At 49.2% G+C, this 115343-nt stretch carries 77 protein-coding genes, 2 pseudogenes and 1 riboswitch (2 of these 80 running past the window's edge); of the genes and pseudogenes, 56 read left to right on the forward strand and 23 right to left on the reverse strand.

Translation table 11 applies throughout. The annotated features are described in order from the left end of the window. Window positions 1–825: the 3' portion of a GTP-binding protein gene (locus tag B9D94_RS11395; protein ID WP_036637117.1), read on the forward strand. 387 nt of this gene lie to the left of the window's left edge; only the last 825 of its 1212 coding nucleotides appear in the window; the start codon falls outside the window, past its left edge; it ends in the stop codon at window positions 823–825. A 245-nt stretch (window positions 826–1070) separates the two neighbouring features. Next, window positions 1071–1322 (forward strand): YolD-like family protein, encoded by a 252-nt coding sequence (locus B9D94_RS11400; protein WP_036637119.1) that lies wholly within the window; start codon window positions 1071–1073, stop codon window positions 1320–1322. A 184-nt stretch (window positions 1323–1506) separates the two neighbouring features. On the opposite strand, the gene B9D94_RS11405 is transcribed toward B9D94_RS11400, so the two are convergent. From B9D94_RS11405 to B9D94_RS11415, 3 genes are read right to left on the reverse strand one after another with little or no spacing between them, the layout of a single operon-like run. Continuing rightward, complete coding sequence (locus B9D94_RS11405) at window positions 1507–2559, reverse strand: CobW family GTP-binding protein (protein ID WP_148247040.1); 1053 nt, start codon at window positions 2557–2559, stop codon at window positions 1507–1509. A gap of 7 nt (window positions 2560–2566) precedes the next feature. Continuing rightward, on the reverse strand, window positions 2567–3532 hold the full coding sequence (locus B9D94_RS11410; RefSeq protein ID WP_148247041.1) for a TIGR03943 family putative permease subunit: 966 nt from the start codon (window positions 3530–3532) through the stop codon (window positions 2567–2569). A 28-nt stretch (window positions 3533–3560) separates the two neighbouring features. Further along, window positions 3561–4577 (reverse strand): permease, encoded by a 1017-nt coding sequence (locus B9D94_RS11415; RefSeq protein WP_076150558.1) that lies wholly within the window; start codon window positions 4575–4577, stop codon window positions 3561–3563. A gap of 155 nt (window positions 4578–4732) precedes the next feature. Then, window positions 4733–4812: riboswitch (ZMP/ZTP riboswitch) on the forward strand. Window positions 4813–4882: 70 nt separating this feature from the next. On the opposite strand from B9D94_RS11415, the gene B9D94_RS11420 reads away from it, so the two are divergent. From B9D94_RS11420 to B9D94_RS11470, 11 genes are all read left to right on the forward strand, one after another. After that, the gene (locus B9D94_RS11420; RefSeq protein ID WP_148247042.1) at window positions 4883–5731 is read left to right on the forward strand and encodes a bifunctional 5,10-methylenetetrahydrofolate dehydrogenase/5,10-methenyltetrahydrofolate cyclohydrolase; all 849 of its coding nucleotides are present in this window, start codon (window positions 4883–4885) and stop codon (window positions 5729–5731) included. Window positions 5732–5974: 243 nt separating this feature from the next. Beyond that, entirely contained in the window at window positions 5975–6973 is a 999-nt protein-coding gene (locus tag B9D94_RS11425; RefSeq protein WP_063479896.1) for a LacI family DNA-binding transcriptional regulator, read from the forward strand. 180 nt (window positions 6974–7153) lie between these two features. Continuing rightward, window positions 7154–8656 carry a glycoside hydrolase family 32 protein gene (locus B9D94_RS11430; RefSeq protein ID WP_148247043.1) on the forward strand — a complete coding sequence of 501 codons (1503 nt, stop codon included), beginning with the start codon at window positions 7154–7156 and terminating at the stop codon, window positions 8654–8656. Further along, entirely contained in the window at window positions 8653–10074 is a 1422-nt protein-coding gene (locus tag B9D94_RS11435) for a sucrose-specific PTS transporter subunit IIBC (protein WP_148247044.1), read from the forward strand. Before B9D94_RS11430 ends, B9D94_RS11435 begins: the two co-directional genes overlap by 4 nt. A gap of 182 nt (window positions 10075–10256) precedes the next feature. Continuing rightward, window positions 10257–11057, forward strand: a complete 801-nt coding sequence (locus B9D94_RS11440; protein ID WP_036637137.1) for a Cof-type HAD-IIB family hydrolase — start codon at window positions 10257–10259, stop codon at window positions 11055–11057. Between the two features lie 216 nt (window positions 11058–11273). Next, window positions 11274–11708 carry a MarR family winged helix-turn-helix transcriptional regulator gene (locus B9D94_RS11445; protein WP_006210994.1) on the forward strand — a complete coding sequence of 145 codons (435 nt, stop codon included), beginning with the start codon at window positions 11274–11276 and terminating at the stop codon, window positions 11706–11708. A gap of 113 nt (window positions 11709–11821) precedes the next feature. Then, on the forward strand, window positions 11822–12859 hold the full coding sequence (locus B9D94_RS11450) for an NADH:flavin oxidoreductase/NADH oxidase (RefSeq protein ID WP_148247045.1): 1038 nt from the start codon (window positions 11822–11824) through the stop codon (window positions 12857–12859). Between the two features lie 302 nt (window positions 12860–13161). Continuing rightward, entirely contained in the window at window positions 13162–13506 is a 345-nt protein-coding gene (locus B9D94_RS11455; RefSeq protein ID WP_006210992.1) for a PadR family transcriptional regulator, read from the forward strand. Then, the gene (locus tag B9D94_RS11460) at window positions 13490–14542 is read left to right on the forward strand and encodes a hypothetical protein (RefSeq protein WP_253806133.1); all 1053 of its coding nucleotides are present in this window, start codon (window positions 13490–13492) and stop codon (window positions 14540–14542) included. Before B9D94_RS11455 ends, B9D94_RS11460 begins: the two co-directional genes overlap by 17 nt. Before the next feature lie 294 nt (window positions 14543–14836). Beyond that, window positions 14837–15349, forward strand: a complete 513-nt coding sequence (locus tag B9D94_RS11465) for a hypothetical protein (protein ID WP_006210990.1) — start codon at window positions 14837–14839, stop codon at window positions 15347–15349. 211 nt (window positions 15350–15560) lie between these two features. Continuing rightward, a complete protein-coding gene (locus B9D94_RS11470) occupies window positions 15561–16418 on the forward strand; it encodes a M23 family metallopeptidase (protein WP_148247046.1) in 858 nt (285 codons plus the stop codon). 98 nt (window positions 16419–16516) lie between these two features. On the opposite strand, the gene B9D94_RS11475 is transcribed toward B9D94_RS11470, so the two are convergent. Next, the gene (locus B9D94_RS11475; protein WP_148247047.1) at window positions 16517–17527 is read right to left on the reverse strand and encodes a glycine-rich domain-containing protein; all 1011 of its coding nucleotides are present in this window, start codon (window positions 17525–17527) and stop codon (window positions 16517–16519) included. Window positions 17528–17757: 230 nt separating this feature from the next. On the opposite strand from B9D94_RS11475, the gene B9D94_RS11480 reads away from it, so the two are divergent. The 9 genes from B9D94_RS11480 to mnhG all read left to right on the forward strand — a co-directional run bounded on the left by B9D94_RS11480 (window position 17758) and on the right by mnhG (window position 25349). Beyond that, window positions 17758–17967, forward strand: a complete 210-nt coding sequence (locus B9D94_RS11480) for a hypothetical protein (RefSeq protein ID WP_006210987.1) — start codon at window positions 17758–17760, stop codon at window positions 17965–17967. A 23-nt stretch (window positions 17968–17990) separates the two neighbouring features. Further along, window positions 17991–18266, forward strand: coding sequence for a hypothetical protein (locus tag B9D94_RS11485; protein ID WP_040680739.1), 276 nt, complete (start codon window positions 17991–17993; stop codon window positions 18264–18266). 126 nt (window positions 18267–18392) lie between these two features. After that, window positions 18393–19019 carry a DedA family protein gene (locus tag B9D94_RS11490; protein WP_006210985.1) on the forward strand — a complete coding sequence of 209 codons (627 nt, stop codon included), beginning with the start codon at window positions 18393–18395 and terminating at the stop codon, window positions 19017–19019. Between the two features lie 484 nt (window positions 19020–19503). Next, window positions 19504–22362 carry a Na+/H+ antiporter subunit A gene (locus tag B9D94_RS11500; RefSeq protein WP_148247048.1) on the forward strand — a complete coding sequence of 953 codons (2859 nt, stop codon included), beginning with the start codon at window positions 19504–19506 and terminating at the stop codon, window positions 22360–22362. A gap of 2 nt (window positions 22363–22364) precedes the next feature. After that, window positions 22365–22703, forward strand: coding sequence for a Na(+)/H(+) antiporter subunit C (locus B9D94_RS11505; RefSeq protein WP_006210982.1), 339 nt, complete (start codon window positions 22365–22367; stop codon window positions 22701–22703). Next, entirely contained in the window at window positions 22696–24180 is a 1485-nt protein-coding gene (locus tag B9D94_RS11510; RefSeq protein ID WP_076150566.1) for a Na+/H+ antiporter subunit D, read from the forward strand. Before B9D94_RS11505 ends, B9D94_RS11510 begins: the two co-directional genes overlap by 8 nt. Window positions 24181–24185: 5 nt before the next feature. Beyond that, complete coding sequence (locus tag B9D94_RS11515; RefSeq protein WP_006210980.1) at window positions 24186–24665, forward strand: Na+/H+ antiporter subunit E; 480 nt, start codon at window positions 24186–24188, stop codon at window positions 24663–24665. Next, on the forward strand, window positions 24662–24955 hold the full coding sequence (locus tag B9D94_RS11520) for a Na(+)/H(+) antiporter subunit F1 (RefSeq protein ID WP_006210979.1): 294 nt from the start codon (window positions 24662–24664) through the stop codon (window positions 24953–24955). Before B9D94_RS11515 ends, B9D94_RS11520 begins: the two co-directional genes overlap by 4 nt. Beyond that, window positions 24939–25349 carry a monovalent cation/H(+) antiporter subunit G gene (gene mnhG / locus B9D94_RS11525; RefSeq protein ID WP_036637160.1) on the forward strand — a complete coding sequence of 137 codons (411 nt, stop codon included), beginning with the start codon at window positions 24939–24941 and terminating at the stop codon, window positions 25347–25349. Before B9D94_RS11520 ends, mnhG begins: the two co-directional genes overlap by 17 nt. A 37-nt stretch (window positions 25350–25386) precedes the next feature. Here the strand turns inward: mnhG and B9D94_RS31450 are convergent. The 3 genes and pseudogenes from B9D94_RS31450 to B9D94_RS11540 form a co-directional block, all read right to left on the reverse strand. Next, window positions 25387–25503: pseudogene (locus tag B9D94_RS31450) on the reverse strand (IS3 family transposase); the annotation flags it as partial. A gap of 172 nt (window positions 25504–25675) precedes the next feature. Beyond that, window positions 25676–25879 carry a helix-turn-helix domain-containing protein gene (locus B9D94_RS11535; protein ID WP_148247049.1) on the reverse strand — a complete coding sequence of 68 codons (204 nt, stop codon included), beginning with the start codon at window positions 25877–25879 and terminating at the stop codon, window positions 25676–25678. Between the two features lie 40 nt (window positions 25880–25919). Further along, the gene (locus B9D94_RS11540; protein WP_148247050.1) at window positions 25920–26192 is read right to left on the reverse strand and encodes a helix-turn-helix domain-containing protein; all 273 of its coding nucleotides are present in this window, start codon (window positions 26190–26192) and stop codon (window positions 25920–25922) included. A gap of 290 nt (window positions 26193–26482) precedes the next feature. On the opposite strand from B9D94_RS11540, the gene B9D94_RS31455 reads away from it, so the two are divergent. Then, entirely contained in the window at window positions 26483–27001 is a 519-nt protein-coding gene (locus B9D94_RS31455; RefSeq protein WP_253806134.1) for a hypothetical protein, read from the forward strand. Next, window positions 26973–27377 carry a GNAT family N-acetyltransferase gene (locus B9D94_RS31460; RefSeq protein WP_253806135.1) on the forward strand — a complete coding sequence of 135 codons (405 nt, stop codon included), beginning with the start codon at window positions 26973–26975 and terminating at the stop codon, window positions 27375–27377. The genes B9D94_RS31455 and B9D94_RS31460 overlap by 29 nt, the downstream gene beginning before the upstream one ends. Before the next feature lie 85 nt (window positions 27378–27462). On the opposite strand, the gene B9D94_RS11550 is transcribed toward B9D94_RS31460, so the two are convergent. Then, complete coding sequence (locus B9D94_RS11550; protein WP_006210974.1) at window positions 27463–28113, reverse strand: TVP38/TMEM64 family protein; 651 nt, start codon at window positions 28111–28113, stop codon at window positions 27463–27465. A gap of 176 nt (window positions 28114–28289) precedes the next feature. Then, window positions 28290–29135, reverse strand: coding sequence for a CPBP family intramembrane glutamic endopeptidase (locus B9D94_RS11555; protein WP_253806136.1), 846 nt, complete (start codon window positions 29133–29135; stop codon window positions 28290–28292). Between the two features lie 264 nt (window positions 29136–29399). Here B9D94_RS11555 and B9D94_RS11560 point away from each other — a divergent pair, with 264 nt between their 5' ends. Together B9D94_RS11560 and B9D94_RS11565 are read left to right on the forward strand one after the other, a co-directional pair. Continuing rightward, on the forward strand, window positions 29400–30008 hold the full coding sequence (locus B9D94_RS11560) for a TetR/AcrR family transcriptional regulator (RefSeq protein WP_006210972.1): 609 nt from the start codon (window positions 29400–29402) through the stop codon (window positions 30006–30008). A 108-nt stretch (window positions 30009–30116) separates the two neighbouring features. Further along, window positions 30117–30983 carry a YitT family protein gene (locus B9D94_RS11565; RefSeq protein ID WP_006210971.1) on the forward strand — a complete coding sequence of 289 codons (867 nt, stop codon included), beginning with the start codon at window positions 30117–30119 and terminating at the stop codon, window positions 30981–30983. 162 nt (window positions 30984–31145) lie between these two features. Here B9D94_RS11565 and B9D94_RS11570 read toward each other — a convergent pair whose 3' ends face one another. Together B9D94_RS11570 and B9D94_RS11575 are read right to left on the reverse strand one after the other, a co-directional pair. Next, entirely contained in the window at window positions 31146–31358 is a 213-nt protein-coding gene (locus B9D94_RS11570; RefSeq protein ID WP_006210970.1) for a hypothetical protein, read from the reverse strand. A 47-nt stretch (window positions 31359–31405) separates the two neighbouring features. Further along, window positions 31406–31978 (reverse strand): thymidine kinase, encoded by a 573-nt coding sequence (locus tag B9D94_RS11575; protein ID WP_006210969.1) that lies wholly within the window; start codon window positions 31976–31978, stop codon window positions 31406–31408. A 505-nt stretch (window positions 31979–32483) separates the two neighbouring features. Between B9D94_RS11575 and B9D94_RS11580 the strand changes: the two genes are divergently transcribed. The 6 genes from B9D94_RS11580 to B9D94_RS11605 all read left to right on the forward strand — a co-directional run bounded on the left by B9D94_RS11580 (window position 32484) and on the right by B9D94_RS11605 (window position 39391). After that, window positions 32484–33260 (forward strand): ABC transporter ATP-binding protein, encoded by a 777-nt coding sequence (locus tag B9D94_RS11580; RefSeq protein ID WP_148247051.1) that lies wholly within the window; start codon window positions 32484–32486, stop codon window positions 33258–33260. A 61-nt stretch (window positions 33261–33321) separates the two neighbouring features. Beyond that, window positions 33322–34341 (forward strand): aliphatic sulfonate ABC transporter substrate-binding protein, encoded by a 1020-nt coding sequence (locus B9D94_RS11585; protein ID WP_172963936.1) that lies wholly within the window; start codon window positions 33322–33324, stop codon window positions 34339–34341. Window positions 34342–34380: 39 nt separating this feature from the next. Next, window positions 34381–35241, forward strand: a complete 861-nt coding sequence (locus B9D94_RS11590) for an ABC transporter permease (protein ID WP_148247052.1) — start codon at window positions 34381–34383, stop codon at window positions 35239–35241. After that, window positions 35238–36047 carry an ABC transporter permease gene (locus B9D94_RS11595; RefSeq protein WP_148247053.1) on the forward strand — a complete coding sequence of 270 codons (810 nt, stop codon included), beginning with the start codon at window positions 35238–35240 and terminating at the stop codon, window positions 36045–36047. Before B9D94_RS11590 ends, B9D94_RS11595 begins: the two co-directional genes overlap by 4 nt. A 47-nt stretch (window positions 36048–36094) precedes the next feature. Next, complete coding sequence (locus B9D94_RS11600) at window positions 36095–37465, forward strand: LLM class flavin-dependent oxidoreductase (RefSeq protein ID WP_148247054.1); 1371 nt, start codon at window positions 36095–36097, stop codon at window positions 37463–37465. 177 nt (window positions 37466–37642) lie between these two features. Next, entirely contained in the window at window positions 37643–39391 is a 1749-nt protein-coding gene (locus B9D94_RS11605; RefSeq protein WP_148247055.1) for an RNA polymerase sigma factor, read from the forward strand. Window positions 39392–39550: 159 nt separating this feature from the next. Here the strand turns inward: B9D94_RS11605 and loaP are convergent, their stop codons facing one another. Further along, window positions 39551–40129 (reverse strand): antiterminator LoaP, encoded by a 579-nt coding sequence (gene loaP / locus B9D94_RS11610; protein ID WP_006210961.1) that lies wholly within the window; start codon window positions 40127–40129, stop codon window positions 39551–39553. Window positions 40130–40499: 370 nt separating this feature from the next. Between loaP and B9D94_RS11615 the strand changes: the two genes are divergently transcribed. From B9D94_RS11615 to B9D94_RS11670, 12 genes are all read left to right on the forward strand, one after another. After that, window positions 40500–41249, forward strand: coding sequence for a 4'-phosphopantetheinyl transferase family protein (locus B9D94_RS11615; RefSeq protein WP_148247056.1), 750 nt, complete (start codon window positions 40500–40502; stop codon window positions 41247–41249). A gap of 21 nt (window positions 41250–41270) precedes the next feature. Then, complete coding sequence (fabD, locus tag B9D94_RS11620) at window positions 41271–43682, forward strand: ACP S-malonyltransferase (protein ID WP_148247057.1); 2412 nt, start codon at window positions 41271–41273, stop codon at window positions 43680–43682. Between the two features lie 20 nt (window positions 43683–43702). Further along, window positions 43703–53452, forward strand: a complete 9750-nt coding sequence (locus tag B9D94_RS11625) for an SDR family NAD(P)-dependent oxidoreductase (RefSeq protein WP_148247058.1) — start codon at window positions 43703–43705, stop codon at window positions 53450–53452. Window positions 53453–53467: 15 nt separating this feature from the next. Further along, window positions 53468–63856 carry an SDR family NAD(P)-dependent oxidoreductase gene (locus tag B9D94_RS11630; protein ID WP_148247059.1) on the forward strand — a complete coding sequence of 3463 codons (10389 nt, stop codon included), beginning with the start codon at window positions 53468–53470 and terminating at the stop codon, window positions 63854–63856. Then, on the forward strand, window positions 63853–81846 hold the full coding sequence (locus tag B9D94_RS11635; protein WP_148247060.1) for an SDR family NAD(P)-dependent oxidoreductase: 17994 nt from the start codon (window positions 63853–63855) through the stop codon (window positions 81844–81846). The genes B9D94_RS11630 and B9D94_RS11635 overlap by 4 nt, the downstream gene beginning before the upstream one ends. A gap of 72 nt (window positions 81847–81918) precedes the next feature. Then, window positions 81919–82593 (forward strand): MBL fold metallo-hydrolase, encoded by a 675-nt coding sequence (locus tag B9D94_RS11640; RefSeq protein WP_148247061.1) that lies wholly within the window; start codon window positions 81919–81921, stop codon window positions 82591–82593. A gap of 17 nt (window positions 82594–82610) precedes the next feature. Beyond that, on the forward strand, window positions 82611–83591 hold the full coding sequence (locus tag B9D94_RS11645; protein WP_253806137.1) for an acyltransferase domain-containing protein: 981 nt from the start codon (window positions 82611–82613) through the stop codon (window positions 83589–83591). Between the two features lie 172 nt (window positions 83592–83763). Continuing rightward, window positions 83764–84081 carry an ArsR/SmtB family transcription factor gene (locus B9D94_RS11650; RefSeq protein WP_076150576.1) on the forward strand — a complete coding sequence of 106 codons (318 nt, stop codon included), beginning with the start codon at window positions 83764–83766 and terminating at the stop codon, window positions 84079–84081. A gap of 362 nt (window positions 84082–84443) precedes the next feature. After that, window positions 84444–85187, forward strand: a complete 744-nt coding sequence (locus tag B9D94_RS11655; protein WP_006210951.1) for a GTP pyrophosphokinase — start codon at window positions 84444–84446, stop codon at window positions 85185–85187. Between the two features lie 459 nt (window positions 85188–85646). Continuing rightward, window positions 85647–87053 carry a protoporphyrinogen oxidase gene (locus B9D94_RS11660; RefSeq protein WP_148247062.1) on the forward strand — a complete coding sequence of 469 codons (1407 nt, stop codon included), beginning with the start codon at window positions 85647–85649 and terminating at the stop codon, window positions 87051–87053. Then, complete coding sequence (locus B9D94_RS11665; RefSeq protein WP_148247063.1) at window positions 87050–87622, forward strand: DUF1697 domain-containing protein; 573 nt, start codon at window positions 87050–87052, stop codon at window positions 87620–87622. Before B9D94_RS11660 ends, B9D94_RS11665 begins: the two co-directional genes overlap by 4 nt. 650 nt (window positions 87623–88272) lie before the next feature. After that, window positions 88273–93486 carry an S-layer homology domain-containing protein gene (locus B9D94_RS11670; protein WP_148247064.1) on the forward strand — a complete coding sequence of 1738 codons (5214 nt, stop codon included), beginning with the start codon at window positions 88273–88275 and terminating at the stop codon, window positions 93484–93486. Between the two features lie 210 nt (window positions 93487–93696). Here the strand turns inward: B9D94_RS11670 and B9D94_RS11675 are convergent, their stop codons facing one another. The 3 genes and pseudogenes from B9D94_RS11675 to B9D94_RS31465 form a co-directional block, all read right to left on the reverse strand. Further along, window positions 93697–94647, reverse strand: coding sequence for an arabinan endo-1,5-alpha-L-arabinosidase AbnA (locus tag B9D94_RS11675; RefSeq protein ID WP_148247065.1), 951 nt, complete (start codon window positions 94645–94647; stop codon window positions 93697–93699). Between the two features lie 299 nt (window positions 94648–94946). Next, window positions 94947–96176 carry an aminopeptidase gene (locus B9D94_RS11680; protein WP_148247066.1) on the reverse strand — a complete coding sequence of 410 codons (1230 nt, stop codon included), beginning with the start codon at window positions 96174–96176 and terminating at the stop codon, window positions 94947–94949. A 31-nt stretch (window positions 96177–96207) separates the two neighbouring features. After that, window positions 96208–96625 (reverse strand): annotated as a pseudogene (locus B9D94_RS31465) (MerR family transcriptional regulator). A 198-nt stretch (window positions 96626–96823) separates the two neighbouring features. Between B9D94_RS31465 and B9D94_RS11690 the strand changes: the two are divergent. Continuing rightward, entirely contained in the window at window positions 96824–98404 is a 1581-nt protein-coding gene (locus B9D94_RS11690; RefSeq protein WP_148247067.1) for an MDR family MFS transporter, read from the forward strand. A gap of 78 nt (window positions 98405–98482) precedes the next feature. Here the strand turns inward: B9D94_RS11690 and B9D94_RS11695 are convergent, their stop codons facing one another. The 3 genes from B9D94_RS11695 to B9D94_RS11705 all read right to left on the reverse strand — a co-directional run bounded on the left by B9D94_RS11695 (window position 98483) and on the right by B9D94_RS11705 (window position 101622). Further along, the gene (locus B9D94_RS11695) at window positions 98483–99304 is read right to left on the reverse strand and encodes a carbohydrate ABC transporter permease (RefSeq protein ID WP_148247068.1); all 822 of its coding nucleotides are present in this window, start codon (window positions 99302–99304) and stop codon (window positions 98483–98485) included. A gap of 17 nt (window positions 99305–99321) precedes the next feature. Beyond that, on the reverse strand, window positions 99322–100281 hold the full coding sequence (locus B9D94_RS11700; protein WP_148247069.1) for a carbohydrate ABC transporter permease: 960 nt from the start codon (window positions 100279–100281) through the stop codon (window positions 99322–99324). Window positions 100282–100365: 84 nt separating this feature from the next. Beyond that, window positions 100366–101622 carry an extracellular solute-binding protein gene (locus tag B9D94_RS11705; RefSeq protein WP_148247070.1) on the reverse strand — a complete coding sequence of 419 codons (1257 nt, stop codon included), beginning with the start codon at window positions 101620–101622 and terminating at the stop codon, window positions 100366–100368. A 202-nt stretch (window positions 101623–101824) separates the two neighbouring features. Between B9D94_RS11705 and B9D94_RS11710 the strand changes: the two genes are divergently transcribed. The 4 genes from B9D94_RS11710 (at window position 101825) to B9D94_RS11725 (ending at window position 104583) form a co-directional block, all read left to right on the forward strand. Continuing rightward, on the forward strand, window positions 101825–102247 hold the full coding sequence (locus B9D94_RS11710) for a CBS domain-containing protein (RefSeq protein ID WP_006210941.1): 423 nt from the start codon (window positions 101825–101827) through the stop codon (window positions 102245–102247). A 277-nt stretch (window positions 102248–102524) separates the two neighbouring features. Next, window positions 102525–103145, forward strand: a complete 621-nt coding sequence (yqeK, locus tag B9D94_RS11715) for a bis(5'-nucleosyl)-tetraphosphatase (symmetrical) YqeK (protein ID WP_172963937.1) — start codon at window positions 102525–102527, stop codon at window positions 103143–103145. 31 nt (window positions 103146–103176) lie between these two features. Then, window positions 103177–103908 (forward strand): metallophosphoesterase family protein, encoded by a 732-nt coding sequence (locus B9D94_RS11720; RefSeq protein ID WP_148247071.1) that lies wholly within the window; start codon window positions 103177–103179, stop codon window positions 103906–103908. A 75-nt stretch (window positions 103909–103983) separates the two neighbouring features. After that, window positions 103984–104583, forward strand: coding sequence for an HAD family hydrolase (locus B9D94_RS11725; RefSeq protein WP_148247072.1), 600 nt, complete (start codon window positions 103984–103986; stop codon window positions 104581–104583). Between the two features lie 74 nt (window positions 104584–104657). Here the strand turns inward: B9D94_RS11725 and B9D94_RS30955 are convergent, their stop codons facing one another. Beyond that, window positions 104658–104834 carry a hypothetical protein gene (locus tag B9D94_RS30955; RefSeq protein WP_006210936.1) on the reverse strand — a complete coding sequence of 59 codons (177 nt, stop codon included), beginning with the start codon at window positions 104832–104834 and terminating at the stop codon, window positions 104658–104660. 233 nt (window positions 104835–105067) lie between these two features. On the opposite strand from B9D94_RS30955, the gene pxpB reads away from it, so the two are divergent. The 4 genes from pxpB to B9D94_RS11745 all read left to right on the forward strand — a co-directional run bounded on the left by pxpB (window position 105068) and on the right by B9D94_RS11745 (window position 108267). Then, window positions 105068–105793 carry a 5-oxoprolinase subunit PxpB gene (pxpB, locus tag B9D94_RS11730; RefSeq protein ID WP_006210935.1) on the forward strand — a complete coding sequence of 242 codons (726 nt, stop codon included), beginning with the start codon at window positions 105068–105070 and terminating at the stop codon, window positions 105791–105793. Beyond that, on the forward strand, window positions 105784–106854 hold the full coding sequence (locus tag B9D94_RS11735) for a 5-oxoprolinase subunit C family protein (RefSeq protein WP_148247073.1): 1071 nt from the start codon (window positions 105784–105786) through the stop codon (window positions 106852–106854). Before pxpB ends, B9D94_RS11735 begins: the two co-directional genes overlap by 10 nt. Further along, on the forward strand, window positions 106790–107545 hold the full coding sequence (locus tag B9D94_RS11740) for a LamB/YcsF family protein (protein WP_148247074.1): 756 nt from the start codon (window positions 106790–106792) through the stop codon (window positions 107543–107545). Before B9D94_RS11735 ends, B9D94_RS11740 begins: the two co-directional genes overlap by 65 nt. A gap of 71 nt (window positions 107546–107616) precedes the next feature. Further along, the gene (locus tag B9D94_RS11745) at window positions 107617–108267 is read left to right on the forward strand and encodes a pyroglutamyl-peptidase I (protein ID WP_148247075.1); all 651 of its coding nucleotides are present in this window, start codon (window positions 107617–107619) and stop codon (window positions 108265–108267) included. Window positions 108268–108366: 99 nt separating this feature from the next. Here B9D94_RS11745 and B9D94_RS11750 read toward each other — a convergent pair whose 3' ends face one another. The 3 genes from B9D94_RS11750 to B9D94_RS11760 form a co-directional block, all read right to left on the reverse strand. Beyond that, window positions 108367–108768, reverse strand: coding sequence for an immunity 7 family protein (locus B9D94_RS11750; RefSeq protein ID WP_063479863.1), 402 nt, complete (start codon window positions 108766–108768; stop codon window positions 108367–108369). Window positions 108769–108787: 19 nt separating this feature from the next. Beyond that, window positions 108788–110761 carry a restriction endonuclease fold toxin gene (locus B9D94_RS11755; RefSeq protein ID WP_253806138.1) on the reverse strand — a complete coding sequence of 658 codons (1974 nt, stop codon included), beginning with the start codon at window positions 110759–110761 and terminating at the stop codon, window positions 108788–108790. A gap of 311 nt (window positions 110762–111072) precedes the next feature. Further along, window positions 111073–112206: a phosphodiester glycosidase family protein gene (locus B9D94_RS11760; protein WP_036637203.1), complete on the reverse strand. Its 1134-nt coding sequence runs from the start codon at window positions 112204–112206 to the stop codon at window positions 111073–111075. A 239-nt stretch (window positions 112207–112445) separates the two neighbouring features. Here B9D94_RS11760 and B9D94_RS11765 point away from each other — a divergent pair, with 239 nt between their 5' ends. Genes B9D94_RS11765 through B9D94_RS11775 form a run of 3 tightly spaced genes read left to right on the forward strand, consistent with a single transcriptional unit; the run spans window position 112446 to window position 114384 of the window. Further along, entirely contained in the window at window positions 112446–112814 is a 369-nt protein-coding gene (locus tag B9D94_RS11765; protein WP_148247076.1) for a GntR family transcriptional regulator, read from the forward strand. Next, window positions 112814–113701, forward strand: a complete 888-nt coding sequence (locus tag B9D94_RS11770; RefSeq protein WP_148247077.1) for an ABC transporter ATP-binding protein — start codon at window positions 112814–112816, stop codon at window positions 113699–113701. Before B9D94_RS11765 ends, B9D94_RS11770 begins: the two co-directional genes overlap by 1 nt. After that, complete coding sequence (locus B9D94_RS11775; protein ID WP_148247078.1) at window positions 113701–114384, forward strand: hypothetical protein; 684 nt, start codon at window positions 113701–113703, stop codon at window positions 114382–114384. The genes B9D94_RS11770 and B9D94_RS11775 overlap by 1 nt, the downstream gene beginning before the upstream one ends. A gap of 30 nt (window positions 114385–114414) precedes the next feature. Here B9D94_RS11775 and B9D94_RS11780 read toward each other — a convergent pair whose 3' ends face one another. Next, window positions 114415–115343, reverse strand: partial view of a voltage-gated chloride channel family protein gene (locus B9D94_RS11780; RefSeq protein ID WP_148247079.1) — the 3' portion only. 403 nt of this gene lie beyond the right edge of the window; only the last 929 of its 1332 coding nucleotides appear in the window; its start codon lies beyond the right edge, outside the window; it ends in the stop codon at window positions 114415–114417.

The following is a 115343-nucleotide window of genomic DNA, read 5'->3' on the forward strand; positions in this document are numbered from 1 at the left end:
AGGCTGGATTGCATGGTAACGGTAGTGGACGCCAACCGATTCTGGAAAGACTTCTCTTCCGGCCAAAGCCTACTCGATCGGAAGGAAGCGCTGGGCGAAGAGGATACGCGGGAAGTAGTCGATCTGTTGATTGATCAGATTGAGATGTGTGATGTGCTGCTGTTGAATAAATGTGATCTGGTAAGCGAAGAGGAATTGACCAAGGTCGAGGGCATACTGCGCAAGCTTCAGCCAAGTGCCAGCATCATTCGTACAGTGAACGGACAGGTTTCCCCTGCGAAAATCCTGAACACCGGGCTTTTTGATTTTGAAAAAGCGAGTCAATCGCCCGGATGGATTCAGGAGCTTCAGAAGGAAGAGCATGTGCCGGAAACGGATGAATACGGCATCAGCTCATTTGTTTACCGGAGAAGAAGACCGTTCCATCCCGAGCGGCTGGCCGAATTCATGGGGGATTGGCCCGAAGAGGTCGTACGCGCCAAAGGAATCGCATGGCTGGCTGTGCGTGAGGATGTGGCTGCAAGCTTAAGTCAGGCGGGTCCCTCCATTCAGTTCGGACCGGCAGGATACTGGGTCGCTGCATTAACCGAGCAGGAGCAGCAGGAGCTGATTCAGAGCGAACCGGATATCCGGAGAAAATGGGATGGCGTCTGGGGAGATCGGATGACCGAGCTCGTGATGATTGGCATTCAGATGGAGCGGGAGCAAATCGAGCAGGACCTGGATGGATGTCTGTTAACGGACGAGGAAATGCAGCTTGAATGGTCAACATTTAACAATCCGCTGCCATGGATGGTATTAGAAGAGAATGAGTCCCTTATGTAGGACTATATTTTTTGACTGAAATTAATCGTAATGATTACGCATAAAAACAAGCCTTGATTTGATTATCAAGGCTTGTTTTTTTATTCTGCCTATCATCCGTTGAGATAAGTGATGGACTGAGCATTCTGGATCGTTTTTGATGTATAATAGGAAGAAGATTCCCAATTCATCGTTTTGATGAAAGAAATCGTTCATTCGAAATTTAATGCTGCAGCATGAACAACATAAATCAGGAGGGCAAGGATATGGCCAAGGCAAAAGTACCAAAGAGACCTACTAGAGATGAGTTTGTACTTGAAGAGCTCGGCAATCAACTTACAGAAGCTTACCAAGAGGAATCTGTGATTGTATTAACGGTATGGGGATGGGAAGAGACGGTTCGCGGACAAATCGATCAAATGGACTCCCGAACAGGGAAGGTACATATGAAACATAATGGTGAGGTTACTAAAATTTCATTTATGGACATCATGGAAGTGAATTATCCCCGGGACTAAATTATGATTCTATCGGAATTACGCATGTGTTTAAACTACCAGTTTCACCGTAAGGGGTGTCTCATAAGATCTTAGATCTTGTGAGATGCCCCTTTTCCTGCTGGAAGATGCTCCATGTATGAAACGTTCCTCCCATCGCGGTTGCACTCACATCTCTTGGGATTATTTCCACATGATTTTCACTTTACTGCACCACGCCGCTCAGTAAGTCCTCCCATTCCTGTACGATGCGCGTTTTATCCAGACGATGGCCGATGAGTGTGAGATATCCGCGCTGCAGCCGCAGGGTGCTTGGTTGGCATTCCAGCTGTGAACCCGCCCACTGAACAAGTGTGGGGCCAGTCGAGAGCTGAATATAGCCTTTGGCTCGTATCAGGCTGGACCTGCGCGCGGTCAAAAAGGCTTCGATCACGCTTATGCGAAGCGGGATAGGGGTTGGCGCGGATAACGTTAAGGTATCCAGACCCGAGAAGGAGGGATTTGTCTGCTCTGACTCCACTCCATGTTGATGGCGGTGATTCGCGAATATTGGGGCTCCCTGGGGATGAGGCTCATGTTTGAGGGCCTCTTCACTCCATGGTGTGTCTTGAATTTGATCTGTGAGAACATCCGCTGGCCGTGAGAATTCACGAAACACTTCCAGCTCATCTATAAGGCTGTAATCGGTCACGGACAGGCTTGCGGCCGTGTTTATTTTTCGTATGGAAGTGATGACCTTGTTGAGATGTTTCTCTTCGCATTCACCCGCTTTGTTAAGGATGATAATATCCGCGAAGCTGATTTGTCCCCGTAGGGTACGGACCAGTTCGCGGCTGGATGCGAAGAAGCTGTTGTATTCCAGAAATTTTCTGCCGTCGGCCAAAGCGATTTTGCGCTGGATCGATATGCGATCCACAAGTGACGGATCCTGCAGATCCTCAAGAATCTGCTCAGGGTTCGCGACTCCGGTGGTCTCAATAAATATGAGATCAGGCTTCTGATCTAACAGGGTGTTCAGAGCTTGCCCAAGCTCGCTTCGTTTGGTGCAGCAGATGCAGCCGTCAAGCAGCTTCTCGATCGGAAGATCCGGCATTTCGCCGGATATGATAGCCCCATCCACGTCCTGATCGCCCATCTCGTTCATCAATACGGCTGTCTTCCACTGCTGCTTGGCGGCATAATCCAGCAGTCTGAGCAGCAGCGTTGTTTTGCCGCTTCCCAAAAAACCGCTAATCATAATTACAGGCACTTTGCTCATCGGTTCCTTACCTCCCGGTATCTTTAATATTGGAATACAGTTCATCAAACTCCGCCACGGAGTCCGCATTTGTAAAAATGTACGGGGATGCCGGCTGCTCAATCGGTTGAATTTTTTCGGCTTGCACTTGAAGAGTTTCCTCACCATTTAGGGTACTCACCTGGATCGTGCCATCGATCTGAACCCATGTGTCATTGTCAAAAGACGAAGCATTCGCGCCGCGGACAATAATGCCAAACGGGATGGCGTCAGCGGTGCAGCACATGACAAGGAATCGGCTGACGGCAAACGTGTCTTCTAACATATGTTTATCCCGATGGACGAAACCTTGGACTGTAATGGATTTTCCTTGAAACTGCTGTTTATACATATCGATGGCACCGACGGTCTCCGAGAAAATGTCAGGTTCAACCGAAATGACGGAAAGCGTATATAAACGCTTGGCGAGCTCTGCGAATTCCACGCTGTAGATGTCCTTGGCATTAAACAGCTCCTGCTGCGAGGCGTCTTGGGTCGCCGATTGATCAGCAGATAGAGAGTGGTTATTTGTCTCAGAGGATGCAGAGGCGTTCTGGTCCTCGGCCTTACGGCGGACATCCGGGTTCGGATAGGTGTAGATCATGCCTTTTTTGGAAGCCATGTCGCTTCCAAGAGCTTGATTCGGCAGAAGCTGGCCGAACAGCAGCGGTACTGCGAACAACCCGTAGACGGTCATGTTTTTGACAAAGCCGTTAGGCAGGGGATGCTCGCAATCACACACCTCTCCGGTATCACCCCCAAGAGCGTGCCACAGCATACCGAATGCAATGAATAGAAGCGGGACCGGACAGAGCAGCAGCAGGGTCTGCATGTGTGGAGCCAGGTAATAATGAAGAGACTCTGTAGCATTCAGATGCATGATATAGAAGGCAAGAGCTGCAATGAGCAGCGACCGAAGCACATAATGGCCCCGTATAGCCAAGCTGGAAATCATCGTTTACATCAGCCTCCTCCCCAATAAGCTAACCTCGAAACAGAGCATCAACGGCTATAGAGCCGATAAAGACCAGCGTGATAACCAGCAGGCTTAGACCGATTACGAATTTGGTCTTGAACGTAGCGGACAGCATAAGCAAGCTTTTGAAATCCAGCATCGGGCCGAGAACAAGAAAGGAAACCAGTGGACCGACCGAAAAGCTGTGCGTGAACGCAGACGCGACAAAGGCATCCGAAGTCGAGCAGAGCGACAATATAAACGCAAACCCCATCATGAACAGATATGAGGCGGCAGGACCGTTTCCTAATGCCAACAATTCATCCCTTGGAATGAAGGATTGGATACAGGCGGTCAAGAACGCGCCAAGAACCAGATACTTGGTCATTTCAATTAATTCGTCTCCGGCGTGAACAAACATGCTTCTCCATGTTTTAGGGTGCTCATGCATTTTCCGTCCCCCATTGACGGAGCCCTGTTCGGTAAACTCCTGAAAGGATCGCTTGAGCGGATTATGTTTGGAGAATACATATACGATTAAACCTACCGTCACGGCAACGGCCAATGCTAGTCCCATCCGGCCGATCACCACTTCGGGATGCGAGCGGAAGGCCATGATGGTTGCGGCGAACACGACCGGATTCAGTATGGGGCCGCTGAGGATAAAGGTGACTGCGATGTAGGCAGGCATCCCTTTTAACATCAACCTTCGGACGACCGGTATCATCCCGCATTCACATATGGGAAGCACGATGCCCAGCATGGAAGCAAACAAAACGCCGATGAGCGGATTTTTGGGTATAAGTCGGCGCACCCATTGCTCTTTTACAAACATTTGCAGAAGGGACGAGAGCAGCACGCCTAGCAAAACAAAAGGTAGCGCCTCAAGGAAGATGCCAGTAAAAATGGTTTTGACCTGCTGCATGTCAAGGATTTCGACGAGCCTGGAACCAGAACCATTTTGCAGCCATATCGTTAAGACCGGAATCACGAAGACAAGCGGCAGGATGAAGGGCAGCATTTTAAATACAACGGGATGTTTCATCAAGTCCTCCTGAAGCGAAATGTTCTTAGCACATTCTATGCTTGGACAATCGGCAACATACGTGTTTTTAATAATTTAATCAAAAAGATTACGATTTGGAACGGGCGTATCATCCTGGTAGCGTGAAGTCCAAAGTCATGGTATATTAAAAAAAGTTATCTATGTGTTACTGGCGTAACTTGGGTCACCAAGAGGGAGCACATAGGATCATATGCCGTACGCCTGGGCAAGAGGTAAGGAGACAGAGATGTCGCCTTGCCTCTTTATGTTTATTACAATAACAATGGCGAAGGAGCGGATGTGCAATGAGTAAGGAACCTCTGATTTTGGATGGAAAGCTGGTATCCGACGATATCAAGGCCAAGCTGGCCGTGAAGGTGCAGGAGCTTAAGGAGAAAGGGGTAACCCCTTGCCTGGCAACGATATTGGTAGGAGAAGATCCGGCTTCGGCAACCTATGTGCGAATGAAGGGAAATGCCTGTGAGCGGCTTGGAATTATATCCAAAAAAGTGGTGCTAGACGAGTCGACAACAACGGAGGAACTGATGGCTGCCATTCAAGAGCTGAATGAGGATCCCAATGTTCACGGCATTCTGCTGCAGCATCCGGTACCCCATCATATCGATGAACGAGCGGCTTTTGATACCATCCGTATTGAAAAAGATGTGGACGGGGTCACCACGCTTGGGTTCTCGCAAAATGCGTTTGGTTTTGCCGACTATCCTTCCTGTACGCCTGCGGCGATACTTGCGATTATGGATTATTACAACCTGCCGATTGAAGGGAAACATGCCGTCATTGTTGGACGCAGTCCGATTCTCGGCAAGCCGGTATCGATGATGCTGCTGAATCGCAATGCTACGGTTACGATCTGTCATTCGAGAACGAAGGATCTCGCCAATATTGTCTCGCAGGCGGATATTGTTGTTGCTGCCGTAGGCAAACCCAATTTTATTCAAGGGAACTGGATCAAGCCGGGGGCCGTTGTATTGGATGCAGGCTATAACAAAGGGAATATCGGTGACTGCGATTATGAAGCTTGCGCGAAGGCTGCTTCCGCGATTACGCCGGTACCTGCCGGCGTGGGTCCTGTTACGATTGCTACGCTGCTGAAGCATACCGTAGAATCGGCTGAGCGAACCGTGCAAGTCTAAGGGGAAAGCCATAGACCATCTGCATGTTAAGTAAAGGGGAACCAAGAATAATCCCCTTCGAATCGCTTTATCCACGCCAAAGTTTGGATCTTAGAGAGGTATGGCTATAAAATGATAGGCCCTAGGCCTGCAATTTCACGGACGCCCGGAGGTCATGGTATAGTTATAGAAATGCGAAATCGAAGGGGAGAGCTTCATGCATACACGAATCAAAGCCTGTTGTGCGGCTCCGGTGATCAGTGAATGAAGAACACGATCGCCGATATCGCTCACAAAGCCGGAGTTGCCAAAAGCACGGTCTCCCGTTTCTTAAACGGAGGATCCGTAAGCCATGCGACACGCCGAAAGATTGAGCAGGTCATTCAGGAAACCGGCTATATTCCGAATTCTTTTGCACAGAGCTTAAAAGCGAAAAAAACCAGTATGATCGGCACCATTATGCCGCGTCTGGACTCATTTTCCGCATCGCAGACCGTGGCCGGAATGGACGAAGAACTAAGGGAACACGGATATCAGCTTCTCATCATTAATGCAAGCCAGGATTTATCCCGAGAGATTGAGGCGCTGTATGACCTCGCCAGACAAAAAATATCAGGGATCATTCTATTCGCCACACAGGTGACGGAGACGCATCTTGCCGCGATTAAAGAGATCGGCATTCCCGTTCTTCTGCTCGGACAACAGCACAAGGATGTTCACAGCATGATTTATAACGACTATGCCGCAGGCTATGACATGGGGCGTTATGTACTGTCCAAGGGACATCGTAACATAGCTTATATTGGTGTTACGGAAAAAGACGTTGCGGTTGGGGTCAAACGAAAGGAAGGGTTTCTGAAAGCGGTGAGCGAGCATGTTGGTGTGGAAGTGAATCTCGATCTCTATGAAAGTGGATTTAAAATGTCAGATGGCGTTCAGACCGCGTTGACGATTTTCCAATCTAATCGAACGCTGCCAACGGCGGTGGTCTGCGCCACGGACAACATCGCGCTTGGCGTGATGAAAGCTGCGCATATGAAGGGCATTCAAATTCCCAGCGAACTCTCCGTTACCGGATTTGGCGGATACGATGTAACCGAGGTGATTCACCCCGGATTGACCACGGTTAAATATGGATATTTTCAAGCGGGGCACCTCGCTGCACAGCATATTATCAAGCTGGTCAACGACGAGCCTGCGGATCTCCTGACGGTCATGAATTGCGAGATGATTCATCGGGAAAGCGTTGACAATCTGAATTAGTTATTTTATACTAAAAAAACGGAACCGGTTCCAACTCAGGCGTTTGCTGCTTGTAATGGAACTGAGTTCATTATTTTTACACTTGATTGGAACCGGTTCCACTATGATTGGTTTTGTTCACGTACACCTGCAGCACGTCTGTTTGATTCTTTAGTTAGCCCATTTATAAGGAGAAGAGATATGGACAGAGAACTGAAATACCGCCGCTTGAATCAGGCTTCTCCCGAAGAGATTGCTTCATTAAGGAGGCAGGCGAGACGAAGCGAATGGAGACAGACGTTTCACATACAGCCCGTCATGGGGTTGATGAATGATCCCAACGGATTTTCTTATTATAACGGGGAATATCACTTGTTTTATCAATGGTTTCCTTTGGGGACGTTTCATGGCTTGAAATATTGGTATCATACTTCCTCGAAGGATCTGGTGCATTGGCATAACAAAGGCATCGCCATTGAACCAGGGCAGCTGTTTGATGCTTATGGCGCATATTCAGGCAGCGGGATCGTGAAAGACAACAAACTGTATCTGTTATATACCGGGAATGCCCGGGACGAGGAATGGAACAGGCAATCTTATCAATGCATGGCTGTGATGGACCGCGACGGATCGATCACGAAGCTTGATAAGCCGCTGATCGATCATGTGCCGGACGGATATACCGAACACTTCCGGGATCCGAAAGTATGGAAAGACCAAGACAAATACCGGTTCGTCATCGGCGCCCAAAGGGTTGATCAGACCGGTTCGGCAGTCATCTACGAATCTTCGGATTTGCTGTCTTGGGAATTCAAAGGGGAGATTCAAACCCGTCTTGAGCATTTCGGCTATATGTGGGAATGCCCTGACTATTTTGAACTGGAAGGCCAAGGGGTGCTGCTGTTTTCACCACAAGGGCTGCTTCCGGAGGATGACCATTTTCAAAACATATATCAATCCGGCTATATTTCAGGTAAACCGCTGAAGAGGGATACGCTGGAGTTGGATCACGGCTCCTTTTGCGAGCTGGACAGAGGTTTTGATTTCTACGCGCCGCAGACCATGCTGGATGAGAAAGACCGGCGCATCATGGTGGGCTGGATGGGTTTGCCGGATATCGGGTATCCCACCGACTCGCATGGCTGGGCCCATTGTTTGACGCTTCCTCGTATGCTTACGTTCCGTGAAGGCAGGTTGAATCAACAGCCGGTCCCCGAGCTTCAGGTGCTCCGCGACAAGGTCGCAGAGGCAGCGGATACGCTTCACAGCGAAGTGAAGAGCTACAAGGGGGTGCAAGGGACCGCATTCGAGATGATATGCGAGTTCCAAGCAATCGAAGCGGACGTTGTTGGCATTGAATTTCGGGCTGGCGAAGGGGAACGAACCGTTATTCGATATGAATCCGGCAAACGGAAGGTTACGCTGGATCGCTCTTCTTCGGGAGCATCGATTGTCAGTGATTACGGAACGGTTCGATCCTGTAAGCTGCCAACCGAAAGAAATTCGATCAAATTTCATCTGTTTGTGGACATCTCTTCGGTCGAGCTGTTCATCAACGATGGCGAAGAGGTGTTTACAAGCCGGATTTTTCCGAAGTGCGAGAGCCGAAATATTCGATTTTTTGTACAGAACGGCAGTGCCGGCTTGAAGGTCGCGAAATGGGATCTGACCGAAGCCGTAAAAGATAAAGAAGGGGATGTATGAACATGGCAGCGGATAATCGGGAAATCGCAAGGCAGGTAGTGGAAGCCATTGGCGGCAGGGAGAACATCGCTTCCTTTGCCCATTGTGCAACCAGACTGAGAATCATGGTTTATGATCAGAAGAAGATTGACCAGAAGAAGGTTGAGCAGATCGATAAGGTTAAGGGAGCTTTTTTCAACTCCGGGCAATACCAGGTCATTTTCGGAACAGGAACCGTCAATCAGATTTTTGAAGCGGTCGAATCCCTTGGAATGGAGAGCACAAGCAAGGAAGAATTGAAATCTCAGGCGAAAAAGTCGGGGAATCCGTTTCAGCGGGCGATTCGCACATTCGGTGACGTGTTTGTGCCGATTATCCCTGTACTGGTCGCCACTGGCTTGTTCATGGGATTACGGGGCTTGCTGACCCAGGATACCGTGCTTGCCTGGTTCGGTGCGACACCGGATGATATCTCGGCTAATTTCCTGCTCTTCACCCAGGTACTGACGGATACGGCTTTCGCTTTTTTGCCAGCCTTGGTGGCATGGTCCGCATTCAGAGTGTTCGGAGGAAGCCCCGTGCTCGGTATCGTCCTGGGATTGATGCTGGTTAACCCGGCTCTTCCCAATGCGTACAGCGTCGCCAACGGTTCGGCTGAGGCACTCATGATCTTTGATTTCATTCCGGTCGTCGGGTATCAGGGCTCGGTCCTGCCGGCATTCTTCATTGGACTGCTGGGCGCGAAATTCGAGAGATTTTTGCGAAAACGCATTCCTGACGCCATCGATCTGATCGTTACGCCATTTTTAACCTTGCTTGTTATGATTACGCTTGGCCTGTTCGCGATCGGTCCCGTATTCCATTCCCTGGAAGAGGTCGTGCTGAACGCAACAACCTTCTTGCTGGAGCTGCCGTTCGGTATCGCGGGTCTGGTCATCGGTTTCTTCAACCAGATTATTGTGGTTACCGGCGTGCATCATATATTCAACTTCCTGGAAATTCAGCTGCTTGAGAAGACAGGAAGCAATCCGTTTAATGCGATCGTGACCAGTGCGATGGCAGCTCAAGGTGCAGCTTGTCTGGCTGTCGGACTCAAAACGAGAAATAAAAAGCTCAAGGCATTATCCCTGCCATCGGCATTCTCGGCCTTGCTGGGAATCTCCGAACCTGCAATCTTCGGGGTCAACCTCCGTTACGTCAGACCGTTTGTTATCGGCTTGATCGGTGGCGGTGTGGGCGGTTTCATGGCTTCCATCTTTCAGCTTGAGGCCACAGGCATGGCAATTACCGTTATCCCGGGCACGCTGTTATACTTGAACAGCCAACTTCCACTTTATATTTTGTGCAATGTAACGGCGATGGCGATTGCATTTGTACTGACCTGGATGTTCGGATTCAATGATAAAATGCTGGAAGAGGTTCGCTCGGAAGCGAAATAAAGCCATAAGGAAAGTCCGCCTTAACACGCGGGCTTTTTTTGTACGCTGCATAAGAAAATCTTGGCTGACGAATGAAACACAAATACCCGGAGGATAAGCTAAAAAAATGCTTGCTCTGAAATGCTTTTCATCATTTACAATGTAGTTACAAGCTTGAGTATACGGAAGAGAGGCGAGCATTATTGATGAAGAGAATGATTTTTTTTGATATTGATGGAACCCTGCTGGATCATGAGAAGAAGGTACCTGCAACGACACGGGAGTCCATTCGCCAACTACAGGAAGCCGGACACATCGTTGCCATTGCAACAGGGCGTGCTCCGTATCATTTTGAAGAACTGCGTGAGGAACTGGGTATCGATTCGTATGTCTGTTTGAATGGCCAGTATGTGGTGCATGAAGGCAAACCGATCTACGGCAATCCATTAGCGCAGGATTCCTTGCAGCAGCTTACGGAACAGGCTGTTCTTCTTGACCATCCGATTATCTATGCCGGCAGCGAAGCGATGAAGATGAACGTAACCGAGCATGTTCATATCGATTCCAGCTGGGGAGAGCTCAAACTTACAATCCCGGAATATGATCCGGAATATTATCTGGGCAGAGATATTTATCAGGCCATTGTCTTCTGTACGGAGGAAGAGGAATCGGCTTATGCGAAAAGTTTCGAGGGACAGTTTGATTTTGTGCGTTGGGGGCCTTATGGAATCGATGTTCTTCCTGCGGGAGGTTCAAAAGCCCAAGGAATCAAACCATTGATTGATATGCTTGGTATCCAATTAGAGGATACTATCGCCTTTGGCGATTATCTGAATGATCTGGAGATGCTGTCGTACGTGGGTCACGGTGTAGCAATGGGGAATGCGCCGGAGATTGTAAAACAGGCAGCAAGATACGTGACCCGGGATGTTGCTCAGGACGGGATCAAGCACGGCCTTCAAATGCTGGGACTGTTGGATAAGGAACCGCAGGAGATTGTTTAGTCTCTTTTAGAGAAAAAAGTCCGTTACAGCGTGTCAGTTGAAGCTCTCTCTTGAGGTTATAGACTGGCATGTTGGTTGTTGGCGGAACGATTTAACGAATGATAGGTTTGACGTCCCAAAGGGGGAGTTGTTATTATTAATAACTAATAGTGAGCCGTTGGATGGTGGCAGAGTGGATCATCTGATGGAAATATACCTAGAACAGGTGGAGACCTTATGTCAACAGAACAAACGCATACTCTTATAACCAGTTGGCTATCTTTAACGCAGGTTCAGGCGATGATTACCCATGAGCTGGAACAAACCTTGCAGCAAAAGCATGATTTAACGTTGAATGAATTTTATGTGCTGTTATTTCTATCGGAGTCGCCTGAGAAAAAACTGCGCCTTCAGCAGCTGCAAACCATGGTGGGCCTTAGTCAAAGTGCGATATCGAGACTCGTCAGCCGTTTTGAAGCCAAAAGCTGCGGTGCGATGCAGAGAGCCATCTGCGAGGATGACAGAAGAGGGATCTATACATCGCTAACTCATATCGGTGAAGAGAAGCTGCAAAAAGCGAAAGCTACTGTCCAAGGGGTATTGGAGCAGCAATTCTCTGCGCCTAAGCTGAAGCATGGACTTCAGGATGTATTAAAACAGGTGCAGGCGTGACCATTTTTCAGTCTCCTTATTGACGGATGGTTCTTATTTTGTTATTTTAGATGCATGCGCATGCATTGATAAGTTTGCGAATCAATCTTTTTGAATAGAGGGAGCGTGTTACAATGGAACATTTATTCAGCCCATACAAACTGAAATCTTTAGAATTGAAAAATCGGGTGGTCATGCCGCCGATGTGCCAATACTCCGTAACAAACAAGGACGGAATCGCGACGGATTGGCATTACTTGCACTATACCAGCCGTGCGATTGGCGGAGCGGGACTTGTTATCGTTGAAATGACGGACGTCGAACCGGATGGACGGATTTCCGATTATGACCTCGGTTTATGGTCGGATGATCATATCCCGGCTTTGGCTCGCATCGTTGATGCTGTTCACCAGCATGGTGCGAAGGCAGCGATCCAAATTGCACATGCCGGCCGGAAAGCAGAGGATGCGGAGACACCTGTGGCTCCATCGGCTATTCCGTTTGACGAGAATTCCAAAACGCCAAGAGCTCTTTCAACTGAAGAAGTTCAGCAGATGGTGGAGAAGTTTCGTCTGGCTGTACGCCGTGCGGTGAAGGCGGGATTTGATGCGATTGAGCTTCATGGTGCACATGGTTATCTGATTCATCAGTTCCACTCCCCGTTAACGAACCAAAGAAACGATGAGTACGGACAGGATTTAACGAAGTTCGGTAAAGAAGTCATTCAAGCCGCAAAAAGTGAAATGCCGGCAGATATGCCATTAATCATGCGAATCTCTGCAAGAGAATACGTGACAGGCGGTTACGGCATTCAGGAGAGCATTGCTTTCGCCAAAGAATATCAGGCTGCCGGTGTCGACATGTTCCATATCAGCGCAGGCGGCGAGGGACCGATTGCGGCCGAAGGCAGACCGGGCACACATGTGGCATACCAAGTTCCGCTTGCCAGACAAATTAAAGAAGTGCTGCAAGTACCGGTCATAGCTGTTGGCCGTCTGGATGAACCTGCACTGGCGAATGCGGTCGTTGGCAATGAAGAAGCAGATCTCGTTGCCGTTGGAAGAGGAATGCTTCGGAACCCTTACTGGGCATTGGAGGCTGCAGTTGTCCTGCAGAAGGAGACGGCAATTCCGACACAGTATCAGAACGGATTTCCCAGAAAAACGAGATAAGGTAGGCAAGATATGAACATGTAACTGCCAATGAACGATAATGTTGGTATACCAGGTTCCCTGACGTGAACATCCACAGTATCCCTGTAATGGGTTGAGCATAAATAGAGAAGGTTATCTTACGGTCCGTCACGGCTGTAGGATAACCTTTTTTTGCGTACAAGCAATTGGCCGAATTTGGTAAGTCATCAAACTTGGCAGTAGTTAACATAAGGCCATCTAAAATAATTTTAAATAATCATTAATGTTTTATTTACATTAGTGTGTGACATACAGTATAATCTTTTCCAGGAGATGATGATATGCCAGAGGATCAGGACATTTTAAACAGTATGGTGCAGGAGCTTCGGCGAGGTACGATCATCCTTGGTGTTCTCAGTCAGTTGTCCGAGCCGCAGTATGGTTATTCATTAGTGACCATATTGCAGGAGAGGGGGATCAACGTGGAAGCGGGTACGCTCTACCCGTTGCTGCGACGGCTGGAGAAACAAGGCTTGCTTAACAGCGAGTGGGATACAAATGAAGCCCGGCCGAGGAAATATTACATCATAAGTCAGACAGGCAAGGATATATATCGGCAGCTCTACCATGAATGGAAAGATATGATGACAAGTCTGGAGGGACTTATAAATGACAAGGGGGACTAAAGTGATGGATCTGATTAACAGGTATATTTATGCGGTGACCCAGAAGCTGCCCGAATCGCAGCGGGCGGATATTGAGAAGGAGCTTCAAGGACTCGTCGAAGACATGCTGGAAGACCGGGGAGCCGACAGGGAGACCGCTAGTTTGGAAGAAGTGGAGCAGGTGCTGCTTGAGCTCGGCCCCCCCGTGGAAATGGCAGCCAGATACAGAGGAAGGGAAAGGTATCTCATTGGTCCTGGTTTGATTGACAGCTATTGGTCCGTCCTAAGGATTGTTCTGTATTCGATAGCCGTTGCTCTTGGGATCGTCTACATCGTTAATTTCTTTATAAGCACGGAACCCACTGCCGAGAAGCTGCTGGAATACCTTGTCTCGCTGCTTAGCGTAGGAATCCACGGATTTGCCTGGGTAACCGTTATTTTTGCCTTTATCGAATACCGCGGGGCTCGCCAAGTCTCCAATGATCCATGGAAACCCTCGGAATTGCCTGCAATTCCAGAACCAGCCACCCGGATTAAACCGAGCGAGCCGGTGCTTGGCATCCTCTTTTCCGTGCTGTTCTTCGTCCTGTTCACGTTTTCCATTAACACGTTTTCCATTAACTTGATCGGTGTTCATCGATTTGCTGAACACTCGATCGCCATTCCGGTGTTTGAACAGGCTGCCTTCGCCAAGTATTTGCCGCTGATATGGCTTCTTACCGCCTTCAGCATATTCAATGAAGCCAGGAAATTAATCACAAGAAAGTGGACGCCGCAGCTTGCCGTCATGCATGTTATATTTAACATTGCTTCCGTTATCGTTGCGGTGATCCTGTTCTCCGATATGACGATTTGGAATCCGATATTCATGGATCAGCTCGTTCAATCAGGACTTGTAACAACGGGAGATGGATCGTATGAGACCGTAAAGTTAATTTGGGATCGATCCAGGGACGGCCTCATTTACATTATTGTGGTCATCGCCCTTATTGATACCGTATCTGTCGTGATGAAACGGTTTCGGAGAAAGGAAGGAAATACGGCGTTAACCAAGTAAAGACAACAGGTTGAAACAAAGGGTATCCCAACAGATTTTGGATCTGGCGGGATGCTCTTTTTTTGTTGTTAAGAGATGCCATAGGAACCAATCGCTCATACCCACTTTTTCCGCATTCACTGGGGACAGGTTCTGATCATCACCGAGTAGTTATGCGGTTGGCTAGACCATGGACGACACTGCGCCATTCGAATAAGCATAGAATATGGAGCGAAGCAAATATTTTTTTGACAGAAATGTGAATGATATGTGTCAAAATTATGTACAATGGTGTTATAATAAGGAAAGAAGAAAATGAAAACCCTTACAGAACGAACGGAGCTGATGATTATGAAATTCGCAATTCACTATTCTACAAGAATGAAAGACATTATTTTATTTGCTCTGGTAATTAGCATCATGATGTTTCAAGTTGCGACACTGACGGAATATTCGTATCCTGTCCTATTCTATATGCAGATGGTTGTGAATGTCGTTATTGTTGCGGCATTAGGAATTGAAGCTTATGCACGTTTGGTAAAGCGTGAAGTCCAGATTGACGGGAATTCCGATACGATTACAATTAATGGTGTTGAAGTTCATGCCGGTCAGATTCGTGAGATTAAGGTTTCCGGATGTCACAAGGCCGCTTTTCAATTCATTCTCAAGGATAAGAGCGTACCCCCTATGTACTGCTGTTTTAAATTTGAAGAGAAGAATTGCGAAGGAATTCGGGAGCTGACACGCTGGGCCGAACAAAATCAGATTTCAATCCGCAAAGTCGGGCCGCAGACCCGTTCCGGCATGATTCTCTCGTCCAATGGATAATATGGCCAAGTCACATCGTGAATAGGAGCACCTGAACCGTCGAAGGATGGTTACAGGTGCTTTTTATATGGAATATGAAATCATTGATCATTGAATTTTCGCTGCAGAAGAAAGTTTAGCTAAAGTTAAGCTTCTGTTTCGATCAAGATAAATCTCATCAGGTATACTTGGGTCATAGTGGACCCGTATACATATGGAGGAGGACTTGAATATGGTAGATGCTCCGAAATTAATGCTTGATGGGGAACATCGCGTGCTGTATGAGCTTTTTGAGGAGGAATTGCGAGCACTTGTAACGGTGCAACAATTCGAAGCGATGTCCAAGGAATATACGGCTGGAGTGAGTGCGTTCCATCTCGTTCTGGACAACACGATGAACAAACTTCGAATGATTCACTGGATGGATGACAGCGGGACAAAAGGAATCCAAGCTATGATCGATGAAGCGGGCATGATTGTCGGATTCATGTTATCGCCTCTTGAGAGATTTTCGGAATCGGATAGCCGTTATTCGGCAACAACGTTCAAATTGCCGTTTAAGGGGAAATGGTATGTGTTCTGGGGAGGCGAGCATGTGATGGACAATTATCATTACGTGGAGGCGAGCCAGCGGTATGCCATCGATGTTGTGAGAACGGAGGAAGGGATGACCTACCATGGGGATCCCGATTTGAACGAAAGTTACTTCGCGTTTGGAGAAGAAATTCTAGCAGGTGCCAGCGGTAAAGTTATTGCCATTGAGAACAACATCGCGGATAACGTGCCCGTCGGAGTGGTAAACGAAACCGAACCTGCAGGAAATTATGTCATCATCGATCATGGCAGCCATGAATACAGCCTGTATGCGCATCTTAAGCTGGGATCGGTGTGCGTGTTGGAGGGGACGGACGTGGAATCGGGTGATCGGATTGGGTTGTGTGGCAATTCCGGCAATTCCAGTGAGGCACATCTGCATTTTCAAGTGTCGGATCATCCAGATCTGTTTAGAGACGGCACGAAATCTCTTAACATCAACTGGCTGGGAGATGTAAAGGTAAGAAAAGGTGAAATTGTAGACGGCGGGAAATAACGCATCCATAACATAAACAGGGCCTGGAATTATTCCAGGCCCTGTTCTACATATAGTTGATAAACTCTCTGGCACACCTGCTGCGGCCCCGATTCACATTAGCTGCTGCAGCCGCCTCCGCAACTGCTGCCGCAGGACGAACCGCTGCTGCAGGAGGATCCGCTGCCGGAGTCCGAGCCACCGCCGGACCCGCAAGCCGAAGCAGCGGTGCAAGAGGAGCTGCTGCCGCTCTTATAAAGCTCCCGCTCATCAGGGATCATATGATCTGAGAATTGCTCGGGTGCGTTCCAGGCATAATAAACGGCCGCCGCCAGCAGCACATCGCTATTGCGGAAATTAACCAGCTTCCGATTACGCGGCTCCTCCGCCTCGGCTGCTCTAATCCGATCCTGCAAATCATGAATAACGGCATCAATCGCCGTACGTGCCGCAGGCATGCTCTCATAAGTCCAAGCGTTAAAACGCTTCTGACCATGATTCACGGCGAAATGGCCAGAACCGTAGTCCTTCAGCTCTTCGCGTGGCAGCGGGACGCGGAAGAATGCTCCCCATAGCTTGGTGCTGTATTCATGCCAGCCAAATAATTGGACATAGACCGTGTCAAACCATGCCCGTTCATTCGGGATGGGAACATGTTCGCTTCCGGTGTTGGGAGCGTGATGAAGCATACGGCCAAGAAAGCGCTCCGAGAACTGTTGATACTCGTATGTATACATCAGCATTTCATGCCACACTTCGTCCACGTCTTTGCTGAACATCGGGACTCGGTCCAGAACAGCGCACAGGATAAAAAAACGTTTCAGCTCTTGCCATCGCCATTCATATTCCGGTTCTGACATGTCCGGATGCTCACTCATTACTCTCTGCTTCAGCATGTTCTGATAGGTATAAGGCAGGGCGGCCTCCAGTCTGCCGGCAAGCTCACTTGCAGGGCTTCCCGCTTTCACGATGGGCGGCAAATCGGGTGTTTTCCCGCGTCGAGGCTTATTCTCTTTAGGGAGCCGCTGACTATTAATATTACGCAACGAGCGCTTGAAGACAAATAAAGCAATAATCCATAAATCCACCACAATAAAACAAATGATCAGGATCCAAATGGATGTGTTCATAAAGTATTCCTCCTGTCTATTTGTGTCCGGAGCCAGCTTATCGTTCCTCTCCTTGAGTAAATTATTGCAGGAGTCACGAGTGTTTGGCAATTGAAATTGCCGATTCCGTTATAACTTGAATGTAGGGGCTTCTTTATGATACATTCCCTGTGTCTGGAAATGTACATCTGGACAATCTTAAAGCTATCGATTTAATGAATGGCAATTATGTTTATTATAGGAGCATACATATGTTAACAGGTTGGAAACTTTCAGTATTAGGTATTATTATTGTAGGGATTACCGGCATCGCTGCTTCTTTATATGGCCTGATTGAACCAGGCCGGGCGATCGGGTTATTCGTAGTTTTCGTTCTATTCATTGGAGCCCTGGAGCTGATGGAACGAATCAGGAACCGCAGGAAGAAGAGAGGGGAAGTGCAATCTTCGAAGCGAGGATGACACAGACAGCAAGGAGGGAGCTTATGAAGTGTATAGCGATGCAGCCCTATTACAAAATCAACCGAGTCGTGGATGGCATCGAACAACGAACCGAGGAGCAAGGCCGGGAGATGCTCTTGTATGAGGATCGAATCGTCACGAAATACCGCGAGTTCCCGATTAAGCAGGTGTTTGACCTCTCGTATCGGCCTCTGGGAGGCGGCGGTGGTTTTTTATATTTGCATACCCAGCAAGGCGTGTACTCTTACACGGTGAAGGATGATCCGCAGTCTTTTATTGCAGCTTTTAAAAATCTATAAGAGATCGTGATGGACTGATCCTAGTCTCAGGTCCAGTGCATATCCTCGTCTGCAGCACGTGTGCGAATGCGGCGCTTGCATATAAACTGGTTATATATTTTAAGGGACGGATTAGGGGGCCAAGGCGTGGATACGCTATTAGATTTTATTGAACAGATCGGGCATTATGCGCTATTTCTTGTATTATGCCTTGGATTGGTCGGCCTTCCTGTGCCTAATGAAGTCGTGGCCATGACCGGTGGAGCGTTAGCGGCATCCGAGATTTTATCACCGGTACCGTCTTTTTTTATGACTTTTCTCGGGGTATGCTCAGGCTCGACGGTAGGATTTATGCTCAGTCGGTTTACCGCAAGCAAACTGTTAAACCGCGTTGGGGAAAAATCGAAAATTCGCGAGTTTCTTAATGTATCCGAACGACTGACTCACCAATACGGCAACTATGCGATCTGCATCAGCGCTTTCTTACCGATATTGCGCAACGTAACTCCCTATGCGGTAGGCATGAAGGGGATGCCCTATCGAAGATTTGCGATGTTCTCCTATTCCGCGTCCTTGGTATGGACCATCGGTTATTTTTCTCTGGGGATGTTTGTTGGGGATCAGGTGGTTGATCACATTGGACTGATGATTAACCGTTACGGTTACTATGTGGCAGCTGTAGTTGCTGGTCTCGCCGTCATCATGATCATATCGTGGCTGATCCGGAGAAAAAAGCGAAGCAAAGAAAACAGTGAAATTCAGTTTCACGGATAGACAGCCACAGGACAAGGACTATGGCTGATCCGGTCCGGATTCCGGCGATTTCCGAATGATTTTTATATATTCTCTAGGCGAGAACCATCGGGACTCCTCTTGGAAATCCTGCATTTGATACCTTTGTATATAAGACGTGTTGTCCGGTTGATAGCGTGATCGTGTACGACTATCGGTTAGGATGGCTGCAGCTAAAATAACGACAAAAATGATAGCGCAAACCAATGTTTTTTTGATTATCATGGGAACCACTCCTTTATATACAGTGATTTCCTGATTGATCACATTTCATTCCAACATAACCTTTGACAAAGTTTTGCTCACAAGATATACTGATTTTCAGTGTGATTCGAAAAAATACCATAAGGTTTTACCCGGAGGAGCCTGCCATCAGCGGGCTCTTTTTGTGTTTTTTTGGACTTATTCCTAAATTAATGGGGAAATACTAATGTAAGGAAAATTCGGACTATAGGAGGAGTAGACTTTGTCTTTGCTGCACATCGCCGTTCTGGCACCTTTTATTGTAGCGCTTGTGGTTATGCTGACCTACAAGCTCATAGGCCGTGTTCATACCGGATGGGTGATTCTGCCGGTACCGGTTATCCTGTTTGCCTACTTTTTGGGTCTTATCCCAACCATTCAGGGAGGTGAACAAGTTCAGGCCGTTCTGGAATGGATTCCAAGCCTTGGAATTAACTTTACGGTCTACTTGGACGGGTTAAGTTTGATATTTGCACTCTTAATATCGGGTATTGGCTCGCTTGTGGTATTGTATTCTATCTTCTATATGGACAAAAAGAAGGAAGCCGTGCACAGATTTTATGTGTATCTGCTTCTGTTCATGGGGGCCATGCTGGGCGTGGTGCTCTCCGATAACCTGATGGTGTTGTACGGCTTCTGGGAGCTGACCAGCATTTCGTCATTCTTGCTGATTGCATTCTGGCACCATCGCGACCGTTCCCGGTACGGGGCATTGAAATCCATGCTGATCACCGTATTCGGTGGCCTAGCCATGTTTGCTGGATTCATTATGTTGTATACCATGACAGGCACCTTCAGTGTCCGCGAGATTGTGGCGAATGTGGGAAGCATCAGCGGCGAAGCGCTGTTTATATCAGCCATGATCCTGATTCTGCTGGGCGCCTTCACCAAATCCGTGCAGTTTCCATTTCATATCTGGCTGCCGGATGCCATGGAAGCGCCGACTCCGGTCAGTGCTTATCTGCACTCGGCCACGATGGTCAAGGCGGGAATCTATCTGGTTGCCCGCTTTAGTCCGGTATTTGCCGGTCAGGCCGCTTGGTTCTGGATCATTGCGATTACAGGCTTGACCACGTTGATCTATGCTTCAATTCGCGCGATCAAGCAGACGGATCTGAAGGCATTGCTTGCATTCTCTACGATCAGCCAACTGGGGCTCATCATGAGTTTGCTCGGACTGGGTTCTGCGGCGGCTTATTATGGAGGAGGCGTGGACACGCTGCTCTATACGAAAGCGACCACAGCAGCCATCTTCCACCTGATCAACCATGCGATATTCAAGGGCGCTTTGTTTATGGTGGTCGGCATCGTGGATCATGAGACGGGCACCAGAGATCTGCGGAAGCTCGGCGGTCTCATGTCACTCATGCCGATTACGTTCACGGTGGCTGTCATTGGAGCTTTTTCCATGGCCGGACTGCCTCCGTTTAACGGATTCTTAAGTAAAGAAATGTTCTTCACCGCCGTGCTGCAGGCATCTCATATGAATTTCTGGAATGCAGATACGTGGGGTGTGCTGATCCCTGTTGTGGCATGGATAGCCAGCGTGTTTACGTTCCTGTACAGCATGATTCTGGTATTCAGAACCTTCACCGGAAAATTCCAGCCTGAGAAGCTGGAGAAGAAGCCGCATGAAGCACCGCTGGGGATGCTGATTCCTCCAGTAATTCTGGCTTCGCTGGCCATCGTCTTCGGTCTGTTTCCGAATTTGTTGTCCTACTCCCTTATTGAACCGGCTATGGCTGCCATTCATCCGGGGCTGCTGGCAGGAGGCGACCGCTTCCACGTGAAGATCGAGATGTGGCACGGCTGGACTGCGGAAATTTATATGACAATCGGCATTATTGTTCTAGGTACCGTTCTGTATAAACTTCATGGCAGCGTGAGCGTGCTGAACCGTCCGTTGAGTAAGCGAATGACATTAAACCGTCTGTATGACGGTGGATTGCGCGTCCTCGAAAGAGGCGGCAAGTCGCTGACCTCGACTTACATGACAGGTTCAATCCGTCATTACGTCATGTATATCTTTGTATTCTTTATTGCCGTTCTTGGCGGAGGGCTGCTGCTGATAGACAATATCGGATTTGATATGTCTGCATACGCGCCAATGTCTTTTTATGAGGCAGTTGCGATTCTGGGCTTGGTCATTCCGGTCATTGCGCTTCCGTTCGTCCGTACACGACTGATGGCGATCATATTAACCGGTGCTGCCGGCTACATGGTTACCTTGTTCTTTGTCCTGTTCCGTGCGCCGGACCTTGCGCTAACGCAGATGGTTGTAGAGACGGTATCCGTCATGCTGTTCCTGCTCTGTTTCTATCATTTGCCGAAGCTGAAGCGGGAAAAGGTTCCGATGAGCCTGAAGTGGAGAAATCTGCTCATATCGGTCGGCGTCGGGGCCGTGGTTACCTTGATTGCACTCGCTGCCAGCAGCGGCAGGGCCTTTGAATCGATTGCGGACTATTTCATTAAAGAGAGCTACAACTCCGCGGGCGGTAAAAATATCGTCAATGTCATTCTGGTGGACTTCCGCGGTTTCGATACCCTGCTTGAAATTACGGTTCTGGGCATTGCTTCCCTTGGAATCTACGCCTTGATCAAAGTCGATTTGGGTGAAGGCATTCTAGGCGAGCGGGATCGCTACGAAGGTGTTTATCTGCCCAACAGCAACGACGTCATTCTGCGGACTGTTTCCAAAGTTGTCATCTTTATCGTGGTAACCTTCTCATGGTTCCTGTTCAACTCTGGACATCATGAGCCTGGCGGAGGGTTTGTTGGAGGATTGATGACTTCCGCGGCACTGGTTCTGTTGTCGATGGCTTTCGGCATGGACATGACCCGGAAAATCGTGCCCTTCGAGTTCCGGAAGGTTATGGCGACAGGACTTCTCATTGCTCTGCTTACGGGCATCGGTTCATTTGCCTTTGGCGCACCGTTCTTAAGTCATTCCTTCGGATATTTCAACCTGCCACTGCTTGGAGAAACCGAGCTGGCTACTGCCGTTATCTTCGACCTCGGCGTATATTTAGCCGTTGTTGGCGTAACGATGACCATCATCAATTCGATTGGGAGGGATAACTGACCATGGAACTCTATATGTCACTTGCTATCGGGATTATTTTTGCCGTTGGGATATACCAGATTCTGTCCAAAAGCTTGCTGCGGATTATTCTGGGTACATCGCTCCTGACCCATGGTGTCCACCTGCTTCTGCTCACCATGTCGCGGCTGAAGACCGGAGCGGCACCGCTGCTTGGCGAAAAGGCATCCGCTTACGTCGATCCGGTTCCGCAAGCTTTAATTCTAACTTCCATTGTCATCAGCTTCGGTGTCACATCGTTCTTCTTCGTATTGGCATATAAAGCGTATCAACGCCTCGGCACTGATAACATGGAAGAGTTAAGGGGGACGGAGGATGAATAATGTAATCGTTCTTCCGCTTCTCATTCCGCTGGTTACAGCCGTAATTCTCATCTTCTGCTCCAAATACGTCCGCGCGCAGCGCTTGATTAGCGCCATCAGCGTTGTGATGAACGTACTGGTCGCTCTGTTCATCGTAAATCAAGTGAACCATGAAGGCATTCAGACGCTTCATATGGGCGGATGGCTGCCACCATACGGGATTGTGTTTGTTGCGGATATGCTCGCGGCACTGCTGGTTCTTACAACGCTGATTGTGGCTGCAGGCTGTCTGTTCTACGCGTTTCGAAGTATTGGGGAAGAGAGAGAGAAGCACTACTTCTATCCCTTTTTTCAATTTTTGCTTGCTGGCGTAATCGGATCATTCCTGACGGGGGATCTGTTCAACCTGTTTGTCTGTTTCGAAGTGATGCTGATCGCTTCCTATGCACTGATTGTGCTGGGCGGAACGAAGCGTCAGCTGAGAGAAACCCTAAAGTACATGCTGATTAATATTATTTCATCCACCCTGTTTGTTGCAGCCGTTGCCTACTTGTATGGTACGGTGGGTACGTTGAATATGGCGCATCTCTCCCAACGCGTGGCCGAAGTGCACCAGGATGGCGTATTGTCGGTCATCGGCATTTTGTTCCTGATCGTATTTGCCCTGAAGGCAGGCTTGTTCCTGTTCTTCTGGCTGCCGGGCTCCTACAGTGCGCCTCCAGCGGCAGTGACCGCTTTGTTCGGTGCGCTGCTCACAAAGGTCGGGTTATATGCGATTATCCGTACTTTTACCTTGATCTTCTATCATGATATTGGCGGCATTCATGCCATCATCGGATGGATGGCCGCAGCCACGATGATTCTAGGCAGCTTGGGCGCGGTTGCCTACAAGGATCTTGGACGAATCCTGAATTATAACATCATTATCAGTGTGGGTTTCATTGCCTTTGGGGTTGCAGTCGCGTCTTCCGATTCCTTGAATGGAGCCGTATTCTACTTGATGCACGATATGATTGCGAAGGCACTGCTCTTCATTCTGGGCGGCATCATCATAGCATCGGCTGGCACGAATAAACTGAGTGAGATGGGCGGTCTGATGAAGCGTCATCCGTTGGTAGGATGGATGTTCTTCATTGCTGCACTTGCTCTGGTTGGCATCCCGCCGCTCAGCGGTTTTCTTGGAAAAGTCCTTATTATCCGCGGCGGGCTGAGCGAGGGACATTATTGGCTGTCTGGACTGGCCCTGGCATCAAGCCTTGCTGTATTGTATTCCCTGATAAAGGTGTTCATGGGAGCTTTCTGGGGAGATGTCCCTGGACCGCGTGATACGCAGCAACCGGTCAGAATCCATCGGACAGCTTATGCGGCCGTTATCGGGTTATCGGTTATGGTGATTGTCCTTGGAGTCGGCTCGGAGTGGATTTATTCCTATACCTCTCAAGCCGGCGCCGTATTATCCGATCCATCACTATATATTAATGCCGTATTAAAGGAGTAGTGGATATGGGCCATCAAATCCTGTTAAATATCATCATTGCCGTTGTCTGGATGTTTCTGAATAATAACTGGTCCCCCCAGCAGTTTATTGTCGGATATCTGATCGGAATCTTGCTGATTTACCTGTTGAGACGCTTCTGGCCGAATGATTTCTATCTGCGCAAGCTGTGGTCGGTCATCTTGCTGCTGCTCTTGTTTCTAAGCGAGCTGTTTAAATCGAGCATCACCGTCATCGGTCAGATTATTCGGCCGAAGCTGAACGTACGTCCAGGCATCTTCGCCTATACAACCGAGCTGAAATCGGACTGGGAGATCACGGTGCTGTCCTGCCTGATCTGCCTGACGCCGGGAACACTGACACTGGAGGTGTCGCGTGAAGGACAGACGCTGTACATTCATGCGATGGACATCGAGGATGTTGAAGAGCTGTCGAACCAGATCCGTGGTACCTTTGAAAGGGCGATCAAGGAGGTGACCCGCACATGATCAACAGTATGCTGATTGCTTCGCTGGTCATACTGTCCCTTGCGATACTGGGCTGCTTGTACCGTTTGATTAAGGGGCCATCGATGAACGACCGGATTATGTCGCTGGATACGATCGGTATTATTCTGTTATCCATGATCGCTGTCCTGTGCATGCTCTTTCGGACAACCGTCTATTTCGACATTATCCTGTTAATTGGAATTTTGACTTTCATCGGAACAACTGCACTAGCGAGATATATTGAGAGGGGTGATGTCATTGAACGCACAAATGATGAGTCAGATCGGTGAGTTTATCATTGCACTCATAGTGCTGCTCGGTGCATTGCTCGGTGCATTGAGTGCGTTCGGCCTGATTCGCCTGCCGGATGTTTACATGCGTTCCCATGCAGCTACGAAAAGCGCTACCTTGGGCGTCCTCTTGATCCTTGCAGGTGCATTCCTGTATTTCACGTTCTACCTGGAGCATGTCAGCGCCAAGCTGCTGCTGGGTATCGTATTCGTGTTCATTACGGGACCAGTGGCAGGTCACCTGAACGGAAGGGCCGCTTATCGATCGGGTGTATCCATGTGGGACAAAAGTGTCCACGACGACCTGAAGCCTGCACTTAAACGCGAACGGGAGCGGATGCGCGAGTCTCAGGCGGTGGATTCCTCCAAAGCAGGGGTAAATGAAGAAAGCTGAAGTTTATGAGTGGACGATTTACGGATAGAATGCGGGCGGCCTTAGATCTGAATTCCATCGGACTAAGGCCGTTTAATTTAACTTGTAATTGTTCGTTATTGTAAAAGTGAATATATGCGTGAATGTCTTTCTCAAGCTCCTCAAAGGTAGGGTATGTATGCAAATAAGCGTTTGAATAGCAAGGTGAATATTATTCCGGCGATACTGTCTTAATGACGCCTCGCTCTCGAGTTCCTGTAACTTTTTTAAGAAAGCATTCTCCGCCCGAAGTCGCTCCATTTCATATTTCATCTTCTTGATTTCGAGTTTTTGGAGATCGGTCTCTGTTAGTTCCTCAGGGCCTTCTTTTTTCCCCATCCGTCTTGTAATGCATCTTCACCACCATCTTCGAACTTCTTCACCCATTGGTACACTTGTTGGTAGGAGACCTTATGTTCTTTTGCTGCCTTCTGGCAATCGTGTTGATTTGCAAGGCAATACAGAACGATATCGATCCGTTCCTGCCATGTTGTAGATCGACCCTTTGTCATAGCTTTTGTTCCCCCTGAATAGGTTTTTAAGCTGCTATGACTATTTATACTTGTCGATAATCTGATACTTTGATCGTCCACTATTTAAATAATCCAGTACGGCTTGAAGTTTGAGTTCCGCAGAGTAGCTTCGATTATGGGTCCGAACTTCTAGCCCTTCATAGCCGTAAATCTCATAACGGCGTCTCCATTTGGCAAGGGTTGATTTAGAAATACCGTATTTTTCAACTGCAGCTTTAACTCCAATTTTGCCCAACCTGATCTCTTGAATAATGGCATATTTCTCTGATACACTTCGCTTTATTCCACACATAAAAAATGCTCCCCTCACGAAAACAGGTGTTATTATTTCACCTGTCTACCGTAAGGGGAGCATATCAGAATCGGGGCAGCCCTTTTTCTGTTTCAGGCAGGTAGTTTCATTCATGTGGTAGAATTTGCAATAGGGGATCATGAAGTAAATCATTGGCAGCAAGGACAGGAATGTGACATCGTGCGTAGTGTCCCCTGTCCGCACGATGAGTGGTCCGGGTCCATGGTGCAGGGCATGCTTTTGATGGCTGTCCACCAGAAATAAGATTATTCATGGCAAGGAGAATTCATATGACAATATGCAGTGAGAACGGTCGTCTCCAGCTGAAGCAGCTGTCGTCCTTTATTGCAAGATTGAATGCGATCCATCAACATCATGTAGGCTATTGCGGTGAACAGGAAGAGGAGATATACAGCACACTCCAGGAGGAGTTCGGTGAATCAGGGGAGCTAAACCGGTGGTTTACGGTTATGTATCATCAAGATGAGATGGTAGGAGCTCTAGGATTCAACGTGGACGATGAAGAGCGTGCAGCTGAATTATGGGGCCCTTTCATCGATGCGGAAGGCGCTGAGTGGGATCGGATGGCGGAGCAGCTATGGACTGCCGGAATTAAAAAGATTAAGGACAGCGTGGATCGATATTTTGGTTTTTATAATATTCATAATCAGTCTGCCATTAAATTCCTGGAGGCCAAAGGCGGGGTGAGATCGGGAGATCACGCTATTCTGCGAATGCGAAACGCCGACTTCATCCCGGATGGCTCCCTTTCTCTGCAGAATGACGCCTGCGTACACGGAAGAGTTTAAGAAACTCCATGCAGCAAGCTTTCCGAATACCTATTACAGTGCAGAGCACATTATGCAGCAGCTGGATGAGAATCACAGGCTGTTTATCCTTACTGAACAAGGCCGATTCACTGGTTATGTTTATGTGGAAGGAGATCCTGAATTCAAGGAAGGCAGCATTGAATACTTGGCCGTGTCCGACCAATTCCAAAGAAAAGGTTACGGACGCACGCTGCTCGGACAAGCGCTGCATTATTTATTCCATAACATCCAGTTGGAGGAGATTTCGGTATGCGTGGAACTGGGGAACGAAGGAGCGATCCAGCTGTACCGCAGCACCGGGTTTGACACTGTTCATAAGCTTACTGCCCTGCGCGTTAAATCGAGTGGAGTGTAATCAGATAACGGGATGAACGCTTGCTTCTTCACGACAAGACCCGCCTGTCCTTGTTATGGGATGGGCGGGTCTTGTCATGAGTCCACTATGGCTTCGTATTCTTATTGCTTGACGCGCCGTCAGGCTGATCTTCATGGTGGTAGCGGTTCTCCATCTTCTTGCCGGCCAGCCACAGTAGCCACAGTACCAAAGCGGCGATGAGAATGCGCCAGGGCTGCTCAACGAACGCTCTCCAGTCATGTCCGATGAAAGCGACCATAAAGATCATAACGGACTTTCCCGCCATTACGGCTATCGTGAACGTTGTTGCCGATACCGTGCTGATGCCAGAGGCGATGTTAATCAGCGAGGACGGGGTGAAGGGAAAGCAGTACAGCATGAAGATGGGGGTAAATCCCTTCTCCTCAATCCAGTGGAAAAAACGCTGAGATCCCGGCATTCTTTTTTGGATAAGCAGGCCCAGCTTGCCTCCCAGCTTGCGAACAATCCAAAACACCGTAATGGATCCAAGGCAGACGCCAATCCATGACAGGAAGAATCCCCACCATAAGCCATAAGCAGCGGAATTCCCCATCACCAGCACGATAAGCGGCAGGATGGGAAGAAACGCCTCTATAAATGGAAGCAATATGCCCGGGATGGGTCCCAGCTGGGAGTACTGCTGAAGCCATCCCTGCACTTGATCCATATCAATATCTTTCATATGGGTCCATACATTCTGAAGCCATTCCAACATGATGAGTGAATCCTCTCCCTGCCTAGGGTAAAATTATGTAATTTCTGGTCGATTACAGATGAATTACATTATAGCATAACCGGAAGCTATATTATAAATCGCAGTTGTCCTGCTACAAAAGAAGCTCAAACTCTTCCGATTTCGGTTGAGTTTGAGCTTATCTGCTTCATGTTTGATTAATCCGGTTCTATTCGGCTCCAGTCGACTCTGTGCCTGCCCCGCAGGGAGCAAATAATCAGTACAATGATCCCGATGATGACGGAACCTATCGTTACCATATAATTGCCCCAGATGGATACGTATTCGATCTCGACGATGGCATATTCGGAAGGCACGACAACGTATCGGACCATCTCAAGCCAAGTCAGGTGAAAGCCGATATTTATCCACAGATTGTTGGATACGATACGGAGCAGCTGCAGTACCGTGCCAAAAGCGATTAAATTAACGATATACTGTACCGTAATCAGATCCCAAGTACCCAGTCCTGCCGCCACCATGAATCCAGTTACGGCGATGGGTGCAAGAACGAATAAGAAGACCTGGAGGATTAGCGCAAGCCAGCGCGGATAACGGGTGTTTAAATTACGGAACAAATACCCCCGGAAGGTGAGCTCTTCAGGAAAGGCTTCATAGAAAAAGGCAATGGGAATGTTGATGAGCATGACGAGCAGAGTAACTGCCGGTAAATGGAGAGCGACAACCCGGAGCCATCCGAAGGCGCTTCCCAGCAGCAGGGCCACTGCCGTAACAAGTGCCAGAAAGCCAATGCCGAGAAGGAAATAACGAAGCCCCGATGGCGGTGAGCTTAGACCAAGCCCGCTCCATGGACGCCGGTCCGCATAACGCCTAAGCAGATAAATCAGCGGCACTGTAACGCTAGTCGTTACAACGGCAAGGAGGATTTGCAGACCGAGTGTGGGAATGCCGTAAGTGCCTGCGGCCGTGGCAATGACTACGGCAAGTCCGAGCCCTATCACAAATGCCAGCCAGCCGAAGGCGATACGCCAGAACAAATTCAATCGGCCTTCTTGATCACGGAATATCCGGGATATTCCATGATGAGTACTCGATTCAGTTGATGTACGAATGACCAGATCTCTCCTCTCCTGGAACACGATGCGGTGTTCGTTTCTCTTGTACCATTAATATGTATAGTATTTTTTCTATCAAGGTGTTCCACAGAGGAAACCCATTTTTAGGAGTATCTGGCTCCAGCTGAAGAGAGATTAATGCTTGATTATAGTACGCTGTATTAAAAAAAGTTGGAGGTGTATAATGGAGGTATGCCAAAAATAGTAGATCATGATAAACAAAGAGAATGGGTTGCCGAAGCGGCTCTGCGGGTTATTCAGAAGGGTGGACTGGAAAAAGCAACGGTACGTAATATTGCGGAAGAGGCCGGCTTGTCCGTAGGCTCCATGCGGCATTATTTCTCAAGTCAGGCTGAGCTGCTGGCCTTTTGCATGAACCTCATTATTGAACGGATTGAGAAACGCTTAACGTCCTTATCATTGAAGGGGCCAGTGTTCTCGGATATGAAGCTGGTGCTGATGCAATTTCTTCCGATGGATGAGGATAGAACGATGGAAATGGAGGTATGGATGTCGTTTGTTGCCAAAGCGCTCATCTATCCCGAATTACGGAAGATAAACGATGAGATGTATGATGGTTTAACGAAAGCATGTCATTTCGTCATCGATTCCCTGGTCACCCATAAGCTTGCTAAACCGGAGCTGGATCTTGAATATGAGAAGGAGCGAATATACGCATTGGTTGATGGATTGGCGATTCACCATATCATGAGACCGCAGCAGCTCACGCAGGATAAGATCGAGAAGATCATCGATCAGCATCTGCAATCCTTGTGTATCGATGAGCTGATAATGCCCTAAAGTTCCGTGCGTATTACTGTGTCAATATTGACATGCCGATCAATTTTTTAATACAATGGTTCTTCGACAGGTATTATCGTGTGAAAAAAGATACAAAAGGAGAATGGCATGGTCAAACATCACAAAAAAATGACAGTCGGCGAGATTCTAAAAAGGTTCATCTTTATTACGATCGGGGCTATCCTGATGGCCGTGGCGCTTGAGATATTCCTCGTGCCAAACGAAATTATCGACGGTGGTATTACCGGTATTTCTATCGTATTATCATCGATTACACCTATCAAACTCGGTGTGTTCCTCTTCATCATCAACTTGCCGTTTCTGTTTATCGGTTACAAGCAGATAGGCAAAACGTTTGCGTTCTCGACCTTGTACGGGATCGTAGTGCTGTCGCTCGCGACAACATTCCTTCATCATGTAGAACCGTTTACGAACGAGAAAATTCTGGCGGTACTGTTCGGTGGGCTGATTCTGGGTCTTGGAGTAGGCCTTGTTATCCGTTATGGGGGGGCTCTTGACGGGACGGAGATCGTGGCCATTCTGCTGTCCAAAAAGCTGCGAATGCCAGTCGGACAGATCATCATGATCATCAACGTCTTTATTTTCATCACGGCAGGGTTTGTGTTCGGTGCAGATTCAGCCATGTATTCAATCTTCTCTTACTATATAGCGGCAAAAGTGATGGATATTGTGGTAGAGGGCTTGGACGAGTCCAAATCCGTTACGATTATATCCAATGAATACGAAGAAATCTCAAGTGCGATCGTGCAGCGTCTGGGCCGCAGCACCACCATGATATATGCAAAGGGCGGGTACTCTCAAGAGGACACGCAAATGATATATTGCGTTGTGACAAGGCTTGAGATTGCGAAGCTGAAGACCGTAGTGCAGGAGATTGACAAGAATGCGTTTATTTCGATTCAGAATGTAGCGGACGTGCTTGGTGGAAGTATGGCGAAGGCCGATATTCACTAGAAGACAGCAGTTATGGATGGATGATCAGCGGTTTTTTGCAGATTTTTTCTGCAGAAGACCGTTTTTTTATTGGGGAGGGGGAAGAGATTTGATTGCCTGAAGCTATGGGAGAGACTCCTAAGATCAAGGTCTGCTCGGACAATCGCTCAGGCAATCGCTCCATTACTTCCGTACTTCGAAAAATTCGCATGCATCCCGTTTATGATAACCGAGCGAACTGACACTGGACTGCGTAATGATGGTGTCGTCGGTAAACCGAATAACGAGACTCCCGGAATCGATCAGATGATTGTCCTTGAATATGCGGATACGGATCTGCTGCTCCATTACTTCCTGAAAATCCTGATCGGTCAATAATGGTCTGACAATAGGCATGGATCATCCTGCTCCTTAAGTTTGAATGATGGATTGAATACAACGTCCTATGATAATGGGGGATTGGTATGGCATTTCCGGCAGACAGGGAAGTAGGTGTCGTTCCCGCCAATCAGTATCTGCTCGCCGTCATATACGGGCTTCCCATCAATGACCCGAAGGTTCATGATAGCTTTCCGCTCACAGAACCAGCAGATCGTTTTCATTTCCTCGATTTTATCGGCGTAAATCAGCATCCAGCGGCTGCCTTCAAACAGCTCGTTGCGGAAATCATTCTTCAGCCCGAAGCCCATCACAGGCACGTCAAGCTCATCTACAATCCGAACGAGCTGAAGGATGCTATCCTTGGTAAGGAATTGGCATTCATCCACCAGAACGCAGTATGGCTTAGGCTGATGGTCCTTCACGATGCCGTAGATATCGGTGCTTTCCGTAACGGGTATCGCTTCCCGGCGCAGACCGATGCGTGATGATACATAACCGACGGCATCCCTGTCATCAATGGCGGATGTGAAGAGAAGCACAGGTTTGTTCTGTTCTTCGTAATTGTGAGCAACTTTTAGAATCTCGATCGATTTACCACTGTTCATAGAACCGTGTTTGAAAAATAATTGAGCCATGCTTTCGTTCCTTTCCTGATAAATGCGACTTGAAGCATAAGCGTGCAGGTGTTGCGTAGAAACACTTTTTTTTACATTATATATCGTATGACATGCAGAGTATATTGTCGCATTATTGGGCGCCGGTGTCCATTGGCAGGTATGAACATATTCTGACATGCAGGGGAGTGAGTCCGGAACGAAAAAAGGTTTGACAACCTTTATCAGCAGTTGTAATATAACGGCATACAAAATGAATACCAAGATAATCGACCAGATAACTGGAGATATCGCGCCTGTGAACAAGTACGAGCTATTGGAAGTACTTAGACAAGCGTAATATCTCCTTTTTTATTGAGATAAGCATATGCATGTATTTGAAGAGGCTTGTCGCCTTATCTCATAAGAAAGCGTTTCGCTATTATCCGGTCTGTCTTCTGGGAAATTACGTCGCTAGACGTTTTTCTTGCACTCTTTTAACCAAGTAATCAGGTAAGAATAATTAATGTATGGGATGGTGAGCGGAATGTCTGCGGATACATTGATCATTGAGCAGGTCAACAAGATTTTCGTAGCCCCAACAGGAAATGTCATGGCATTGAAAGGGATTGATCTTCGGGTTCGAAAAGGGGAATTCATCACATTGATCGGACCGAGTGGATGCGGAAAGAGCACCTTGCTCAAAATCGTGGCGGGCCTCGATACCTCGTATGAGGGGAATGTCCTGCTGAATGATAAACCTGTATCGGGTCCAAGCATTGAGAAGGGGTTCATTTTTCAAGAGCCGCGACTGTTTCCTTGGCTGACCGTGGAGAAGAATATCGCCGGAAATTTGTCGTTGAAGCAGGCAGCTGTACGCAAAAAAGTGGATGAATTCATCGAGCTTGTTCGGCTTGAAGGCTTTGAGAAGGCCTATCCCCGAGAACTGTCCGGAGGGATGGCCCAGCGGGTAGCGATCGCCCGAGCGCTGCTGCGGAATCCGGATGTGCTGCTGCTGGATGAGCCGTTCGGTGCGCTTGATGCCTTCACACGTTCCCATATGCAAGAGGTCCTGCTGGATATATGGCAAAACAACCGCACGACCATGCTCTTTGTTACCCATGATCTGGATGAGGCGGTATTCCTCGGCGAGCGTGTGGTCATTATGAACCCCAGACCTGGCCATATTCGTTCCATCCTGCCAATCGATTTGCCGTTTCCACGCAAGCGGACGGGATCATCTTTTCAAGAGCTGCGGACCAAAGTACTGCGTGAATTCGAGAAAGTAGAAGAGCCGGAGTTCGATACAGGTGCGGGCATTTAATATCCATGACGATTCGATATTGAACGGGCAGAACGATAGATAACAGGGGAGAGAGCTAATCATGAGACCAATGAACAAGAAAGTCGTGTTTATTCTACTATTCATCATTTCTGTACTGACTTGCGGATGTGCAAGCACAGATAGTCAATCCAAGACTCGTGCCGTGGAGAAGGGAGCGGACGGCCAGTATGAAGATCTGACTGTCAGGCTCGGCGTACAGGGAAGCGGAGGTTTGTTTGGCAAGGCCCGGGAGGAAGGGTGGTTTGAGGAGGAGTTTGGCAAGCTGGGTGTCAAGGTGGAGTGGGCAGAGTTTCAGAGCGGACCGCCGATGACGGAAGCGATAGCGTCGAATCGTCTCGATTTTGCGGGTTTAGGGAATATGCCGATTATCGCGGCCCAGGCGGCAGATATTCCATTTAAGGTGATTTCCCAGAGCTTGCATGGTCAGAAGAATGTGGCCATTATTGTGCCGCCTGACAGTACGGCGCAGTCTCTGAGTGATCTGAAAGGCAAGAAGGTAGCCGTAACGAAGGGAAGCAACGCGTTTAACTTTCTTTACCGGGGATTGGCAGACGCGGGGGTCAAGGTGTCTGACATTGAGATTATTCAGCTCCAGCCTGATGAAGCTCAGCCTGCGTTTGAATCGGGCGGGGTAGAAGCATGGGCCACTTGGGACCCTTATATAACCTTGAATACATTGACAGGGAAAGGCAAAGTGCTGGCCGATGGTGAGCAGCTTGGCGTTCTGTCCCCATCCTTCAATATTGTCCGGAAGGATTTTGCCGAGCAATACCCGGATCTCGTCACGCTCTATCTTAAAGTGCTGAACCAGACGCTGGCTTGGGAGAAGGAGAATGAAGCAGAGGCACTTAAGCGATATGCTGACGAGCGGGGCGTTCCCCAGGAAGTGATCCAGGGGACCTTTGACCGCTCCAGATCCATCAACATACCGGTAACAGACGAAATTATAGCTGAGCAGCAGAAAACGGCTGATTTTCAATTCGAACAGAAAACCATTCGCAAGAAAATCCAGGTTAAGGAGGTTTTTGATAATCAATATATAGAGGCCGCATCTAAATAGTACAAACAAACAATACGAAGGTGAGAGGAGGCGTGTTACATGCTCCAAGAAGGGATCAGCAAAGGGGCGGTTGCCATACCCGCCGAACCGATGAGGCGCCAGAAACGAATAGATCGACGATTTCTGATCAAGTTCACAAATGCATTGATAGGCTGGATGGTCCCCCTTGTTATCGTCATGGTATGGCAGGCTGCGGGAGCATTGGGCTGGCTCAATCCGATCCTGCTGCCGACTCCGCTTGCGATCTGGAATGAGCTCGTTCATTTAACGAGCACAGGCGAATTGATTCAACATCTTGGCATATCGTCCTGGCGCGCGCTGCTCGGATTTCTACTCGGCGGCAGCTTGGGTTTGGCAGCTGGCATATGGGTGGGATTCTCGTATAAGGCGGAACGGCTTGTCGATCCATCGCTGCAAATGCTGAGGACGCTTCCTCATCTAGCGATCGCGCCGCTGTTCATCCTATGGTTTGGTTTCGGCGAAACATCGAAAATACTGTTAATCGCCAAAGGCTCGTTCTTCCCGTTATACGTGAATACTTTCCTTGGCATACGATCAGTGGACAACAGGCTGTTTGATGTTGCGCGTGTGCTGCAGTTCAGTCGGTGGGATCTGATCCGCAGGTTGATCGTTCCGGCCTCGCTGCCTAACATATTTCTCGGAATCCGTCTCTCGATTGGCGTAGCATGGCTTGGACTGGTGGTGGCTGAGCTGATGGGTTCCAGCTCCGGCATCGGCTACATCATTAATGATGCGCGTTCTTTCTCATGGACGACTGTCGTATTCGTTGGAATCATAGTGTTCGCACTCGTCGGAAAGCTTTCGGATTCTCTCGTAAAATGGCTTGAGTGCAGGCTGCTGCGCTGGCAGGATAGCTACAAGGGTGGTGACAAGTCATGAAAAGTGAAATAGCCGCCCGCAAAGCTGCGGGGCAGGATTGGCTGAGGGCGGTACCGGGACCGCTTCATGCCTGGCTTGTACCGATAGCCATTGTAGCGTTATGGCAAATAGCCGGTGGACTGGGGTGGATATCGGCAACGCTGCTCCCGACACCGTTAACGATTGCCAAGCAATTTGTGAGTTTGGGTTTAAGCGGTGAGCTGTGGGAGCATTTTCAGATCAGCATCCTTCGGGCGCTCTCCGGCTTTGTGCTGGGGGGATTGACGGGGCTGGCACTTGGATTGTCAACAGGGCTTGGCAAAATGGCAGAGCGCACGCTTGATCCTTCCTTGCAGATGCTTCGTACAGTGCCGCTGCTGTCGCTGATTCCACTGTTCATTCTCTGGTTTGGCATCGGGGAATTCTCGAAGATTCTCATGATTTCGCTTGGGGCGTTTTTTCCGATGTATGTGAACACCTTCCTTGGCATCCGCAGTGTGGATGTGAAGCTGTATGATGTATCAAGAATTTTTCAATATTCGAAGCTGCAGCTGGTAATCCGCCTGATCATACCGGCTGCGATGCCAAACATTCTGCTGGGCATCCGCTTGTCGCTCGGGGTATCCTGGCTCGTCCTGGTTGTTGCGGAGATGATGGGCACCAGTGCTGGAATCGGGTACATGATTCAAGACGCGAGAGCGTATTCGCAGACTGATATCGTGTTTGTGGGCATTATTATTTTTGCCATCGTGGGCAAGCTGTCGGATTCGGTTGTGCGTCTGCTGGAATCCAGGCTTCTGAGGTGGAGAGAGACATATAAAGGCTGATCAGCGATCGTTCGCTGGGCCATATGGAAAAAAGGGGTGTTACACAGATGGGAACAACGAGCCGCAGAGATCATCAAATGCATCTGGGTGCGTTTATCTATTATGCCGGTCATCATCATGCCGGATGGCGTCATGCCGATTCCGATGTGGAGGGGATGTTTGGAATCGAGCTGTACAAGAAACTCGCCGCCACCGCGGAGCGGGGAAAGTTCGATATGATGTTTTTTGCCGATTTGCTGTATGTGACACAGGTCGAAAATTCCGCTTCCGGCATGCTGGACCCGCTGACGTTATTATCGGCCCTCTCTACCGTTACGGACAGACTGGGGCTTACCGCAACCGTCTCCACCACGTACAACGAGCCATACAATGTAGCCCGGAAGTTTGCCTCCCTGGACTTTATAAGCGGAGGAAGAGTAGGCTGGAATATCGTCACGTCCCAGCTCGATATTGAAGCCCATAATTATGGCAAGCCGAAACATCCCGAACATGGTCTTCGTTATGAGATGGCGCGTGAGTTCGTGGAGGTGGTCACCCGTTTATGGGACAGCTGGGAAGATGATGCGCTTGTTCTTGATCGTGAGTCGGGGAGGTTTGCCGATGGAGCCAAAGTACAGCCTGTGGATTACACCGGACAGTGGTATTCCACGAAGGGTCCTCTGAATGTGCCGAGGCCGCCGCAAGGTTATCCTGTGCTGATTCAGGCTGGCTCTTCGGGACCAGGGCAGGATTTTGCCGCCCAATATGGTGAGGTTATATTCACGGCACAGCAGTCCAAGAAGGCAGCACAGGATTTCTATGCCAGTGTCAATTCCAAGCTGTCGCAGTATGGGAGAGCAAGCGGAAGCCTGAAAATCATGCCGGGTCTTTCAGCTGTTATTGGAGCTACCGAGGAGGAAGCGTGGCGCAAGTTTCATGAGCTGCAGGCGTTGATACCGCCATCGTCTGCGATTACCGTTCTATCGGGTTTCCTTAATTATGACCTGAGCGGTTATCCGCTGGATCAACCCTTGCCCAGAGACATTCCGGACCCTGTAGCGGCTTCCAACGGCATGAAGAGCAGAGTCCAGTTATATATGGATATGGCCTATCAAGACAATCTGTCGATTCTGGAACTGGGCCGAAAGATACTAACCTCCAGGGGACATATGCAGTTTGTCGGAACCCCCGAGCAATTGGCTGACATGATGCAGGATTGGTTTGAAGGTTACGCCTGTGACGGGTTTAATATTATGCCTCCGGTTCTGCCGGGCGATCTGGACGATTTCGTGAATACCGTCATCCCTGTGCTGCAAGAACGGGGATTGTTCCGTACCGAATACAGCGGTCGAACCTTGAGAGAGCATCTCGGTCTTCAGCGGCCGGATGTGGGGCACTTCCGCCAAGAGGTCCAGCGCGCAGCAGCGGATGTTAGATAAACCTATGGGGATTAAAAGGACGTTTCAAGTGACTGAAGTACAGGTCATCTTGGGACGTTTTTTTTGTCATGAAAGGAAAATCAAAAAAAGGTATAATGTTTTTCAATCACATTGTCAGAAATGGCGAACTTCTCCGGTCATATAAGTAGTCAACGATACGAAAGAGGGTTTAAGCAATTGGCAACGACAGCAGACAGCAAGGTCCAATGGGATGAGATGGAAGATCGCGAGTTGGTGAAATATGCGCAGGCAGGGGAGCGGGAAGCATTCGGGGAACTCGTCCGGCGTCATCGGTCGAAGGTGTATGGCTATGCCAGAGCTATAACCCGGGAGTCCTATCTGGCAGAGGACGTTGTGCAGGATGCGCTCATCCGCGCTTTCATGCATCTTGGCAAGCTGGTTGATGTAGAGCGGTTCCTGCCATGGGTGCACCGGATCGTCCGGAACCAGGCCTATACCCGACTCAGAGGGAGCGCTGCTGTTAAAGAGCAGACATTTACCGAGCTTGAGGGCGTGGGAAGAGCAGATGGTACCGGAGGCTCGGACAATTGGGGCAATCTGGACAGCATTCTAGGACGGCTCCACCGTTCCGCAAATGAAGCAAGCGCAGGCTCCAGCGTGCCGGAGGAACGAATCCTCCAGCAGGAAACGCTGCGTGTTTTGACAGGCATCATTCAATGCCTCAAGCCTCGCGAACGGCTTATATTCGAATCCCATTTCTTCGATCAGCTGTCGCCGCAAGAAATTGCCAACCTGTTTCAGCTCTCTTCGGCCAATGTGTATCAGATTATATCCAGGTCACGCAAGAAAGTGATTCAGGAAAAAATCCGTATCACCGTTGACTCTTATATTAAGACGAGAAGGGATTTGGGAATCATGAAAAAGAAAATTTTGCCGTATGAAGGATCGCTGAAAGAAACAAAAACCTGGACGAGTGCTGCAGATGCCACCTATAAAATACTGCAATTCACTGACCGGAAACTCTCGCTGCCTATGGTCATGGGGCTTACAGGGCATGCTTTCCGGATCAACATCATACCGAATAATGTTCATATTGCCGGTCCGACCGCTTATTTCTTTGGCGAAGTGTTATCCCGTGGACTTCATAACATCGGTTTCCATTCCAAATTCGTTGACGGGATGTCGGACGGAATCGGACCTAACACCAACCTGCTGGATCCTGCCCTCATGGAAAAAGGAGCGATGAGCAAACGCAGCATTCACCAAGAGCTGCCAAGAGCCCTCGATCTCATTCACAGCTCGCTGGACAGGGGATACCCTGTGCTGGCATGGGATATTTTCTTCCCGGAGTTCGGTACGCTGTATGGGTACGATGATGAGACCAGAACCCTGTACGCGGAGGAGTGCGGCAGAGTGAATACGCTGCCTTACGAAAATCTGGGCAGGAGTGTCATGGAAGATCTATTCGTTCTGGTCATCGAGGGCTCCGTTGATATAACGCTCCGTCAGCAGCTTCGACTTGCCCTTGAGACTGCCGTTGAGCAATATGAAGGAAAAGAAAGCGTCGTACCCACAGCCGTCAAAGGAATCGCGGCATATGATGCCTGGCTTGAATCGTTGCAGGGGCGGCAGATCGAGCCCAATGGTCACGCCTACAACATTGAAGTGCTGAGAGATGCCCGTTATTACGCGGCAGAGTTCTTCAAGGAATTGATTACAGCTTGGCCGCAAGAGAACGGTGAAGAGCCGGAGCTTACGGGGCTGTTCGAGGAGGCAAACATGTTGTATGCAGGGATGTGTGAACGGTTCAATGTGCTGCATCAGATGTTCCCTTTCCCGGTAGGGGGCGAGCCCAATCTCGAAGATCAATCGACCAAGGCGATAACGTTGGTACAGGATATCAAAGCTCTGGAGATTAAGGCTGTCGCTAAATTGAAAGAGATTTATGCAAAATTGACTAAATAAGCTATGGGATAACAGAAGTCACCGATTACCCGAAGCTTGTACACCTCGACGGGTGGCTACTCTGCGGGCTGGAGAGGGGGCGTTTGTCGTTACCGCGCTTCCGTTTGTGAATGAGGGGCTGCTTGCAGCCCCTTTTTTGTGTAAGTAAACTTCGATGGATTATTCAATGATCTCAATTCCAACGTCGACCAACTGTTCTTTCCCCATAATATTCATAAGCACTTTCGCTCGCTTTTTATGTTTATCGACTTTTTTTATGTGGCTCTCCAAACCTTTCAAGGGACCCGATTGGACGATCACCTTGGAATCTTGGAAATAGACCTGGGAATACTCGATAACCTCATTCTCGTTAATCAGCTGCAGCACGACAAGCATCTCTTCGCTGGGAATCTCCTTGAAAAAATGCGATTCTGCTGCTGGTCTTTCAGAAGCGACGCTAGCCATTTGCACATCAGGGAGGGTTGATCTTTTATCCTTGTTATTGAGATAGTTCAGTGTGTTGTAAATGAAAGGATTTTCTTTTAATGTATAATAAATGGAAAAGCTCATTTTGGTTTCGATGAACACATATCCGGGAAAAAGTGTTTTTATTACGTGCTGGACGGTACGGTCCTTTTTCTCCGGCACTTTTCTTTTAGGAATCACACTATGCAGCAAGTTGTTATCGAACCTTGTATCAAGCCATCGTTTGATGGAAGATTCGTAACCGGTTTTAACAAATAAAGCGTACCAGGACATATGTGATCCTCCCTTCTTATTGGATGATGAAGATCATATCAAACAATCTGAGAAAAAAATGTCGAAATAAGGAATTTAAACAAAAAATAAACTACTAATCATATAAGATTAATAGTTTACAAATAAATAATTATATAATAATATATTGGTAATGAATGACTTTAATTAACAGAAACTTAAATCAACTTAATCGACGTTTCGGCGCGTTAAGAGCATTTAAGGGCCATAACATACACGTGACTAGTGTTAATGCTTACGAATCCTCCCGCAATTTAGGGGAGGACCTCGTAGGCATTTTTATGTTCATTTTTAAAAAGAATGATGCGCATGAATCGACCTTATTCTGTATCGAGGAGGCCTCCTGAAGGGAATGACAAGTCCATCCTGGGAAATGACGGTTGAGCATTTAATGTCTGGAGAAGGAACGGGTTCGAACGTGGCAAGTCTATGTTTTTTCTCTTGTTCAGAAGAGGAACAGCTGATGAAGACGACAGAATTTCTTCATGTTGAAGAATGGCAGTATTATCGCTCACTCCATTTTGAACGAAGGATCAGAAGTTATCTGGCAGGCAGGTACGCAGCCAAAAAAGCGATTGCTCTGTACACAAACGAGGATGATTTGAGGCAAATTCTCATTGCACGGGGTATTTTTAACCAGCCCCTCGTGGTGCATTCACAGAATGCGCAAGTTAGTATAACGCATTCTGGCCATCTCGCCGCCGCCGTTGCTTTTTCGGAGAAGTTCCTTATGGGAATCGATATCGAACAAATCTGTGAGAGCAATCGGGAGGTTCTGCAAGATCAAGCAACAGCGAGAGAATTAAGCTTGATACAATCGCTGGCTTATTCTGCGGACAGCATGCTGACATTGGTTTGGACGGCTAAAGAGGCGCTATCCAAGGTGCTGAAAACGGGATTATCCACCCCGTTCGCTATCTTTGAATTGAAGCAAATCAACCTCAAGGATGATGTTTTTGTAAGTTATTATGAAAACTTTTATCAATATGAAACGACTTCTTTCATGCTGGATTCCTTTGTCTGTTCCATCACTTATCCGAAGGGGATGCGGCTGAACATGAAGGCGATCAAAAAAGGATTAAACATACCTATACAAATCTAACTGGGAGGATGGTAGAAACTTATGCTGGCTTACGTATTTCCAGGGCAGGGTGCCCAGAAAAAAGGAATGGGCGAAGGGTTGTTTGACGAATTCAAGGATTTGACTGCGCAAGCGGATCGTATTCTGGGATATTCGATTAAGAGACTATGTCTGGAAGATCCGGATTCTGAACTTAATAAGACGCAATTCACCCAACCCGCATTATACACCGTTAGTGCATTAAGTTACTTCAAGAAGGTCAAGGATTCCGGGAGCAGGGTCGATTTTGTTGCCGGACATAGTCTGGGGGAATATAACGCCCTGCTGGCAGCAGGAGCTTACGACTTTGCAACAGGACTGAAGCTTGTGCAAAAAAGGGGCGAATTGATGAGCCGGGCTGCCGGCGGGGGCATGGCAGCAGTCATCGGCCTAAGTGAAAATAAGCTTGCAGAGGTGCTGCAGGAGTATAAACTGGACCGCATTGACATTGCCAATCTGAACAGCCCCCATCAGATCGTGATTTCCGGGGCGAAAGCAGACATGGATCATGCCATGAAGGTTCTTGAGTCCCACAAGGACGTGACGATGTGCATTCCCTTGCGAACGAGCGGTGCCTTTCATTCCCGGCATATGGAGGATGCAGCGAGAGAATTTGAAGCTTTCCTGGAAAACTTTACGTTCCAGTCATTGCGGATTCCGGTCATCTCCAATGTGCATGCCAGACGTTATCGACCAACCGAAATTAAACATAATCTGGTTCAACAGATTACAAGTTCCGTTAAATGGACGGAAAGCATTCGCTATTTAATGGGGCTTGGCGTACAGGAATATGAAGAGGTTGGGCCCGGGAGGGTTCTGACGGATCTAATAGCGAGAATCAGGACAGAGGCAAGTCCGCTGATCGTGGATGAACCGGAAGTGGTTGAGGAGTCCGTTGCAGAAAGCGTGAATGAAGAACTAATCGAGAGTGCCGCACAGATACCGTCAGTATTGGAATCGACGACTATGGAAGTATCGGGGGCGGAACCGCCCGCTCCGGTACCATCGGCAGAATATCATATTCTTCCTTCTTCCCTGGGAAGCATTGAATTCCGCAGAGACTATAACCTTAAATACGCTTATATGACCGGAGCCATGTACCGCGGCATTGCTTCCAAGGAAATGGTTGTAAGAATGGGTCAAGCAGGAATGATGGGTTTCTTCGGGGCTGGCGGTTTGAAATTACCGCAGATCGCGGATGCAATTCAATACATACAACGAGAGCTTTCTCAAGGCCAATCCTACGGCATGAACCTGGTTCACAATCCGACCGAGCCGGAGATCGAAGAACAAACCGTGGATCTGTTCCTGCAAAGCGGCGTGAGGGTTATGGAGGCGGCGGCTTTCATGAACATTACGCCTGCACTGGTTAAATATCGGGCCAAAGGCTTGACACGTGACGTACATGGAAGGATTGTTTCTTCTAAGAAAATTATTGCCAAGGTATCGCGGCCGGAAGTTGCGGAAGCATTTCTCAGTCCGGCGCCTGAGCGGATCATTACAAAGCTGCGGGAGGAAAACAAAATCACGCCGGAAGAGGCCCTGATGCTTAGGGAAATGCCGGTTGCCGATGATATTTGCGCCGAGGCGGATTCCGGTGGTCATACGGACGGGGCAGTGGCTTATGCATTAATGCCGGCCATGATTAAATTACGGGATGAAATGATGGATAAGTATCGATATCACAAAAAAATAAGAATAGGCGCCGCAGGTGGGATCGGTACACCGGATGCGATATCGGCAGCCCTTACACTGGGTGCCGACTTTATTGTTACCGGTTCAATCAATCAATGCACCGTGGAGGCCGGAACGAGCGACGAAGCAAAGGACCTGCTGCAGCAAATGAACGTCCAGGACACGGAATACGCGCCTGCGGGAGATATGTTTGAGATGGGGGCGAGGGTGCAGGTGCTGAAAAAGGGGCTTTTTTTTCCGGCGCGCTCCAATAAGTTATACGATTTGTACCGTCAGTACAACTCCATTGATGAAATCGACGAGAAGACCAAGGCACAGATACAGGACAAGTATTTCAAGCGCAGTTTTGAGAGCGTATATGACATGGTCAGAACGCGCTATCCACAAATCGTCGAGAAGGCGGAGCGGAACCCGAAATACAAAATGGCCATGATATTCCGGTGGTATTTCAGTTACAGCACACGGTTGGCTTTGCAGGGCGACCCTGAAAATAAAGTGGATTATCAAATTCATTGCGGACCGGCCTTAGGTGCTTTTAATCAATGGGTTAAAGGAACCGAGCTTGAGCAGTGGCGGAACAGGCGCGTTGATGAGATTGCGGAGAAACTGATGGTGGAGACGGCAGCACTGCTCAATCGAAGATATAAGAGCTTCTCCAAGCTTTCGGAGACGGATGACATCGCAATGGAGAACAGCCGAAGCACACAAGAGGCTTATTAAAAGTGAGGTGTACCGTATAAATGAAGAACGAGATCGCGATTATTGGCATAGCTTGCCGATTCCCTGGAGCGCAGAATTATGAGGAATTCTGGGATAATCTGAAGGAAGGTCGTTCAAGCATTCAGGAGATACCGAAGGAGCGCTGGGACTGGAAGGAATATTGGGGCGATCCCCAAGGGAAGAACAAGAGCAACAGCAAGTGGGGCGGTTTTATACAAGACGCAGATGCCTTTGATCCGGGCTTTTTTGGTCTCTCGGCAAGGGAAGTGGAGGCGACCGACCCTCAGCAGCGGATTATGCTGGAATTATCGTGGTCCTGCCTGGAGGATGCCGGGATTCGTCCTTCACAACTGTCTGGGGACAAGGTCGGCGTTTACATGGGGGTCTTTAATTTTGATTACAAAGGATTGCAGGAGCAGAGCAATCAGACTATTGAAACCTATCATTCCATAGGGACGGCTTCGGCCGTAATTGCGAATCGGATCTCGCATTATTTCAACCTGAAGGGCCCGAGTTTTCCTATCGACACCGCTTGCTCAAGTTCATTCAACGCAATCCATTCCGCAGCCCAGTCCATACTTCTTGGAGAGAGCAACATGGCGCTTGTAGGCGGGATCAGCCTTATACTCACCCCTTCCCGCCATATTTCCTTTTCCAAAGCGGGCATGCTGTCCCCAACCGGATCATGCAAAACATTCGACGACAGCGCTGACGGTTACGTGCGCAGTGAAGGCGCAGGCGTCGTGCTGCTTAAGCCGTTGGAGAAGGCCCTGGAAGACGGGGACTCCATTTATGGCGTCCTGAAGGGAACGGCCGTTAATCATAGCGGAAAAACGCATACGCTCACCTATCCCAATCCGGAAGCTCAGGCTGATGTTATAGCCGAAGCCCATCGCAAAGCCGGTGTACCCGTGGAAAGCATCAGTTACATCGAAGCTCATGGGACCGGTACGCCCAAGGGAGATCCCATGGAGTTTCAAGGGCTTGTGAAAGCTTTTCAATTACTCCATCCAGAAGAGCCTCAAAAGCTGAACACCAATTACTGCGGCCTAGGCTCGGTGAAAACGAATATCGGGCATCTGGAATCAGCGGCAGGCATTGCCGGGGTTATCAAAGTCCTGATGTCCATGAAATATAAGCAGCTACCCGGATTGCAAAATTTCAAAAAGCTGAACCACCGTATTTCAATCGATGAGAGCCCGTTTTACATGGTGGACAAGCTCAGGGAATGGAAGCTGCTTGAGAGCGAAGATGGACAGACCTATCCGAGGCGTGCTGGGATCAGTTCCTTTGGGTTCGGTGGAACGAATGCGCATGTCGTGCTTGAAGAAGCCCCCGCTGCCAAGAAAAAATCGAGCAAAAAGCTTCCTCAGTACGTAATCTGTTTATCCGCCAAAACAGAAGGATCGCTTCGCCAACGGGAACAGGATCTGGCACGCTGGCTCGACCAACAAGAGCAGGACATCGCGCTTACGGAGGTTAGCGCAACCCTCCTCCTTCACCGGGAGCATTTCGGAATAAGGTCTGCTTACGTTGTTAGGGATGTACGTGAGCTCCGGGAGAAGCTGCAGCAGGTAGTTGCTAAAAATGAGCCTGAGGGGTATTTCCACGATCGAATCCCTTTAACAGGGAAGAAGGAGGAGCCGCTCTTTGAACATCTGGGCAAGGTGCTTGTCACCGAGCTTCAATCCATCAAGAAGAGCAGTGTGCAGGAATACGGCAGTAAATTGATGGCATTGGCAGAATTATACGTAAAAGGGTATGAGGTGGACTGGAAGGCCATCTTCCCGGCCGAGAAGATACAGCATGTCCATCTTCCTACCTATCCTTTTGCCAGGGAGCGGTATTGGATATCCGAACCCGAAGAAGGTACCACGGATGTCAGCGCGGTATCCGAGGGTGCAGCAGCTTCCTGTATACACCCGCTTCTGCACCGGAACACGTCCGATTTCTCAGAACAGCGATACAGCTCAACCTTTTCGGGCGAAGAGTTTTTTCTGAGGGATCATATCGTGAACAATCAGCGTGTCTTACCCGGCGTCGCTTATCTTGAAATGGCCAGGGAAGCTGCTTCGAGGGCCTCAGGACAATCAGCTGATGCATACTCGCCGATTCGGCTGGAACATGTGGTCTGGGCCAGGCCGATCACGGTTGGAGATCATCATGCTCATGTGAACATTGCGCTTTATCCAGATGAACAGGGCGATGTTTCCTACGAAATTTATAGCGAGCCGGAAGATGGCGGTGAAGAGTCTATTGTTCATAGCCAGGGCCATATCGTGTTGGATGCCGACTTGATTGGCGGGACGCCACAGGTGAACATCGATGGATTAAAAAAACAGTTTGTCAGAGCCGATACTGCAATAGCGCAGTACTATGAGGTTTTCCGGCTTATGGGAATTCATTACGGACCTGCACATCAAGGGATTGAAGAAGTATATACGGGAGCAAGCGGAGTCCTGGCTAAGCTGTCGATTCCTTCCTCCATTCGGGGCACCGAAGATCCGTTTATCCTGCATCCCAGCTTGATGGATTCGGCCCTCCAGGCGGCCATGATTCTGATGCTTGGTTCGGACATGTTGGGCGTGTTGGAGGGCAAGGCTGCATCAAGGCTGTTCCTGCCTTTTGCACTGCAGGAGCTCGATATTGTACACGAATGCTCGTCGGTCATGTGGGCGCAGGTTCAGTATAGTCTGCAGGACAGGACATCAGGAAAGTCTGAGAAAGTCGATATTGAACTCTATGATGGACAAGGAATGTTATGCGTCAGGATGAAGGGGTTATCCTGGAGGATACTCAGTAAAGAGGAGGCCTTGCTCAAATCCGGGGCAGGCAGGGGCACGATCATGCTGCATCCCACATGGCAGGAACAGGACGTTGCGGCTCATGAGGTGTTATCCGGTTATGATGACCACTGTGTCGTGCTGTGTGAAATGGAGGAAACGGCGAAGAAGAGTCTTGAAACGCAAATGGAGGGTGTCCGAATCCTGTCCTTGCAATCGAAACGAAAAAACATGAAGGACCGGTTTCAAGCATACTCGGGCAATCTGCTTGATGAAATTCGGAGTATTCTTAAAGACGGCTCCAAAAAGAACGTGTTCATTCAAATTGTCATTCCTGCGCAGGGGGAACATCGTCTGTTATCCGGTTTATCGGGACTTCTGAAGACGGCCAGGCTGGAGAATCCCAAATTCGTAGGACAGATGATCGAGATGGAGCCGCATGTATCGGCGGAGCGGTTGGTTGGCGTATTGAGGGAGAACCATTGCAGCCCGGAGGAATTTCATATTCGATACCTGGAAGGGAAGCGCTTCGTTAAAGGCTGGGACATCATGGAGACATCGACATTCGAAGAGAGCCCTCCTTGGAAAGAGAACGGAACGTACTTGATTACGGGAGGGCTGGGAGGTCTCGGGTTTATTTTTGCGAATGAGATCGCCCGGCACACGAAGGATGTGACGTTAATTCTTACCGGCCGATCTGCGCCAGGTAGCGACTCAGCGCTTCAACTGGAGCAATTAAGAACTCAAGGGGCTAGGGTGGAATACAGGCAGGTCGATGTGTCGAACTTCAAAGAGGTGGAGAAACTCGTTCGTAACATTGCCACCGAGTTTGGCGGGCTGAATGGAGTCCTTCACAGCGCTGGCGTGATTAAGGATCGTCTTATTCTCAATAAAACAGCGGAAGAACTGCAGGCGGTGATGGCGCCAAAAGTGGCAGGACTTGTCCATTTGGATCAGGCAACCAAGGATTTGAAGCTTGATCTTTTTGTCGTTTTTTCATCGATATATGGGGTTTTGGGCAATCCGGGACAGGCAGATTATTGTTCGGCCAATGCTTTTATGGACGCTTACGCTTCATACCGAAATGAACTTGTACGCGCGAACGAGCGAAGTGGGCATACGCTGTCCGTCAATTGGCCCTTATGGAAAGATGGCGGCATGCAGGTTGATGAAAAGTCCGCACAGATGATGAAACAGCGGCTGGGAATGGCCGCAATAGAGACACCTTCAGCTATGATTGCTTTCCATCGTACATGGACGTCCGGTAAAGACCAGGTTCTTGTCATGGCAGGTAATCCTGAGCTGTTCTATGCCAAATTGACAGAGAAGCAAGTCGTGAAGCCTGCAGTTCGATTACAGGCGTCGCTGCCAGCTTCGGACAATGACCATTCCCTTCAAAAGAGCGAAGAGGTGTTCGCGGAAAAAGCGGTACATTTCATAAAGAGACAGATATCAGCCGTCTTGAAGCTGCCCGTTCAGCGAATAGAAACGGATGCTCCGATGGAGCAGTATGGCATCGATTCCATCATGACCACGCAATTGACCAACGAATTGGAGAAAACCTTCGGCTCATTGTCCAAAACGCTATTTTTTGAATATCAAAATATACGGGAATTAACGGGGTATTTCATTACAGCCTACCGGGATCAATTGAAGGAGGTTCTGGGAGAGAGGGAAGATGCAGAGCCCATAGAACCTGCTGCTGTTCAGCAAGCGGAGCCCCCCCTTTCAATACAGGGAGAGGCCTTTCGGAATGTTGCCAGTCTCAGGCGTTCAAGGTTCTTGTCGCCAACCAGGAGCGAGCGGAACGAACGGACAACCGAAGCGATGGATATTGCCATCATCGGTGTGTCCGGACGTTATCCCGGCGCCGAGAATATCGGCCAGTTCTGGGAGGTGTTGAAGAATGGCAAGGATTGCATTACGGAAATACCGAAAGACCGCTGGGATTCCCAGTTGTATTTTGATGAGGATCGTAACAAACCGGGAAAAGCCTACAGCAAGTGGGGCGGATTTCTTCAAGGCGTAGACCGCTTCGATCCATTGTTTTTTAATATATCGCCGCGGGAAGCGGAAATGATGGATCCGCAAGAGCGCCTCTTTTTGCAATGCGTTTATGAAACGCTTGAGGATGCGGGATATACCCGGGAGAATTTGGGCCTATACCATGATTTTGGTCTGGAGGGAAATGTCGGCGTTTATGTCGGATCCATGTACCAGGAATACCAGCTGTATGGGGCTCAGGAACAAATACAGGGGAATCCTCTCGCGCTGCCCGGACTTCCGGCATCCATCGCTAATCGCGTTTCTTACTTTTGCAATTTCCATGGTCCGAGCATGACCGTAGATACGATGTGCTCCTCTTCCATCACAGCGATCCATCTGGCTTGTCAAAGCTTGCAGAGAGGGGAATGCCAGGCTGCCATTGCAGGCGGAGTCAACGTCTCGATTCATCCCAATAAATATCTCTACCTGTCTCAAGGGAAGTTCATATCCAGCAGGGGCAGATGCGAGAGTTTTGGCGAGGGAGGAGAGGGATACGTACCCGGTGAAGGCGTAGGCGCGGTTCTTCTTAAACCGCTGGCCCAAGCCATTGAGGATCGGGACCAGATCTATGGAATTATAAAAGCGACCGCAATCAATCACGGGGGGAAAACGAACGGATATACGGTTCCTAATCCCAAGGCTCAAGCGAGCGTAATTGGCCGGGCTATTAAGAAGGCAGGGATTGAGCCGCGGACGATCAGTTACATGGAGGCGCACGGCACCGGAACATCGCTCGGAGATCCCATTGAGATTGCCGGCTTGAACAGCATATTCCGGGAGTACACGGGCGACAAGCAGTTCTGTGCGCTCGGTTCGGCTAAATCAAATATCGGGCATTGCGAGAGTGCTGCGGGAATTGCAGGTTTGACCAAAGTGCTGCTTCAGCTTAAGTACAAGCAGTTAGTTCCTTCGCTTCATTCCCGCGTGCTGAATCCCAACATCGATTTTGCCGATACTCCATTTGTTGTTCAGCAGGATCTTGCCGATTGGAAAAGACCCGTGTTAGAGATGGACGGAGAACGGAAGGAATACCCGAGATTAGCGGGCGTTTCGTCCTTCGGAGCGGGCGGGTCTAATGCCCATATCGTGATTGAAGAATATATCCCAAGATACGAGAAACCTTCGCCAGTGATAGCAGATAGCCATTATCCGGCCATCATTGTATTGTCCGCGAAGAATCAGGAGCAGCTGAAGTTGCAGGCGCAGCGCCTTCTGGCGGATATCGCGGTCCAGCAGTATGAAGAATACAGCCTCATTGATATGGCTTACACCCTTCAAATCGGACGGGAAGCCATGGAGGAACGATTGGCCGTGATTGTATCCACGATGAGAGAACTGGTGGATAAACTAACGGATTACATCGAAGGTCGTGAGCATGGGGACGGCGTGCATTATGGCCAGGTTAAACGTAATAAAGATACGTTATCTGTTTTTGCGAGGGATGAAGAGCTGGAGGAAGCCATTGTTAAATGGATACAGCGCAGAAAGTACAACAAACTCGTCAGTCTCTGGGTGAAAGGGTTGAATGTGGAATGGAGCTTGCTATATGGCGAGAATCTCCCGCACCGGATCAGCCTGCCGGTCTATCCGTTTTCTCAAGAGCGTTACTGGTATCCCCAAGGGAGTCATGATCGCCGTGATGGGTTGGACAGAAGTTCGGGAACGAGACAGGATGCAGCTCCTCCTGTCATTCCAAATCATACGGTCAAGCGTAACATGTGCTTTTTGAACAAGACGTGGATACCTGCAAGCATAGAAACATCCCTTGATATGAGCAGGTTCGAGAATCAAACGATCGCCATATTGACGACCCGGGAAACGATGGAATTAGCTGCGCATGTGTCGAGACATTTCACACGCAGCCGGATCATTGATGTTCAGGATATGGCACAGGAGTTTCATCAGACCGAGCGGGATTGGAAGCAATATGGCGGCTGTATCGACGTTGTTGGCTGCGGCAGGAATGGGACGGGGTTGACCGGGTGGATTCCCTGGCTTCAAAAAGTAATTGAGCATGCGGACGCAGGTGGTCTGGCACTCCTTGGTGTTACGCAAGGGCTGGAGTCATTCCTCAGTACCGAAGTGAATTTGTCGGGCGCTGATCGGGCGGGGCTGTATCGAATGCTGCAGAGTGAGTACAGCCGCTTGAGGTCGCGTCATATGGATGTGGATGCAGCATATGATGTTCTTGCCCTAGCTGGGCAAATCGTCAGCGAATTCGCAGCTGAAAGTAAGGATGCGGAAGTTGGTTACCGGAGCGGTACGCGATATCGGGCAGCGCTGGATGAGTTACAGGGCTTCGGCTCCGGCAAGGAACCGTTCGCTTTTCCAGAGGACCATGTACTATGGATCACAGGCGGGACGCGGGGAATTGGATATGTATGCGCCGCGCATTTTGTAAGGAAATACGGAGTTAGAAAGCTGGTTCTAACTGGACTGGAAGAGCTGCCTCCCCGAGAGGAATGGGGATTTTACAAGGGTCAGAATACGGCTGTGGCCCACAAAATTCAAGCGATCCAGGCTTTGGAAGCACAACAGGTAGAAGTGAGGGTCCTCTCCGTATCCCTAACGGATGAACGTAAGATGCGGCATAGCCTGGAAGCGGTTAAAAGCACGATGGGGCCAATTGGAGGCGTTTTACATTGTGCCGGCGTAATTGATTCGCATAATCCTGCCTTTGTAAGGAAGCCGGTTGAAGGAATCGAGCGGGTTTTTGACCCGAAGGTGGCGGGACTTCAAGTACTCTATGATTGCTTTAGACATGAAGCCTTATCGTTTTTTGTGCTTTTCTCGTCCGTTTCGTCAACGATTCCTGTTTTAGGTTCCGGACAAAGCGATTATGCCATGGCAAATGCTTATATGGACTATTTTGCGGCGAAGGAGAAGCATGCGAATCCCGTAATCAGTATCCAGTGGCCAAGCTGGAAAGAAGCTGGTATGGGCGAGGTAAGGAGCAAGGCTTATGCGCAGACAGGCTTACTGAGCGTCACAAATGAAGAGGGGCTGCAGCTGTTGGATCAGATTCTCTCCAGCAGAACAGAATCGGTGATTCTGCCGGCTATTGTTAATCCGGAGATATGGAACCCTGGCATGCTTATGCAAAATGCGATTCAGGAGCGCCCGGAAGGATACACCGGATCGCAGCACGGAGGGCAAAAGGCAGTGCTGGTATCTCCCAAGCCTGGCGGCGATAGCCTATTAAATAAAACGCAAGTCTGGCTCGCCGAGTTGCTGGCAGAAGAATTGAAAATCCCTTTCTCCCGGCTGGAGCTTGATACAGCATTTCAGGATTACGGCGTAGATTCGATTATGATCGCTCAATTACTGCGCCGAATGAATCAATTAGCCATGCTGGATCTGGAGCCAACTCTGCTATTTGAATATCCAACCATAGAATCATTGGCCGCGTGGCTTGTCAGTGCCCATCCCGCTGCCGTATCTCAGTTGCTTGGGTCTATGAATATGGAAGGTTATGAACACGAAGGGAAAGAATCTCCACCACAGGTACCAGCGGCTTCAGAAGATAGAAGAAGACCATCCAATAAAGGTATTCATGGAGTTATTTCTTCAGATATGGCCGTGGTAGGTTTGTCTTGCCGATTCCCGGGTGCCGAGTCGCTTGAAGAATATTGGAGGATTCTATCGGAGGGAAGATCAGCGATTCGTCAGGTCCCATATGAAAGATGGGGTTACTCCAGCGGCTTCTATGCGGGCACGCTGAATGACATTACAAGCTTTGATCACTCCTTCTTCCTGATTCCTAAAGCCGATGCCCAAGCCATGGATCCTCAGGCGTTAATGGTACTGGAAGAAAGTCTGAAGCTGTTATCTCATGCGGGATATACGATGCAAGAAATGAAGGGAAAGCCGACCGGGGTTTACCTCGGTGCGCGAACACAGCATCAGCCGGAAGAATCAAGCCTACATCAAGCACGTAATCCCATTGTGGCCGTGGGGCAGAACTATCTGGCTGCCAATATCTCGCAATTTCTTGACCTCCGTGGTCCAAGCGTTGTGATGGATACCGCCTGTTCTTCAGCTCTGGTAGCGATGAACATGGCCATCCAAGCGCTCCTTGCAGGAGATATCGATTCAGCGATTGTCGGCGGCGCAAGTCTGCTGACAACGGATCGTGCTCACAGAATATTCGCGCAGCGGGGAATTTTAAGTCCGGTGCAGGACTTCCATATGTTTGACAAGCGAGCGGATGGCGTGGTGCTGGGAGAAGGTGCGGGTATGGTTCTGTTGAAGACCGTGGAGCAGGCGCTTGCAGATGGCGACCGAATCTACGCTGTCATCAAGGGAGTGGCCGTTAACAATGACGGACGGACAGCAGGTCCTTCAACTCCGAATATCCAGGCGCAGAGAGAAGTTTTACAATCCGCGTTGCGCAAGAGCGGCAGGAAACCTGAGGAGATCAGTTATGTTGAAACCAACGGTTCCGGGACGACGGTGACCGATCTGCTGGAACTTAAGGCGATCCATACGATTTATCGGGAGTCGAGCACGATTCCGCTGGGGCTCGGGTCGATGAAACCCAATATCGGGCATCCGCTCTGTGCCGAAGGCATCGCGAGTTTTATTAAAGTGGTATTGATGCTGCAGCATGGACGATTTGTTCCTTTCTTATCTGGCCGAGAAGCTATGGCACATTATGACATAGAATCATCTCCGCTGTATTTTGGCAGAGAAAATACCGAGTGGACTCATGCTCATACATCAAGAATCGCAGCGATTAACTGTTTTGCCGATGGGGGAACCAACGCCCACGTGATTTTGGAGGAGGCTGCGGATTTGGCTCTCCAACGCAATACAAGGCAGCCTGTCCCACTTCCGGCATTAAACAAGCAGCGGCTGTGGCACACGCATGCCATGACGATACCCGGCAGCAGAGCAGCAGCCGACGTTCCGCAGAATATTTTTTGGGAGAAATTCGACTAGGGAGGAGCCAGTGAGATGTACGAACAATTTAACCTGTCTGCAAAGAATCCGATTATCAGCAATCATAAAGTGTATGGACAAGAATTATTGCCTGGACTGGCTTATATTGATCTTATATATCAAGCTTACAAAAAAAATCACTATTCTTTCGACAGGCTCGAACTTCGTAATTTGAGTATTTTCAAGCCGCTTGCAACCGTCCCAGGCTGCTCTGTCAGACTTGGCGTTCATTGCAATGAAACCTCTGCCGGCTCGTGGAAGATTCGTCTCGAAGGACGGAATCAGCGTGATGGCATACTGGAACCGGAGACAACCCTGTACGCTACTGCCGAAATGTCTCTTATAGAACCGGTGTCGTATGATGAGACGTTGGACGTGAGCTCCGTGAAGCGCTCGGCAATCAGAGAGCTGGGCATATATGATTTATATGAAGAATACCAAAGCCAGGAGCTGGTTCATACCGGATTTATGAAGGCAGAAGGTCAGGTCTATGAACTGGAGGCCGCCGTGATTCTGGATCTTTCTATCGGACCGGACGCTCAGTCCAGCTCGCAAGAGTTCTTATTCCACCCTGCGCTGATTGACGGCAGCGGTGTTGGGGCCGGGAGAATGTTTGCGCCTGCCACTGAGCAGGAACAGCAATTATTCTTGCCTCTTAGTTATGCAGCGTTTCATGCGTCAGAACCTCTTCAGCAGCGATGTATTACACGAGTGCAGAAATCCTCGGTGATCCATAAGAACGAATTAATGTTTTGGACGATGGAGTTTTTTAATCGGGATGGAAAAAAAGTCGGAGAATTAAGAAATTTCGCGGGCAAACTGGTCCGTGAAGCGGGACTGATCAATCCGGAACGGAAGTTGTCGTCTCCATCATCTCCGTGGCAGGAGCCTATAAGCGGAGCTCCGGCCACCTCCGATAAGATCACTCTCGATACGGGTACCGCAGGTGATGCGGCACCCGTTATTTCTATCGAAAGGTTCCTGCGGCAGCTCATGGCAGATGTTTTGAATAGTTCCGCGGAAGATATCCACCCGGAGTCCGGTTACTATGAGATGGGATTGGATTCCCCGGGCTTGTTGGGGATCGTGAGATCGATTGAGTCCAGAATCAAGACCTCTTTATCGCCCACCTTGTTGTTTGAATACACAACCATTGCCGAGCTTTCTGCTTACCTGGAAGAGCATTATGCATCACAATTTAAGCAAATCGAAGCAGCATCAGAGCAATCCGTATCCAGATCGCCTTCCCATCCTGGATTCGATGACTTGCCTAAACCTTTAGCCCCTACTGCTTTGGGTTCCACTCCCAAGGAAAGGACAGCCGCCGATGACGATATTGCCATCATCGGTATGTCCGGCCGATATCCGCAAGCCAGAAACCTCCAGGAATTCTGGACGAACTTACAGGAGGGAAAAGATTGCATAAGTGAGATACCAGAATCTCGGTGGGATCGGAAACGGCTGGCCGGAATTAAATCGCCTGGCGGTAAAGAAATGTCCAAATGGGGTGGATTTATTGAAGATCCGGATTGCTTTGACCCCAAATTCTTTCGAATCTCTCCTCGTGAAGCGGAAACGATGGATCCGCAGGAACGACTGTTTCTGGAAACGTGCTGGGAGGCCATTGAGGATGCCGGATATACACCTAAATCATTGGTGACGCCTCGCGGTAAAAACAAGAGACGGAACGTAGGTGTTTTTGCCGGGGTGATGCACAAGGATTATTCCCTGGTGGGGGTAGAGGCGTTGTCCCAAGGGGAGGCGTTTCCACTCTCATTGAATGCAGGTCCTATCGCGAACCGGGTTTCGTATTTTTGTAATTTTCATGGTCCGAGCATGACCGTAGATACACTCTGTTCTTCTTCCCTTACGGCTGTCCATCTGGCTATGGAAAGCATAAAACGCGGTGAAAGCGAAGTGGCTTTGGCGGGTGGTGTGAATTTATCTCTGCATCCGGCCAAGTATATGACCTATGGAATGTGGGGGATGCATTCAAGTGATGGTTACTGCCATACCTTCGGTGAAGGAGGCGATGGTTATGTGTCCGCAGAAGGCGTTGCTTCGGTTCTCTTGAAGCCTTTAAATAAAGCCATTGAAGACCATGACAGAATCTATGCGACTATAAAGAGCAGCGCCATTAACCATGTTGGAACTGTGAGTGGAATCATGGTGCCTGGTCCAGTGGCACAAGGGGAGGCGATTGCCGATTGCTTGAAGCAATCCGGCATTAACCCGCGGACGATTCGTTATGTGGAGGCGCATGGTACGGGAACCTCCCTCGGTGATCCCATTGAGATTGAAGGATTGATGAAAGCTTTTGGAAGTTATACCCAAGACCGGCAGTTTTGTTCGATCGGCTCTGTAAAATCAAATATAGGGCACGCGGAATCGGCAGCCGGGGTGATCGGTCTTCAGAAAGCAGCGCTCCAAATTTATCACAAAACCCTTGTTCCTTCGCTTCACGCTGAGGAATTGAACCCTTATATCGATTTTGAGCAATCGCCGTTCTATGTGCAGCGTGTCACCGAAGAATGGCAGCCATCCGTGATGATGGAAGATGGGCGGCAGGTTCGTTATCCGCGGCGGGCAGCATTAAGTTCGTTCGGAGCCACTGGTTCAAATGCGCATGTGATTCTAGAAGAATACATAGATACCCAAATTCGAGGAGTTGCACGGACGAAGCGTGAGCAAGACCGGCCCGTGCTTGTTCCTCTTTCGGCTAAAAACAATGAGAGGCTTAAATCCTATGCCGTAGAGCTGCTCAAACACCTGCAAGGGCTGCCTATCCGTGAGAAAGTGCTGGATATCGAGCATACAGAGTCGCAACTTGCGGGCTTCTTGGAAGAGCGAATCAGGGGGATCTTAGCCGCGATCATTCATGTTGACGGAGAACTTATTGAAGCCAGTGTTCCATGGAGTGAATACGGAGTCGAACCCGTTCACATCCGACAGCTGAAGGACAAAATTCTGGAAGAATTCGCCGTTGAGATGGACGATAGGGAATGGGCTCAGAGTTGCACGATCGCTTCGGTTGCGGCACATCTTCTGGACGAGCATCCAGAACGATTGCGAGCCCAGAGTGAGGTTGCGGCTCATGACGAAACGATTGCCCAGGAAGAATGGGATCGGGAGCAGGACCACAATGTAACCTCCATAGAGGATGTGGCCTTTACGCTGCAGGTAGGGCGGGAAGCTATGGAAGTACGGGTGGCTTTTGTTGTTCGGGAGATTTCGGAGTTGATTGAGGGGCTTCAGGCTTTCCTGCAAAATAAAGATGTACTTGAACACGGCTATAAAGGGACGATCAAGCCGGATAAGGACACAGTTTCATTATCCTCTGCGAGAGAAGCAAATGAAGAATCCCTCAGCCAATGGATTCATGAGGGACGTATGGAGCATTTGGCTGAGTGGTGGGTTAAGGGAATCGAGATCGATTGGAATTTGCTCTATGGTGACAACAACAGAGCTTCCCGGATCAGCCTGCCAACCTATCCATTTGCACGGGAGCGCTACTGGATTCCTGTTACCGGTAAGCCGATCGCGCCTGCAGCGGAAGTGGGCATACACCCGCTGCTTCACAAAAACACGTCCGATTTCATGGAGCAGCGATTCAGCAGCAGGTTTACCGGACATGAATTTTTCTTGTCCGATCATGTTGTGAAGAAGCAGAAGATATTGCCGGGGGTGGCCTATCTTGAGATGGCTCGGATGGCGATGTTGCAATCGCTTGGCAAACTACCGGATCACCAGACAGTAATTCGCTTGAAGAATGTAGTCTGGATTCGGCCAATCTCCGTAGAGGGGGAGCCAGCCATCGTGAATATTCGGCTGCTTCCCGAGGAACACGGAGGGATAGGCTACGAAATATATAGCACGCCTCGAGGGGATACCGGCACTGAATTTACTGTACACAGCAAAGGCCATGCGGAGCTGGTACGGCCTGGCACGCAGGTTGTCCTGAATATCGATGAGTTGAAGAAGCAGTGTGGCGAACAATCCATTCCCGCCTCTCGTTTTTATGAGGTTTTTAATGCGATGGGCATGGACTATGGAGCGGCGCACAGGGGAATTGAAGAAGCTTATAAGGAAGAGGGCTCAGGGCAAATACTGGCGAAGCTGTCCATCCCTTCAATTGTAACCAGTACCCTGAACGAGTATGTTCTTCATCCGAGCCTGATGGATTCAGCCTTACAGGCTACCATCGGTTTTCTAATGAGCTCAGAAGGCGAAGGCAGAATCCCGGATTCGGTTAAACCCGTGATGCCCTTTGCCCTGCAGGAGCTAGACATACTGGGCGATTGCACTCCGAATATGTGGGCATGGATACGAAGCAGTGATCAGTATGCGGCTGCGACGATAGGCAAAACTCAAAAGCTGGACATCGATTTATGCGACGAAGAGGGCCGTATCCGTGTCCGTATGAGAGGGTTCTCAACAAGGGTGCTGGAGGGGGAATCTCAAGCAAGCAGCCAGTCGAATGCCATTCGGCAAGAGTCCCATGCACAGCTTCCTGTCGGGAATATTCATCTCGTCCCGGTATGGGATGCGGTGCTGCCAGATAAGGGAGAGAGGCTGCCCCAAGCGTTGGCTCGTGTTCTGGTTGTCGGCGGGAAGGAAAACAGAAGTACGATCCAGCAGATATACCCTCAGATGCAATTCATCGACATCACGTCCCAAGATACAATTACAGGCATTGCAGCCCAAATTGAAGCTCGCGGTTTGATAGATCATGTGATATGGATGGCTCCTTCTGAACATTCACTTGAACCCACCGCGGGAGATGAATGGATCGCAGGACAGGAGTCAGGCGTTAAACCGTTGTTCCGAACGATTAAATCGCTTATCCGTCTGGGGTATTCAACTCGCAGCTTGGAATGGACCGTGATTACATTTAATACGCAATCCGTTCATGGATCAGATACGATTAATCCTGCGCATGCCAGTATTCACGGACTGGTAGGTTCGATGGCAAAAGAATATCCCAACTGGAACATTAGGATCGTCGATCTGGAGGCCGGTTGTGATTGGCCCGTAACCGATCTATTGGCCTTGCCTGCCGATCGGCGCGGACACCCCTGGGCTTACCGGAATCAGGAGTGGTACAGGCAGCATCTCGTACCTATGAACCCGCCTCCAATGGTGGAATCAAGCTTTAAGGTCGGGGGCGTTTATGTCGTAATTGGTGGTGCCGGAGGAATCGGTAAAGCATGGAGCGAATACATGGTCCGGACGTATAAGGCTAACGTGGTATGGATTGGCCGCAGACCTATGGATGATCAGATCCAGTCGGATTTGGATCGTATCTCACAATTTGGCCCGAAACCTGTTTATATCGCAGCAGATGCAACCCATTTAGAAGAACTCAGAGGAGCCTACACAGCAATTAAGGCGGAATTCCCGGGAATTAACGGCATCGTTCACTCAGCGATGGTGCTGTCGGACTGCAGCCTTGCGGATATGGAGGAGGAGCAATTCCAGGCGGGCCTCTCGGCTAAGATTGACGTGAGCGTACGCATGGCTCAGGTGTTTCGTGAGGAACCTTTGGATTTTGTTTTGTTTTTCTCTTCTCTGATCGCTCTCATCAAAAACCCAAGGCAAAGCTCTTACGCCTCCGGGTGTACATTCAAGGATGCGTTCGCCCATCGGCTCGCGAGTGAGTGGCCGTGTAAGGTGAAGGTGATGAACTGGGGGTATTGGAGCAGCGTTGACGCTGCTGCTTCCGGGGATGTACAGCAGCTGTCCCGAATCGGATTGGGACTCATAACACCGGAGGATGGAATGAAGGCCGTGGAACTGCTGGTATCGAACCCCATCCATCAAATGGCCATGATTACAACAACCAAACCCCTCCTGGTGGAAGGGATGAATCCTAAGGAGCGTTTCGATATCCGGCCGGACAACGTACCGCCAACCATTCACAGTTTTAACCTCAAGGGGGATAGCGCTGCGGCAGGTTACCAGGCTCCGAGCTTGAACGAGGGTCAGGGCCTGAATAAGGAAATGATTGACCTCTTATCCAGAATGCTCTTGAGCGAGCTTACGGCTATGGGGCTATTGAAGTCGGGCATAAAGGCGGCGAGTGATGGTAACGCCCGCAAGGGATTGGCTCCCATGTACGAAAGATGGCTTGAGGAAAGCCACCGTGTTCTTGTACAGAATCAATTCCTTTATCAGGATGGCGAGACGTACCAAACCATGAAATCGGTAACCGTTGACAGGGATTCAATGTGGAAGGAATGGGAGCTGAGAAAGAAGGAATGGCTGGCAGATCCAAGCTTAAAAGCATGGATGACACTGACGGAGGCGGTGCTGCGCGCATTACCTGACATTCTAACGGGTCAGCGCCTCGCGACCGATATCCTGTTTCCTAATTCCTCGATGAGCATGGTGGAAGGCATTTATAAAAACAATCCGGTTGCAGACTATTTCAATGAAGCTCTTGCAGATGCCTTAATCGCGTATGTGGAGGACAGGATCAAGGCAGATCCTTCGGCAAAGCTGCGGCTTATTGAAATCGGGGCTGGTACCGGAGGGACTAGCAGCATGCTTTTCCACAAACTGAAGCCTTACCGTGACCATATTGAGGAGTATTGCTATACCGATATTTCCAAAGCATTTTTATTGTTTGCTGAAAAAGAATATGGTCCGGAGCATGCCTATTTGACTTATAGAATCTTCAATGTAGACGCACCGGCATCCGGTCCGAATGCGCCTGCGGGAGCATTCGATATTGCGATCGCAACCAATGTGCTTCATGCGACGCGCAATATCCGCCACACGTTACGAAATGCCAAAGCCGTGTTAAAAAAGAACGGCATCATTCTGATCAACGAGCTCAGCGATAATCGGCTGTTCACTCATTTAACTTTCGGACTTCTGGAAGGGTGGTGGCTGTATGAAGATGCAGCTCTACGCATTCCCGGCAGCCCCGGCCTGTATCCGGCAACCTGGAAAGCCGTGTTGGAATCCGAAGGCTATGAGGGCGTCTTCTTTCCGGCACAAGAAGCTCATGATTGGGGACAGCAGATCATTGCGGCGGGAAGCAACGGGGTTGTACGACAGAAGATAGCACTCCAGGATGCTTCCCCGCATGCCGAGGTCAGAAGCATGTCCAAGCTAAACCGAATTGACACGACGACCACGCTGCAGCCCACGATTATAGCAGAAAAAAGACATGAGAAGAACGTCGCGGCTACGCAAACAACCAGGGCTGTGACCGAACAGATGCTGGAGGATCATGTGAAGGAGACCATCATTGAGAAGCTCTCGGAGGCATTGAAGGTGAACAGGAACGAAATCGAGCTGGAGGATTCTTTTGCCGACTACGGTCTGGATTCTATTATCGGTGTTCATTTGGTACAAGTGCTTAATCAAGCCTTAAACATTGAACTTGATACGACAAGCCTCTTTGATTATAGTTCCGTGAAGCAGCTCACAGCGTATATTTTATCGGATCACAGAGATGCGGTCGCCAGTGAATTCGGACAAAACCTTAAAGACGAAGCTGTCGTTGTTGAGGCTAAGCCGGGTGAATCTGATATAGAGGACGCCTCCGCCCCTAGGTCTTACTTTGGCAGGTTTATGGATGCGGCTCCACTGCCTGACTCTCAAATGGCTAATCTTGAACAGCAGGGGGTCGCCCTTAAGACATCCATGCAAAAAGAGCCGATTGCCATAATTGGAATGAGCGGAAAGTATGCCCAATCGGCCAACGTGGATGAATTATGGACACATCTATCCAATGGAGCGGAGCTTATCGGAGAGTCACCGCGTTGGGATCTCACGGCATACTATCCGGAGGATGCCGAATATTGCAACCGCGGCGGCTTTGTAGAGAACATCGATCAATTTGATCCTTCTTTTTTCAATATTAACGGACTTGAAGCCAATTATATGGATCCCCAGCAGAGATTGTTTATGGAGGAGTGCTGGAAGGCACTGGAGGATTCCGGTTATGCCGGTTCCAGGATTCAGGGACGCCAATGCGGCGTTTATGTCGGTTGCCTTGGAGGAGCGGGGGATTATCACCAGCTGTCGGGTGACGATGCACCCGCGCAGGCCTTCTGGGGCATAGCCGGGTCGGTCATTCCGGCACGGATTGCCTATTACCTTGATCTCAAGGGACCGGCTATTGCTATCGATACCGCTTGCTCCAGTTCGTTGGTTGCGGTTCATATCGCTTGTCAGGGATTGTGGGCAGGAGAGACGGAAATGGCTCTGGCGGGAGGCGTGTTTATCCAGTCTACGCCTTGGTACTACTTGAGCACCAACAAAGCCGGAATGCTCTCTGCAACAGGACACAGCTATACCTTTGATGACCGTGCGGATGGATTTGTTCCCGGTGAAGGGGCCGGCGTGCTTGTATTGAAGCGTCTTAGCGAAGCGATGGATGATGGAGATCATATCTACGGCGTCATCCGCGGATCGGGAATGAATCAGGACGGAACCACCAATGGTATTACGGCGCCAAGCGCCATTTCCCAGGAGAGTTTGGAACGCAGCGTATATGATGCGTTTCATATTGATCCAAGCGGCATCCAGGTAGTTGAAGCCCACGGAACGGGCACGAAGCTGGGAGATCCGATTGAATACCAGGCACTTACCAGAGCATTCAGGAAATATACCGACAATAAGGAATACTGCGCCATCGGTTCAATCAAGACCAACATCGGGCATGCGGCCCATGCGGCTGGCGTCGCGGGAATCATCAAAATTCTGCTGTCCATGAAGCATCAACAAATCCCGCCTACGCTTAATTTCAAGTCGGGCAACTCCAATATTCAATTTAAGGACAGCCCGTTTTATGTCAATACAACGCTCAGGGATTGGGAAACCGGCTCCAATGACAGAAGACGGGCTGCTGTCAGCTCTTTCGGATTCAGTGGCACAAACGCCCACATTGTTATTGAGGAAGCACCGGAACCTGCAGGGAGCCATTCCGTGAAACCAGGGTATCTGTTAGCGTTATCCGCGCGCACTCCAGAGCAGCTGCGGCAGCAGGCTGACCAGCTAATCGAATACTGTGAACGGAATCAGCAGGCGGACTGCGGCAACTTAAGCTACACGTTATTGGCGGGGAGAAAACATTTCAACCATCGTTTAGCTTGCGTTGTTCGCAGTGTGGATGAACTTATATCGTATTTAAGCAAATGGCTGGCCAGGAGCAAAGTACCGCAGGTATACGTTTCAGAACGGAATGAAAATGATCGGCGGGAGCAGCCTTCGCTGAAACGGTACGGAAATCAATGCATTGAGGAGTGCTTCGCAGCAGATCCGAATGGGTACGTGGAACGGTTATCTGCGATTGCTGAGTTATACGTTCAAGGATATGCGCTTAACTACGAAGCATTGTTCTCAGGTGAACGTTATAGAATTTTGTCCCTCCCAACATATCCTTTTGCGACAGAACGCTATTGGGTACCGGATAAGAAAAACAAACGTTTATCATCCCATGATACAGCGTCACCAGGACAGGCCATGCTGCACCCCTTGCTTCATCGGAATACCTCGGATCTGTCAGGAGTTCGCTACAGCACGACGTTTAAGGGCAGCGAACCTTATCTGGTTTATGGGAATGTCAATGGAACAAAAACCATACCTGGCTTGACCTATCTCGAGATGGCACGAAAAGCGGCGGAAATGTCGGCGGGAGCTTTTATAGGACCTCATGAAGGCATCCAGATCAAGGATATGGTCTGGTCCAGTCCGGTTGAATTAGGGATGGAAGGCTTGGAGATTCATATCGACGTCTTTCCTGATGAGGAGGGTATTTCGTTTGAAATCTACAGCAGTTCTGACCTGAGCAGCACAGAACCGGTTATACACAATCAAGGGAGCGTATCGTCTTATCCTGTACCAGGAGCTGAAACAATTGATTTGAACCTCATACGGGAACAATGCAACGTGAAATATTTCTCAAAAGAAGACTGGTATAAGGCATACGATCAGGCAGAAGCCGTCTATAGCCCTGAGCATCGAGTGGTAGACGAGCTGTTTGTCGGACAGAATGAAGTGCTTGCCAAACTTTCACTGCATGCAACCTGGACGGATTCGTCTCATCCGTTTATTCTGCACCCATGTATTACAGATACCGCTTTGCAGGCGGCTATTGGTCTTTTGGCGGATAGGGATCCTCGAATGAGCAGTGATGTTATCCAATCCATGCTGCCGCTCTACTTGCAAGAGATGCAAATGATCGGTGAACCCACACCGCAAGTATGGATCCATGTACGAAAGAGCGAACATCGCGTGCAGGGGAATAAGGATATACAAGTAGATATGGACTTGTATGATCAACACGGTAAGGTATATGCAAGATTGAAGGGACTTACAGTCCGGTTTACGGAGAGCAAAGATAAATATACTGTAGGACACGACATGGTTGGGGGAGGGTTAAAACTATGAGAAATCAACATACTCTTTCAGGTTCTAATAGGTCCGTAGCAGCGTCCACGGTTCATTTGTTTACGCCGCATTTTAGAGAAGCAGGGATGATGGACAGACACATGCCAGCAGAGGAAACCCGGCATATGGTTATCCTGTGCGATATGGAGCACGTATACCAAGAAAGCGTTCAGGTTAGAATGTCGGGTGCAGAAGTTCATATGCTGCAATCCTCTCCATATATGGAGATTCATGAACGATTCCAAACCTATGCACAGCAAATGTTCGATTGGGTAAAAACGATATTAGAGCGTAAAGAGACAGGGAAGACCCTTATTCAACTGGTGGTGTCTGCGCAGGGTGAACAGAAGCTGCTCACCGGGCTCTTTGGATTTTTGAAAACGGCCCACTTGGAGAATCCGCAGTTAAGAGTTCAATTGATCGTAACAGAACTTGATGAGACTATAGACCAACTTGTGCAGCAACTGAACGAAAGCAAGGGACAGCCTGATGATCGCGTGCAGTATGACCAGGGTATAAGAATGGTGGCAGACTGGAATGAAATTGCAGCTTCACCGTTAGAGCCGAGGATTTCATGGAAAGACAACGGGATATATCTAATTACCGGGGGTGCGGGGGGACTCGGACTCCTATTCGCCAACGATATTGTGCGGCAAGTGAAAGACCCTGTGCTGATTCTAACGGGACGTTCTGTGCTGTCAGGGGAAACAGATGCCAGACTCCATGAACTAAGGTCAAGCGGAGCCCAAATCGTATACATGCAAACGGATGTGACCCATAGGGATCAAGTAGAAGGTCTGTTCCGATATATTGTAGAGGAATTCGGGAAGCTGAGCGGGATCATCCATAGTGCGGGCGTCATTTGCGACAATTTCATAATTAAGAAGGACAGACAAGAGGTACAGCAAGTACTGGATCCCAAAGTAGCGGGTCTCGTGAATCTGGATCTTGCCTCCAAGGAGCTTCCTTTGGATTTCTTTGTGTTCTTTTCTTCGATAGCGGGCAGTTTTGGAAATCCGGGACAAGCCGACTATGCTGCGGCGAATGCCTTTATGGATGCTTACGCGATGCATCGCAACGGTCTGGCGGCAGCCGGGCTTCGCCAAGGCCGAGCCTTGTCTGTCAGCTGGCCCTTATGGAAGGATGGCGGGATGGGAATTGATCCACAAGCTGAGGACCGGATGATGCATAGCTGGGGCGTGACGGCACTGGAGACGAATGCTGGCATTCAGGCTATGTTTCAAGCACTGGCTTCCGGCCATGATCAAGTGCTTATTCTGCCAGGTGAACTCACTAAGATGAGGGATACTTTGCTCTCAAGTTCCGCCCTTAAGCAAGTGATTTCCGAAACGGCAGATCGATCCCAGGTGGATCGGGAACGTTTAAGAGATAGAACGGCTCAGCAATTCAGATCGCTATTCGGGGAGATTACGCAGCTCGATGCTTCCAAAATAAATATAAACGAACCCCTTGAGCGTTACGGAATCGACTCCATCATGATCAACCAATTGAATATGAACTTGGAAAGGATCTTCGGAGCTCTTTCCAAAACGTTATTTTATGAGTATCAGACGTTGGGAGAAGTCATTGATTATCTGGCTGCTGAATATACGGAGTTGTGCGTGAAGTGGACGGGGATGGGAGAAGAGCAGGTCGTCAGGGAAATACCTGCAAGCAATCCAACAGCTTCGCATCCGGACAATTCCTTTCCGGCACTCGTTTCACGCAGACGAGGTACGAAACGATCTAATAGCTTCCCTGCCCATAAGCCTGCGCGCAACACGCGGGAACCCATTGCCATCATTGGTATAAGCGGACGGTATCCGGGAGCCCGCAATCTGAGCGAGTACTGGGAGAATTTAAAGGCCGGCAAAGACTCGATTTCTGAAATACCTGAAGACCGCTGGACGATGGAAGGCTTCTTCCATCCGGATCCGCAGGAGGCCGCGTCACAGGGAAAGAGTTATAGTAAATGGGGCGGTTTTCTAGACGGATATGCGGATTTTGATCCCCTGTTTTTCAACATTTCTCCCCGGGAAGCCATGCTGATGGACCCTCAAGAACGCCTGTTCATCGAGTCCTGCTGGGAAGCGTTAGAGGACGCGGGATACACTCGGGAGCAGCTGGCGGTTCAGCATAACCGCCGGGTAGGTGTTTTTGCAGGTATTACGAAGACGGGCTACGATCTGTACGGCCCCGAATTATGGGAACAGGGGGAACATCTCAATCCGTACACATCCTTCAGCTCCGTCGCCAACAGGGTTTCGTATTATCTGAATTTGCAAGGTCCCAGCATGCCGATTGATACGATGTGCTCCTCCTCGCTAACCGCGATTCATGAAGCCTGCGAACATCTTCATCTTGGTGATTGCGAAATGGCAATTGCAGGCGGGGTAAATCTGTATTTGCACCCTTCCAATTACCACTGGCTGAGCGTACAGAAGATGCTTTCGAAGGACGGTAAATGCAAAAGCTTTGGTCAAGGAGCCAATGGGTTCGTTCCCGGCGAAGGTGTCGGCATCGTGCTGCTGAAACCTTTGTCACGCGCCATTGCGGATGAGGATCAGATCCATGCCGTCATTAAAAGCACCAGCACGAATCATGGTGGTAAAACCAACGGTTACACCGTGCCCAATCCCGTGGCTCAGGGCGAGCTTGTTCGTGCTGCACTGGACAAGGCAGGCGTAAATGCGAGAGCGGTCAGTTATATTGAAGCACATGGAACCGGCACAGATCTCGGTGACCCTATAGAAATAACCGGGCTTACCCAAGCCTTTTCCAAAGACACAGACGATACAGGGTATTGCGCCATCGGTTCAGCCAAATCCAACATCGGGCATCTGGAAGCTGCGGCTGGCATGGCGGGGTTAACCAAAATCGTCTTGCAAATGAAGCATAAGATGCTGGTGCCCAGCTTGCATGCCCAAGAGCTGAATCCGAATATTCATTTTGCCAAAACACCTTTCGTTGTCCAGCAATCACTGGAAGAATGGCAAAGACCGGTCATTCATTTCGACGGCAAGCTGAGGGAATTCCCCAGAATTGCCGGGGTATCCTCCTTTGGAGCGGGAGGCTCTAATGCCCATGTCATACTCGAAGAATATAGACCTGAGGAAGCGTCCCGGAATGATCCACCCCTGATGCAAGTGAAGCAAGTTAAACATGTGAAGGTCATCGTTCCTTTGTCAGCCAAAACCGAAGCGGGACTAAAGGAGAGGGCAGGGCAACTCTTGTCGGTTATCCGCGCCGAGGAATTATCGGACAGCAACCTGCCAGATGTAGCGTACACCCTTCAAATCGGACGAGAAGCCATGGAGGAGCGGATTGCGCTCGTTGTGGATTCTATTCAGGAGCTTCAAACTAAGCTGATGCGTTATTTGGAAGGTCAGTCAGACATTGATGGGCTGAGCAAGGGACAGAACAAGGCTGGCAAAGAGCTGAAGGATATAACAGAAGTGAATGCAAACATGGAGATTTGGTTGCAGCAACGGGATTATCAGAGTATAGCAAGGGTTTGGGTCGAAGGGCCAAGTTTGGATTGGAACAGCTTGTATAGCACATGGCCTAAACCGCGCCGCAGAAGTCTGCCGACCTATCCATTTGCGAGGGAACGATATTTTATAGCTGATAAGCTGGATGGTGAGCGTATAATATCCACGCCCGCATCCTTCATCGAACCGTTGGGTTCGGATGAGTCTGTAAAATTCGATGCCAATGAAAATATGGAACAGTCGGATCGCCAGGCTGATCATCGAAGAACCGAATCAGGTAATGGCCGAAAAAGAGAAATGAGAGGTTTGAATGAACAGCAGTGCGTAGAGCTGGATTTGAAGGATCAGATAGGTGCTTTACTCCAAATCCAGCGGGATCGATTGGACAGTGAAATCAATCTCGCGGATTTTGGATTTGATTCGATAAGCTTGACCCACTTGGCAGCATCGCTTTCGAAGCTTTACGGGATCGAGCTTACCCCGGCGGTGTTTTTTGGGCATTCCAGCATAAATAAAATAGCGGAATACTTGATGAGGGAGCATCAAGAGGTGGTTGCAGCGTTCTATTATGAGGCTGAAGAGAGCAAGCCCGTTGCATCCGTCTCCAAAACGAAACCACGGTCGTCTGAGAGGCCTAAGGTAATATCACGCAGCGCTTCCCCGGATGTCCCCGAGCCTATTGCCATCATTGGCATGAGCGGGCGATTTCCAGATGCGAGGAATGTAGAAGAAATGTGGACCATCCTGACCGAAGGAAGGAGTGCGGTGAAAGAAATTCCTTCGGATCGGTTTGATTGGCGTGATTATTACACAGACTCCGGTAAGGAGTCTCAAACGATAGACAGCAAATGGTGTGGCTGTATTCCGGGTGTCGGTGAATTCGATCCTTTGTTCTTCGAAATTTCACCCAGGGATGCGGAGCTGATGGATCCGAGGCAGCGTTTATTGCTTCAGGAGGCCTGGAATGCCTTGGAGGATGCAGGGTATGGGACCAAGAAAATCGAAGCCGGGAAGATAGGGATGTTTGTTGGGGCAGAGCAAGGAGATTATCAGCAGCTGGTCCGAGGGGAAGCGGGGATTACCTCCAACCACAATGCCATTTTGGCAGCAAGGCTGTCTTACTTCTTGAACCTGAACGGTCCCGTGCTGTCGGTGGATACCGCCTGCTCCTCTGGGCTGGCAGCAGCGCATCAGGCTTGTCTCAGTCTTCGGCACGAGGAGTGTGACACGGCCATTGCGGCAGGTGTCAATCTGATGCTGACCCCGGAGCCGTATATCGGGATGAGTCAGGCTGGCATGCTCTCCAAGGATGGACAATGCTTTGCTTTTGATCAGCGGGCAAACGGGCTTGTTCCCGGCGAAGCGGTTGCCGTGGTGATACTCAAGCGTTTATCCAGAGCTGAAGCAGACGGGGATTCGATTCTGGGGATCATCCGCGGGAGCGGCATGAATTATGATGGCAGGACAAACGGTATCACAGCTCCGAGTGGAGTGGCGCAAAGGGATCTTGTAACAGCCGTGTATCAGCAGTCCGGGGTAACACCGGAAGACATTGAATATGTTGTTACACATGGCACCGGAACCAGATTAGGAGACCCGGTTGAAGTCAACGCATTGCAAGATGCGTTTAAAGCGAATACCGATAAACAAGGCTATTGCGCGATTACTTCCAACAAAACCAACTTCGGCCATACCTTTGCCGCCTCCGGTTTAGTCAATATGATCAACTTGATACAGGCTTTCCGCCATGAAATGATTCCTGCAAGCCTGAATTTTGAAGAGGAGAATGATTATATTCATTGGACGGAAAGTCCTTTTTATGTCAATAAAACGAACAAACCCTGGCCCTCCAACAGCGTCAAAAATCGTCTGGGAGCAGTAAGCGCATTTGGAATGAGCGGGACCAACGTTCATATGGTGCTGGAGAGTTACGCCAGAGAGCCGATTGAAGAGTCTGCTGACCGTCCTCCATATCATTTGCTTACGTTCTCCGCCAAAACGAGCGAAGCTCTGGAGGAGAAGATCCAAGACATGCTCGCTATGTTCAGGAACACGAAGCTGTCACAAGAAGAGATGGGCCATCTGGGTTATACCTTGCTGGAAGGACGACAGCATTTTAACCATCGGATTGCCATTGTTGTAAGGGACAAACAGGATGCGGAATATGCATTGTCGACAAGCGCAGACAAGGTACGGCTGCCAAGCCTGTTCAGCGGAAAAGTGCCGCGAGATTTTGAAGGGCAAAGCATGATTCAGCAGTATGTCCAAGACCTTATGAGAACCATGCCTTCTCTGATGGAAGATCCGGACAAATATCGGGAAGCTCTGCATGCATTAGCTGATTTCTACTGTCAGGGCTATGAGCTGAGCGGCGAAAATTTATATGCAGGCACCTCGGCTCGGCTAACCCATCTTCCGACGTATCCATTTGCCAGGGAACGGTATTGGACGTCCCGGAACGACGTCAAAGCGGATGCTGCCGGAACCAAATCACGAAGCATGCGGATCACAAACAGACCGAGCAAGGACAATACGGGAGCTTCAATGAAACAAACACAAACACAAGAATCCTACGAGATGATGACATTTGAAGAGGTATGGGAGGAAGAAGTCTTAACGGGTACCCATAATACAGAAACGAAGACGATGATCTGTTTCCTTTCCCAGCATGGGAGCCAACAGAAATTTTTGGAGACCGCGACAGGCTTGGGTGGGGACACCCATGTTATTTTTGTTTCGCGAAGTACGGGATTTGCCAAGAACACAACGTATGATTACACCATTTCCGAGACGGATCGGGAGACGTACGTGCAGGCATTGAGCAGCATCAAGGAAGATTTCAAAGAAATCGATGCGGTTCTGTATCTGTGGCCTATGGAAGATGCCATTTACGTTAAGGACGTTTCTTGCGTTGTGCACCTGATTCAAGCCATCGCCTCTGCAAGGCTGAAGCCGAAGCGGTTGTTATTGGCAGGTCAATATGAGAACCGGCTTGAACAGTGTTATATGGAATCTTGGACAGGCTTTGAACGTTCACTCGGTCTTGTGCTGCCTAACATTAGCGTGAGCGTCATATCATTGGAGTCGCAAGCACAGCCGCATGAAGTTTCCTGGAGAGAAGTGACTCAAAGGCTGTTGGCGGAAATAAGCAACAATCAAGCCACAAGCGTCTGGTATCAAAAAGGTAAGCGCCATGTTAGGCAGATCAAGCCCACCGTGATGGCGAATGGCTCCAACATGTTAAAGAATGGAGGCACGTACCTTGTTACAGGCGGATGTGGAGGTCTTGGGCTTCTCTTCGCCAGGCATATGGCTGAGCGATATGGCGCAAATTTAATCCTTACAGGCAGATCTCCAATGAACGACGAAATGCGGGTCAGCATGGAGGAGTTGAAGAATAGGGGCGGCCATGTCGTATACGTTCAAGCCGATATTTGCGATGCAGAAGGCATGCGGGAAGGGTTGGCCCCTGCAAAAGATCGTTTTGGGGCTATTCATGGGGTTATTCATGCCGCTGGCATGTCCAGCAGTCAGAATATTCTTGAAAAAGAGATTGAAGATTTCCATAAGATTCTCGCTCCTAAAGTGGAAGGAACACTTGCGCTGGAGGCGTTGCTTCAAGGGGAACAGCAGCTGGACTTTATCTGTTATTTTTCGTCCACTTCGGCCGTGCTCGGAGATTTCGGCTCATGCGATTATGCGGTTGGCAATCGTTTTCAGATGGCTTATGCCCGCTATCGGAACGAACAGAGACGCAGCGGTCGCACCTTCGTAATCAATTGGCCGCTGTGGAAGGACGGCGGGATGGGCTTCCAGGATAAAGCTAATACGGAGCTGTATTTAAAATCGAGCGGTCAGCGCTTTCTGGAGACCGAAGAGGGATTACAGATATTTGAGCGCATTTTATCTAACAGCCACTCGCAGCATTTGATACTGGTTGGGCAGCGAAGCCGCGTACACAGATTTTTGGGGCTCGCTGATCGTGGCGCCGTTATTGAAGCGAAAGAACAGGAGTCGAAGACCGTTCAAGCGTTATCCGCTCCAGGCAGGGGCTGGAGGAGTGAAATGAAGGGCTTGAGCCTTGAGCAGTGTCTGGAGCGGGATTTGAAGGAAATCGTCAGCCAATTGCTAAAAATCCCTCGCGATAAGCTGGACCTGGAAGAGAACCTGGCTGAATTCGGCTTCGATTCCATCAATCTTGCGCAGTTCGCAAACGCATTGACAGAGCATTATGGCTTGGATATAACACCTTCGTTGTTCTTCGGACAATCCACGATTGGGAAATTAATCGGCTATTTCCTGGATGAACATAAGGAATTGGTGGCTGATTTCTATCAGGAAGGTCAGATCGAGCATACGGATTTACGACAACCATTGAATAGGTCGGAATCGGAGCAAACAGCATTTAAGCGGGCACGAGGGTCTGTGAGAAAGGCCATACCGAACCTCTCACCGCCGGCCATGCATGAGCCTATCGCGATTATCGGCATGAGCGGGCGCTTTCCGGAAGCACGGAATATCGATGAGATGTGGACGATTCTGGCTGAAGGCAGAAGTGCAGTGTCGGAAGTTCCCGTCGAGAGGTTCGATTGGCGGAAATATTACGGGGATGGCGAGCAAGAATCAGGGCAGATTCATTGTAAAAGGTGTGGCACCATTCCGGGTGTTAGCGAATTCGATCCGATGTTCTTCGAGATTTCGCCGAATGAAGCCAAAACGATGGACCCGAGACAGCGGCTGCTGCTCCAGGAATCCTGGAAGGCGTTAGAGGATGCCGGGTACGGTGAAGACCGGCTTGGTACAGGCAAGATCGGAATGTTTGTTGGGGTTGAGGATGGCGATTATCATCTGCTGGTCAAGGATAAGGGGACTATAACCTCTAATCATAACGCTATCCTGGCAGCTCGATTGTCTTACTTCCTCAACTTGAGCGGACCGAATATGGCTATAAATACGGCATGTTCATCGGGATTGGTTGCTGCTCACCAGGCCTGTATGAGCCTGCGGAATGGAGAATGCGATACCGCTATCGTGGCGGGCGTTAACTTGCTGCTTACTCCCCAAGCCTATGCAGGCATTAGTCAGGCAGGGATATTATCCGCGGACGGCAAATGTTACGCCTTCGACAATCGGGCGAACGGAACCGTTCCGGGAGAAGCCGTTGCCGTCCTGGTTTTTAAGCGTTTGTCGCAAGCGGAAGCGGATGGAGATCCTATTCAGGCGGTTATTCGCGGCAGCGGGGTGAACTACGATGGGAGAACTAATGGGATTACGGCCCCAAGCGGAGTTGCTCAGAGCAAATTGTTGAGAGAAATTTATGCACAATATCAAATAAATCCCGAAGAAATCGAATATATCGTAACCCATGGCACCGGGACAAAGTTAGGCGATCCTGTAGAAATCAATGCCTTGAACGATGCTTTCAAAGCGCATACGGGGAAACAGAGTTATTGTGCACTCACTTCCTCCAAGACCAACTTCGGACATGCCTTTGCAGCTTCCGGTCTGGTCAGTCTGATCAACCTGGTGCTTTCCCTGCGCCATGAAATGATTCCGCCAAGCCTCCATTTTGAACAAGAGAACGATTATATCCATTGGGGTGCGAGCCCGTTCTATGTAAATAGGGAAGCCAAAGTTTGGAGCAGACCGGAAGGAACAGTTCGTACCGGGGCAGTAAGCGCATTTGGTATGAGCGGGACCAATGCGCATATGGTTCTTGAGAGTTATGCAAGAGATAGAAAAGGTGGTGTGTCCAAGGCCCGTCCGCCATACCATCTGCTTGCCTTGTCGGCAAAAACGAAGGAAGCACTCGACGAAAAAATCCGGGATATGATCCAAACGCTTGATCAAGAGACATGGAATGATGAAGATCTTCCGCATATAAGCTATACGCTGTTAAAGGGACGCCGCCACTTCAGTCATCGCTGTGCCGTGGTCATTCAGGATTTAGGTGATGCGAAGTATGTACTGAAGTTGTCCTCCAGCAGCGAGAAAGTGCCAAATCTGTTTACAGGCAGGGTTCCGCGGGACTTTACCGGGCAAAAAGCGATGCAGCTTTATATCCAGGAGCTCCTTACGAAGAGCCTCACCCAGCGTCATCGTAAAAGCGAATTCCAAGAGACACTGTTCGCGCTGGCGGATTTGTATTGCCAGGGGTACGACATCGAGTGGAATCTGCTGTTTGGCGAAGATCAACCTTATAAGGTAAAGCTTCCAACCTATCCTTTTGAAAAAGGGGAATATTGGGTGGATTCTGCCGAAACAGCCGTGAACGAGCCAGCTGCTGTAAGGATGGAGAAAGAGATGGGCTTCGATTCTGCGGCGGAAGTAGAAGAGCTTCCATTAGCTAGCCAAACAGAAGATTTGGAAGATGACCTTAATGAAGAACAAACTCCTCTTCAGGGCAGCGTGGATACGGAAGCGATGGTATCGGCAGCCACAGCACGATTAAGAATGCTCCTTGGAGAGGTTACCGGGATCCCTCATGATAAATTGGAGGAGGAAGCCTCCTTTGAAGAATTGGGACTTGATTCCCTGATGATTACTGCACTGAATCGGAAAATGGAGTTATGGATCGGGAAATTGGATACCACCCTCTTCTATACGTACAACAGCGTCAAGACATTAGCCGCTTATTTAATCCGGGAGTATAAAGACGTGGTTTCCGCACTCGCAGCCGATACGGCTGTGGCCGTTGCGGGGAAGCCCCTGAAGAGTCTAAAGCAGGTTGAAACAACAAAAAAGCCAGCTATTTCAGCCTCCATCTCATCCGTTAGTCCGTCTAACAAACAATCAATATCTCTAACGGAACGTCAGCCAAGCCAATCTGCGGATATTGCCATCATTGGAGTGGCTGGCCGTTATCCGAAAGCGGAGACGCTGGAGCAGTTCTGGAACAACTTGTACGAAGGCAAGGACTGCATTGAAGAGATTCCGGCAAACCGCTGGCCTCTGGAGGGCTTCTATGAGCCGGACCGGGCTAAAGCTGTTGCCAAGGGACTGAGTTATAGCAAATGGGGAGGCTTCTTGGACCGTATTGACTATTTCGATCCCTTGTTTTTTAATATTTCGCCAAGAGACGCCATGTACATGGATCCACAGGAACGGCTGTTTCTGGAGGTTGCCTGGGGATGCATGGAGAATGCGGGTTATACGCGCGAATCGTTGAAGCATGACGGTTATGGCAATCAAATCGGAGTTTTTGTAGGTGCTACATTTAACAACTATCAGCTGTTTATGGCCGATGCGGCCAAGCAAGCCAATCAAGATATGTATCTGGCGACGAGCCAGATGTTCTCGATAGCGAACCGGGTGTCTTACATCATGAATTTCACGGGTCCAAGCTTAACGGTGGATACGGCCTGCTCTTCATCGCTTTATGCTGTACACCTGGCTTGCGAGAGCATCCGAAACGGACAGTCCAAGATGGCGATTGCAGGCGGCGTTAATCTATCCCTTCATCCAAGCAAATACATTACGTTATGCCAGGGGCAATTCAGCGCTTCAGACGGAAGATGCCGTGCTTTTGGTGAAGGCGGCACAGGCTATGTACCATCCGAGGCGATAGGCGCCGTTTTTTTGAAACCTTTGCAAGAGGCAATCCAAGATCAGGACTACATTTATGGAGTCATAAAAGGCACGGCAGTCAGTCATGCGGGCAGAACGAACGGTTATACCGTTCCAAGTCCGGTATCCCAATCACAGGCCATTGAGAATGCGCTCATCCAAAGTGGAATTGACCCAAGAAGCATCAGCTCCATCGAAGCTCACGGTACCGGAACGGCGCTTGGTGATCCGATCGAGATTAAAGGTTTGACGGACGTATTTGGTAGATATACCGAAGAAACAGGCTATTGTTCCATCTCCTCGGTCAAATCGAACATCGGACATGCGGAGGCAGCGGCCGGCATCGCGCAGCTTACGAAAGTGCTGCTTCAAATGAAACATCAAACGCTTGTGAAAAATGTCATGCACGGACAAAGATTAAACCCTAACATCGACTTCAATCAGACGCCATTTATCGTGCAGAGTGAAACGTCGTATTGGAAGCGTCCCACGATTAATGGGGAGGAGGTACCTCGCCGGTCCGGAATTTCGTCCTTCGGGGCAGGAGGAGCTAACGCCCATATCGTGGTTGAGGAGTATATCCCTAAGGACAGCCATAAGGCTCCTATTGCCGTTCATTCACATAGTCCTGCATTGATAATTCTATCTGCCAAAAATGAAGACAGGCTCCGGGAGCAGGCCAGAAGGCTAATGCACGCCATCGGCGAAGAACAGCTGACGGATGCAAGCCTGCGGGATATAGCGTATACACTCCAAGTGGGACGCGAGGCCATGGAGGATCGCTTGGCCATGATCGTTGGCTCCGTGGACGATCTTAAGGCAAAATTACACGAGTTCGCGAATGGCTGCGATTCGATTAAGGATACGTTCAGAGGGCAGGTCAAGCGCAATAAGGAGACGATGTCGCTTCTTGAGGCTGATGAAGAAATCCAGGATGCCATCGTTAGATGGATCCAGCGAGGAAAATACGCCAAACTTCTCAATTTATGGGTGAGGGGGCTGAGCGTTGACTGGGGCCAGATCTATGGCGAGGTTAAACCTTCTCGGATCGGCTTGCCAACTTATCCTTTTGCCGGTGAACCGTACTGGATCCCTGATGCTGGGGTAGACGCTGAAACAAGCCGGCCTGCTGAAGCATCGGCAGCATCTGTTGTTCATCCTTTGCTTCATCGGAATACCTCTGACCTGTCGGGGCTGCGTTTCACTTCGATGTATACGGGGAACGAGTTTTTCCTGAAGGATCATGTGGTGAAGGGGGCGCCCGTCCTGCCTGGTGTGGCTTATCTTGAAATGGCGCGAGCGGCTGTTGAGCAAACGGCCGGAGAGATACTGATGGAAGAGCGCATGGGAATACGGCTCAAGAACGTGGTGTGGGCTCGGCCTATTGCGGTGCGAGATGAACCCGTTCAAGTCTATATTGATCTTGTTTATGAGGACAATGGTGAAATTGCCTATGAAGTATACAGCAGCGAACCAGAAGCAGATGGAGAAGCTGTACTGCACAGTCAAGGGAGTGCGATATTAGGCAGTATGGAGGATCATATATCGCTGGATATCCAGGCCCTTCAGTCTGAATGTAATCGAGATGTCATTTCATCAAACCAGATCTATGAAACATACAGAGCCATGGGCATTCATTACGGTCCGGCTCACCAGGGAATACAGAAGGTTTATTTGGGAAGTGGTCAGGCATTGGCCAAGCTGTCCATTCCCGCCGTGGTTTCTGAAACAACCCAAATGTATACTCTGCATCCCAGCTTGATGGATTCGGCCCTGCAGGCAACGATTTCCATGATGATGAGCTCAGATCCAGCGTCGTCCGCTGCCCTAAAGCCGGGACTTCCGTTTGCACTTCAGGAGCTTGAGGTATTTGGCCGCTGCCCGTCTGAAATGTGGGCTCTGATCCGGTACAGCGAAGGAAATAAAGCAGATAGCAAAGTGCAGAAGCTGGATATCCATTTATGCGATGCTCAAGGGACTGTATTTGTAATAATGAAAGGTTTTTCAACCAGGGTGCTAGACGGTGAGGTGAAGTCACAGGGTCTTTCAGAGACACCCGGGACTCTTATGCTGGAGCCGATCTGGAGGGAGCAGCCTGTCCCTAGCATCACCAGCGCCCAGGGTTATGCCAAACATCTGGTCTTCCTGTGCGAGATCGGTCTGGACCTGCAGCAGGGCATGAACCAACAGATGACTCAGGCACGCTGTATCACGCTGGAATCATCTCAGGAAAGAATGGAAGAACGGTATACAAGTTATGCCAGCCGGATATTTGAGGAAATCCAAGCCGTCCTGCAAGAGAAACCGAAAGATAAAATTCTGATTCAGGTTGTATCCCTTCCGCAGAATGACCGGTTGTTGTTCTCGGGTCTTTCGGGATTAATGAAGGCAGCACAGTCGGAAAGTTCCAAGCTTGTGTGTCAATTTATCGAAATAGAATCAGGCTCTGCTGAAATTGCGAAATTGACAGGTGTATCCATGGAGAACAGCGGCCAGCCGTCGGATCAACGCATCCGATATCGGGACGGCAAACGATGGGTTGCGGGATGGGGCGAGCTTCATGCTGATGCTAAGGAAGCAGTTCCTCCGTGGAAGGACCAAGGCATCTATCTGATTACGGGCGGTGCTGGCGGTCTGGGCATTATTTTTGCCAGAGAGATTACGAATACAGCCAAAGAAACCGTGTTGATTCTTACCGGACGTTCTGCGCTGCAAGCAGGGGCGCGGGCGGAGCTGGACGAACTGCGAGCTCGCGGTGCCAAGGTGGATTATAGACAAGTGGACGTGACGGACAGGCAGCAGGTCTTCGCCTTGATCCGAAGTATCCAGGATGAATATGGACGTCTGAACGGGATCATTCATGGAGCGGGCATCATCCGGGACAATCTTATTCTTAGAAAAGATGTGGGGGAACTGCAAGAGGTGATGGCCCCCAAAGTTAACGGGCTCGTAAATTTGGACGAAGCCAGTAAAAATATTCATCTGGATTTGTTTATTGCTTTCTCTTCTGTGGCTGGGGCGACGGGAAATCCGGGTCAGACAGATTATGCTGCCGCCAATGCTTTCATGGATGCCTTCGCAGAGTATAGAAATACGCTTGCCGCATCCGAGCAGCGACATGGTCGAATGTTATCCATCAATTGGCCCTTGTGGAAAGAGGGCGGTATGCGCGTCGGCGATGACGTCGAAAAAATCATGCTGAAGAGTCTGGGTACCGTCCCGATGCAGACTTCTGCGGGAATTCAAGCCCTGTATCAGGGGCTTGCCTCGGGAAGACATCAGGTTCTGGTCATGACAGGCATGATGTCACGAATGAAACCCAGAATGCTCCCTCCAACCAATGCCGTTGCTCCACAGCCGAGCATGATGACAGCTACCGTCAAGCATGATGACGGCACGCAGAGGGTAAGAGTAGAGACCGTGTTGATACAGAACGTGTCCACACTATTAAAGGTCAAGCTGGAAGATATCGATATTCAATCGGAATTCAGTGAGTATGGATTCGACTCGATCTCCCTTACGCAATTTGCCAACATGTTGAATGAAGCCTACAGTCTTGAATTGACTCCGACCGTGTTCTTTGAATATACAACGCTGGATAGTTTTGCCGAATACCTGATCGCGGAACATCCGGCTGCATTTGCCGCTGGGACTCCATCGGACATGCAGTCGGACGCTCCAGAGGTTAACGTAATAGAGATAAACGCAGTAGAGGTAGAGGTTGAGGTTGAGAAGGAAGAGGTGAATCCCGTCAGAAAACCTCGCTCCCGATGGGCGCCGAAAGTTGTCCAGCCTGTCCAGTTAACCCAGGTTGCCCAAGACACTCAAGCTGAACCTGAGCCGATGGCTATCGTAGGTATCAGCGGTCTGTTTCCGATGGCACAGGATGTGAATGAATTTTGGAGGAACATCGTGGAGGGCAAGGATTGTATCACGGAAATACCGAAGGAGCGATGGGACTGGAGGGAGTGTCTGGATGATCCTTCCGAGGCTCAAGGGCATTCCAGTCTAAAATGGGGAGGCTTCATTGAAGGCGTGGAAGAATTTGATCCGTTATTCTTCGGTATTTCCCCGAGAGAAGCCGAGATTATGGATCCCCAGCAGCGTCTCCTGCTCACCCAGGTTTGGAAGGCGGTTGAGGATGCCGGTATTGCACCGGGCAAGCTGTCGCAAGATCCTACAGGTGTATTCGTGGCTGCAGGTCCAGGCGATTATATGAACATCACTTCGATCTCGCAGGGGAATCCCCAAGCGATGACAGGGGTCGTTCCATCCTTGATTCCGAACCGTATCTCCTATGCCTTAAACCTGCAAGGGCCGAGCGAATATTACGAAACGGCTTGTTCCTCAACCTTGGTGGCCTTGCATCGTGCCATTCGCTCTATTCGCGATCAAGAATGCGAACAAGCCATCGTTGGCGCCGTAAACCTGCTGATCTCTCCAATAGGCTTCATAGGTTTTGATGCCATGGGCTATCTTAGCCCGGATGGACATGCCAAATCCTTTCAGTCCGACGCGGACGGGTTCGTGCGGAGCGAGGGGGTTGGTGCGATGATCATCAAGCCTTTGTCAAAAGCAATCAAGGACCATAATCTCATTTATGCGGTAATCAAAGGGACAGGCGTTTCGCATGGGGGCAAGGGGATGTCATTGACCTCTCCCAATGCCGGAGGCATGAAAGCCGCGATGTCTCAAGCCTTTAAAGGCTCGGGAGTTCATCCTCGGACGATATCTTATATCGAAGCTCATGGCATTGCGTCCCCGATGGCTGACGGCATTGAAGTGAATGCACTGAGGGCGGGATATCAGGAGATTGCGTCGAACAGCTCGTCTGCAATCGATTCAGTCAAGGACAATGTTTGTTATATCAGCACCTTGAAGCCCGCCATGGGTCATGGGGAAGTGGCTTCCGGCATGGCTTCGTTGATCAAGGCCATACAGGCGATAAGGCATAAACTTATCCCGGGGGTGGTCCGATTTACAAGTCCGAGTGAACATATTTCGCTTGCGGGCAGTCCGCTGCGAATCTCCGCAGAGCATCATGAATGGGAAGCCTTAACCGATGCAGACGGCAAGACGCTTCCGCGGCGCGCAGCGATAAACAGCTACGGGATCGGCGGTGTAAACGCCCATGTCATTCTTGAAGAGTATATCCCTGCAGATGAAGGGTTGCTTCGGGCAGAACCTTCAGGGAAACCTCAGATTATCGTCCTGTCGGCAAAAAAAACAGAGCGGCTTCAAGAATACGCTTCACAGATGCTTGAATATGCAGAACGTCATTCCGAGTTCTCATTAGAGGAATTTGCATATACCTTACAGGTGGGAAGGGAACAGATGGAGTCCCGGTTAGCTATGGTTGCCAGCAGCAGGGAGGAACTGATTACTGGTTTCAGGATATTCCTGAATGCATCGCCGGATAACCCCGGTGGGGCCATTACGAATCCGGCCATTTTTACCGGGGATACAACCTTCTCAAGCTCCAAACTGGATTCGGCTGCGCTTCAGTCGCTTTTTGCAGAAAACAATTTGACTAACATAGCGCTGCAATGGACAAAAGGCGGGCAGTTCCCTTGGGAATGGCTTCATATGGAAGAACGAGTCCATAGAATATCTCTTCCCGCGTATCCATTCGAGAAGAGAAGGTGCTGGCCTGAGCTGGACGATGTACAAGAGACCGATCCTGATCCTTATATAAGCAGCCGCGTGATCGATATCGTATCGAGCATACTGGGCATGGCACCGGCTGAGATGAATCCGGGGCTGCCCTTGGATCGATACGGGCTTGACTCCATTCTATTGATGCAGCTGCTGCAGCAGCTGCAGCACCAGCTGGATCCCGCGGTTGATCTCGTCAAGCTGCAGGAATGCAGGACGGTGATGGATATTGCTGCCATGATTGAATTGCCGCCGACAGAAGACAGGCAGCCCAGACTTCATCCTGAGAATGCGTCTATTGCACCCGTCAGTTGGCCGCAATTTCCCGAGCTCATCCTGCTTAACAAAGGATCACAAGGTTCGCCCGTATTCTGGTTTCATGGGGGTTTGGGCGGTGTCGAAATGTACCAGAAGTTGGCGCAAAAGAGTGAGCGTCCCTTTTACGGAATTCAGGCGAGAGGGTGGTTGACTGACCGTACTCCTCTAAAAGGGGTCGGGGCGATGGCCGCTTATTATGCCCACATTATTCAATCGGTTCAGCCCGACGGTCCTTATGATCTGGGAGGGTACTCCTTAGGCGGGGTTCTGGCCTATGAAGTAACGCGTCAATTGCAGGTACTGGGGCATGCGGTGAATTCGGTTGTGATGCTGGACTCCCCATACGGCAAAGAGTTCCAGCAAGGAGCCGTCTCAAGAACAACGGCCGTATTGCAGGCCGTTAACTTGGCGCTTGCCTCGAGGAATTTTCAAGAACCAGACAAGTTTATCCAGACGCTGATTCATAGGGATGAACTGGACTTTAATGTGGAAGAGGGCAAACTGCTGGAGCAGCTTATTAAGCTGGGAAACACACGCGGACTCACCAAGACCGAGGATCAGATTGTGTCCATGATCGAGGCGAATGTCAAGATACAGCATGCTTATCAATTCGATCAATATGCGGCGATGCCGCTTCCCGACCCGGATGCCGTAACCTGCTACTATTTCCGCAATAAGGGCGGCTTGATCTTCGGAGAGCTGGAGCCGTACTTCTCGACAACCGAAGATTCGTCGGTTCTAGACCAAGCGGCATACTGGAAGGAGTGGGAACGCCAGTTCCCGGACCTGCATGTCATGGATATCGATCCTTCGAATCATATGGTGCTGTTGTCGGAAGCTAAATCGTACGAAACGATTTTTGCATTTTGCGAAGCGTTATATTCTGGAGAAGGCATAACCAAGGAGTTCCTCCAGATGTTTAAAGAGCAAACGAAAGAATTACACGGAAGCAAGGTGTGAACGAATCCCGACTAAGCTGCGGTACAAGGCGCTTAGTCGGGATTTTGTCATGCCTATGCGAAAGGGAGGACAATGGTTAATTACGAAGTGTGTGCACTACGAACGGTCTCGCTTCCTTACATTAATTATTGCTATATTGTTTTGGACAAAAGCAGTCGTTCTGCCTTGTTAATCGATCCTTCATGGGAACTCGATGCCATCCTCGGCAAGCTGAACGATTTGAATGCAGACGTGAAGGGGATTATGTTGACTCACTCCCATTATGATCACGTGAATTTGACCTTGGTGCTCACGGAGATTTTTGAATGTGACGTATTCATGTCGAATGTGGAAATTGAAGACTACGGATTCCATTGCAGAAACCTGATAAGTGTCTCGGATCAAGAAGTCATCTCGATTGGGAGAACGAAGGTCACCTGCTTGTGGACACCCGGACATACCTCGGGAAGCATGTGTTTTTTGCTGGAGGACTGCGTATTTACTGGAGACACTTTATTCATAGAGGGCTGTGGGGGATGCCATTATCCAGGCGGTTCGGCTGAGGCGATGTTTGAGAGTATCCAAAAGATCAAGGCTTTGGCTGCCCCGGACTTGCGTGTGTATCCCGGTCATTCCTACGGGGCCGAGCCAGGCCAAACCATAAGAAGGTTGTACGATCAGAATATTTACTTTCAATTGGATTCGCGCAAGCATTTTGTCGATTTCAGAATGAGGCCGAATCAGAAAAGCGTATTTAATTTTCGATGATAGGGGAGTGAACAAAGGTGGGGAAATCCATCGTATTTTTATTTTCCGGGCAAGGCTCGCAATACTACCAAATGGGCAGGGAATTATATCGAGATCAACCGGTGTTCCGCCACTGGATGAGGCATCTGGATCAATATTATTACGGAATAACCGGATATTCGGTCATCGACGAGTTGTACGATAAGGATTATCCAATAAGTCAACCATTTGACTCATTGCCGCTCACGCATCCCGCCATATTCATGATCGAATATGCCTTAGCCCAGGTATTTATGGAGCAGCAGATCTACCCTGATTATGTGTTTGGTACTAGTCTGGGGGAATTTGCGTCATGTACCGTTGCCGGAGCGCTGGATTACACTTCAGCATTGGAGAGTTTGGTCGTTCAAGCGGACATCGTACAGAATCATTGCGAACCGGGAGGCATGATCGCTATTCTTGAACAAGTATCGCTGTTCCATAGCGAACCGGAGCTTTATCGGAACTGTGAGATTGCCTCGGTTAATTTTGACAATCATTTTGTCGTTTCAGGTGGAGCAGCAGGCCTCTCTGAAGTGGAGGCATATATAAAAAAACGCAAAGTGACGTATCAGCGGTTACCTACTCATTATGGTTTTCACTCTAAGTGGATAGATCCTGCCGGAGCACTATATAAGCGTTATGCAGCCTCATGTTCTTTGAAGTCTCCTCAATCAGGAGTCATATCAGCTCTGGCAGGAGGGGCCTGCGCTTCTTTTGAGTCCGAGCATTTATGGAACGCGGTGCGGGAACCGATCCGCTTTCGCGATGCCTTGATAACTTTGCTGCCCATGGAGGATAAGATTTTTGTGGATTTGGGGCCAGGGGGAACACTTACAACCTTCATAAAGCACAATCATTCGTTATTTGGCCCGGACGGAGTCCAGAGTTTACATTCGGTTCTTAGTCCTTTTCACAAGGATATGAACAGGCTGGAGCAGGTACTGTCCAAAATAAAATGGGAACGGGTAACGACATGATGGCAAAGTGAGATTCGGTTGTCGAAACCAAGATTATTTTGCGATTGCCCGAGAAATAAAACCTGCGCTTCATGATAGTAATAGTAATTTTATTGCGATTGAATGATAACTATATGATTATATATCAACGGTGGATGGAATCTGGCTCAAGATGGTATTGGAGGTTCAGAGAATGGAACGTTTGGAGATCATCTCAGATAAGCTAAAGCTGCTGGGAGATAAGACAAGACTGACGATGCTGATCTTGCTAACAGAGAGGGAATGGTGTGTGTGCGAGTTCGTTCACGTGCTGCATATGTCACAACCAGGTGTCAGCCAACATTTAAGAAAACTGAAATCTCTGGGAATCGTGAATGAAGAAAGGCGCGGACAATGGGTATATTACTCGCTCAATGTTGCAGACAAGCCATACATTCAGGCCGTATTGAATGAGATGCCGTCTCCACAAGATATGCTTAAGCAGCTGAACAAAAGTGATATGAAATATTAATGTGATTAACGATGGTCACATTGTTCAATTGCCAGGCTTTTTTTATTCTAAATATAATCATATAGTTATATTATGATGTGAGTTTCGTTGTAACCTTTTGTTGAACAGAAGTCTTGAAAGTCCGCGCGAACAGCGGCGTAAAGTAAGTCAAACAGCAGCATACCGGCATAGGATGAAGACGGGGCAACTTGAAATGGTTGCGGCGTCTTTTTTGCGTTATTGCACTAAAGTTGCAGGCACCCCTCCTTTTCAACTAATATTTAGAGAGGGAACGGAACTTCTAGTATGTAATCAGCAAGCGATATTTAATTACGATCGAGTCAAAAACGACTCTGAATCACACAATCGAAAGGAAGTATCCCATGAATTCTTTGCAAATCGAACAGCTCAAAATCATTCGGAATGAAATTACCCGTTTCATGATGAAATACAAATTCGCATTAGATGAGATTGAAACTAAAATGGAAATATTGAAAGAGGAGTTCCAGGCTCTTCATGATTATAGCCCGATTGAACATACGAAATCCCGCCTGAAGTCACCGGAAAGCATCATGAAGAAACTGCTTCGTAAAGGCGGAAACATATCCCTAAGCTCGATTGAGGATAACATTAAGGATATCGCAGGTTTAAGGATCACCTGTTCTTTTATTTCCGACATTTACAAAATCAGCGATATGCTGCAGCAGCAAAGCGACTTAACGGTTCTTAATGTGAAGGATTATATCAAGAATCCGAAGCCGAACGGATACCAAAGCCTGCATCTTCTAGTAGAAGTACCGGTGTACTTCTCCGACAGGGTTGAAAAGGTATGCGTTGAAGTTCAGATTCGAACCATTGCCATGGATTTCTGGGCAAGCCTGGAGCACAAGATCTTCTACAAATATAATAAGTCGGTTCCTCAGCAGCTGCTGGAGGAGCTGAAGAATGCAGCGGATACCGCCAATGCGCTGGACCGTCAAATGGAACAATTGCATCATGAGGTACAAGCAATCAAAGATTCAGAGAGTGAGGATTCATTGCTGGAGGAGCTGAAGAGCATTCAGATTAACAATCGCAAGTATGAGCTTCCAGCGGGCTTGCTTGAGGTATTCACGGAGGAGAAATAAGGTTAAGTCTGTTTCGAAGATATCAAGTGCAACATGTTTCATCGGCAGTGGTCCGGGTATATATATCCTAAGTGGGAAGTGAGAGTCACATCAACACCAGACGGATAACAAGACTGTTAAAGTCGGAATTACCGAAAGGACTTGATACCCATGAAGCATATAACGAGGAGTAAGGAAGGCACCGCCTGAATTATTCCGAAGACATCCTAAGTAATGTAATGATGGTTTGAGAACGGTAATAACCGCTTCCCACTTTAAAAAACTCTGCGAGGCATCTCGTGGAGTTTTTTTCGTTGCATCCCGGCTGGATATGCTGATCTTTTGCTGAAAAGACTGTTCACAATATTGAGGGAATGGCGGCATTCGATGGACTGCTTCTATGATATACTTATGAATTGGATACAATGGTAAGTAACATGGATGAGATTGTAAAGAACCTACATAATTGAGGTGTATATAGTGACAACTATAGTAGTGATCGGCGGCGGCATTACCGGACTTTCAACCTTATACTACCTGCAAAAAGAGTTAAAGCTTCGTCAGCAGGAGATGAATCTGGTGCTTATTGAGGCAAGCGAAACGCTTGGAGGGAAAATTCGAACCGTTCAGAATGGCGAGTTTATTATGGAAACCGGCGCGGATTCCATCGTGTCCCGAAAAACGAATGTGGCACCGCTCTTGGAGGAGCTTCAGCTAACGGATCAGGTTGTGTATAATGCCACGGGAACCTCTTTTATTTACACAAGCGAGGGACTGAAGAAAATTCCGGACGAGAGTGTGTTTGGTATACCGCTTAGTCTGAGGTCGCTGGCCGAAAGTGAGCTCGTATCCGCGGAGGGGAAGGTAGTGGCGCTCAAAGATTATTACACGCCCAATGAGACATTCACCAGGGATGATTCGCTGGGGGAGTTTCTTGAAGCATTTCTTGGCAAGGAGATTGTGCAGAAGCAGATCGCTCCGGTCATATCAGGGGTGTATTCCGGAGATCTTCATGACTTGACCATTGCCTCCACCTTCCCCTATTTGCTTGATTACAAAAATACATATGGCAGCATCATGGGCGGCCTCGCAGAGAATAAGCAGAAGTATCTGGGTGCGGGAAACAAGAAATTCATCTCCTTCAAAGGCGGCGTCTCGGCTTTGATTGATGCCCTGGAAGATACGGTTTCTCAAGCAGGAGCAGAGATTTACAAAGGAACGGCAGCAGCGAAGCTGAAGAAATTAGCTGATGGCTATGAAATTGCACTCTCCAACGGAGAGAAGCTTGAAGCCGATTATGTTGTGCTGAGCACGCTGGCTTCATCTGCGAAGGAATTGCTGCAAGATCCACACCTTAACGAAGACTTCGATCAGCTGTATACCAAATCCCTCATCAGTGTGTATCTTGCTTTTGATATACAAGATGAAGAACTTCCTTATGATGGCACAGGATTCATTACGGGCAAAGGCACACATTTGAAGTGTGATGCCTGCACCTGGACCAGTCGGAAATGGGAGCATACCTCCGAGAACAAGCGATTATTGATGAGATTGTTCTACAAGAGCTCCAATCCGCATTATGAGGAGTTAATCCGGTTAACGGACGATGAATTGAAGCAGGTCGGGATGGAGGACATCAACCGCAGCTTGGGTATTACGGCAGAGCCGGTCTCCTGTGAAGTTACGAAGTGGCATGACGACATGCCGAATTACCATTTGAAGCACAGACAGGTTGTAGAATCATTGGAGCACAAACTAAAAGATTCGTATCCTAACGTGATTCTTGCGGGATGTTCTTACTATGGGGTAGGCATCCCGGACTGTATTGCGAATGGTGAGAATACGGCTGGTCAGATTATGGAACGTAATCAGGAGGCAAACACATGACCATCTACATTGCACTGCTTCGAGGGATCAATGTCGGCGGCCACCATAAAATAAAAATGGCCGATTTAAGGAAGATGCTGGAGGGCATGGGGCTAACCCATGTACAAACCTACATTCAGAGCGGAAACGTACTGTTTCAATCCGCGGAATCCAAAGCAGCTCTGCGTGCAAAGATGGAGCAGGGCATACTTGAAGTGTTTGGCTTCCCGGTGCCGGTGCTGCTCAGAACCTCCTCGGAAATCGAAGGGATTATTCGGAATTGTCCTTTCTCAGAAGAACGTATTCGCCTTGCCGAGGAAGCCTCAGAGTTTGAAAGCCTGTATGTTGCCATGCTGCCAGAAGTACCTGCAGTTGAAGAGGTTGAGAAGTTGAAGAACTATGAGAACGACAAGGAAGCCTTTGAAGCGATAGGTGAAGAGGTCTATTTATTATTTAAGGAAAGCGTCCGGAATTCCAAGCTGGCAGGGCAATTATCCAAGCTCTGTCTACCCGTCACGATGCGGAATTGGAAAACGATGAACAAGCTGGCACAGCTGGCCATGGAGATGCAGAATGAGCCGCCTCAATAGTTGAACGGGGCGAACTCGCATCGATGAGTAATCGACGCTCAGACATAATGGTTTTGAAAGAGAGTTGTTTCGTTTATTGAGGATCGGGTAAATATAGAATAAGTGGGAAGTGGTATTGTCAATCGACGGACGGAAGAACTTGATGTCATTCCGAAAGGCAGTTGATTCGCCATGAACACTCGCAAAAGGAGAAGAAGAGCGAGATTTCTTCGATTCTTTTCAGGTAATGCACCCTAGCAATTGGAAAATTGCTGCATAACGAACTTCAAATCGCTTCCCACTCATAAGGATCCTGCGATATCATTCGCGGGGTCTTTTTTTTGTGCAGTAAATGGAGCCCAAGTCCATATCTAATAGTAAAGAATGCCTGACAAATGGTTCCCTGTGACTAGAGGTGGAAGGGACTACCGGGACTAATATATCATTTATCAAATTTTACATAAAGTGGTTTAAAAACCGGGCAGAATATGCAATTATTGATTTCAGGAGGTGATGGGGTACGCAACTCCTCGAGGGGACAACCTGAATCGAACGTTGTGAAGGAGCTTGTGATGGAAACGCTTTAATTTTAAATTTGGAGATCCCATGGAGACCTGGAGAATTGGGAAACTGAATTGATTGCTCAACAAATCATTTCTAGGAGGTTTTCCATGTCTAAGATCGTCCTTAATCGATGTATTTCCTGCTTCTTGATTCTCAGTATCGTCTTATCAGCCTCGTTCACCGTTGGTATCGGACAAGCTTCAGCCGAGCAGCTGGCTACAGGCAATACCGTTCCGGAGCTGTTAATTACTGAACTTGTACCTGATTCTACAAATGTTGGAACTGCAGATGGATACGAATTTATTGAAGTGTATAACAATACCGATCAGGCTATCGATTTCAGCAATTACAAAATACGCTACCGTTATTTGGAGAGTGACACCCTCTGGGCGCACGTCCCTGATGAGGTGACCATTCCAGCCGGCGGTACGCTGGTGTTCTGGATTATTAACGGTCAGAACAATAAATCAACGATTGGCGATTTTAATAATAACTATGGCACCCAGCTGACTGAGAACACCGATGTGGTGAAAATATTCTCAGGCGGTATGTCCAATTCGCGCATGCGGGAGCTCATGGTAGTGACCAACACCGGGCGACCGATCGTGTCTGCATTCTATAATGACGGAGAAGTCCATAACGGTCCTGATCTGGGGATCTTCTATAAATATCCTGAGGACGGCAGCCAGAAGATGCAGCGGATCTCCCAACTGGAGCATCTGGCAACGCCGGGTTCATTACAGCATTCTGAGGTGCCGTCGGAGCCGGTACATATCGATATAACGAAGGAACCGACCGTGACGAACCGCACGACAGCCATGGACGTAGAGCCGGGAGATAATCTGGAGATAATTGCCGAGGCCCATGATGCGCGAATGGTCACTTCTGTGGCATTATCTTATCGTGTCGATGATCAAAATGATTACACGGTCGTTCAGCTCCAGGAAGGAAAGCAAGATTTCCGGCATACGATCTCTTATCTTGAACTGCTGGGACACCGTAAACTGGAGTATTTCTTCACGGTGTCCAATACGTTTAAAGAAGTGGAGAGCCCCAAGTATGAGGTCGATCTGACAGGGAATGGAGCAAGCGCCAGATTGAACCTGGATCATCAACAGACCGTAACCGGCACAACGTACATCCGGGGCGCCGCAAATGGTGCGGAATCCAACGACCTGGAGCTTTTTATAGATGGACAGAGGGTTCAAGGTGTGCCTGTCATGGAGCACTCAGCCTACTTTGTATTTGAAGCGGATGGTATCGATGATGGGATCAACACGGTAACCATCGGCAAGGACGTTCTCTACAAGACCGAGGCTAATATAGATGGCTATCGAACGATCGCTGTCCCGATTGAACCCGAGTGGCTGACAAGCGGCATTAACGAAATAACGCTTCGGGCAGGCGACAATGAGCGAACCTACTTCGAGGATAACAAGCCTGCTGGGAACATGGATGACTTCAATGCCCGAAATGTACGACTTCTGTTAGGAGACGGAACGGAGATATGGGATCCGCGATACAGCGACCCTGCGCTGATTCATGATCTGGGTGATGACGGACGGTTTCTGCCGCTGGTTGAATTTTATTTTGACATTCCGGCGGATAAGGTAAAAGCTTTGTCGTATGCGTGGGATACCTCGCAAGTTACGGACGGGCAGCATACGGTCCAACTGAACATAAAGGGCCAGTCTGGAGTATCTGCCACCGTTCAGTCCGATAATCATGGGCCGGAAATCGATGTGAGTGTGGAAGAGGGAAAGTCTTATAAGGGGAGCATCCCGATCGAAGTATCCGCTGTGGATAACGTATCCGGCATGGATCGTATGGAGGTCACACTGGACGGTCGATTAATCGAGGTGCCATACGCGACTTCATCATCGGAGCTTGCACCTGGTGATCATAAGCTGGAGATTCGCGCAGTGGATAAGATCGGCAACAGTTCGGAACGCTCCGTTACGTTTAACACTGCTCAGGAGCATCCGAATGCACCGGTCTTGGTGTCACCAGCGGATAAGGAGACAGGAACAGGGCTTTCGCCAGAGCTGAAGGTTCAAGTCAGTGATCCATCGAATGACGAGCTTGAGGTTTCCTTCCATCAGGCGCATACGTATCACTCGTTAAGCGGTGATCGAGTGAAGTTGTCCAAGAACGCTTCGGATGAAGAACCGCCCAAGGTCAAGCTTCCGGCTGGCGAAACCGTATTGACAGAAGAGGAATTGAAACTCATCTCCGAGTCCAACGATCAATATGTTACCGTGGATTCTACATCCCAGTTCCCTTACATCCGCTTCGAGGTTGACCTGGAGCAAGCCGCCGAACCAGGCGACGTCGTCGAAGTGGGCTGGGAAGGACATACCGTTTCTGGTCGCAAGGTCACGATGTACGCGTGGAATTACAATACAAGCAAGTGGACGGAAATCACGAAACATATCGCCCAGTCCGAAGATGATTTTACGCTTCGTGGAGAATTGGCCGCAGCTGACTACGTGCGGAGCAACCAAGTGGATGTCATCGTACAGGATGAAATTCCCACCCGAGGTGATTATGACTATACCTTTGTCTGGGTATCGGATACCCAGTTCTTGACAGAGCTGTACCCGCACATTCAACAGAAACAATTCGACTGGATCGTCGATTCCATGGATGATATGAATATTAAATATTTGTTCCATACCGGTGACATCGTAAATGATCCGACGGCGCAATATCAGTGGGAACGAGCCGACAGATATATGAACATGCTGGAGAATGCAAACTTGCCTCATGGCGTGCTTGCCGGTAATCATGACGTGGGTAGTTATGATTGGGATTACACGACCTACAGTCAATATTTTGGAGAGGACCGCTATAAGAATCAGCCTTACTACGGTGGCTCCTACAAGGATAATCGCGGTCATTACGACCTCATCTCCGCCGAAGGCAACGACTACATCATGATGTATATGGGATGGGGAGTCGAAGACGAGGACATAAAGTGGATGAATGAGGTTCTGGCTGAGTACCCGGACCGAATCGCGTTTCTGAATTTCCATGATTACATGCTTGCCAATGGAACGCGTTCCGGTGTAGGAAACAAGTTATACAAAGAAGTGGTCGTCCCGAACCCGAATGTAGTTGCTGTTCTGAGCGGGCATTACACGGGAGCCAGTCTGCTCAAGAATGAGCTGGATGATGACGGTGACGGTACGCCGGACAGAACCGTCTATCAGATGCTTGCGGACTACCAGGGACATGCCGATGGTGGCAGCGGCTATCTGCGCTTGCTGCATTTTGATAAGGAAAGCAATCAAATTTACGTGAATACGTATTCTCCATACCTGGATAAGTACAATTATTATACAAATCCAGGAGTGGACGAGTTTACGATGAATCTGGATCTTGAGCCGAAGCTGAAAAGGGTGGCAACGGATTCGATTCAAGTGAATCATCTGAAAGGAGCGGCTTTGGGTGCACCGCAGAAAGTTGCCAGCGGTGCAGTGGTGACGCAGCCATGGACGGGGCTTCAATCGAACGGGACGACGTATTCCTGGTATGTTCTTGCACAGGATGAATTCGGCGGGAGAACCGTATCGGATGTTTGGTCATTCACAACCGAAGGCGGGGAGCTTCCTGCTCCGACGAATCTGAAGGCACTGCGAGTGACATCCTCCTCGGTTCAGTTGGGCTGGGATTCTGTGAACCATCCGGACCAGCAGGTCGCGGGCTACAATATCTATCAGAATGGTCAGCAGACAGCGACTGTAACGGAGAGTGTGTATGAAGCGACAGGGCTGATGGCAGACACGGTATACGAATTCCAGGTAACTACCCTGGATGAACAAGGGAACGAATCGGATCGAAGCGACAGGTTAACGATTACAACGAATGCTGAGGTCATTTCGGGTGCGCCTGTATGGTCATCCGGAGAGTTGAAGGTTACGGACATTACGCCAATAAGTGTAACCTTGGGCTGGCCGGAGGCGAATGCACCTGATGGCGTGGATGGCTATCGCGTCTATCAGAATGGTCGGAGTGAACCGGTGGTTACCGTGACGAACGACGTGTATTCACATACCGTCTCCAGCCTGGAGCCGGATACGTTGTATCACTTTACGGTAAAAGCCTATAATGCGGCTGGAGAGAGCCATGGACTTCATCAATCGGTTACAACTCCGGCGGCAGCTGTAGACAAAAGAGAGCTGAAAAGGTGGATTGCTTTGGCACAGCAAAGGCTCGATGAAACCCAAGAAGGCTCATCGCCGGGCCAGTACCCGGCAGCGGCACGATCCGCTTTACGGACTGCCATTGCGAGTGCCAGTGTCGTAGCGGAACAGGATCAAGCCACAGCCAAGGATGTAGAGGATGCAGTGATAGTATTGCAAGCTGCAATCCGTGCCTATAACGTTTCGGTTGTTCCTTCATCGGAGAATCCTCCATCTTCAGGTTCAGATTCTTCCGGAGGCATCGTACGGTCAGGCAACACAAACCTGAAAGGCCTTGAAGTGATCATTGGCGGCAAAACGGTAGAACTATCTCCTGCGTTCAACCAGAATACAACGGAGTATCGGCTTGAAACGGAAGCCGAATCGGTACAGCTCCGTGTTGGCGCTGCGCACAGCGGAGCCAAGGTGCTTCTGGGTGATGAAGCCGTGAAGCCGGATCAGCTGATCGCCTTAACGGAAGGGGATAACATTCTGAGGTTGGTAGTTCAAGCCGAGAATGGCGCGACAAAGGTCTATCAGTTGAACATTCATCGTAAAGCTAAGCAAGAGACAGAAGCAACGAAGCCCGATCCCATGCCGGCAGGGTTAACGGACATCGGTGAACACTGGGCCGCGTCAGCCATTGAACAAGCCGTTCAGCTTGAGATTATTGGAGGTTACCCGGACCAGACCTTCAGACCGGACCGTCAGGTAACCCGTGCTGAATTTATGGTGATGCTGGCAAAAGCCATGGAGGGCCACGGGAATTCCGCGACGCTGAACTTCAAAGATAGTTCCCTCATCGGACCTTGGGCACTTGAAGCCGTTCAATGGGCCGTATCCGAAGGTATCGTGAAGGGATACGAAGATCGTTCATTCCGTCCGAATCAAACCGTTAACCGTGCAGAGATGGCGGTCATACTTGTGAGATACCTGGGACTGAGCTTGGGGGATGCGGAATCTTCCTTCCGAGATCATAGCAACATTCCTGCCTGGGCAGAGAAGGAGATATCCGCTGCTGTTGATGCCGGTATCGTGAATGGCCGCTCGGGTAACCGATTTGCTCCACTTGAATCCGCGACTCGCGCGGAAGCGGTTATGATGATTCTTCGCATGCTCGAGAAAGTGGAGAAATAACGAGTTATTCAATGAACAAGAGGCTTTCGCCCAAGCATATTCATGGGTGAAGGCCTCTTTTACATGAGGAGATTCATCGATATTCATTCCACTATCGAAGCCGATAAAGCGATAGGAGAATCGTAACCTGCAAGAGTGGACGCTTGAACAAACGTGCGCTCTTGCAGGTTATTTTTTTATCCAATGATTAAACGCTCTGTCCCTTTACCTTCAATAAGTAGGCCAGCCCTGGGCGTCCCAGTTCAGGTCATTGATGAGCAGCTTCGGCGTACCGTTGTCCGTTGCGTCATAAGCATGTCTAATGATGATGTTGTTATACACATCTTGGTGTCCGGGCCCCTTCCAGACGGCATTGCCGCTGTCCATGATCGTGCCGCCGCCGTTCATCATGCTGGTTCCGTTCTTGTCTACGTAAGGGCCCGTGATATTGGCAGAACGGCCATAAGCGATTTTATAAGTGCTGTTCACGCCCTGACAGCAGGAATCAAAGGAGGCAAACAGATAATAGTAACCGTTTCGGTAGATGATCGTTGGCGCTTCTACGGCACCGCCGTTGTTAGGACGTGAGGCAATGGAATAAAGCGTGCCTGTCGGTTTCATCGTGCTTGCATCCACGCGTGTCAGCTTCAGTCCGCTCCAGAACGAACCGTAGGCGAGCCAAGGGTTACCGTCCTTGTCAATCGTCAGGGTGGGATCGATTGCATTATAGTTGTTAGATGATGTCGTCCGTGTAACCAGACCGTCGTCGCGCCAATTGCCTGAGGTGATGCTGGTTGTCGAAGTCAAGCCGATGGCGGATGTGTTGGACCCGAAGGACGAGATCGAATAATAGAGCCAGTAACGACCGTTGAAATATTCAATATCGGGTGCCCAGAGATCATTCGTGCTCTGATTCGGTACATAGGTCTTCCACCAGGAAAGCGGAGAGGAAAATACCTGATTGGCCCTGGTCCAGTTCGTGCCGTTGCTGGATTTCAGCAGCTGAATGCCCTGTCCTGTTGAGAAGGTGTACCATGTATTCCCTTCCTTGATGATCGTTGGATCGTGAACGACAATATCACCGCTAAGGTTCCAGAAAGCGCCGAATGCCGACTGTGCGCCCGTGACGCACAACCCAGTGGCAAGCACAAGCGAAGTAAGCCATTTTCTCTTCTTGTTCATTCGTTATATCCTTCCTTTCAATCTGAATTAGAGAGAACGAATCCGTGAAACACTTCTAGAATAAATCACCTCCGATTTGTTTGAATTTATTTCATGTTAGTATAAATCGATTTATGTTATTTTAAATTATAAAAGCGCTTCCAGTATAAGTAAAGTACAAATTCTATATCTAGAGGGACCTGTCTGTTCAACTAAAAATTGGCTGTGGAATACAGAAGATTCAGGTCTAGTCTTCTATATACAAACAAAGCCCCGCGAACCTCGCAGGGCTTTGTTTCGTGTTTGTATTCCAATCGTAATCAGACCCAGCGTCCGCCGCGGAATACTGGCTCAACCGTGCCGTCCGCCAGCTCGCCATCAATGTCGAGCTCAGCAGACCCGATCATGAAATCGACATGCGTCAAGCTGACATTGGCTCCACGAGCCAGCAGTTCCTCCTTGCTCAGCTTGGTACCGCCCTCTATATTGACCGGATAGGCGCTGCCAAGTGCAAAGTGACAGGAGGCATTCTCATCAATCCCGGTGTTATAGAACACCCGATTCAGTTGAGAGATCGGCGAGTCATGCGGAACGAGCGCCATTTCCCCGAGATAGGATGCACCCTCGTCCGTGTCGAGCAGTGTTGTGAGATGCTCCCGTCCGGATTCGGCTTCATACTCGACTACCTTGCCGTCCTTGAAGGTAAGCTTGATGCCTTCAACCAATCGGCCATTCAGATTGAGTGGAAGCGTACTGGTTACGGTACCGTTCACGCCTGTACGGTGCGGCATCGTATAGATCTCTTCTGTTGGCATATTGGCAACAAAATATACGCCGGCTTCGTTCTCATCGCCGCCGCCGAGCCATAGATATCCCTCCGGCATATCAACACGCAAATCGGTTCCCGGTGCGCGGTAGTGAAAGCTCTTGTAGCGCTTTGCGTTCATGTGATTTTGTCGCAGCTTCAGTTGAGCTATATGATCGCGCCAGGCTGCTACCGGATCGTCGTTTCCGACACGGGTCATCTGGAATACGGCCTCCCACATGGCTGGAACCCGCTCTTCTTCAGGGAGGTCTGCAAACACTTTATTAGCCCATGCACGCGTAGGCGCCTTAATGAGCGACCAGCTGATTTTGTTGTTGCGCACATAATCCTGGTATTTCTCGCTGGCTACAGCGGCAGCTTTTACAGCCGTAGATACTTTGGCTGAGTCAATTCCACGGAACAGCTCAGGATCCGGTACCTTAATGCGCAGAATGGCACCTCCGCCTTCGGCAAGCTGCTGCATGGCATCTGCCTGCCACTGTGGATAATACCCGAAGGAATCGTCAGGTGCCTTCTCATAACGAATTCGGGTGATTTTCTCGTCTTCCCAATCGACTTGCACATATTTGGCGCCCGCATCATATGCCTTGGCTACGATGTGGCGGGTCAAATCTACGGTTTCAATGGGCGTATTGACGATTAGAACTTGACCTGGCTGAACGTTTACGCCCACTTTAACGACCAGCTCCGCGTATTTCTCCAGATTTTTCTCGAAATTGTCCATATGTAGATGTCCTCCATTTCAGATGTACACTTTATTCTATCACGTTAACAGTAGACACTAAACAAATGGATGATGGCGATATCGGCAATTGCCTCTTTTTCTTGTCCAGAGTAAGGGAGATTTGTCTCCGAAGCAGATGTTTCAATTCATGCAGTGAGCAATCTGACTGTCCACATTGTTTAACTTTGCCTCGTAGAAGGAGAGCATTTCCTCGCAGTATTCGTAAGCATCGGGCGAAGCCACCTCACCGCGGAGTAATACCCGTATTTGATCTGTGGTCAGACCGAGCTTCAAGTACAATGGAATCATCTTGACCCGTTCGATCGCGGATGCGCGTTAAAATCGCGGTATCATTGTCCAGTCTGTCGGCTTCCAGCAGTCTTTTTTGCTCATAGTGCCGGATGGAGCGCACGGACATGACTGTGTTGTGATAATTCGCTGATCTTTATTCCATGTGTATCTCCCTACTTAAATTAGATAACCAGATTATCGCTACGAGCTGCCTGTGCTTTAAGGATGGGGGTTCTCTGAACTATTTATATAAATAGAATTCCCGTGCAAAAGTGTGACAATCAGCTGTCATACATTCTGGATTACACTGACTTTAGTAAATAAGGAAACGTACTGAGAAGGAGTGTTTGAGAAACGTGAAAACGAATCAAGTTAACAAACTGCCCATCGTGCTTGCCGGGCTGCTGCTCGCCATCATGATGGCTTCCATGGACAATACGATTGTAGCGACGGCCATGGGAAATATCGTGGGAGAGCTCGGCGGACTCGATCATTTCGTATGGGTGACCTCCGCTTATATGGTCGCTGAACTGGCAGGAATGCCGATCTTCGGAAAGCTGTCCGATATGTATGGGCGCAAAAAGTTTTTTGTATTCGGGATGATTGTATTTATGCTGGGCTCCGTGCTGTGCGGAACGGCAAGCTCCATTACGGAACTGGCGCTGTATCGTGCGGTGCAAGGAATCGGCGGTGGGGCACTCATTCCGATTGCATTCGCCATTATGTTTGATACGGTTCCGCTTGAGAAGCGCGGCAAGCTTACAGGTTTGTTCGGAGCTGTGTTCGGGTTATCGAGTATATTTGGCCCGCTGGCAGGGGCATACGTTACGGATCACATCACCTGGCAGTGGGTGTTCTATATCAATTTGCCCATTGGAATCGTGGCTTTCATGATGGTCACGCTGTTCTACAAGGAGTCGCATGAGCGTTCCAAACAACCAATTGATTGGATGGGAGCAACCACTCTCCTGACAGGCGTTATTTGCTTCATGTTTGCACTGGAGCTTGGCGGCAAGCAATTGGCATGGGATTCCTGGATTTTGATTTCCTTGCTCGCTGCTGCTGCCGTTATGCTGGTTGTTTTTGTTCTAGCCGAGAGAAGGGCAAAGGAGCCAATCATATCATTCAGCCTGTTTAAGAATAAACTCTATACGTCCAGTGTGTTATGCGGTTTATTCAGTGGCGGATCGTTTATCGTGGCTTCCGTATATATACCGATCTTTATCCAAGGCGTACTTGGGGGAAGCGCAACCAACTCGGGTCTCGTTCTGCTGCCGATGATGCTGGGCTCCGTCATAACAGCTACGGTGAGCGGTTTTCTGATGAGCAGAATATCTTATCGAAACATCATGATTCCAACACTGGTCCTGTTCACGGGGGGCATGGTGCTCGCCTCGACGCTGACGGCGGAATCAAGCCGGCTGATCGTCACCTTATACATGGTGCTAATTGGGCTTGGCATCGGGGGCTCGTTCTCTGTGCTGGGAACCGCTGTGATGCATGGCTTGTCTTATAAACAGCGCGGCATGGCCACCTCGACCTTCAATTTCACGCGGTCGCTCGGTATGACGATTGGGATAACGGTGTTTGGGTTGATACAGAGCCGCTCTTTTGCGGGTTCCTTAACATCGGGCGGAGCGAACAACGGTCACCTTCCTGAGGGATTTAATCTGCAGGATCCCCACGCGCTGTTGGCACCGGAGACTCGTGCGCTGATTCCGGCGGAGCTGTTAAAACCGATATCGGACTCACTGGCATCCTCCATAGCTGCAACGTTCGCCTGGGCTATTGCTCCTGCCGCGTTAGCGCTTCTTGCCGCAACGTTTATGGGACGCAAGAAGCTGGATGAATCCGCGGAGGTGAAGGAGGCTGTCGTTGATTCGGCAGAGGAAGCCGAAGAATCCCAGGATCGGGAGAAGCTGGTCTTGGTTCCATAACAAGATGGCTTCGCCGTAGTCCATCATATGATAAGAGCTGCCTGCCGGTGTTCAGCCGATCAGGCAGCTCTGTTGCTATTAGCTCTTAATGGCGCCTGCCGCAATATCTGAAATGAATTGCTTGCTGATAAACAGGAACATGACGATCAGCGGAATGACGGCGAGAAGGGTGCCGGCAATAACCATCGAGTAGTCGGTGGTGTAGATTCCGTTCAATGAGGAGAGTGCAACCTGTAAAGTGAATTTACTCTCATCGTTCAGAATGATGAGTGGCCAGAGATAATCATTCCACACGCCGATAAACGTGAAGGCGGCCAGGAATGAAAGAGCAGGCCGCAGAATAGGCAGCGATATATTCCAGTACAGGCGGAAGAATCCGCAGCCATCGATTTTACCGGCATCCAGCAGCTCCGATGGAACCGACTCCTGCGCATACTGTCTGATCCAGAAGATCCCGAAAGCGTTTACCATTCCCGGAATAATCAAAGCTTTGTAAGAGCCCACCCATCCAAACTCGGCCATGATAACAAACGATGGCACCAGGGATAGCTGGGCCGGGGCCATCATGGTGGCGAGCAGCAGGACGAACAGCCATTTTTTGCCTGGAAATTGGAATTTAGCAAACGTAAAACCAGCCAGGGAATCAAAGAACAACACCAGAAGTGTGCACGCAGCAGCTACGAACAGGGTGTTCCAGAAGGCCCCGAAAAAGTCGATGCTGCTGAGTACCCTGGACACGTTATCCAACAAGTGGGGACCGAACCATAATTTAGGAGGAAAGCTGTAAATATCCGAAGTGGTGCGAGTCGCCATAACAAGCAGCCAGTAGAAGGGAAAGATCGAGAAGAGCAGTCCGGCGATTAATCCGAGATGCAGCAGAATGGATTTCCATTTGAACATACGATTCACCCCCATTATCAGTCATTGGAAGGATTGCCCTGCACCATTTTCCAGTTCACGATGGAAAAGAGGGCAATGAGCACAAACATACCCCAGCCGACAGCAGCGCCATATCCGAAATAGTTATTGACGAAGGCTTCACGGTATAAATACAGAACGATTGTCAAACCGCCGCCGCTTACGCCGCCGTCATTCCCGACAAGCACTTGTGGTTCGGTAAAAATCTGCATGCCGCCGATCGTTGATGTAATAACCGTAAAGAGAATGATCGGTCTTAAATTCGGAATGGTGATTTTGAAAAAGGATTGTATGCCTGAAGCTCCGTCGATCTTGGCTGCCTCGTACAGAACCGTGGGAATGCTCTGCAATCCGGCGAGATAGATAATGGCGTTATACCCCGCCCATCTCCAGATGACCATCACCGAAATGGCAAGCTGGATGCCCCATGTTTTGTTCAGCCACTCCACGGAGTTCAGGCCGAACAGAGACAGTATATAGTTGAGCAGACCGTAGTTGTTGGAGAATACCGTGCCGAATACAATGGCAACAGCGACGAGAGACGTGACGTTCGGCAGGAAATACCCGATCCGGAAAAATGTGCGGAACCGCACATACGATGCATTGAGAAGGAAAGCAACAACTAACGCAATAAATAGCATCGGTATCGTGGAGTAGATCCAGATGAGCAGCGTGTTGCCCACAGCTCTCCAGAATTCAGGATCGGTTAACATGAATTGATAGTTATTGAGGCCGTTAAAGGTCATCTCACCGATGCCATCCCACTTTTGAAAGGACAGAAACATGGAGAAGGCGATCGGGAACAATCCGAAAATGGCAAACAAGATGTAAAAAGGGGAGATCGCCAGATATTCCTTGCGATGTTTCCATATTTGAGCAGATAACCGGTCCTGTGACTTTGATTTCTTCGGAACAGGTTTGTGTTCCACGGGTGTATGATTCAGCATTGGATTATCCATCGTACTGTAACCTCCTGTAGCGGTTGGTATTTAAGTACTCATAGCAATCGAGGGTTGCAATGGGTTGAACACCGGCACGAAGATTCAGCGCAGCAATTCTTTTTTGACCCTTGCCAGCGCATCCTTCCATGCTTTATCGGGATTTTTGCCCTCAAGTGCAACGGAAGAAAGCTCTCGATTGACAATGCCGTTTAAATTTGCATATTTCCCGCCGAAGTAAGCAGGTTTGACGTTGCGCGCAGATTCCGAGAATACTTCACCTGTGGCCTGATTTCCAAAAAATTCTTCGGTTTCCTTCATCACAGGGTCGTCCAGTGCTTCCGTGGCGGAAGGAAAGAGATTGATTTTCTTGAAGGATTGAACCTGATTCTCCGGATTCTGAATATACTTCATGACATCAAACGCCTCTTGCGGATATTTACTGGTCTTCATGATGGCCAGGAAGGAACCGCCATTGTTGCCGTCTCCACCCGGTGCGCGTGCTACCTTCCATTTGCCGCTTGTATCCGGTGCTGCCTGCATTAGAATCTCCTTCATCCATACCGCACCGACAAAGGAAGCGATTCGTCCATTGTTCATGGCGGCATTCCATTCAGAGGAGGAGGTGGTGGTATTGGCACTCAGTTTCATCTGTGATGCTGTAACTGCTGTATCCCAAGCCGTCTTCATCGAGGACTCAGGTGACTCACCGATAAATGACCCATCCTCGGCAAAATATATATGGTCAGACTGGGCATTAATCTGAGTGTAGATGTTGGTGATGTTGTCGAGCATTTTTACTTTATTGTCAAAATGCTCTTGCAGTTTCAGCCCTGCCTCGAAATATTGATCCCAGGTGTTTAGCTGTGCATACACATCATCAGGTTCGGACGGCAGACCGGCTTCCTCGAACAAATCCGCCCGATAATAGAGGGCAGTTGGCCCCGTATCGATCGGAAGCGCTATCATGGAACCTTCCGGGGTAACGCCAAGCTTCCATTTCCAATCGAGGAAATCGGGCTCGATTTCCTTGGCACCAAGCTCATACAGATCATAGAAGCGATCCGAGCTGGTAAACAGCTCTGCCACCCAGTCGTTAAAAGCAACGATGTCCGGTCCTCCGGAACCGGCAGCCAGCGTTGTTTTGAGCTTGGATTTGAAATCGCCTCCGATTTTTTGGGCATTGATACGGATACCCGGAAACTTTTGCTCGACGGATTTGATCAGCTCGTCGTCCAGGCTTCGGTTCCAATACCAGAGTGTAAGCGTTTTCGTTTTTTCGCTTGAAGTTGTTCCCGCGCAACCGCTGATTAACAAGATAAGAATAAGTAACCCTAAGCTAACCATCCTGCGTGTGTTCACTATCGTCAGCCTCCTAACGTGGTGAAATCAGTCATGCTTAAATCTTATTCAGTTACCAAGCTCGCGTGAGTAAAAATATATGATTAAGATAATAAACAATAGACTAAAAATTGAAACATTCCATATAAAGGAATAATTGCATAGCGCATGGAGACAATATCAAAGATTGACCAAAAATATGGAGTAGGAAGTGAAGGACAAGATGACAACGGCAAGAGATATTATGAGCTCGAATGTAAAAGTATGCACGCCTCAGGATTCTGTATCCACAGCAGCCCAAATTATGCGAGACATCAACTGTGGTTCTGTGCCCGTCTGTGAAGGAAAGAATGTTGTGGGGATGATTACGGACCGGGATATCGTCATTAAATCGGTGGCTGATTCCAAGGATATCAACACCGTGACGTGTCAGCACTGTATGACAACGAATGTTGTGAGTGCCTCTCCGGATACGGATGTGCACGAGCTGTCCCGAACGATGGCAGAACATCAGATCCGCCGGATTCCCATCGTGGACCAAGGGGAATTGGTGGGTATGGTTGCTATTGGCGATTTGGCAAAAGTGAATATCTTTGTAAATGAAGCAGGCGATGCACTCAGCCAAATTTCAGAGCAGACGCATTAAGCCTTGTTAAATCAACGTCATCTCGGAATATAGCAGCCCACGGGCTGCTTTTTTTTGTGGCGAATACAGCGAGCTGCCCTCTAATGTATAATGGCCTCCTTTCCAATGTGCGGATTTGTAATTCTTAGAATAACAATTTACACCTGCAGCGGTAACCCCGAGAAGATTGGAAGACGATGCATGGAATGGATATTCCCCCTTTCTTTGACTTTCTTGTATAATGGCTTCAAACCATTCTCATTATAAAATGATAGGATATGGAAAAGGAGCGTTTTTGATGATCAACAGCTACGATGAGCTTCGGGTGCACGAATTGACCGGAAACCTGAGAGATGATGTGTATCGCTTTCTGCAGGAGCATCATTGTCCAAGAACGGCGGAGCATGTGCTGAAGGTGGGGGATGAAGCCCGCAGAATTGCCGTTCTTTATGACGCAGATCCGGTCGCTGCTGAATATGCCGGGTATCTGCATGATATCAGCGCCATTTTCCCGAACCATGTCCGCATTCAGGTATCCCGCGAGATCGGGCTGGATGTGTTGCCTGAAGAACAGCAATTTCCCATGATCATTCATCAGAAAATTTCGTCTTACATGGCCAGGGATCTGTTTGGAATGACCGATCCTGAAATATGGAGTGCAGTCGGCTGTCATACTACCTTGAAAGCTGAGGCTTCACTGCTAGACAAAGTGGTGTTTGTCGCTGATAAGATTGAATGGGATCAGACGGGGAGTCCTCCGTACTTAAGGGATATAACCGAGCAATTACATATTTCGCTTGATCATGCAGCATTTCAATATATTCAGCACTTATGGAATCAGCGTGAATCGCTTGCGGTAGTCCATCCGTGGCTGCAAGACGCATATTATGATTTAAGGGATGCTATTCGTTTAAAGTAATCGGAAATAAATGAAGTTTGGAGGCGGGTTCATGACGCAGATTGCATTGATCTCCGACATTCATGGCAACATTCCTGCACTGGAGGCCGTTCTGGTGGATATACAGCAGCGTAGAGTAGATGCCATCTATTGCTTGGGTGACTTGATTGGTAAAGGCCCGGACGGAGATACCGCAGTTGATATGGTAAGAACCCATTGCCAGCAGGTGATCAAGGGCAACTGGGATGATTTTATTGGCAAGGAAACCGATGATCCGGCCCTGCAATGGCAGCAGCATAAACTTGGAACAGAGAGGCTGCAGTATCTTTCCAGTCTGCCTTATACTATCGAGTTCATGATGAGCGGCAAATGGATCCGATTATTTCATGCGTCTCCCCGCAGTGTGTATGAGCGGATACAGCCGTGGCACGAACAGGAGAAGCGGGCCACCCTGTTTCACAGCTCCGCGTTATGTGGGAGCGCTAGAATAGCAGATGTCGCCGGTTACGGGGATATCCACAATGCGTTCCACCAGCATCTGGAAGGCAGAACGCTGTTTAATACCGGCAGCGTAGGCAATCCCCTTGAAATGCCGGAAGCCTCGTATGTTATTCTGGATGGAAGCTATGAGAGTGGTATCCCGGCACCCTTGAACATTCAATTTATCCGTGTTCCCTACAATATTGAGCAGGCCGTGCAGGATGCCATTCAATCGGGAATGCCCTCTCCTGAAGATTATATTCTTGAGATTCGAACAGGTCGATATCAAGTCAAGCGGTTATGAATAAGAGTGAATTGATTGCTGTTTGAAGAAGTCTACGATAGAAATCCATACGAATAGATTCCAAGGGGATGGAAAATGAAGAAGACGCAGCTGGTACTGGATGTTGCTGGGGTATTAATCACCAATTTCTCACCCGCATTCTGGCATGATACGACCCGTGCGAATGGAATTACGTTTGGCGAATTGAAGTTGTTGTTTGCAACCGAGATACGTAAACCGTTATGGACAGGTCAAATGAGTGAAGAAGCTTTCTGGAATTGGCTAGCTGGGTATTGTCCTGTGGAACCGAAGGAATTGAAGACGATATTATTTAATAATCTGCACACAATGCCGGCATTTGATCTAGTCCCTGAGTGGTCTGCGCAAACTGATATTCATCTTCTCAGCAATCACAGGTCAGAATGGCTCCAGATGCTACTTGATCCCATTAGGCCTTATCTTGCCAGCGTTACGATTTCTAGCGATGAGGGATGCTGCAAGCCGGATCTTCCGATCTATCATATTGTTGCATCCAAACTGAATGAAGGCAAATCCACTATCTATGTTGATGACCAGGCAAAAAATTTGAGGCCTGCTGAGGAGTTGTCCTGGAGCACGGTTCTGGCAGATCCGGAAGGTCAATGGATCAAGCTTGTCCAAAAAAAGCTTCAGGAAATGGATACATACATCATTTGATCGTTAACGATGGGCGAATATAAAAAAAGACCTCACAACGACCATTGGATCGCCCGTGAGGTCTTCGACATGTATTATTGTTGGTTCTCGGAGTTGTTCTCAGCGTGTGGCTGCTGCTGTTCAAACACTTCTGCAGCTTCTTCAGCAGAAAACTCGGTGTCGAATTCACCTGGAACCGGCATTTTGTTCAATTTCGTGGTTTGCACTTCGGCTTTTGTTGGTTGGTTACCGTTATGGTTGGTTTCGCTCATCTTGGCACCTCCTTTATCGAGAATGACTTCTGTATTCTGCCAACAATGTCCTAATTTTATACAGAAAACAGCATATTTTCCTGGCGTTTAGCTGCGTTACGTGCTTTTTTATAACCAGCTGCGATTTTATTTATTTCATGTTCAAAGGATGCTCGTTTCTCTGCTATCATAGGAGTAATCATTCGATTCATTTATCTGTATCAGGCAGTATATTCGGAACGGAGAATGTCATGATGAGCAGGTCCTATTCGTTCTTCCCTTTGGGAGATTCGGCAGTCCTTATCCAATTCGAAAGCTGGGTGAGCGAGAACATACATCGGGAGGTCACAGCTGCGGCGAGATGTATCGAAGAGAATCCGTTCCCGGGATTCGTCGAGTGCATTCCATCGTTTACCAGTGTTGCGATTTACTATGAATTCCATAGAATTAACAAACCTGACGAGTTTGATACCGTATATGCGTATATCTGCTCGATGCTGGAGCAAAGGATGGTGGCTGACGAAGCAGAGAAGGCAAGTGCGGTGCCTGACGTTGTTGAAATTCCGGTTTGCTATGGGGGTAAACACGGTCCGGATCTGGAGCTTGTGGCTGATAAGAATCGGCTCACACCCGAGGAGGTTATCCGGATTCATTCCGGCCAGGATTATCTGATCTATGCAATCGGATTTGCGCCAGGCTTCCCCTATGTCGGAGGAATTCCGGACACTATCGCAACGCCGCGCAAAAAGACACCCCGGCTGCGAATTCCGCCTGGATCTGTGGGCATTGCAGGCAATCAAACCGGGATATACCCGATCGAGACGCCCGGTGGATGGCAGCTGATCGGCAGGACACCGCTTGCGTTGTTTCGTCCGGGAGCACAGCCGCCAAGCTTGTTGAAGGCTGGACAATATATCCGGTTTAGGCCCATTGAAACAGAGGAATATGAACGGATAAGGGAAGTGAGCTTATGGGTTTGACGGTAATTAAGTCGGGATTGCTCGTTACGCTTCAGGATGCCGGAAGATACGGTTATGGAAGATACGGCATCAGCGCGGGAGGAGTCATGGATGGCTTCGCCTATCGGGTCGCCAATGTACTCGTTGGTAATGAGGATGGAGCCGCAGTTCTTGAGATTACATGGTCTGGATTTGCGGTAGAATTCCAAAGCGATATGTGGGTTGCAATTACTGGCGGAGATATGTCGCCAGCGATCCAGGATACGAGGGTGCCTATGTGGCGTCCCGTATACATCAAAGCGGGCAGTGTCCTGAGCTTTCAACAGCGATTATCCGGCTGCCGCGCCTATTTGGCCGTTTCTGGCGGGTTCGAGGTTCCCATGGTAATGGACAGCTACAGTACATATTTGCGAGCCGAAATTGGCGGCTATGAGGGAAGACCGCTGCAGAAGGGGGATGTGCTGAATGCCCATCCCTCGCGTCTACCTCGGGTCTCATCAGGGTTTCCTTATGATGAGGCAGGCACCTTTTTCACTGTAAAATGGTCCGTCTCTGCGGACTTGTATTCAATCAACGATCAAGAGGCTGTAGTGCGTGTGCTGAGAGGTCGCCAGTATGATGATTTTGACAGCAGCAGCAAGCTGGCTTTGTTCCGGGATTCCTTCCGCATAACTCCGCAATCGGACCGCATGGGCTACCGGTTGTCCGGTCCGCTGCTGCGGTTAAGTCAAGAGAAGGAGTATGTATCCGAACCGGTATCCATAGGCACGGTACAGGTGCCTGCGGATGGTCAGCCGATTGTCCTGATGGCGGATCGCCAAACGCTTGGAGGCTATCCGAAGATCGCCCAGGTTGTTTCTGTGGATGTTCCGTTAATTGCCCAGCTGCCGCCTGGCGGCATGATCCGCTTTAAGGAAATTACCTTAGCAGAAGCAGAACGGCTCTATACGGATTACATTCGTGAGCTTCGGATGACGGAAGCTATGATTAAGCTTAAATTAAAGGAGCGTGCTAACATTGGTTCGAGTGGATCTGAACTGCGACATGGGAGAGAGCTTCGGCGCTTACCGAATTGGCAATGATTCCGAGCTGCTTGGCAGCATTACTTCGGTTAATATCGCCTGCGGATTTCATGCAGGCGATCCATCCGTGATGCGGGCAACGGTGCGTCAGGCCATCGCGGGCGGTATCGCGATCGGAGCGCATCCAGGCTTGCCTGATCTGGTCGGCTTCGGAAGAAGGAGAATGGAGATTTCTCCTGCCGAAGCCTATGATATGGTGACCTACCAGGTTGGAGCGCTGATGGCTTTTACGATACAGGAGGGCGGTCAACTGAAGCATGTAAAGCCTCACGGCGCTCTCTATAATATGGCAGCGGCCTCAAGACCCCTTGCTGATGCTATTGCATCCGCTATCCACCGGATTGATTCGTCTCTTATCCTGTACGGATTGGCAGGCAGCGAGCTGGTCGCGGCAGGGGCTGCTGCCGGACTTCGCACGGCAAGTGAAGTATTTGCAGATCGGACCTATCAGGATGATGGCACGCTCACGCCGAGAAATTGGCCGGAAGCCATAATTACCGATGCGGAAGCTTCAGTCTCACATGTGATTCGGATGATAAAACACAAAGAGGTTATAAGCCAGACGGGCAAGGTTATCCCGATCTCCGCAGATACGATCTGCATTCACGGAGACGGCGCACATGCATCCCTGTTCGCGAGGACTTTGCGATCACGGCTTGAAGCCGAGGGCATAAGCGTGCAATCCATATGATATACTCCAATCAACTTGTTGGGAAAATGATCAAGCAAGCGTACATAAATCAAGCACAGGAGACATGAGATATGATAAAAATATTAATTTCTGGCTTTGAACCATTTGGCGGCAGCTCCATCAATCCGACAGAAAGACTGGTTGAGGAAATCAGGCATGATTCCTTCCAGGGCGCTGAGATCAGAACGATTCTTCTTCCGGTACATTACGATGAATGTGCAGAAATTCTGCTGCAAGAGATGAGGGCGTACGGACCCGATGCCGTAATCGCCTGCGGTGTAGCCGGCGGCCGGACCGCCATTACGCCTGAACGAATTGCCGTTAACATTAAAGACATCCCGCCCGAATCCACGATTTCGGATAATCGGGGAGCGAGGCCGCAGGACGAGCTCATCGATCCTGACGGACCAGACGGATTGTTCTCGTCGCTTCCGATTCGATTGATGGTCAACCGGCTGAAGGAAGCGGGGATCCCTGCCTCGGTGTCCAATACCGCGGGAACGTATATATGCAATAACACAATGTACGCCATTCTGAACGAGATACGGATTCAGCAGCTAACTGCGATTGGCGGGTTTGTGCATTTTCCGGCTTCAACGGAGATGGCGGTGGAGAAGCCGGGTTTGCCGACGTTGTCACATGAAACCATGCTGGATGCCCTGAGGGTTATTGTACAATCGACGATTGATGCATACGGTAATCAGTTTTCACGAACCAGCTAATCAGCTAAACTGACAAACAGCGACTAAGCTGAAAAATCCCGCAAATCCAACCCATGCAATGTTCTCATGGTCGGGGGTTTGCGGGATTTTTTGTCCAGTTTAATCGAGCTCATCCTCGATAACAGGGATGCATGGGGAGAGGAAGGGATCATGCTGCTCCTGTAAGCGGCCGCGTGCCAGCACCGACACCCGAAACTCGTTATCAAAGCCCTCTGTATTCTCATCATCCCGGGTATACAGAAGACCGTACGATCCGGGAGCGATCTCACCGATTAATTGGTACAGCGATACAACCTCGTCTGCTTCGACGCCCTTGCGGTTGGTAAAACCTCCGACATGAAGGTAATATGAACCGTTTGCTGCATTTAAGGACAGCAGGCCGCTGCCCCAAGCAAACTCGGTAATCTTAAGCTGTATTTTCTGAATGATTGCATCCAGCTGCCCAGCATCTATTTCGGCAGGATTCTCCTGGATGGTAGCCCAGCCGTGAAATTCATACATGAATGATCACTCCTTGTCGTTATAATGGATCGGTATCAATGTGGACCTCTATTCCATATCTTTGGCTGTATTCATGTAATTTGTCAATAACCGATTGGGCAGGCTCTCCTTCAAAATGATAATATACTTTTCTGCCAGTCTGCTCGGCAGCTTCAAAGGTGGCCTTCATTTGGTCACGCACCTTTTTGTTGACCTGCTGCAGCGCAGGCTTTGTCTGGGCAATGTATTCATCGCTGATGGCATCGAATTCGCGGCCGATCGGATCGCTATCAAATTTCATTCTGGATTCGCCGCCAAGTCGCTCGGCAAGCGCATCTGCGGCTGCATCCGGCTTGTTAACCTTCTGCAGCCCACCGGAATATCGCGGCACATCTTGTGGAGTGTTGCCGGCTTCGTCCGGTTTTTCATCATCGGGTTTGTTTGGTTCCGGTTTCTTCTCGGGCGGGCGCTCGTGGTCAGGAGGGTGATCACGACTTCCTCCAGATGGGGCATCCGGTTCTTGGCGCGGCTTCGACCCGACTTTCTCGGCGAGATTATCCAGCCACTTTCTCGCACGGGGACCCAGCTTCCTGGACAGCCAAGACAAACCTTTACCGAACGGTATTCGGCTGAGAACAACGGCTAATACGGCAGCTGCAGCATTCTGAGGGGATAACAGCTTCTTCGGATCGCGGATGTATCCGGCAATTTCATGTCCTCCACCTGCAATGCCTGCACCGGTCATGGCGATGCCAAGGGCCGGCCAGAAGCTGACAAACAGCATGGAAAGGGCGAAGGCGCCCAGTATAATAGCCGCTTGCTCCCAGCCGCTGAGCCCATCCCACCAATTCTGAAGCGAGTCAAACAGGCATGCAAAACACGAGGACTCACTTGCGAGAGCTGGAATGCCCATATTGGAGAAGATCCCCGCAGCAACAATAATGAGTCCGATTGCTCCCAGTACGGCAGCGTATCTCTGTACATTTTCCTGAACCTGATCCCTTTGGCCAGCTGCTTCATCGTTACCATACAGCAGCGAGAATCCGAGTTCCCGTCGATCACGATAGAATCCGATCAGATAGCCAAGACGTTTCCGGTCTGTAAAAAGAGCCGTCGTCATCTGCCAAAGCTCCGTAAAAGGATTGATGAGGGTTTCACCCTTCAGGACAGGCAGCCGCTCGCGAATTCGGTGCAAATCCAAATAGTCGATGAACAATCCCGCTGCCAGCAGGAGCAGGAAGAAGCCCTCGGTTCGGTAACCCTCCCCGGTCCAATCATGAATGGCAAGAAGCCAGTCAGGCAGCCGATTTTGACCGTTCCAGGCTGCATGATTCAGGATTGTCCAGAGCAGCAGCAGCACAGGAAAAACATAGACCCAGCGCGTCAGTTGTTTGGAGTACCGGATAGCGATTCCGATGCCAAGCGCAGTCATGGCGCTTTGTACAGGATGTGTAACATTCATCATGGTAGGAAGAAAGCTTTCTTCGAAGTATCCGGGGAATAGATCGAAGAACTCCCAATGAAGTGTTTTTCCACCGAGCCAAGTGACGCCATAATTGTTCTGGACCAGGCGTCTTGATAACTCCTCCATGAATTGAAACCCAATACCCGGGGCAGCGCCCAAAAGTACGTAATCACTCAGGCTAAGGGAGGTGGCTCTTCTTGAGAAGCACAGGAACAATGCCAGCGGCAGCAGCTTGTAAACTTCTTCAATGACAGGTGTCATTATGGCGAAGGACCATGTGTCGGTTGTCCGTCCTCCAAAAATCAAATGAAGACCCTGCATGGTCCAATTGGTCAAAGGAATGACCAGAAGAACACCTGAAAGAACAAACAAGCTGACCTGTTTCCAGGCCAACGTTTTACTCCGGCATAACAGCCAAAACTGCACCAGCACATAGAATGACCACAAATATTGGACAAGCATGGTACGAGACTCTTCGATCAGAATCAGGCTTATAACGAGCACTAGCAGGGAAAGCCAGGTAAATAAGTGATATACCTTTGTTATCATAGGGTATTTTCTTATCCATTCCCGCCACGCACCCATAACACCCTCGACCATATCCCTAATTCTCGTCCGGATAGTCGCTATAGAAGCTGTAATGGAATTCACCCCCCGCAGTATAATCCTTCAACCATTGAATTCCGGTACTCACACGATAAACAGTTTTCTATATATTTACACATCTGGTCTTCATAGTGAAACATTTCTTTGACCAGCATATGCACCTCGGGGCGGAGGTATTGCTGAATAAAAAGAAAACTCCCCCGGGTACCCGGAAGAAGTAATCCGAATAACCAGAGGAGAGAAGTCCCAACCCATTATTTATATTTCACGACAATGGCATTACTGATCTGACGGCCCGGGGTTGTCAAGTAAGAGCCGTTGTAGTACAAGCCGCTTGAGGCGCCACCATCCAAATTCATCGCTTGGTATGCACCTGCCTGCTTCATGATTTCAGCGAGTTGAGGAATGGTTGCTCCGCCTGTCGTAAGCAAAATCAGCTTGTGATCCTTCGTGATACCAAGTGCACTTCGCGCACCGCCGCCCGTAAGAATCTTCGGATCTTTGAATCCTTCCTTCTTCACGTCGAGGGTCACCTTGCCATCCGTCAATAGACGCGGGCCAGCTTGAAGTGCGCCGTCCATATGTCCGGTATCGTATACGGATTTGAAATCAAGCCCGGGAATCATCGAGGCCAGATTGTTGCTGTCATATGTGAAGATGGTCCGATTATCTCCCGAGGCCTTGTGAAAAATATTGCCGTTGCTGACAAGATAGCCATACGGCGCCTTGTAGGCACCTGAAGTGTAGGCATCGAAGAACGTCCCGTTAATGGCCGCCACGGCATGGCTTCGTTTGGCTATACTGCGCAGATCCTCGACTTTACCTGCCTTATTGCCTGCAAGAACGACGTCCAGTTCTACCTTCGGATGGAGAAGCGAAACCGTAACAACCTGCGCGCTAAAGGATCTTGAACCAACCTTGAAGCTTTTTCTAGCCGTGGTAACGGGCTTGGACTGGCTGGAGATGAGATTTCCTGATAGAACAGGCAGGGTGTTTACCATGTTTCCATCCGTAATTTTAAGAGTCGATCGGTTGTTGCTCCACGATAGATCCAGGCCCAGATGTTGGCTGACAAATTGCAGCGGCACATAGGTGGACCCGTTCTCAGAGAACGGTGCTGCCTTCATTTGAACTTTTTTGCCGTTTACATAGGCATTTCGGCTGCCCAGGTATAGTGTCAGAGCTTTATCACCACGACTGATGTTGAGTTTCTTTTCCGCAGCTGTATACGTCACCTGTATGTCTTCATAGGTCTTGAGTACCCCGACCGGAACATACGACTGGCTGTTCTTGTCCACATAGGCCAAGTTTTTTGGAGTGGATGCGGCATACAGCGGCGTCATTACTGTAAGCATAGCAAGCACTACGATTGCAATTATTCTCTTCATGTTTCCCCTCAAACTCCTTTTTCTCTTTGTCTGTAGTTGGTTCAGGTGACACAAAATTTGTGCCTATACTATATCGGACGACAGGGACTATTTATTTAGGACAAAAGTCCAATTTTTTCTTGATTTTTGTAAATGATCCCCATTCGCCCATTGACAGAATGCTTCTTCTCTTATATGGTTAATTACATGAGTAACTAACCAATGATGCAACCTAGGTCATAAACGAAAGTGGTGAGGGAATGGCATTTCAGATTGATGACAGCAGACCGATATTCATGCAAATCGCAGACAAAATAGAAGACGACATCATAGAAGCACGACTGCCTGAAGAGACACAGGTTCCATCAACGAATCAGTTTGCAGCCTTTTACCAGATCAATCCGGCTACAGCTGCCAAGGGCGTCAATCTGCTGGTGGATCAAGGAATTCTGTACAAGAAACGGGGGATTGGCATGTTTGTAGCTTCGGGAGTTCGTGAACGGCTGATGGAGAAACGCAAGACAGAGTTTTATGAGCAGTATGTTGTTGCCATGGTTAAGGAAGCGGCAAAGCTGGGCATTAGCAAAGATCAATTATCGGAGATGATCCGCAGAGGGGAGAATGACTGATGAGCCAAACGGTGATCGAAGTCAGGAATTTGACGAAGGAATATAAGGATACTACAGCTGTCGACCATGTTAGCTTCCGAATCGAAGAGAACAAGATTTACGGATTGCTGGGAAGAAACGGTGCAGGTAAAACCACTATCATGCAGATGATTACGGCACAGCTATTTTCGACCAGCGGCGAGGTTCGTGTATTTGGGGAACATCCCTATGAAAATAAAAAAGTGATCCAGCAGATTTGCTTCATTAAGGAAGGACAGAAATATCCGGATCTGTTTACGGTTAAGGACGTTATGGTTACCGCAGCAAGTGTATATCCGAATTGGGATGCGGAATATGCCAAAGCCTTGATCGAGGTATTCCGCCTGCCCATGAAACGCCTCATCAAGAGGTTATCCAGAGGGATGCTGTCTTCTGTAGGCATCATAGTCGGGCTTGCCAGCCGCGCGCCGATCACCATCTTCGACGAGCCTTATCTCGGTCTGGACGCGGTGGCAAGAGAGCTGTTCTACGATCATCTGATAGAGGATTACACTGAGAATCCTCGAACGATTATTTTGTCGACTCATCTTATTGACGAGGTCAGCCGCTTGCTTGAACATATCATTGTCATCGACAGCGGAAAAATACTGCTCGACACGGATACGGATGAACTGCGCGGACGCACGCATAACGTCATCGGACATCAATCTGCAGTGGAATCCTTCATTAAGGGCAGGGATGTTATTCATTTGGAATCCTTGGGATCGACGCTGTCAGCCACGGTTATGGGGAGAACGGAAACCGAAGTGAAACAGGCAGCAGAGCAAGCCGGATTGGAAGCGGCGCCAGTCTCGCTGCAGCAATTAATTGTTCATTTAACGAAGAACGGAAAGGTGGCGAGCCGCTGATGAATGGAATGAACAGTGTCTTTAAAATGCAGCTAAGACAGAAGCTCACATGGTTTTACCTGCCTTGGGCCATTATGGGATTCAGTTTTCTGGTAAATATACTTGTCAGTGTATTGGTGGGAGGCGATGCCTTTTATACAGGGGGGCTTGCGACAATCTTTGTGTTCATGTTTGTCACCGCTTTAACCACAACGATACAGCTGTTCTCTTTCGCCATGGGCTTTAGCATACGCAGAACGGACTTTTTCTCAGGCTCCTTCTTATTTATCCTATTTATCAGTATCATTACATCTGCGTTGCTTGTTCTTCTCTCGTATCTGGAAGTATGGACGGGATCCTGGGGAAATACGGTGCATTTCTTTCATCTGCCTTACTTGAATGACGGATCCTGGCTGGCCCAGTTCGTTGTGAATTTGGTACTGGTTATTACGTTTTCGATGCTCGGTTATGGAATCGGAGCCTTCTTCCTAAGATTCAGGGGAATTAGAACTTTTGTTATGCTTGCGGCCGTTATGATATTTCTCTCGGGGATGAGTTTGGTCGCTACCCGATACGAGTGGTGGGGGCCGATCATTAAATGGTTTGCCGGGCATACTGCACTCGGTTTGTCACTGTGGTTCATTCCGGTCGTTCTGATCATTGCGCTGTGTTCCCGTCAGTGTCTGCGCAAATCTACTGTGTAATTCCGATCAAATTATAAGACGTCCGACTAATCATCGGACGTCTTTTCGTCTGTTCTTCTGTTTGTATAAAGTTTTGGCCTCCGCAAGCGTTGTTCCCTGTGGAAATGAGCGCAGCGGGTGCTTGGATGTGCCGATCTGCTGCGATGTGTATATGCCGGAGTGACCCGAGAACAGATAGCTGATGACGGAGGCCATAAACATATACACCGCGCCCTCGCCACCGAACAGTTCGATTCCCATAATGAAGCATGCAAGCGGAGTGTTTGTGGCACCGCAAAAAACAGCGATAAAACCTAATGCGGCGAGAAAAGGGGCATGCAATCCGATCCATCCCGATAACGCGTTGCCCAGCGTTGCCCCGATGGCAAACAGCGGAGTTACTTCGCCGCCTTGAAAGCCTGCGCCTAACGTCAGCGAGGTAAAAATCAGTTTGCCGAGAAAAGCGAACGGTGAAACTTCCCCGGCGAATGATTCCTCGATGAGCGGGATGCCCAGCCCCAAGTAATCCCGTGTTCCGAGTAAAAAGACCAGCCCAATGATGATGACACCGCCGACTGCGCTTCTGACCATCGGATTGTTGAACCCATAACTGTACCACCGCTTCAGCGCATGGGTAAGTTCACTGAAGAACCGGCTTGTCAGTCCAAAGAGTATGGACACCACGATGACTTTAAGGACCACCACGAAGCTCAGAACGGGAATCTCGCCGATCGGATAGTGCAGGTGGCTCACCCCCCATAGGGATGTGGCGGTTATATTCCCGATCAAGCTGGCCGCGAATGCAGGCCATAGCGCCTGATGCGAGATGAGTCCGATCGCAAGGACTTCAAGTCCGAACAGCGTCCCCGCCAGCGGCGTGCCGAAAATCGATCCAAAACCGCCGCTTATCCCGCAGATAAGCAGTATTTTTCGATCCAACCGATTCACGTGAAGCAGCTTCCCCAACCACTCGGACAAAC

Source organism: Paenibacillus sp. Cedars, assembly GCF_003184205.1.
GTDB lineage: Bacteria > Bacillota > Bacilli > Paenibacillales > Paenibacillaceae > Paenibacillus_AQ > Paenibacillus_AQ glucanolyticus.

Bases quoted from the DNA above. Each gene is read 5' to 3' on its own strand.
- B9D94_RS11680 (WP_148247066.1), bottom strand. From the start codon at position 96,176: ATGGACAATTTCGAGAAAAATCTGGAGAAATACGCGGAGCTGGTCGTT.
- B9D94_RS11725 (WP_148247072.1), top strand. From the start codon at position 103,984: ATGAAGAAGACGCAGCTGGTACTGGATGTTGCTGGGGTATTAATCACC.
- B9D94_RS11560 (WP_006210972.1), top strand. From the start codon at position 29,400: ATGCCAAAAATAGTAGATCATGATAAACAAAGAGAATGGGTTGCCGAA.
- B9D94_RS11480 (WP_006210987.1), top strand. From the start codon at position 17,758: ATGTTAACAGGTTGGAAACTTTCAGTATTAGGTATTATTATTGTAGGG.
- B9D94_RS11485 (WP_040680739.1), top strand. From the start codon at position 17,991: ATGAAGTGTATAGCGATGCAGCCCTATTACAAAATCAACCGAGTCGTG.
- B9D94_RS11695 (WP_148247068.1), bottom strand. From the start codon at position 99,304: ATGTTCAAATGGAAATCCATTCTGCTGCATCTCGGATTAATCGCCGGA.
- B9D94_RS11515 (WP_006210980.1), top strand. From the start codon at position 24,186: ATGGGCCATCAAATCCTGTTAAATATCATCATTGCCGTTGTCTGGATG.
- B9D94_RS11595 (WP_148247053.1), top strand. From the start codon at position 35,238: ATGAAAAGTGAAATAGCCGCCCGCAAAGCTGCGGGGCAGGATTGGCTG.
- B9D94_RS11550 (WP_006210974.1), bottom strand. From the start codon at position 28,113: ATGTTGGAATGGCTTCAGAATGTATGGACCCATATGAAAGATATTGAT.
- B9D94_RS11585 (WP_172963936.1), top strand. From the start codon at position 33,322: ATGAGACCAATGAACAAGAAAGTCGTGTTTATTCTACTATTCATCATT.
- B9D94_RS11775 (WP_148247078.1), top strand. From the start codon at position 113,701: ATGAATGGAATGAACAGTGTCTTTAAAATGCAGCTAAGACAGAAGCTC.
- mnhG (WP_036637160.1), top strand. From the start codon at position 24,939: ATGAGTCAGATCGGTGAGTTTATCATTGCACTCATAGTGCTGCTCGGT.
- B9D94_RS11760 (WP_036637203.1), bottom strand. From the start codon at position 112,206: ATGAAGAGAATAATTGCAATCGTAGTGCTTGCTATGCTTACAGTAATG.
- B9D94_RS11450 (WP_148247045.1), top strand. From the start codon at position 11,822: ATGGAACATTTATTCAGCCCATACAAACTGAAATCTTTAGAATTGAAA.
- B9D94_RS11735 (WP_148247073.1), top strand. From the start codon at position 105,784: ATGGGTTTGACGGTAATTAAGTCGGGATTGCTCGTTACGCTTCAGGAT.
- B9D94_RS30955 (WP_006210936.1), bottom strand. From the start codon at position 104,834: ATGAGCGAAACCAACCATAACGGTAACCAACCAACAAAAGCCGAAGTG.
- B9D94_RS11670 (WP_148247064.1), top strand. From the start codon at position 88,273: ATGTCTAAGATCGTCCTTAATCGATGTATTTCCTGCTTCTTGATTCTC.
- B9D94_RS11470 (WP_148247046.1), top strand. From the start codon at position 15,561: ATGGTAGATGCTCCGAAATTAATGCTTGATGGGGAACATCGCGTGCTG.
- B9D94_RS11580 (WP_148247051.1), top strand. From the start codon at position 32,484: ATGTCTGCGGATACATTGATCATTGAGCAGGTCAACAAGATTTTCGTA.
- B9D94_RS11455 (WP_006210992.1), top strand. From the start codon at position 13,162: ATGCCAGAGGATCAGGACATTTTAAACAGTATGGTGCAGGAGCTTCGG.
- B9D94_RS11640 (WP_148247061.1), top strand. From the start codon at position 81,919: ATGGTTAATTACGAAGTGTGTGCACTACGAACGGTCTCGCTTCCTTAC.
- B9D94_RS31455 (WP_253806134.1), top strand. From the start codon at position 26,483: ATGACAATATGCAGTGAGAACGGTCGTCTCCAGCTGAAGCAGCTGTCG.
- B9D94_RS11750 (WP_063479863.1), bottom strand. From the start codon at position 108,768: ATGTATGAATTTCACGGCTGGGCTACCATCCAGGAGAATCCTGCCGAA.
- B9D94_RS11625 (WP_148247058.1), top strand. From the start codon at position 43,703: ATGAAGAACGAGATCGCGATTATTGGCATAGCTTGCCGATTCCCTGGA.
- B9D94_RS11600 (WP_148247054.1), top strand. From the start codon at position 36,095: ATGGGAACAACGAGCCGCAGAGATCATCAAATGCATCTGGGTGCGTTT.
- B9D94_RS11655 (WP_006210951.1), top strand. From the start codon at position 84,444: ATGAATTCTTTGCAAATCGAACAGCTCAAAATCATTCGGAATGAAATT.
- B9D94_RS11520 (WP_006210979.1), top strand. From the start codon at position 24,662: ATGATCAACAGTATGCTGATTGCTTCGCTGGTCATACTGTCCCTTGCG.
- B9D94_RS11460 (WP_253806133.1), top strand. From the start codon at position 13,490: ATGACAAGGGGGACTAAAGTGATGGATCTGATTAACAGGTATATTTAT.
- B9D94_RS11535 (WP_148247049.1), bottom strand. From the start codon at position 25,879: ATGACAAAGGGTCGATCTACAACATGGCAGGAACGGATCGATATCGTT.
- B9D94_RS11755 (WP_253806138.1), bottom strand. From the start codon at position 110,761: ATGATAACAAAGGTATATCACTTATTTACCTGGCTTTCCCTGCTAGTG.
- B9D94_RS11765 (WP_148247076.1), top strand. From the start codon at position 112,446: ATGGCATTTCAGATTGATGACAGCAGACCGATATTCATGCAAATCGCA.
- B9D94_RS11615 (WP_148247056.1), top strand. From the start codon at position 40,500: ATGACAAGTCCATCCTGGGAAATGACGGTTGAGCATTTAATGTCTGGA.
- fabD (WP_148247057.1), top strand. From the start codon at position 41,271: ATGCTGGCTTACGTATTTCCAGGGCAGGGTGCCCAGAAAAAAGGAATG.
- B9D94_RS11465 (WP_006210990.1), top strand. From the start codon at position 14,837: ATGAAAACCCTTACAGAACGAACGGAGCTGATGATTATGAAATTCGCA.
- B9D94_RS11420 (WP_148247042.1), top strand. From the start codon at position 4,883: ATGAGTAAGGAACCTCTGATTTTGGATGGAAAGCTGGTATCCGACGAT.
- B9D94_RS11410 (WP_148247041.1), bottom strand. From the start codon at position 3,532: ATGATTTCCAGCTTGGCTATACGGGGCCATTATGTGCTTCGGTCGCTG.
- B9D94_RS11575 (WP_006210969.1), bottom strand. From the start codon at position 31,978: ATGGCTCAATTATTTTTCAAACACGGTTCTATGAACAGTGGTAAATCG.
- B9D94_RS11590 (WP_148247052.1), top strand. From the start codon at position 34,381: ATGCTCCAAGAAGGGATCAGCAAAGGGGCGGTTGCCATACCCGCCGAA.
- B9D94_RS11510 (WP_076150566.1), top strand. From the start codon at position 22,696: ATGAATAATGTAATCGTTCTTCCGCTTCTCATTCCGCTGGTTACAGCC.
- B9D94_RS11415 (WP_076150558.1), bottom strand. From the start codon at position 4,577: ATGAAACATCCCGTTGTATTTAAAATGCTGCCCTTCATCCTGCCGCTT.
- pxpB (WP_006210935.1), top strand. From the start codon at position 105,068: ATGAGCAGGTCCTATTCGTTCTTCCCTTTGGGAGATTCGGCAGTCCTT.
- B9D94_RS11675 (WP_148247065.1), bottom strand. From the start codon at position 94,647: ATGAACAAGAAGAGAAAATGGCTTACTTCGCTTGTGCTTGCCACTGGG.
- B9D94_RS11650 (WP_076150576.1), top strand. From the start codon at position 83,764: ATGGAACGTTTGGAGATCATCTCAGATAAGCTAAAGCTGCTGGGAGAT.
- B9D94_RS11665 (WP_148247063.1), top strand. From the start codon at position 87,050: ATGACCATCTACATTGCACTGCTTCGAGGGATCAATGTCGGCGGCCAC.
- B9D94_RS11710 (WP_006210941.1), top strand. From the start codon at position 101,825: ATGACAACGGCAAGAGATATTATGAGCTCGAATGTAAAAGTATGCACG.
- B9D94_RS11635 (WP_148247060.1), top strand. From the start codon at position 63,853: ATGAGAAATCAACATACTCTTTCAGGTTCTAATAGGTCCGTAGCAGCG.
- B9D94_RS11570 (WP_006210970.1), bottom strand. From the start codon at position 31,358: ATGCCTATTGTCAGACCATTATTGACCGATCAGGATTTTCAGGAAGTA.
- B9D94_RS11400 (WP_036637119.1), top strand. From the start codon at position 1,071: ATGGCCAAGGCAAAAGTACCAAAGAGACCTACTAGAGATGAGTTTGTA.
- B9D94_RS11475 (WP_148247047.1), bottom strand. From the start codon at position 17,527: ATGAACACATCCATTTGGATCCTGATCATTTGTTTTATTGTGGTGGAT.
- B9D94_RS11745 (WP_148247075.1), top strand. From the start codon at position 107,617: ATGATAAAAATATTAATTTCTGGCTTTGAACCATTTGGCGGCAGCTCC.
- B9D94_RS11505 (WP_006210982.1), top strand. From the start codon at position 22,365: ATGGAACTCTATATGTCACTTGCTATCGGGATTATTTTTGCCGTTGGG.
- B9D94_RS11700 (WP_148247069.1), bottom strand. From the start codon at position 100,281: ATGGATAATCCAATGCTGAATCATACACCCGTGGAACACAAACCTGTT.
- B9D94_RS11720 (WP_148247071.1), top strand. From the start codon at position 103,177: ATGACGCAGATTGCATTGATCTCCGACATTCATGGCAACATTCCTGCA.
- B9D94_RS11405 (WP_148247040.1), bottom strand. From the start codon at position 2,559: ATGAGCAAAGTGCCTGTAATTATGATTAGCGGTTTTTTGGGAAGCGGC.
- B9D94_RS11565 (WP_006210971.1), top strand. From the start codon at position 30,117: ATGGTCAAACATCACAAAAAAATGACAGTCGGCGAGATTCTAAAAAGG.
- B9D94_RS11445 (WP_006210994.1), top strand. From the start codon at position 11,274: ATGTCAACAGAACAAACGCATACTCTTATAACCAGTTGGCTATCTTTA.
- B9D94_RS11425 (WP_063479896.1), top strand. From the start codon at position 5,975: ATGAAGAACACGATCGCCGATATCGCTCACAAAGCCGGAGTTGCCAAA.
- B9D94_RS31460 (WP_253806135.1), top strand. From the start codon at position 26,973: ATGACGCCTGCGTACACGGAAGAGTTTAAGAAACTCCATGCAGCAAGC.
- loaP (WP_006210961.1), bottom strand. From the start codon at position 40,129: ATGTCCTGGTACGCTTTATTTGTTAAAACCGGTTACGAATCTTCCATC.
- B9D94_RS11435 (WP_148247044.1), top strand. From the start codon at position 8,653: ATGAACATGGCAGCGGATAATCGGGAAATCGCAAGGCAGGTAGTGGAA.
- B9D94_RS11430 (WP_148247043.1), top strand. From the start codon at position 7,154: ATGGACAGAGAACTGAAATACCGCCGCTTGAATCAGGCTTCTCCCGAA.
- B9D94_RS11770 (WP_148247077.1), top strand. From the start codon at position 112,814: ATGAGCCAAACGGTGATCGAAGTCAGGAATTTGACGAAGGAATATAAG.
- B9D94_RS11630 (WP_148247059.1), top strand. From the start codon at position 53,468: ATGTACGAACAATTTAACCTGTCTGCAAAGAATCCGATTATCAGCAAT.
- yqeK (WP_172963937.1), top strand. From the start codon at position 102,525: ATGATCAACAGCTACGATGAGCTTCGGGTGCACGAATTGACCGGAAAC.
- B9D94_RS11540 (WP_148247050.1), bottom strand. From the start codon at position 26,192: ATGTGTGGAATAAAGCGAAGTGTATCAGAGAAATATGCCATTATTCAA.